The sequence below is a fragment of the Cellulosimicrobium sp. BMG9.23 genome (genome assembly GCF_059159985.1).
In genome coordinates, this window is record NZ_JBZGBZ010000007.1 from 168,152 (window position 1) to 281,543 (window position 113,392).

113 protein-coding genes and 4 pseudogenes (2 of these 117 cut by a window edge) are annotated in these 113,392 nt (G+C 72.7%); 38 read left to right on the forward strand and 79 right to left on the reverse strand.

Annotated elements, in window-relative coordinates; all coding sequences use genetic code 11:
* The 6 genes from AC4H2G_RS13635 to AC4H2G_RS13660 form a co-directional block, all read right to left on the reverse strand.
* Nucleotides 1-503, reverse strand: the 5' end (the start) of a protein-coding gene (locus AC4H2G_RS13635) for a COG1470 family protein (protein WP_494366271.1). It extends 727 nt beyond the left edge of the window; the window shows 503 of its 1,230 coding nt (coding positions 1-503); it begins with the start codon at nt 501-503; its stop codon lies off the left edge, out of view.
* A 145-nt stretch (nt 504-648) separates the two neighbouring features.
* Nucleotides 649-1,302, reverse strand: coding sequence for a hypothetical protein (locus tag AC4H2G_RS13640; protein ID WP_494366272.1), 654 nt, complete (start codon nt 1,300-1,302; stop codon nt 649-651).
* Between the two features lie 174 nt (nt 1,303-1,476).
* Entirely contained in the window at nt 1,477-1,968 is a 492-nt protein-coding gene (locus AC4H2G_RS13645) for a pilus assembly protein TadG-related protein (protein WP_494366273.1), read from the reverse strand.
* Complete coding sequence (locus AC4H2G_RS13650; protein ID WP_494366274.1) at nt 1,965-2,462, reverse strand: pilus assembly protein; 498 nt, start codon at nt 2,460-2,462, stop codon at nt 1,965-1,967. Before AC4H2G_RS13650 ends, AC4H2G_RS13645 begins: the two co-directional genes overlap by 4 nt.
* Nucleotides 2,459-2,806, reverse strand: coding sequence for a TadE/TadG family type IV pilus assembly protein (locus AC4H2G_RS13655; protein WP_494366275.1), 348 nt, complete (start codon nt 2,804-2,806; stop codon nt 2,459-2,461). Before AC4H2G_RS13655 ends, AC4H2G_RS13650 begins: the two co-directional genes overlap by 4 nt.
* 68 nt (nt 2,807-2,874) lie before the next feature.
* Nucleotides 2,875-3,093, reverse strand: coding sequence for a hypothetical protein (locus AC4H2G_RS13660; protein ID WP_494366276.1), 219 nt, complete (start codon nt 3,091-3,093; stop codon nt 2,875-2,877).
* A gap of 178 nt (nt 3,094-3,271) precedes the next feature.
* On the opposite strand from AC4H2G_RS13660, the gene AC4H2G_RS13665 reads away from it, so the two are divergent.
* Both AC4H2G_RS13665 and AC4H2G_RS13670 read left to right on the forward strand, forming a co-directional pair.
* Nucleotides 3,272-3,697, forward strand: coding sequence for a phage major capsid protein (locus AC4H2G_RS13665; protein WP_494366277.1), 426 nt, complete (start codon nt 3,272-3,274; stop codon nt 3,695-3,697).
* Nucleotides 3,698-3,923: 226 nt separating this feature from the next.
* Nucleotides 3,924-4,076, forward strand: coding sequence for a hypothetical protein (locus tag AC4H2G_RS13670; RefSeq protein ID WP_494366278.1), 153 nt, complete (start codon nt 3,924-3,926; stop codon nt 4,074-4,076).
* 50 nt (nt 4,077-4,126) lie between these two features.
* Here AC4H2G_RS13670 and AC4H2G_RS13675 read toward each other — a convergent pair whose 3' ends face one another.
* The 6 genes and pseudogenes from AC4H2G_RS13675 to AC4H2G_RS13700 form a co-directional block, all read right to left on the reverse strand.
* The gene (locus tag AC4H2G_RS13675; RefSeq protein ID WP_494366279.1) at nt 4,127-5,146 is read right to left on the reverse strand and encodes a protein NO VEIN domain-containing protein; all 1,020 of its coding nucleotides are present in this window, start codon (nt 5,144-5,146) and stop codon (nt 4,127-4,129) included.
* A gap of 124 nt (nt 5,147-5,270) precedes the next feature.
* Complete coding sequence (locus AC4H2G_RS13680; protein ID WP_494366280.1) at nt 5,271-5,663, reverse strand: hypothetical protein; 393 nt, start codon at nt 5,661-5,663, stop codon at nt 5,271-5,273.
* A gap of 110 nt (nt 5,664-5,773) precedes the next feature.
* Nucleotides 5,774-6,481 carry a hypothetical protein gene (locus AC4H2G_RS13685; protein WP_494366281.1) on the reverse strand — a complete coding sequence of 236 codons (708 nt, stop codon included), beginning with the start codon at nt 6,479-6,481 and terminating at the stop codon, nt 5,774-5,776.
* Between the two features lie 160 nt (nt 6,482-6,641).
* Nucleotides 6,642-7,520 carry a type II secretion system F family protein gene (locus AC4H2G_RS13690; protein ID WP_494366282.1) on the reverse strand — a complete coding sequence of 293 codons (879 nt, stop codon included), beginning with the start codon at nt 7,518-7,520 and terminating at the stop codon, nt 6,642-6,644.
* Nucleotides 7,517-7,867 carry a type II secretion system F family protein gene (locus tag AC4H2G_RS13695; protein ID WP_494366283.1) on the reverse strand — a complete coding sequence of 117 codons (351 nt, stop codon included), beginning with the start codon at nt 7,865-7,867 and terminating at the stop codon, nt 7,517-7,519. The genes AC4H2G_RS13690 and AC4H2G_RS13695 overlap by 4 nt, the downstream gene beginning before the upstream one ends.
* A gap of 511 nt (nt 7,868-8,378) precedes the next feature.
* Nucleotides 8,379-8,779 (reverse strand): annotated as a pseudogene (locus AC4H2G_RS13700) (hypothetical protein); the annotation flags it as partial.
* A gap of 21 nt (nt 8,780-8,800) precedes the next feature.
* Between AC4H2G_RS13700 and AC4H2G_RS13705 the strand changes: the two are divergent.
* From AC4H2G_RS13705 to AC4H2G_RS13715, 3 genes are all read left to right on the forward strand, one after another.
* Complete coding sequence (locus tag AC4H2G_RS13705) at nt 8,801-10,183, forward strand: recombinase family protein (RefSeq protein WP_494366284.1); 1,383 nt, start codon at nt 8,801-8,803, stop codon at nt 10,181-10,183.
* A gap of 452 nt (nt 10,184-10,635) precedes the next feature.
* Entirely contained in the window at nt 10,636-11,007 is a 372-nt protein-coding gene (locus AC4H2G_RS13710; protein ID WP_494366285.1) for a hypothetical protein, read from the forward strand.
* Between the two features lie 51 nt (nt 11,008-11,058).
* Complete coding sequence (locus AC4H2G_RS13715; protein ID WP_494366286.1) at nt 11,059-12,339, forward strand: hypothetical protein; 1,281 nt, start codon at nt 11,059-11,061, stop codon at nt 12,337-12,339.
* A gap of 767 nt (nt 12,340-13,106) precedes the next feature.
* On the opposite strand, the gene AC4H2G_RS13720 is transcribed toward AC4H2G_RS13715, so the two are convergent.
* Together AC4H2G_RS13720 and AC4H2G_RS13725 are read right to left on the reverse strand one after the other, a co-directional pair.
* Nucleotides 13,107-13,289, reverse strand: a complete 183-nt coding sequence (locus AC4H2G_RS13720; protein WP_494366287.1) for a DUF3892 domain-containing protein — start codon at nt 13,287-13,289, stop codon at nt 13,107-13,109.
* 190 nt (nt 13,290-13,479) lie between these two features.
* A pseudogene (locus AC4H2G_RS13725) lies at nt 13,480-14,184 on the reverse strand (TadA family conjugal transfer-associated ATPase); the annotation flags it as partial.
* An 86-nt stretch (nt 14,185-14,270) separates the two neighbouring features.
* On the opposite strand from AC4H2G_RS13725, the gene AC4H2G_RS13730 reads away from it, so the two are divergent.
* Nucleotides 14,271-14,468: a hypothetical protein gene (locus AC4H2G_RS13730; protein ID WP_494366288.1), complete on the forward strand. Its 198-nt coding sequence runs from the start codon at nt 14,271-14,273 to the stop codon at nt 14,466-14,468.
* A 326-nt stretch (nt 14,469-14,794) separates the two neighbouring features.
* On the opposite strand, the gene AC4H2G_RS13735 is transcribed toward AC4H2G_RS13730, so the two are convergent.
* Genes AC4H2G_RS13735 through AC4H2G_RS13765 form a run of 7 tightly spaced genes read right to left on the reverse strand, consistent with a single transcriptional unit; the run spans nt 14,795 to nt 18,071 of the window.
* On the reverse strand, nt 14,795-15,394 hold the full coding sequence (locus AC4H2G_RS13735) for a hypothetical protein (protein ID WP_494366289.1): 600 nt from the start codon (nt 15,392-15,394) through the stop codon (nt 14,795-14,797).
* Entirely contained in the window at nt 15,384-15,761 is a 378-nt protein-coding gene (locus AC4H2G_RS13740) for a hypothetical protein (RefSeq protein ID WP_494366290.1), read from the reverse strand. Before AC4H2G_RS13740 ends, AC4H2G_RS13735 begins: the two co-directional genes overlap by 11 nt.
* A 54-nt stretch (nt 15,762-15,815) precedes the next feature.
* The gene (locus tag AC4H2G_RS13745) at nt 15,816-16,223 is read right to left on the reverse strand and encodes a hypothetical protein (RefSeq protein WP_494366291.1); all 408 of its coding nucleotides are present in this window, start codon (nt 16,221-16,223) and stop codon (nt 15,816-15,818) included.
* On the reverse strand, nt 16,223-16,504 hold the full coding sequence (locus AC4H2G_RS13750; protein WP_494366292.1) for a hypothetical protein: 282 nt from the start codon (nt 16,502-16,504) through the stop codon (nt 16,223-16,225). The genes AC4H2G_RS13745 and AC4H2G_RS13750 overlap by 1 nt, the downstream gene beginning before the upstream one ends.
* A 51-nt stretch (nt 16,505-16,555) precedes the next feature.
* Entirely contained in the window at nt 16,556-16,969 is a 414-nt protein-coding gene (locus AC4H2G_RS13755; RefSeq protein WP_494366293.1) for a MerR family transcriptional regulator, read from the reverse strand.
* Nucleotides 16,970-17,001: 32 nt separating this feature from the next.
* Entirely contained in the window at nt 17,002-17,547 is a 546-nt protein-coding gene (locus tag AC4H2G_RS13760) for a hypothetical protein (protein ID WP_494366294.1), read from the reverse strand.
* A 47-nt stretch (nt 17,548-17,594) separates the two neighbouring features.
* Entirely contained in the window at nt 17,595-18,071 is a 477-nt protein-coding gene (locus AC4H2G_RS13765; protein ID WP_494366295.1) for an MmpS family transport accessory protein, read from the reverse strand.
* 174 nt (nt 18,072-18,245) lie between these two features.
* On the opposite strand from AC4H2G_RS13765, the gene AC4H2G_RS13770 reads away from it, so the two are divergent.
* Nucleotides 18,246-18,404 (forward strand): hypothetical protein, encoded by a 159-nt coding sequence (locus AC4H2G_RS13770; RefSeq protein ID WP_494366296.1) that lies wholly within the window; start codon nt 18,246-18,248, stop codon nt 18,402-18,404.
* A gap of 1 nt (nt 18,405) precedes the next feature.
* Nucleotides 18,406-18,612: a hypothetical protein gene (locus tag AC4H2G_RS13775; RefSeq protein ID WP_494366297.1), complete on the forward strand. Its 207-nt coding sequence runs from the start codon at nt 18,406-18,408 to the stop codon at nt 18,610-18,612.
* A 63-nt stretch (nt 18,613-18,675) separates the two neighbouring features.
* Here AC4H2G_RS13775 and AC4H2G_RS13780 read toward each other — a convergent pair whose 3' ends face one another.
* The 3 genes from AC4H2G_RS13780 to AC4H2G_RS13790 are packed head-to-tail and all read right to left on the reverse strand — an operon-like array spanning nt 18,676 to nt 19,828.
* On the reverse strand, nt 18,676-18,939 hold the full coding sequence (locus tag AC4H2G_RS13780; RefSeq protein ID WP_494366298.1) for a hypothetical protein: 264 nt from the start codon (nt 18,937-18,939) through the stop codon (nt 18,676-18,678).
* Nucleotides 18,932-19,114 carry an SEC-C metal-binding domain-containing protein gene (locus AC4H2G_RS13785; protein WP_494366299.1) on the reverse strand — a complete coding sequence of 61 codons (183 nt, stop codon included), beginning with the start codon at nt 19,112-19,114 and terminating at the stop codon, nt 18,932-18,934. Before AC4H2G_RS13785 ends, AC4H2G_RS13780 begins: the two co-directional genes overlap by 8 nt.
* A gap of 18 nt (nt 19,115-19,132) precedes the next feature.
* The gene (locus AC4H2G_RS13790; RefSeq protein ID WP_494366300.1) at nt 19,133-19,828 is read right to left on the reverse strand and encodes a phage tail tape measure protein; all 696 of its coding nucleotides are present in this window, start codon (nt 19,826-19,828) and stop codon (nt 19,133-19,135) included.
* Nucleotides 19,829-19,914: 86 nt separating this feature from the next.
* On the opposite strand from AC4H2G_RS13790, the gene AC4H2G_RS13795 reads away from it, so the two are divergent.
* Nucleotides 19,915-20,355, forward strand: a complete 441-nt coding sequence (locus AC4H2G_RS13795) for a site-specific integrase (protein ID WP_494366471.1) — start codon at nt 19,915-19,917, stop codon at nt 20,353-20,355.
* Nucleotides 20,277-20,486: a tyrosine-type recombinase/integrase gene (locus AC4H2G_RS13800; protein ID WP_494366457.1), complete on the forward strand. Its 210-nt coding sequence runs from the start codon at nt 20,277-20,279 to the stop codon at nt 20,484-20,486. Before AC4H2G_RS13795 ends, AC4H2G_RS13800 begins: the two co-directional genes overlap by 79 nt.
* A gap of 5 nt (nt 20,487-20,491) precedes the next feature.
* Here the strand turns inward: AC4H2G_RS13800 and AC4H2G_RS13805 are convergent, their stop codons facing one another.
* A complete protein-coding gene (locus AC4H2G_RS13805) occupies nt 20,492-21,469 on the reverse strand; it encodes a hypothetical protein (RefSeq protein ID WP_494366301.1) in 978 nt (325 codons plus the stop codon).
* A gap of 104 nt (nt 21,470-21,573) precedes the next feature.
* Nucleotides 21,574-21,858, reverse strand: a complete 285-nt coding sequence (locus tag AC4H2G_RS13810) for a hypothetical protein (RefSeq protein WP_494366302.1) — start codon at nt 21,856-21,858, stop codon at nt 21,574-21,576.
* A 204-nt stretch (nt 21,859-22,062) separates the two neighbouring features.
* Between AC4H2G_RS13810 and AC4H2G_RS13815 the strand changes: the two genes are divergently transcribed.
* Nucleotides 22,063-23,292 carry a pyridoxal phosphate-dependent aminotransferase gene (locus tag AC4H2G_RS13815; RefSeq protein ID WP_494366303.1) on the forward strand — a complete coding sequence of 410 codons (1,230 nt, stop codon included), beginning with the start codon at nt 22,063-22,065 and terminating at the stop codon, nt 23,290-23,292.
* 40 nt (nt 23,293-23,332) lie between these two features.
* Here the strand turns inward: AC4H2G_RS13815 and AC4H2G_RS13820 are convergent, their stop codons facing one another.
* From AC4H2G_RS13820 to AC4H2G_RS13830, 3 genes are all read right to left on the reverse strand, one after another.
* Nucleotides 23,333-24,652, reverse strand: coding sequence for an LCP family protein (locus tag AC4H2G_RS13820; protein ID WP_494366304.1), 1,320 nt, complete (start codon nt 24,650-24,652; stop codon nt 23,333-23,335).
* A gap of 139 nt (nt 24,653-24,791) precedes the next feature.
* The gene (locus tag AC4H2G_RS13825) at nt 24,792-27,011 is read right to left on the reverse strand and encodes an esterase-like activity of phytase family protein (protein ID WP_494366305.1); all 2,220 of its coding nucleotides are present in this window, start codon (nt 27,009-27,011) and stop codon (nt 24,792-24,794) included.
* Nucleotides 27,012-27,100: 89 nt separating this feature from the next.
* Nucleotides 27,101-28,336, reverse strand: coding sequence for a multidrug effflux MFS transporter (locus AC4H2G_RS13830; protein ID WP_494366306.1), 1,236 nt, complete (start codon nt 28,334-28,336; stop codon nt 27,101-27,103).
* 111 nt (nt 28,337-28,447) lie between these two features.
* Between AC4H2G_RS13830 and AC4H2G_RS13835 the strand changes: the two genes are divergently transcribed.
* Complete coding sequence (locus AC4H2G_RS13835; RefSeq protein ID WP_494366307.1) at nt 28,448-29,212, forward strand: SOS response-associated peptidase; 765 nt, start codon at nt 28,448-28,450, stop codon at nt 29,210-29,212.
* Nucleotides 29,213-29,216: 4 nt separating this feature from the next.
* Here AC4H2G_RS13835 and AC4H2G_RS13840 read toward each other — a convergent pair whose 3' ends face one another.
* Together AC4H2G_RS13840 and AC4H2G_RS13845 are read right to left on the reverse strand one after the other, a co-directional pair.
* Nucleotides 29,217-30,311, reverse strand: coding sequence for an adenylate/guanylate cyclase domain-containing protein (locus tag AC4H2G_RS13840; protein WP_494366308.1), 1,095 nt, complete (start codon nt 30,309-30,311; stop codon nt 29,217-29,219).
* Between the two features lie 133 nt (nt 30,312-30,444).
* Nucleotides 30,445-31,362 carry a biotin--[acetyl-CoA-carboxylase] ligase gene (locus AC4H2G_RS13845; protein ID WP_494366309.1) on the reverse strand — a complete coding sequence of 306 codons (918 nt, stop codon included), beginning with the start codon at nt 31,360-31,362 and terminating at the stop codon, nt 30,445-30,447.
* 404 nt (nt 31,363-31,766) lie between these two features.
* On the opposite strand from AC4H2G_RS13845, the gene AC4H2G_RS13850 reads away from it, so the two are divergent.
* From AC4H2G_RS13850 to AC4H2G_RS13895, 10 genes and pseudogenes are all read left to right on the forward strand, one after another.
* On the forward strand, nt 31,767-33,368 hold the full coding sequence (locus tag AC4H2G_RS13850; protein WP_494366458.1) for an acyl-CoA carboxylase subunit beta: 1,602 nt from the start codon (nt 31,767-31,769) through the stop codon (nt 33,366-33,368).
* 49 nt (nt 33,369-33,417) lie between these two features.
* Nucleotides 33,418-33,960, forward strand: coding sequence for a hypothetical protein (locus AC4H2G_RS13855; protein WP_494366310.1), 543 nt, complete (start codon nt 33,418-33,420; stop codon nt 33,958-33,960).
* Complete coding sequence (locus tag AC4H2G_RS13860; RefSeq protein ID WP_494366311.1) at nt 33,957-34,211, forward strand: acyl-CoA carboxylase epsilon subunit; 255 nt, start codon at nt 33,957-33,959, stop codon at nt 34,209-34,211. The genes AC4H2G_RS13855 and AC4H2G_RS13860 overlap by 4 nt, the downstream gene beginning before the upstream one ends.
* Nucleotides 34,208-34,858 carry a hypothetical protein gene (locus AC4H2G_RS13865; RefSeq protein WP_494366312.1) on the forward strand — a complete coding sequence of 217 codons (651 nt, stop codon included), beginning with the start codon at nt 34,208-34,210 and terminating at the stop codon, nt 34,856-34,858. The genes AC4H2G_RS13860 and AC4H2G_RS13865 overlap by 4 nt, the downstream gene beginning before the upstream one ends.
* 68 nt (nt 34,859-34,926) lie before the next feature.
* Complete coding sequence (locus tag AC4H2G_RS13870) at nt 34,927-36,642, forward strand: DUF885 domain-containing protein (RefSeq protein WP_494366313.1); 1,716 nt, start codon at nt 34,927-34,929, stop codon at nt 36,640-36,642.
* A gap of 3 nt (nt 36,643-36,645) precedes the next feature.
* Nucleotides 36,646-37,566, forward strand: a complete 921-nt coding sequence (locus AC4H2G_RS13875) for an AEC family transporter (RefSeq protein WP_494366314.1) — start codon at nt 36,646-36,648, stop codon at nt 37,564-37,566.
* Between the two features lie 60 nt (nt 37,567-37,626).
* Nucleotides 37,627-38,325 (forward strand): Maf family protein, encoded by a 699-nt coding sequence (locus AC4H2G_RS13880; protein ID WP_494366315.1) that lies wholly within the window; start codon nt 37,627-37,629, stop codon nt 38,323-38,325.
* A 182-nt stretch (nt 38,326-38,507) separates the two neighbouring features.
* Nucleotides 38,508-39,434, forward strand: a pseudogene (locus AC4H2G_RS13885) (ATP-binding protein); the annotation flags it as partial.
* A gap of 105 nt (nt 39,435-39,539) precedes the next feature.
* Nucleotides 39,540-39,851 (forward strand): annotated as a pseudogene (locus AC4H2G_RS13890) (acetyl-/propionyl-CoA carboxylase subunit alpha); the annotation flags it as partial.
* A gap of 162 nt (nt 39,852-40,013) precedes the next feature.
* Nucleotides 40,014-40,313 carry an acyl-CoA carboxylase biotin carboxyl carrier protein subunit gene (locus AC4H2G_RS13895; RefSeq protein WP_494366459.1) on the forward strand — a complete coding sequence of 100 codons (300 nt, stop codon included), beginning with the start codon at nt 40,014-40,016 and terminating at the stop codon, nt 40,311-40,313.
* A 29-nt stretch (nt 40,314-40,342) separates the two neighbouring features.
* Here AC4H2G_RS13895 and AC4H2G_RS13900 read toward each other — a convergent pair whose 3' ends face one another.
* Both AC4H2G_RS13900 and AC4H2G_RS13905 read right to left on the reverse strand, forming a co-directional pair.
* Complete coding sequence (locus AC4H2G_RS13900) at nt 40,343-41,728, reverse strand: MFS transporter (protein WP_494366316.1); 1,386 nt, start codon at nt 41,726-41,728, stop codon at nt 40,343-40,345.
* Between the two features lie 120 nt (nt 41,729-41,848).
* Nucleotides 41,849-43,105 (reverse strand): MFS transporter, encoded by a 1,257-nt coding sequence (locus tag AC4H2G_RS13905; protein WP_494366317.1) that lies wholly within the window; start codon nt 43,103-43,105, stop codon nt 41,849-41,851.
* 120 nt (nt 43,106-43,225) lie between these two features.
* Here AC4H2G_RS13905 and AC4H2G_RS13910 point away from each other — a divergent pair, with 120 nt between their 5' ends.
* Nucleotides 43,226-43,762, forward strand: coding sequence for an NUDIX hydrolase (locus AC4H2G_RS13910; RefSeq protein ID WP_494366460.1), 537 nt, complete (start codon nt 43,226-43,228; stop codon nt 43,760-43,762).
* A 7-nt stretch (nt 43,763-43,769) separates the two neighbouring features.
* On the opposite strand, the gene AC4H2G_RS13915 is transcribed toward AC4H2G_RS13910, so the two are convergent.
* The 5 genes from AC4H2G_RS13915 to AC4H2G_RS13935 all read right to left on the reverse strand — a co-directional run bounded on the left by AC4H2G_RS13915 (nt 43,770) and on the right by AC4H2G_RS13935 (nt 50,295).
* Entirely contained in the window at nt 43,770-44,837 is a 1,068-nt protein-coding gene (locus AC4H2G_RS13915; protein ID WP_494366318.1) for a TIGR03842 family LLM class F420-dependent oxidoreductase, read from the reverse strand.
* 12 nt (nt 44,838-44,849) lie between these two features.
* On the reverse strand, nt 44,850-46,286 hold the full coding sequence (gene hydA, locus AC4H2G_RS13920; RefSeq protein WP_494366319.1) for a dihydropyrimidinase: 1,437 nt from the start codon (nt 46,284-46,286) through the stop codon (nt 44,850-44,852).
* Nucleotides 46,287-46,344: 58 nt separating this feature from the next.
* A complete protein-coding gene (locus AC4H2G_RS13925) occupies nt 46,345-47,181 on the reverse strand; it encodes a nitrilase-related carbon-nitrogen hydrolase (protein WP_494366320.1) in 837 nt (278 codons plus the stop codon).
* A complete protein-coding gene (locus AC4H2G_RS13930; protein WP_494366461.1) occupies nt 47,178-48,596 on the reverse strand; it encodes an aspartate aminotransferase family protein in 1,419 nt (472 codons plus the stop codon). The genes AC4H2G_RS13925 and AC4H2G_RS13930 overlap by 4 nt, the downstream gene beginning before the upstream one ends.
* Nucleotides 48,597-48,684: 88 nt before the next feature.
* Nucleotides 48,685-50,295: a CoA-acylating methylmalonate-semialdehyde dehydrogenase gene (locus AC4H2G_RS13935; protein WP_494366321.1), complete on the reverse strand. Its 1,611-nt coding sequence runs from the start codon at nt 50,293-50,295 to the stop codon at nt 48,685-48,687.
* Between the two features lie 145 nt (nt 50,296-50,440).
* Here AC4H2G_RS13935 and AC4H2G_RS13940 point away from each other — a divergent pair, with 145 nt between their 5' ends.
* On the forward strand, nt 50,441-52,633 hold the full coding sequence (locus AC4H2G_RS13940) for an endonuclease/exonuclease/phosphatase family protein (RefSeq protein ID WP_494366322.1): 2,193 nt from the start codon (nt 50,441-50,443) through the stop codon (nt 52,631-52,633).
* A gap of 73 nt (nt 52,634-52,706) precedes the next feature.
* Entirely contained in the window at nt 52,707-53,180 is a 474-nt protein-coding gene (locus AC4H2G_RS13945; protein ID WP_494366323.1) for a hypothetical protein, read from the forward strand.
* Nucleotides 53,181-53,258: 78 nt separating this feature from the next.
* On the opposite strand, the gene AC4H2G_RS13950 is transcribed toward AC4H2G_RS13945, so the two are convergent.
* The gene (locus tag AC4H2G_RS13950; RefSeq protein WP_494366324.1) at nt 53,259-54,710 is read right to left on the reverse strand and encodes an NAD(P)H-quinone dehydrogenase; all 1,452 of its coding nucleotides are present in this window, start codon (nt 54,708-54,710) and stop codon (nt 53,259-53,261) included.
* A gap of 129 nt (nt 54,711-54,839) precedes the next feature.
* Between AC4H2G_RS13950 and AC4H2G_RS13955 the strand changes: the two genes are divergently transcribed.
* The 5 genes from AC4H2G_RS13955 (at nt 54,840) to AC4H2G_RS13975 (ending at nt 61,199) form a co-directional block, all read left to right on the forward strand.
* Nucleotides 54,840-55,691 (forward strand): purine-nucleoside phosphorylase, encoded by an 852-nt coding sequence (locus AC4H2G_RS13955; protein WP_494366325.1) that lies wholly within the window; start codon nt 54,840-54,842, stop codon nt 55,689-55,691.
* A gap of 1 nt (nt 55,692) precedes the next feature.
* Nucleotides 55,693-57,549 (forward strand): phospho-sugar mutase, encoded by a 1,857-nt coding sequence (locus AC4H2G_RS13960; protein WP_494366326.1) that lies wholly within the window; start codon nt 55,693-55,695, stop codon nt 57,547-57,549.
* A gap of 62 nt (nt 57,550-57,611) precedes the next feature.
* Entirely contained in the window at nt 57,612-58,673 is a 1,062-nt protein-coding gene (gene deoC / locus AC4H2G_RS13965) for a deoxyribose-phosphate aldolase (protein WP_494366327.1), read from the forward strand.
* 25 nt (nt 58,674-58,698) lie between these two features.
* Complete coding sequence (locus AC4H2G_RS13970) at nt 58,699-60,183, forward strand: aldehyde dehydrogenase family protein (protein WP_494366328.1); 1,485 nt, start codon at nt 58,699-58,701, stop codon at nt 60,181-60,183.
* Nucleotides 60,183-61,199, forward strand: a complete 1,017-nt coding sequence (locus AC4H2G_RS13975; RefSeq protein ID WP_494366329.1) for an aldehyde dehydrogenase family protein — start codon at nt 60,183-60,185, stop codon at nt 61,197-61,199. Before AC4H2G_RS13970 ends, AC4H2G_RS13975 begins: the two co-directional genes overlap by 1 nt.
* 304 nt (nt 61,200-61,503) lie before the next feature.
* On the opposite strand, the gene AC4H2G_RS13980 is transcribed toward AC4H2G_RS13975, so the two are convergent.
* From AC4H2G_RS13980 to AC4H2G_RS14040, 13 genes are all read right to left on the reverse strand, one after another.
* The gene (locus tag AC4H2G_RS13980) at nt 61,504-62,634 is read right to left on the reverse strand and encodes an adenosine deaminase (RefSeq protein WP_494366330.1); all 1,131 of its coding nucleotides are present in this window, start codon (nt 62,632-62,634) and stop codon (nt 61,504-61,506) included.
* Nucleotides 62,635-62,685: 51 nt separating this feature from the next.
* On the reverse strand, nt 62,686-62,925 hold the full coding sequence (locus tag AC4H2G_RS13985; protein ID WP_463105852.1) for a hypothetical protein: 240 nt from the start codon (nt 62,923-62,925) through the stop codon (nt 62,686-62,688).
* A gap of 94 nt (nt 62,926-63,019) precedes the next feature.
* Nucleotides 63,020-64,009, reverse strand: a complete 990-nt coding sequence (locus AC4H2G_RS13990; protein ID WP_494366331.1) for a hypothetical protein — start codon at nt 64,007-64,009, stop codon at nt 63,020-63,022.
* Nucleotides 64,006-64,332, reverse strand: a complete 327-nt coding sequence (locus tag AC4H2G_RS13995) for a DUF202 domain-containing protein (protein WP_494366332.1) — start codon at nt 64,330-64,332, stop codon at nt 64,006-64,008. Before AC4H2G_RS13995 ends, AC4H2G_RS13990 begins: the two co-directional genes overlap by 4 nt.
* Nucleotides 64,329-64,787, reverse strand: a complete 459-nt coding sequence (locus tag AC4H2G_RS14000; protein ID WP_494366333.1) for a YidH family protein — start codon at nt 64,785-64,787, stop codon at nt 64,329-64,331. The genes AC4H2G_RS13995 and AC4H2G_RS14000 overlap by 4 nt, the downstream gene beginning before the upstream one ends.
* 2 nt (nt 64,788-64,789) lie before the next feature.
* Nucleotides 64,790-66,124, reverse strand: a complete 1,335-nt coding sequence (locus AC4H2G_RS14005) for a thymidine phosphorylase (protein ID WP_494366462.1) — start codon at nt 66,122-66,124, stop codon at nt 64,790-64,792.
* A 17-nt stretch (nt 66,125-66,141) separates the two neighbouring features.
* Entirely contained in the window at nt 66,142-66,615 is a 474-nt protein-coding gene (locus tag AC4H2G_RS14010) for a cytidine deaminase (protein ID WP_494366334.1), read from the reverse strand.
* Between the two features lie 7 nt (nt 66,616-66,622).
* Entirely contained in the window at nt 66,623-67,930 is a 1,308-nt protein-coding gene (locus AC4H2G_RS14015; protein WP_494366335.1) for an ABC transporter permease, read from the reverse strand.
* Entirely contained in the window at nt 67,927-69,252 is a 1,326-nt protein-coding gene (locus AC4H2G_RS14020; protein WP_494366336.1) for an ABC transporter permease, read from the reverse strand. Before AC4H2G_RS14020 ends, AC4H2G_RS14015 begins: the two co-directional genes overlap by 4 nt.
* A complete protein-coding gene (locus AC4H2G_RS14025) occupies nt 69,249-70,850 on the reverse strand; it encodes an ABC transporter ATP-binding protein (protein WP_494366337.1) in 1,602 nt (533 codons plus the stop codon). Before AC4H2G_RS14025 ends, AC4H2G_RS14020 begins: the two co-directional genes overlap by 4 nt.
* 114 nt (nt 70,851-70,964) lie before the next feature.
* Nucleotides 70,965-72,059, reverse strand: coding sequence for a BMP family lipoprotein (locus AC4H2G_RS14030; RefSeq protein ID WP_494366338.1), 1,095 nt, complete (start codon nt 72,057-72,059; stop codon nt 70,965-70,967).
* Between the two features lie 245 nt (nt 72,060-72,304).
* Nucleotides 72,305-73,528 carry an amidohydrolase gene (locus tag AC4H2G_RS14035; protein ID WP_494366339.1) on the reverse strand — a complete coding sequence of 408 codons (1,224 nt, stop codon included), beginning with the start codon at nt 73,526-73,528 and terminating at the stop codon, nt 72,305-72,307.
* Nucleotides 73,525-74,694 carry a mannose-1-phosphate guanylyltransferase gene (locus tag AC4H2G_RS14040; RefSeq protein WP_494366340.1) on the reverse strand — a complete coding sequence of 390 codons (1,170 nt, stop codon included), beginning with the start codon at nt 74,692-74,694 and terminating at the stop codon, nt 73,525-73,527. The genes AC4H2G_RS14035 and AC4H2G_RS14040 overlap by 4 nt, the downstream gene beginning before the upstream one ends.
* Before the next feature lie 234 nt (nt 74,695-74,928).
* Between AC4H2G_RS14040 and sdhC the strand changes: the two genes are divergently transcribed.
* The 4 genes from sdhC to AC4H2G_RS14060 all read left to right on the forward strand — a co-directional run bounded on the left by sdhC (nt 74,929) and on the right by AC4H2G_RS14060 (nt 78,450).
* The gene (gene sdhC, locus AC4H2G_RS14045) at nt 74,929-75,312 is read left to right on the forward strand and encodes a succinate dehydrogenase, cytochrome b556 subunit (protein WP_494366341.1); all 384 of its coding nucleotides are present in this window, start codon (nt 74,929-74,931) and stop codon (nt 75,310-75,312) included.
* Entirely contained in the window at nt 75,312-75,770 is a 459-nt protein-coding gene (locus AC4H2G_RS14050) for a succinate dehydrogenase hydrophobic membrane anchor subunit (protein ID WP_494366342.1), read from the forward strand. The genes sdhC and AC4H2G_RS14050 overlap by 1 nt, the downstream gene beginning before the upstream one ends.
* Nucleotides 75,771-75,847: 77 nt before the next feature.
* Entirely contained in the window at nt 75,848-77,680 is a 1,833-nt protein-coding gene (gene sdhA / locus AC4H2G_RS14055) for a succinate dehydrogenase flavoprotein subunit (protein WP_494366343.1), read from the forward strand.
* Entirely contained in the window at nt 77,680-78,450 is a 771-nt protein-coding gene (locus tag AC4H2G_RS14060) for a succinate dehydrogenase iron-sulfur subunit (protein WP_494366344.1), read from the forward strand. The genes sdhA and AC4H2G_RS14060 overlap by 1 nt, the downstream gene beginning before the upstream one ends.
* 228 nt (nt 78,451-78,678) lie before the next feature.
* Here AC4H2G_RS14060 and AC4H2G_RS14065 read toward each other — a convergent pair whose 3' ends face one another.
* From AC4H2G_RS14065 to sigE, 7 genes are read right to left on the reverse strand one after another with little or no spacing between them, the layout of a single operon-like run.
* On the reverse strand, nt 78,679-79,794 hold the full coding sequence (locus AC4H2G_RS14065; protein WP_494366345.1) for a YihY/virulence factor BrkB family protein: 1,116 nt from the start codon (nt 79,792-79,794) through the stop codon (nt 78,679-78,681).
* A 9-nt stretch (nt 79,795-79,803) separates the two neighbouring features.
* Nucleotides 79,804-80,367, reverse strand: coding sequence for a 2'-5' RNA ligase family protein (locus AC4H2G_RS14070; RefSeq protein ID WP_494366346.1), 564 nt, complete (start codon nt 80,365-80,367; stop codon nt 79,804-79,806).
* Nucleotides 80,364-81,464, reverse strand: a complete 1,101-nt coding sequence (trpS, locus tag AC4H2G_RS14075) for a tryptophan--tRNA ligase (protein ID WP_494366347.1) — start codon at nt 81,462-81,464, stop codon at nt 80,364-80,366. The genes AC4H2G_RS14070 and trpS overlap by 4 nt, the downstream gene beginning before the upstream one ends.
* A 53-nt stretch (nt 81,465-81,517) precedes the next feature.
* Nucleotides 81,518-81,859 (reverse strand): twin-arginine translocase TatA/TatE family subunit, encoded by a 342-nt coding sequence (locus tag AC4H2G_RS14080; RefSeq protein ID WP_494366348.1) that lies wholly within the window; start codon nt 81,857-81,859, stop codon nt 81,518-81,520.
* A 9-nt stretch (nt 81,860-81,868) separates the two neighbouring features.
* Nucleotides 81,869-83,350 (reverse strand): S1C family serine protease, encoded by a 1,482-nt coding sequence (locus AC4H2G_RS14085; protein WP_494366349.1) that lies wholly within the window; start codon nt 83,348-83,350, stop codon nt 81,869-81,871.
* Nucleotides 83,347-84,273 (reverse strand): zf-HC2 domain-containing protein, encoded by a 927-nt coding sequence (locus tag AC4H2G_RS14090; protein ID WP_494366350.1) that lies wholly within the window; start codon nt 84,271-84,273, stop codon nt 83,347-83,349. Before AC4H2G_RS14090 ends, AC4H2G_RS14085 begins: the two co-directional genes overlap by 4 nt.
* Complete coding sequence (gene sigE, locus AC4H2G_RS14095) at nt 84,270-84,896, reverse strand: RNA polymerase sigma factor SigE (RefSeq protein WP_494366351.1); 627 nt, start codon at nt 84,894-84,896, stop codon at nt 84,270-84,272. Before sigE ends, AC4H2G_RS14090 begins: the two co-directional genes overlap by 4 nt.
* A 293-nt stretch (nt 84,897-85,189) precedes the next feature.
* On the opposite strand from sigE, the gene AC4H2G_RS14100 reads away from it, so the two are divergent.
* Complete coding sequence (locus tag AC4H2G_RS14100) at nt 85,190-85,843, forward strand: O-methyltransferase (RefSeq protein WP_494366463.1); 654 nt, start codon at nt 85,190-85,192, stop codon at nt 85,841-85,843.
* A gap of 34 nt (nt 85,844-85,877) precedes the next feature.
* Here the strand turns inward: AC4H2G_RS14100 and AC4H2G_RS14105 are convergent, their stop codons facing one another.
* The 6 genes from AC4H2G_RS14105 to dapE form a co-directional block, all read right to left on the reverse strand.
* Nucleotides 85,878-87,548 (reverse strand): leucyl aminopeptidase family protein, encoded by a 1,671-nt coding sequence (locus AC4H2G_RS14105; RefSeq protein ID WP_494366352.1) that lies wholly within the window; start codon nt 87,546-87,548, stop codon nt 85,878-85,880.
* Nucleotides 87,549-87,716 carry a DUF3117 domain-containing protein gene (locus tag AC4H2G_RS14110; RefSeq protein ID WP_069387794.1) on the reverse strand — a complete coding sequence of 56 codons (168 nt, stop codon included), beginning with the start codon at nt 87,714-87,716 and terminating at the stop codon, nt 87,549-87,551.
* 170 nt (nt 87,717-87,886) lie between these two features.
* Entirely contained in the window at nt 87,887-89,131 is a 1,245-nt protein-coding gene (locus tag AC4H2G_RS14115; RefSeq protein WP_494366353.1) for a hypothetical protein, read from the reverse strand.
* Complete coding sequence (gene folP / locus AC4H2G_RS14120; RefSeq protein WP_494366354.1) at nt 89,128-90,066, reverse strand: dihydropteroate synthase; 939 nt, start codon at nt 90,064-90,066, stop codon at nt 89,128-89,130. The genes AC4H2G_RS14115 and folP overlap by 4 nt, the downstream gene beginning before the upstream one ends.
* A 5-nt stretch (nt 90,067-90,071) precedes the next feature.
* Nucleotides 90,072-90,875: an LOG family protein gene (locus AC4H2G_RS14125; RefSeq protein ID WP_494366464.1), complete on the reverse strand. Its 804-nt coding sequence runs from the start codon at nt 90,873-90,875 to the stop codon at nt 90,072-90,074.
* Between the two features lie 85 nt (nt 90,876-90,960).
* Nucleotides 90,961-92,121: a succinyl-diaminopimelate desuccinylase gene (gene dapE, locus AC4H2G_RS14130; protein ID WP_494366355.1), complete on the reverse strand. Its 1,161-nt coding sequence runs from the start codon at nt 92,119-92,121 to the stop codon at nt 90,961-90,963.
* A gap of 36 nt (nt 92,122-92,157) precedes the next feature.
* Here dapE and dapD point away from each other — a divergent pair, with 36 nt between their 5' ends.
* Nucleotides 92,158-93,150 carry a 2,3,4,5-tetrahydropyridine-2,6-dicarboxylate N-succinyltransferase gene (gene dapD, locus AC4H2G_RS14135; protein ID WP_494366356.1) on the forward strand — a complete coding sequence of 331 codons (993 nt, stop codon included), beginning with the start codon at nt 92,158-92,160 and terminating at the stop codon, nt 93,148-93,150.
* A gap of 40 nt (nt 93,151-93,190) precedes the next feature.
* On the forward strand, nt 93,191-94,156 hold the full coding sequence (locus AC4H2G_RS14140; protein ID WP_494366357.1) for a hypothetical protein: 966 nt from the start codon (nt 93,191-93,193) through the stop codon (nt 94,154-94,156).
* A gap of 501 nt (nt 94,157-94,657) precedes the next feature.
* Here AC4H2G_RS14140 and AC4H2G_RS14145 read toward each other — a convergent pair.
* From AC4H2G_RS14145 to fdxA, 3 genes are all read right to left on the reverse strand, one after another.
* Entirely contained in the window at nt 94,658-95,956 is a 1,299-nt protein-coding gene (locus AC4H2G_RS14145) for a citrate synthase (protein ID WP_494366358.1), read from the reverse strand.
* Between the two features lie 114 nt (nt 95,957-96,070).
* Nucleotides 96,071-97,219 (reverse strand): succinyldiaminopimelate transaminase, encoded by a 1,149-nt coding sequence (gene dapC / locus AC4H2G_RS14150; RefSeq protein ID WP_494366359.1) that lies wholly within the window; start codon nt 97,217-97,219, stop codon nt 96,071-96,073.
* 14 nt (nt 97,220-97,233) lie between these two features.
* On the reverse strand, nt 97,234-97,551 hold the full coding sequence (fdxA, locus tag AC4H2G_RS14155) for a ferredoxin (protein ID WP_251153245.1): 318 nt from the start codon (nt 97,549-97,551) through the stop codon (nt 97,234-97,236).
* A 175-nt stretch (nt 97,552-97,726) separates the two neighbouring features.
* On the opposite strand from fdxA, the gene AC4H2G_RS14160 reads away from it, so the two are divergent.
* On the forward strand, nt 97,727-98,050 hold the full coding sequence (locus AC4H2G_RS14160) for a hypothetical protein (RefSeq protein WP_494366360.1): 324 nt from the start codon (nt 97,727-97,729) through the stop codon (nt 98,048-98,050).
* Between the two features lie 53 nt (nt 98,051-98,103).
* Here the strand turns inward: AC4H2G_RS14160 and AC4H2G_RS14165 are convergent, their stop codons facing one another.
* The 11 genes from AC4H2G_RS14165 to AC4H2G_RS14215 all read right to left on the reverse strand — a co-directional run.
* Nucleotides 98,104-99,102 (reverse strand): prephenate dehydrogenase, encoded by a 999-nt coding sequence (locus AC4H2G_RS14165; RefSeq protein ID WP_494366361.1) that lies wholly within the window; start codon nt 99,100-99,102, stop codon nt 98,104-98,106.
* Nucleotides 99,099-100,046: a prephenate dehydratase gene (locus AC4H2G_RS14170; RefSeq protein ID WP_494366362.1), complete on the reverse strand. Its 948-nt coding sequence runs from the start codon at nt 100,044-100,046 to the stop codon at nt 99,099-99,101. Before AC4H2G_RS14170 ends, AC4H2G_RS14165 begins: the two co-directional genes overlap by 4 nt.
* Nucleotides 100,043-101,023, reverse strand: coding sequence for a hypothetical protein (locus AC4H2G_RS14175; protein WP_494366363.1), 981 nt, complete (start codon nt 101,021-101,023; stop codon nt 100,043-100,045). Before AC4H2G_RS14175 ends, AC4H2G_RS14170 begins: the two co-directional genes overlap by 4 nt.
* 25 nt (nt 101,024-101,048) lie before the next feature.
* A complete protein-coding gene (locus AC4H2G_RS14180) occupies nt 101,049-104,108 on the reverse strand; it encodes a VanW family protein (protein WP_494366364.1) in 3,060 nt (1,019 codons plus the stop codon).
* A gap of 89 nt (nt 104,109-104,197) precedes the next feature.
* Complete coding sequence (locus AC4H2G_RS14185) at nt 104,198-104,620, reverse strand: DUF6113 family protein (RefSeq protein ID WP_494366365.1); 423 nt, start codon at nt 104,618-104,620, stop codon at nt 104,198-104,200.
* A gap of 9 nt (nt 104,621-104,629) precedes the next feature.
* Nucleotides 104,630-105,724, reverse strand: a complete 1,095-nt coding sequence (locus AC4H2G_RS14190; protein WP_494366366.1) for a PIG-L family deacetylase — start codon at nt 105,722-105,724, stop codon at nt 104,630-104,632.
* Between the two features lie 19 nt (nt 105,725-105,743).
* Entirely contained in the window at nt 105,744-107,654 is a 1,911-nt protein-coding gene (typA, locus tag AC4H2G_RS14195; protein ID WP_494366367.1) for a translational GTPase TypA, read from the reverse strand.
* A 232-nt stretch (nt 107,655-107,886) separates the two neighbouring features.
* Nucleotides 107,887-109,629 (reverse strand): BCCT family transporter, encoded by a 1,743-nt coding sequence (locus AC4H2G_RS14200; protein WP_494366368.1) that lies wholly within the window; start codon nt 109,627-109,629, stop codon nt 107,887-107,889.
* A 43-nt stretch (nt 109,630-109,672) separates the two neighbouring features.
* Nucleotides 109,673-110,404 (reverse strand): ABC transporter ATP-binding protein, encoded by a 732-nt coding sequence (locus tag AC4H2G_RS14205; RefSeq protein ID WP_494366369.1) that lies wholly within the window; start codon nt 110,402-110,404, stop codon nt 109,673-109,675.
* A complete protein-coding gene (locus AC4H2G_RS14210; RefSeq protein ID WP_494366370.1) occupies nt 110,401-111,456 on the reverse strand; it encodes an ABC transporter ATP-binding protein in 1,056 nt (351 codons plus the stop codon). The genes AC4H2G_RS14205 and AC4H2G_RS14210 overlap by 4 nt, the downstream gene beginning before the upstream one ends.
* A 1-nt stretch (nt 111,457) precedes the next feature.
* Nucleotides 111,458-113,392, reverse strand: partial view of an FtsX-like permease family protein gene (locus tag AC4H2G_RS14215; protein ID WP_494366371.1) — the 3' portion only. Its footprint extends 894 nt past the window's final position; the window shows 1,935 of its 2,829 coding nt (coding positions 895-2,829); its start codon lies off the right edge, out of view — the gene reads right to left on this strand; it ends in the stop codon at nt 111,458-111,460.

Sequence of the window (113,392 nt, forward strand, 5' to 3'; positions counted from 1 at the left end):
GTCGCGTTCGCGGGGACGGACACCGTGTACGGCACGACGACCGTCTCGCCGGGGCCGACCTCGACGTCGTCCTGGACCGTGATCCAGGTACCGGCGTCGACGGACTCCTGGTCCGCGGGGAGCATGTTGAAGCGACCCCTGTCGGTCAGGTACCCGTCGGCGGCGATCAGGGCGAACGTCGCCGGGACGTCGCCGAAGTTCGTCACGGCGAGGTGCTCCTCGACGGTCTCGCCCGGGTCCACGGTCTGCTCGACCCAGCGGCGCCCGTCGAGCCCGTCCGCGTCAGCGGGCGCGACGCTCCACGTGATGGTGTCGTCGACGTCGTGCGACACGGCCGCACCGACGTCGCTCGACGGGCCGGCGATCGCCGGCGCGGTCGGCAGGATGGCCACGGCGATCGCGGCGAGGGCCGCCGCGACGCGACGGCCGACGGCGACGCGGCGCGAGGCGACGCGGTCTCGCTCGGGGACGGGTCGTGCGGGGACGGTTCGTGCAGGGCTCACGGGGAAGTGCCTTCTCGGTGCTGGGATCATGCGAACGGCGGGCCGGGTGCTCCGCTCGGCACGTGGCCGACAGGAGACCCGACCCGCCGTCGCTCAGGCGGTGCGTGCCCGGTCAACGACCGGGCGGTCGGTGGTCAGCCGACGCTCACTCGAAGAGGGAGAGCGTGATGGTCGACGTGTAGTCGCCGCCCGCGACGTCCTCGGCGGTGCGCAGCGTGAGGTCCGCGTTCGCGCTCCACGAGCCCTCGGGGTTGACCTCGGCGGAGTCGAAGGTCGAGACGAGGAGCTCCTGGTTCTCGAGCCCCACGTTGTTGAACTCGTCCTCGTCGCCCTCGAGCGCCGGGTCGACCGGCTCGCCGGCCTCGACCAGGCCGGTCTCGCCGCCGTCCTCGAGCATCGGCGCCCAGCCGAGGTTTTCGGCACCGATGGCCGGCTGGCCCTCGGTACCCGTGAAGTCGGTGGCCTGGCCCAGGACGGCCCAGGCGGCACCGTCGGGGACCTCCTCGGCCGTGCGGGTGTCGGTCACCGTGACGGTGGGCAGGGTGCCCGTGAACTCGCGGGTCCCCTCGACCGTCGAGTCGGCCTCGGCCAGCGTCGTCGAGTCGGCGGCCACGCTGAACGCGAGGTTGCCCGGCTCGACCGTCGACTCGATCGAGACGGAGACCTCGACGTCCGTGGTGTCACCCGGGTCGGCCGTCGCGGCGGACGACAGAGCGACCGTGCCGATGAGCATCGCACCGAGGGCACCCCCGGCGACGAGCTGCTTCCTTGCTCGTGCATTCATGTTGTTGATCTCCATCGTTGGAGTGGTGTTGTCGGACCGGATCACCATAACGGTGAACCACGCGGATGCACAGAGAAGAACGTGGGTCGTCAACCAAAGTTAAGGAAGTGAACGAAGAGGTGGGCGATCGCTCGCGCTCCCTTGCGCACTGTCCTCTCCCCGATCGTTCGTCGTCGAACGGGTCGACGGCTACCACGCCCTTGCGCGTGACTCCGCACGCACGATGATGCCATCTGACCAGAGCTGAGTCACCCAGCTGATCATCGCGGGTCGCGCGACGGCGACGAGCGAGACCTCCGCGGTCCGGCCGTCGGGGGTCGACGCGTCGACCACGCGCACGTCGTGGAGACCGGCGACAGCGTCGGGATGACGGCCCAGGTACTCCTGGACATCCGTCCTGATCTCGGCGTCCGAGAGCGTGAGGACCGCATCCTGTGCGGGCCGGTCCGCGTCCCCGACGTAGAACGTCTCGTGCGTCATCGAGTCCGCCGCCGTCAGGGCCAGCGCGTCGGCGAGGTCGAACAGGCGCTTGCGCTCCAGGTGCACCTGCGTCGCACTCACGACGACCGTGACGAGCAGCAGCGCGAACGCCACGAACGCCGACGTGAGGAGCATGATCTGGCCGCTCTCCCGGTCGGACGGCGCGACGACCCGTCGCCTCCCGCGCTCGCCGGCCGTCACGGTCGCCTCGCGGCGTACTCGTCCACCGCGGCCACGTAGCGGGCCTCGACCGGGACGGCGAGCGGCACGGCGTCCCGGACGAACGCCGGGACGAGCGGAAGCGGGACCTCGACCCGGACGCGGGCCGCGACCTCGCTCCCCGGCTGGAGGCAGGGCTGCGCGGAGCACGTCACCGTGAGGGCGGCCGCGGGGTCGACGTCCGAGAACCCCTGGTCGCCGAGGGCGATCCCGACGGCCGTGACCGCTCGCGACGCGCCGTCCGCGCTCGACGGCGCGGTGACGAACGCACGAGCCGCCTCCCTGGCCGAACCCTCCACGGCGAACGTCGCCGCCTGCACCCGGCCGAGCGTGAGCACGAGATACAGGACGGGCACGAGCAGCACGAGCGCGACCCCGAGAAACTCCACGACCGCGTTGCCGCGCTCGGCGGGATCCCGGCCATCTCGGCGCTGGACCGCCGGCGAACGCGGTGTCGACCGCGTGGGCCACCTCACGTGCCCTCCTCCAGCGCGTGCCCCTCGACCGTGATCGCTCCGGACGGACCGAGCAGCCCGACCACGGGAAGCGGCGCCGAGACGGTCACCTCGACGACCGGCAACCCGTCGAGCGTGGTCGCCCGTGCCGTCACGTCCTGCGCGTAGCGTTCCGACAACGACGCCGCGATGAGCTCCCTCGTCCGGGCGACGCCGTCGGCGGTGCCCCGGTCGGCACGTCCCGCGATCCTGGCCCCCTCGGCAGCGCAGTCGACGAGGGTCGAGCGCACGTGGACCGCGAGCGCCACCTGGACCACGCCCAGGAAGAGGACGAGCACGAGGATCGAGACGAGGGTGAAATCCACGACGGCCGACCCCCGTTCACCGGGCGATGCTTGTCCGAACCGCGGTGCCGGCGCTGACCGCGACACGGTCAGGGTCCGCTGACGCTGCTGATCGCCTCACTGAACGCCGCTGTCAGCGCCGGTCCGGCGACCGCCCAGAGCGCGATCACGAGGCCCGCGGTCATGAGGGTGATGAGCACCCATCCCGGGACGTCGCCACGCTCGACGTCGCCCCCCGTCACACGGCGCAGCCCTCGCCGCGCGATCGTGGACGTGGCACCTACGATCCTGCCGACCAGCCCCTGCATCTCGTGTCCTTTCGTCGCGGCGGCCGTCTCTCAGCCGTCCGTTCATCCCACCGTGCGACGTCGTCCGTGCGACGCCCTCCGCCTGGGCGTCCGGTCCGTCCGGTCCGCCGTCCCGTGCTCGTCAGAAGCCGATCCGCAGCGTCGCGATGGAGGGGAAGACGGCGAACACGACGAGGGCGTGCAGGACGTCCCGTTCGCCGTGGACGCCCTCACGACGCTCCGCAAAGCCCTGACGAGGCTCCAGACCTCGTCGTTCACGCCCACGGCCTACGCCGTGCACCCCACGGATTGGGAATCGATCGAACTTCTCCGCGACGAGGACGGGCGGTTGCTCTACGCCGGGAGTTTCGCCGTCGGAGTCGTCCCGCAGTTGTTCGGCGTCCCGGTCGTCGTCTCGGACGTCGTCCCGGCCGGATCCGCGGTGCTCGCAGACTGGCAGGCAGGTGTCCTTGCGGAGCGCGGCACGCTCGACATCAACTGGTCGGACGGCGGGGACCTGTTCGCGAACAACACCGTCAGGTTCCGCGCCGAGGCCAGGGTCGGATTCAACGCGATCCAGGCCGCCGCGTTCGCCGTCGCCCACCTGACCGCCCCCACCCCCTGACCGGGCGCGCCGCTCCGTCTCCTTCCGGGAGGGGCGACGCGTCCGCCGCGGGGAACGAGGTGCCTCCTGTCGATGCCCTCCTCGGTCCCCGCGGACCACCCCTGGAGGCACGCTTGCTCACCACCGACACACCGACGACCGCCCGGAGCCTCCCGAGCCGCTCGACCCCGCGCTCGGGGACATCCTGGAGTGGGTCCGCTACGAGGCGTTGAAGGAGACCGAGACGATGACCGTCCTCGCCCGGCTCCTCGACGCCGAGGCCCGAGCCCGGACCGGCCTGGCGTTCATGCAGCAGGTCCCAGGTCGCCGGGAGGACGTCCTCCGGGCGCTACTGATCCGGTCGGAGCGGAACGGCTGCCGCTCGCAGTCGGCGTGCTGATAGCGCCTCGACGCCCTGTGGTGCGTGGCGGCGTAGTTCGGCTGCTAGCCCTACGCGTCGGGCAGCAGGTAGGCGAATGTTCGTGCCACGAGATTGCTGCCCTCAGGGGCCCAGTCGCTCCAGATCCGCATCCTCCCGCCCGATGTTCGCACGGAGCCATCTGCTCCTCGCGTCCAGTCGATCCGATCGACCACAACGAGATCAGTCGGCTGGAAGGTCTCGGCGTGCGAGACCTCGTTCGCAGTTAACTCGACAGTTGTGACCTCGAGGGTGCTGCCCTTGACCTCTACATGGCGCTCCCTATCGTCAAGTGAGAGCCGGAGGTCGTACGGCTTCCCTAGTTCAACGATCCCGACAGCGCCACGATCGGCGTAGTAGGCCTCTGCCACATCGACTGACCTGCGCTCAACCGCCGCACGCAGGACCGGATCTTGGATCCGCGTTGTCGAACCAGGCGGGACTCGGCGACGACGAGGTTGAGTCTGCTCTTCGATCTCTGCTCCGCCACCTTGCCCGGGACCAGCATCGGGCAGCTCAAGTTGGAGGAGGTCGATCAGCTCGTTCGGGAACTTCGTCAAGTAGCCCTGCTGCGGCCGCAGCTCACCCGGTCGGTACTGGTAGAACGGGAAGTAGACGGGCTTCCCCCACTCACTCTCCATGCGTCGCCGCATGGCAAGGAGGTCATCGGCGCGTGATCCGAGCTCGCGCATACGGACTGGCGCGGGGAACCGGACGAGACCTCCTAGCGGCGCGTACCAGCTTGGACCCGTCGTTGCTACGCCCCGCTCGCGGCCACGCGAACCTCGCGCTTGCCAGGTGATGGAGCCCGTGGAGACGTCGCCGACGACCTTGGACCAACCGACCAAGCCCGACCCGCCCGGTTCATTCGTCTGATAGTGAAGGACGATGTCACCCGGGCGGACAAGCGAGACCGCTTCGTATGACCACTGGTTGCCACCAGAGCCGTCGTGCTGCGGTGCCACCAAGTTCTCGCCCGTGTCCGATCGCCCGGTGATCTCCATCCAGTAGCGTTCGTTCGGCAACCCGTCCCACCACGTTCGCAACGCCATCCATGGAGCGTAGCGAGGGTTGAGCAGTAGCTGTTAAGGGTGCTCGCTCCGGAGTCTTCGCACTGACAGACTTTCATGCAGCACCCGGACGCCGGGCGGATCGCAACGGCGTCCGGCAGCGCCACTAGGACAGGCAGGACTCAGCGGCTTCCGTTCCGTCGTTCGGATAGGTGATGCCGAACGCTGCCTCGGCGTCCGGCCAGTCCGTGACAACCTTGGCGAGGGCGTCGACGGAGATGATCGATCCACCCTCCAAGTCCGGGGTAGACCACACGCCCGTCTGCTCCTCGCCGTCCACCTCGAAGCGCATCGCGACGTAGTAGACGCCCGACTCGGCCTCCACCGCCTGCGTCTCTATTGGCGTGATCGGCATCGTATTCGCCCCCTCGGCGATCGCGTCACCCGTGCTTGCGGCGTCGATGCAGTCGACGTCGTCACTGGGAGATGAACCCCCGCAGCCCGCGGTCAGCACCACGACCACCCCCGCGAGCAACACCACTGCGCGTGCGTGCTCCATGCCACTCATGGTGGCGCACAACGAAAGGATGCGCGTCTCGAAGAACCAGACGCGCCCAGCGCTGCCCATCCAGGCGGTGCGCAACGGAGCCGCGCCCCTTCCAATCCGCGCTACGTGATCTCGGACGTCTCCGTTGAGCTCGCCTTTGCCAAGTCGGGACGCGTCTTGACCGATCGCGCTGCTTCCTTGCGCTCCCTCTTCTTCCTAGCCGCTCGCCTGTCCAAGAACTCAAACGGAAACACTGCGACCCGCACATTGCGCGATTCGGCGGAAACCAAAAGGCGAGGATCACGGTACAACTTCTTCTTGAACCTCTTCCTGGCCCTCGACAGCCTGTAACTTGGCTCGATCGCTAGCGTAGCCGCGACCAACGCCAGCGCGTAGAAGATGATCGCCCACCAGTCCAACTGCGCCAGCCCGGCAGGCTCGGGGGACCTCGGCGTCTCGTCACCGAAGGTCTCGCCGATCCAGTCCGCGAAGGACGTGTTGTCGAGGGATGATCGATTTATCACACGCCCGAAAGACAAGACCCCATAGAGGCCCGCGGTGACCCAGAGCGTGACGATCAACACTCGCGCCCCGGGGACGAATCGGACCGATGCTCGAACCACTAGATCTATCGCCGCGTCGCGCGCACTCATCATCAGCCCTCGCGCGGCTGCCGAACCTGACGGCAAAGACTGCGCCAGCTTCGAGTGGGTCTCAATACGCGTGCGAAGCCGGGCGTCTGCGCTCAGTTGCACGAGCCCTAGCACGATCCCGGCGAGTCCCGCCGAGCCCAGGAGCGCCGCCAACGCTGCGGGCACGTACTCGATCATCTAACCCGTACCCCCAGTGCGCCGTGATCTCGTGGATCTGGACCGTATACGCAACCGGCCACCAGGCTGGCCGTTCCCGTTGGGTCCTGCCGGCCGAACGCCTAGGCTTCCGTCGCCAAACCCGAGGGAACCGTACAGGAGGCGGTCAACCAAGGTACGCCTATTGCAAGTTGAGCGGGACCATCATGAGCACCTCCTTGCGCCCTCCGGACTCCATGAGCGCCCGGCGCCCGGTCTCCCGGACGTCCTGCGCCTGGGCGCGCAGGACCTCCGCGAGCGGCGTCCCGCGCTCGACGGCCACCGCGACCCCCTCGGCGAAGCGCGTGAGGCTGGCGAGCGAGGTCCGGTCGGCCAGCTGCTCGAGGGCACGCGTGAGCGGGGTCCCGGCACGGACCGACGCAAGGGTCGTCGCCAGCTCGGCCGAGAGCTCTCCGCGTGCCGTCGTCGCGACCCGCTCGAGCGCGGCCACCGGGCCTTCGCCCGCGCTCACGGCGAGGGCGAGCAGCTCGGCCACCGTGGGGAACTCCGCGAGCATGCGCTCCTCGCGTCGTCGGACCGCGCGAGCGAGGTGCTGGTCGCACGCCAGCAGCCCGCCCACGCCGCACAGCAGGGCGAGCAGGAGGAGCGCGACGACCGAGGAGCCGCGCGTCGCCGCGAGGAGCACCGCGAACAGCGTGCCGGCCGTCAGCCCGAGGACACCCCAGACGAGCTGGCGTGCGCGGAACTGGTCGACGCTCTCGGAGCGACCCGCCCGGTCGAGCCGACGCCGGGTCTCCGCCCTGGTCGATCCGAACCGGTCGAGTGCCCGCCCTGCGTCCGCGAGCCAGGGCGCGACGAGTCGCTCGAGCGTCGGGAACGGCGTGTGCACCGGCTGGTCCCGCAGCAGCGCAGACGTCGCGTCGTGCCTGCGCAGGTACGGCGCGAGCCGCTCGTCGAGCCGGATCGCGCGACCCCGTATCCCGGAGACGACGAGCAGGATCCCGAGGCCGCCGAGCGCCCCGACGGCGGCGCCGACCCGGGAGAGCTCGATGCCGGTCATCGCAGGACCCTCTCTTCCTCGGGCAGCCGACCGATCCGCGGCATGAGCTGGTACGCGACGACCGTGCAGGCCGCGCCACCGGCGAGGACGAGCGCGCCGGTCACCGAGTTGTACGCCGCGGCGGTCTCGGGACGGGTCGCGAGGAAGCCCCAGGACGACCCACGGACCGGCCACGGCGAGGCGAGCGCCGTTGACCGTCCACGACTGGCGTGCCTCGAGCTCGCCGCGCGTCCTCGCGTCCTCGCGTCCTCGCGGAGGAACGCCGAGAGGGTCCGCAGGAGCCGACCGAGATCCGTCCCGCCGACGTCGCGCGTCAGGCGCAGCGCCTCGACGATGCGGTCGGCCACCGGGTCGGCCAGCCGGCCTTTGAGCGCGTCGAGGCAGTCGCCGAACCGCCCGCTCGCGCGGTAGTCCTGCGCGAAGAGGAGGAACGCCCCCGCAGCTCGACCGGTCCGCGGTCCCCGAGCTGTCCGACGGCCTCGGGCAGGGAGAGCCCGGCCCTGACGCCCGACGCCAGGTGGTCCACGACCTCGGGCCACACGTCACGGAGCCGTGCACGCCGTCGTCGGGCCCGGGACCGGACGAGCATGGCCGGCGCCGAGGCGGCGATCAGGGCGAAGCACGCCGCGATGGTCAGCGAGCTGGTCAGGACGCCGGCCACGAGGACGACGACCAGCCCGACGCCGACGCTGCTCGCGACGAGCGCGCCCGGCGTGACCGACGGGGCACCGGCCTGCACGAGCAGGTCCTGTGTCCGGGCATGCCAGCCGTCGTCGCGGCGCGGGCGTCGGTTCCCAGAACGACCACCACACGCTGAAGAGCCCGGCACCGAGCAGCAGACCCACGACGACGCCCACGTCAGCGCACCCCCGACCACGCGACGTCGGGCAGGGCGCCCGGTTCGTCGGGCCGCGCGTGCCGCAGCACCGCGCCGAGGTCGATCCCCGCACGCGCGAACCTGTCCGCCGCGGGCGGGTAGCCGTCCGCCCGCACCAGCCGGTCGCCGGAGCGCACGAAGAGCTCGGACGTCTCGACGACGCCCTCCTCGACCCGGCCGGGAACGCGAGGATCTCGCGGACCCGCCGCCGAACGTCCACATCGACACCGAGGTGGACGACCAAGTCGATCGCCGACGCGACCGTCGGCACGACGAACCGGTCGGACACGTTCTCCCCCGCGAGCAGGGGCAGCGTGCACATCTTGGCCAGCGCCTCTCGCGCGGAGTTGGCGTGGATGGTGCACGCGCCGGGACCCGCCGATATGCGAGATACGCTATCCACATGGACGCAGCGATCTACGTACGCATCAGCCAGGACCGCAACGGCGAGGGCCTGGGCGTTGCCCGCCAAGAGGAGGACTGCCGGGCGCTAGCCGAACGCCTCGGCTGGACCGTCACCGAGCTCTACACCGACAACGACATGAGCGCGTTCTCGGGCAAGCCCCGTCCCGCCTACCGCCGACTCCTGGCCGACATCGACTCCGGCAGGGTAGGCGGCGTGATCGTCTGGCACACCGACCGGCTCCACCGCTCGCCCCGCGAACTCGAGGAGTACGTGGACATCTGCGAGAAGCGTCAGGTCGTCACCCAGACCGTCCACGCGGGCAGGCTCGACCTCGCCACCCCGACCGGCCGCATGGTGGCCCGTATCCTCGGGTCCGTGGCACGCCAGGAGGTTGAGCACAAGGCCGAGCGCACCAGGCGTGCGCAGCAGCAGGCCGCCAAGGCAGGCAAGTGGCTCGGTGGAGCTCGCCCCTTCGGCTGGGAGACGAAGCCGATCTCCCACAACGAGATCGAGGCGCAGCTCATCCGGGAGGCGTGCGCGCACATCCTGGCGGGCGGGTCGCTCGGGTCCGTAGCGGCATCGTGGAACGAGCTGGGCGTGACCTCGACATTGGGCAAGCCGTGGCTCGCAACGACGGTGAGGCAGACGCTGATTCGGGCACGCAACGCTGGACTGTCCACCTGGAAGGGCGAGGTGGTTGGACCCTCGCTGTTCCCCGCCATCGTGGACGAGGACACCTGGCGCGGCGTCGTCGCGGTGCTCACCGACCCGAGCCGCAAACGCAAGTCATCCGTCGAGGCGAAGTACCTGCTCGCCGGGATCGGGCACTGCGAGTGCGGAGCCCTGCTGCGATCCAACTACATCAAGAACCGCGACGGCAGTTACCGAGTCGTCTACCGGTGTAAGACCACCGGGGCGGGCCACGTGTACATAAACACAGCAGAGACGGACGCCTTCGTGGTGGACGTGGTGGCAGGCATCCTCGAGCGCGAGGAGCTCCCCGTCACCGAGGCAACCGGCGAGGACCCCGCCGTGAAGGCGTCGGCACTGCAGGCCCGGCTCGCAGAGTTGGCCGATTCCTACGCAGACGGCGAGATCACGCGGGACCAGCTCGCACGCGCCACGTCCCGCGTCCTGGACTCTCTAGCGGACGCCCACGCCCGTCTAGCCCAACGGGCAAAGGAGGGCGCGTTGGCCGCGTTCGCGGGGCGTGACGGGGCCGAACGGTGGCGGTCGGCCACCATCGACACGAAGCGGGCGGTCCTCCGGCAGATCGCAGACGTAACAGTCATGCGGTCAGGGCGCGGCCCTCGGGTGTTCGACCCTGCACGGGTGCAGGTGGAAGCAGCCGGGACACGCTGGCCCGCTGCTCGGCGCTGAGCCTCGAGAACGCCTCCACCACACGACGCACAGCCTCATCACGCGAGAGCGTGGTGGAGCTGTTGTCGCTGGTCATGGAACCGATGTTGGGGTCTGCTCCGCGGACCTGTCCAGCATTCCGCACTATCGGATAGAAACTCGCATCAGAACGATCGTTCTAGCGCGAGACCGCTGATCCGTAGTGCTATGCCCTAACGATCTCGCAGGTTAGAACGATCGTTCTGATCGAGACTCCCTACGTCGAAAACGCGACAGGAGGGATGGTCGCGTACCATCCGCCATTGGCCGTATGGTCATCCCCGTTCGGTTAATTCAATCGGAAGGGATACACCAATGCTCCTCACCATTCTGCTGAGCATCACCATCGGATCAGTTCTCGGATTCGCCACTTCGGCAATCATGAACCGCATGCTCGTTCGCACCGTTCTTAGCGCGATGAAGCGAGACATGGAATGAGCAAGCTGCTCACGAACCGCCAAGTTGCGGACATGCTCGGGATCACCGAAGCTGCGGTTCAGGTGCGAAAGATCCAGGACCCGCACCTCGTGCCGAAGATGACCGTGGTTACAGACGGCAAGCGAAGGTTCCGCATCGAGGACGTTCTGGACTTCATCCAGGACCGCCGCGTGGTCTCGTTCTGGGGGCTGACTCGAGAAGAGGCAGCCGCCTACCTCGGGTTTCGCGACCATCGGCGCATGGACGAGTACGCCCGTCGCTACAAGATTCGCCCGGTGCGCCACCGAGCCGGGACTCGCTTCTACTTCACGCACGACCTCGACGCCTGGGCAAAGACAGTCGAAGCCGCACGAATGGAGAACAGCTGATGGCTGTTCTCAACAACCTCGAGCGATCGACTACGCGGAGGTGGCGACGGCGTGAGCACCGCCCCCTACGCCCCCACGACGCCCGCACGCCGCGATGCCGGGTTCTCCCCCGTCATCCGCCCCGTGCTCCGCTCGTGGACGCAGACAGCGCCCCAGCCGATCCCCGTCCCCGCCATCACCGCGCAGCTCTCGCAGGACGAGACGTGGACGCCCCGTTGGCAGCTCGAGGCCACCGTCCCCCGTATCGCGGCGCTCGCGGCCGTGGACCCGCGCCGCGGGTGGCTCGTGGACGTGTCGGCGGGGTACGCCTATGCCGACGGCACGGAGGACGTGCATCCCGTCGCGGCGTGCCTCGTGCTCCGCGAGCTCGTGCCCATCATCGGCACCGGCACCTCGAGGCTCTCCGCGGTCTCCGCGGTCTCCGCGGAGACCGTGCTCATGGAATCCGTCTCGGATGAGCTCATCGCCGGATTCGCGACGTTCCCACAGCTCGTCACCGCGGCGACGACCGACGCGCTCGCTAACGGCGCGCACCTCCGTACATTCTGGCTCTCCACGGCAGGGCGGAACCTCGCGAGCGCGACCGCGATTCTGGGCGTCAACAAGGTAGGCGGCGCGGCGTCCGCGCTCCCGTGGTGGGACACGTTCCGCGCGGCCGCGGAGGTGAACGGCTGGGCCGCGTACATGGACGAGCTCGGGCGCATCGCCGTGCAGCCTCCCCCGACGGCGCCCGCGGCGACCCCCGATCACCTGTTCACCGCGGGCCCGGGCGGCGACATCGTGAGCTGGGCCCCGAACCGCACGATGGACGAGTACGCCAACGACATCTGGGTTCAGTACGGCGACAAGACGGCGCGGCAGTCGCTCGTGCTCCCCGGGCGCCCGCGCGTCTCGCGCATCATCGACCGGCGCGACCTCGAGGGCGCGAATCCGGCCGCGGCGGCGCTCGCGGCGGAGACGATCCGGCGTCGAATGATGGCCTACGCGGGCACGGGCGAGCTCCGCGCCGCCCTCACCCTCTGGGTGGGGTGCTGGGACACGGTGAGCATCACGACGACGGACGACGGCACGAGCTCGTGGCTCGTCGCGTCCGCTTCCCACCGGTTCCCCTCCGGGGAATCCACCTTCGGGCTCAGGCCTGTCCAGCGGCTTCGGTTCGGGAGCACGCAGTCATTCTTTTGTATCGACATTCGGCCGCGCCACTATAAGCGGCACTCTATCCTCGGCGTCCGCGCCTGGTTCGACGGGCACGACAGCCTCACCATGGGCGACCGAGTCACTAAACAATTCCCACCGCACGCGGATCGATTTTTCTCGTCCTCGACGAATTAGATCTGCGCGCCATTCATCAGAGCCTGCGATCACTTGCCTGAGGCCTGCAGCATAATACGAGTCGTCCACTTGTTGCATTTCAACGTAGCGATAGCTCGATGCCAACCTTGCTCGGCCAGCGTACAGTTCGAGCAAGATCGGAACGTGTCTTGAGCCGTCGGGGTGCGCCGGATCGAAGCACCCTAGAGCCTCGGCCCCGCTCCAAGCCTGCTCCCAGAAGATGATTGCCTGCTCGTCGATGCGCCTGAAAGACTTTATGTAAACTCGCTTCATTCGACGTTCGAAGCGTCTGATCTGTCGCTTTCGACGCCGTGTCCACTGCCCGTGCGTGAATAGCAGCCACCAGCCTCGAGGCCCAAGTCCCACCCCTGGGAAAGCAAGAAGGAGCAAGAAGACGGCCGGAGAAAGAAACAGGGTGGCGGAAACATAAGACACCACGGCCGCGGCAGCCTCGGCCCAAAACTCGCTCTCCGGCAACTCGCCGCTCGCGAGAATCTCGATCGCAATATACTCCATCACGAATAGCGCGATGAGAGCGCTGCCATAAATCGCTGCAAAAACTCTGGTAGCGAGAGCAGTGTGCAGTATCCGCGCAATCTGCGCCCGCGCGATGAGGACGAGCGGCAACCCAAGAACAGGAAGGATAGTGGCGATGGTTACCCAGAAGTTCACGTGCACGAGTCTCGCAGAGGGCGCCAAGGTTTAACACGAGCCGACACGCCGGGGGCCGTCGTTCGCGGGTGAAACGAACGACGGCCCCCGACCCTTCACCAGAGGTTCGGCAGCGAGTCCAGGTTGTTGCCCTTCTTGCTGTCGCGAACAGTCCGCAGGTAGGGCCGGCCCTCGCTAACAACCACGACAACCTCGATGGGGTCGTTGTCCTTCCAGTGCACGTAGAATCGATCGCCAGTTGGCGAGCGCAACTGCTGGATCGCGTAGCCCGCGGACATACGCCAAGTGTTGGGCTTGCCGATGAACGTGATGTTCCCGTCCCCGTCCTTCTGTGCACGCGCTACCTGGTGTCGTGCCACTCGTCAACCACCCCTCGATCAGTCGGGCAGCCCGGCGCGACCCGCTCCCAGTAGCCTCCCAGGCCACCCTGACACAGCCGCAACCGCCTATTTGGGATGGTGCGCCACGTATACTCGGCAGTCCGGCGTTGAGGGCGATGAGCAGGTCGAAACTCTCCGCCTCCCGGACCTCGCCGATGACGATGCGGTCGGGGCGCATTCGCAGCGCCTGCGTCACGAGGCGCCGGAGCGGGATCTCCCCCGTCCCCTCGAGGCTCTGCTCGCGGCACTGCATCGGCACGAGGTCCCGCACCGCGAAGCGCAGCTCGAAGACCTCCTCGCACGTGATGACGCGCTCGGTCGCGGGGATCGATCCGGCGAGCGCGTTGAGCATCGTCGTCTTGCCGGCCTGCGTCGCCCCCGCGACGAGGATGTTCAGGCCCGCCCGCACGGCGGCGTCGAGGAACGCGGCGGCCTGCGGGGTTAGCGACCCCAGGCGCACGAGGTCGTCGAGGTGCGCCGCCCGGACCACGTGCTTGCGCATGTTGACGGCGAAGTCGGTCCGCGTGATGTCGGGGATAACGACGTGGAGGCGTTCACCACCCGGCAGCGCGGCGTCGACGAACGGGCTCGACAGGTCGAGGCGGCGTCCGGAGGACCGCAGCATCTGCTCGACGAGGTCGCGCACCTGCTGACCCGTGAGGATCGTCGTCGTCAGCTCGGACTCGCCCCCGCGCGCGACGAACACCTGGTGCGGCGCGTTGATCCAGAACTCTCCCTCAGCCGCTGGTGGTCGATGGCCAATGCCAGCGCGGTTGGGATTCCACCGATCCACTGATGGTGGCTGATGGTCGGAGCGAGGTAGAAGCGGTCCCCCTGCGGACTCTGTGCGGACTGCCCATCACACCTACGGTGTCCGCTATGGAGCGCTATGAGATCCAGCCTGTCAGCTACGACATCCCCGGCGCCGCCCTGGCGACCGGCCTCAGTGAACGGACCCTCCGTGACTACGTGCGCAACGGCGACCTGGCCGTGCATGACTTCGGCACGAAGCCCGTCGTCGAGCGGGAGGAACTTCGGGCGTTCATCCTTTCCCTTCCATCAGAGAGGGCGAGATAGCATCTCGAAAACCAATTGGCATATTGCATGCCAATGTGAATGCGTAGTGCTGCATCTGCAACCGCGGATTGATTGCCATGGCATTCGGGCCTAGTGTCGCCCCATGACACGGCCCGATGAAAACGCACCTGAACCAGTATCCGACACCACCGAAGCTGCACGCCGCCTCGAGTCACCGTCACGTGGCTCCGAGACCACCGCGACTAGGTGCCCCATATCCGTGTTGGACGACTCGTCCGAAACACGCAGGCACACCTGGACCGCTACATCGAACTCAACACGGTTGATCCCGCACTCCTGCGGAGGTCGCCACGGTCGAAGCGCCCTTAGTCATGGACGTCGGTGACAGATTCCGTGCTTACCGGGTACGGATGAGGCACGGCGAGCACCTGACTGCGTCTCTCTCCAACCGGGTCGGTCCAGTTGACTGTCGCACTACGGCCACGCATCCAGGTCGCGATGATGGTAGGAACGGACGACTCGAGTTCAACGACTGCCGCCTGCCCTGAAACAAGGGACGCCCACTTCCGTTTGCCCCCAGCCACACCCGTGGGATCCAGATCCAGCGCGAGCTCAACGTCCGTAACCGCGGCCGAGCCGTAGTGAGTGAGCTCCAACACGACGGGCGGATTCTCAAGAAAGACGTGGGCACGAGCAGTGATCGCCCACCTCGTCCCGAGGGTCGCTGTGAGCGACTTCTCACTCAGGCCGTTTGCCTTCTCGGACTCAGCGAGCGCCTTTTCCGCGAAGGCGTTTGCCTTGCGGGCCTCCTCGACGGCATCTGCAGCGTGCTTGTTGGCGGTCTTGGCCTGGGCCACTGCTGCTGCAGACTTTCCGTTCGCGCGCACTGCGACCCACAGCCCCGAAGCACCAACAGCGAGACTGGCAGCGGCGCCAATCCATGCAGCGGTGATCTCAGCTTCCATGGCCCGCACTGTAGCGGTGCGGGCGCCTTGGAATCGTCCGGAACACGTCCTCGACGCGCAACCACGCGACGAGCTCGTGCTGGTTCGACGGTCCGGACGTCGCCTTGACGACGACCATGACGTGTGACTCGGTCCATCGGATGGCTCGTGCCGGTATGAGTTCCTCGTGGGTGTCCCAGAGCAGGCGCACGATCACCGGCAGGTCGCCTTGGGGGCGTGTCGGGACACGCTCGGGCTTCTCGTGGTTGAGCGGCCGGCGCTGCGACCAGGGGCGGCCGTCGAGCTCAGCAGGGCGAGGAGCGCGCTGTGCGAGCGAAAGGCGGTCGTCGCCCTTGCGTCGCACCAGCGATCCGTCGTCCTGTCCCATGGCACGAGGGTAACGCTGATTCGAACACCTGTTCGACCTAAGCGTGCCGCTCAGTCAATCCAGTTCTGGCACGTCGGCCTGTCGTACGACACGGATGGGCAGGTCCGCCGCACTTCGCACTCGCAGCCGCAGTTCGAACTGGTGAGTGATCGCTCGGAGCACCTCGTAGGGGTCGACGTCGTGGATGAGGAACTCGGTGACGGGGACCTCGCCACCGTTCCCTTCGGCGAACCTAGGAAAGACGTCTCCGCCGTCCGGCATGTCGTCGGCCGCTACCGCCACCACTCGCAGCTCGTGGGCCCGCTCTCCACCACCGATGTCGAGCCCGATCACCGTCCACTGCTCAGGGTCCAGGCCCACTGCTCGCTCGACGGGTGGCGCTGTCTTTCGCTCGTCGAGTTGCGCGGTACCGACGAGGTCCGGGTACGTGACCCGTGCGTCGCCCCAGATGAAGTCGGCCACTAGTGCTCCTCTCGACGAGGCAGGATCGTCTGCCAGTGGAATACGTCCAACGCCTCTTCAGGCGACGCACCTCCATTGCCGTGCTGACTCTTCTCGCCCGTTTTCAAGTTCTCTACCTCGACGAGATAGGAGTACTCGGCCAGCACGTCGTTCTGCAGCATGATTCGCACTTCGAGCTCGGTTCCTCTGGTGAACACGCGGTAGGTGTCCACAACGCGGTAGACCTTTGAGTCGTCGATCTGAGATTCGAGGTATCCGACGAGACTTCCGTTTGATGTCATACGGGAAGCGTCGTTGGTTCGACAGCTCGTGTCACTAGCACCGACCGAACTTCACCCGAAGCGACACTGCTTGCATCGTCGCCGGCCGTCCGAGGGATACACGATCGTGTTCTCGGGCGTGTACTCGTGCCCCTGCGGACAGTGGGTCTTGGCGAGCTGGTGCGCGCCCGAGCCGACGCCGTCGATGTGGCCGGTGCGGTGCCATCGGTTGTAGTGGAGGCGACACCATCCGCGGCCGACTGCCCGGCGACCACAGTCAACAACCTCGCACACTCCCCCGCTCTGCTCACGCAGCGGCCGCGTCATCTCGAAGTGAGCCCGAGCACGCGTAGAGAGCTCGTCATCGATCAGCCACGGGCCAGTCTCGCCGCGCTTTACGCTGGCTCGTAGCCAGCGGCGAATCGCGGACGCGGAGACGCCCAGCTCTGCCGCGAGGTCGTTCGGCGTTATGGCCTTGGTTTCCACCGGCCGAACCGTATCGCGAGCGACGCAACGTCTCATGCCTCGGCGCGTTCCCGCTCGACTTCATCCTCACCGAGCCGTGAGAGCCCGCCGATGTCGACTGGCTGAGCCTCCTCCAGCTTCCCGTCGGAACCGCGTCGCCACCAGACGCCATTGTCATCCTCGAATACGAGGAGGGCCGACACGTCCTCGGCTGGGCGCGCTCGGATCACCTCTTCGTGATCCCCTGGGCCGCTGAGCCCCCATCTTGCTGCGAGGCGGGGGCCTTCGGGGTTCCGGTAGATGAGCGCCGCGGCGCGAATCGGTGTCTCGGACGCGTTCGAGAGGATCGCCAGATAAGAGCCGCGGGGCCAGAAACTCTGCGCGTTGGTGTCTGGCTTGCGGAATCCGAACCGGTGACTGATGCGTCTTGCCTGCATCTGGCGCGCTCGGGCCGATTCCTGAGCGCGAAGCTCTTTGGTCTCCGCCTGGGCCGCGATGCGCTCGCGCCTCTCCACCAGGTAGAGCACGAGCGGCACGCCAGCTCCGATGATGGCGCCCGCGCCGCCGACCCACTCCCCTACGGTTCCCCACTCGATCACGCGCTGTAGTGTGCCGCCGCCCACCCACAGCCTCTGGAGGGCCGGTGTTAGGCACTTCCCTTGCAGGTCGCGATGGCGAACTCCCCGGTGGCGGTGTTCTCCGAGATGACCTCACCGTCGACCGTGATGCGGCAGGTGATTGACCGACCGTCTTTGCTCTGGGCCGAGATGTAGACGAACGACCCGGGATCGAACTCGTGAGTGACGAGACTCCCTGTCGTGAGCCGGAGCGGAAGGTCCGGCGAGGCCTGCGTGGTACCCGTCGGGGTTTCGGCGGTCATGTCGAAGTAGCGGCCGTCACCCTCTACCTCGTACATGACGTCGCGTGGCGCCATGGCTGAGACGAGGGCGGCAACGCGTTCCTCTCGTTCAGCGTCGGCGGCAGCTTTGCGGGCCGGTGCCGTGGCAAGCGTCCAGATGACGGCCACGACGACCAGTGCCACGAGACCGTTGGCGATCTTGCGCGGCGTCTCGAGCTCGCGCCATCGACTGCTCAGGTCTGCCGTGCGACGCGATCCGTCCATGTCAGTGATGATTCCGTCCCTTCGGCGGAAGCGGGAGTGGGCGCTCGGGTGAACTCGTCGTGGCAGGCCTTCGTCCGGTCGAATTCACCCGGTGGGGAGGTTCATGAGCCCGATGGCACCGGCCTAGCCTTCTTCGCAAGCCCCGCAGGGGGATCGACCGGCAAAGGAGCCGACGTGGCGAAGGTCAGCCCGTACCACTCGATCAACCCGTCCGACCCGGACGTCTATCACGACCACAGCGACTGTCCGCCCGGGAGCCAGATCCCTGCACACAACCGCCGGCAGGGCACCAACAACTTTCCGCGCTGTGCGAAGTGCAAGGGCATGGACTGAGATGCCGTCGCAGCGGTTGCTCGCTCGTGACCTGACGTCGGCTCACGAGCAGCGGTTCATCGCCAGCGAGCAGATTGGCGAGGGTAGGAGGGTGCTGGTCGGCATCGATCGGGAGTTCCCGGGCGTCGTGACCCTGGAACTCCGGCGGAACGAGGAGACTGAGAGTGTCGACGTCCCGGCCGATGCTGAGATCGTCGTCTACTCCTAGTTTTCGCAAACACGAATAGCCCCGGCTCGCAATCATGGGCGAGCCGGGGCGGATGTAGTTCGGTTACGCCTCCAGTCGGGCGTAACACCCGGGCGGCACGGCGACCTCACCACGCACCACGAGGTGGCCGTAGGTGAGGCACTGATGGATCTCGCCCAGGGTCATGGTGGCGAAGTTGATGCCGATGACCACGGTTCCGTCACGGCGGCGCGAGATCTGCCCGACGGTCGGGGCAGACTGTCCGGGGCGAGGGTGCTGGAACCGCACACCCCGGCCTTCGAGGTTGAGCATCATCTGGTTGACTGCCTCAGCGGTGGTGTCAGACACGCGACGCAACCTGCGCTTCGTGGACCGCAGCCTCCGCGGTAAGAGCGCAGCACTTGCCCAGCGGGAGCGGTCCCCCGCACCAGCACGGGTCCGCCGCCCCGAGTGCGACATGGCAGTCCACGTAGGTCTTCCCACTGCCGCACGGGCACGGCCCCTGCTGGCCAACGGGGTGCACCTAGATCCTGCATCGCGGTCATGGCGCTGTTGACCCCGATTGCCAGCCTGCCCATCCCCGCCACCCCCAGCAGCGCCAGACCGCCACCCCTGCGATCAGCAGCGTGGCCTGCTTCACCCCGTCGGGCAGGGCGTTGAACGAGTCCACGACATCGTCCGCCGTCTGCACAAGTGCTCGCAGTGGACCGTTCGCGCCTTCGCCCATACCGATGAGCGCTGTCTCGAACGACCCGGACAGCGCCTCGAGGTCACCTTTGAGGTTGTCCAGCCGCAACACAGCCTGCGCAGCCGAGTACCCCTGGTCATCGACCGCGGATACCCATCCGCGAATCCCCGCCTCACCCTCCGTGTACAGCACCGAGGCGGCGCGCACCGCGTCAGCGCCGAACATCGTCGCCAGTGCGGCGTTGCGCTGCGCGGGTGTCATGTCACCCAGTGCTCGCGTGAGCTGCCCGGCAAGCTCTTCCATGCCGACGAACTCGCCGGCCGCGTCATACGCCGAGATGCCCAGGTCTGACATCAGGGTCGCAGCCTCACCAGACGGCGCTGAGAGCCGCTGTAGAGCCGTCTTGAGGCTCGTGCCCGCGTCGGAGCCCAGCAGGCCCGCAGAAGCGAACGCAGCGAGCGTCCCGGTCGTCTCCTCGATGCTCAGGCCTGTCTGCGCAGCCAGCTCCGACGACGATCGCTTCCCGCATGAACGGAGTCCGGGCCGCACACGGCGCTGCGGTAAGGGATCGCCTCATCGCTGAGGACACGTCGAAGGGTGTGAAGCTCCCCCGCCGTCGTCGGGCCGAGGCAGCGATGTCGATTCCCTCGCCCGAACAGGTGGGGGCAATTCTTGAGGCGGCCGACCCGTACCGGCGCCCCTTGGTCGCGCTCGCTGCGTTCGCCGGCCTACGCCTGGGGGAGGCATCCGCGGTGAAGGTCGCGGACATCGACTTCCTCCGCAGACAGCTGAACGTGACCCGCCAAATTCAGCGCAAGTCCGGCGGCGGCCTTGAGGTCCGCCCACCGAAGTACGGCTCCGAGCGCACGGTGTTCCTGCCTGACGGCCTCGTGCAGATGCTCGCACGGCATCTCGAGGAGTTCGGAGTCGGCGCGGAGGGTTGGCTCGCGATGGGCGGCTCAGGCTCCGCCCTACCCCCGACGACCGCCCATCAGTGGTGGACCATCACTGCCGGGCAGCTGGCGTATCCGGTGTTCGCTACCACGGCCTACGGCACTTCTACGCGAGCGGCCTAATCGCCGCTGGCTGTGACGTTGTCACCGTCCAGCGTGCCCTCGGGCACTCGAACGCAACACCTACAGCCACCTCTGGCCGACGGCCGAGGATCGTACGCGCGCGGCGGCCGAACAGCTCATGGAGAGCATGACGAGCTCATTTAGCGAAGTACGCGCGGGCAACCGCTAGAGGTTCAAGGACGTCGGGATACCGTCGAGCCAAATGTTCCTCCCAGTCCAAGTCGTCGAGTCTGTCACGACCGATATTGTAGATCCGTTCCTTTGCCACCAAGCCAGCTTCCGTAAGGAACCAGCCCTCGAACGGCTCGATGATTCGATTGAAGTGGTGTGCCTGCCACCTAAGTTTCTGCGCACGTGCTTCTGCAGCGTATCCAAGCGCTTCTGCGACATCGACAACAAACTGCCGCGGGGAGAATAGTTGCGGACCCAGATGCCAGTCAAGGTCTTTCATGGCAGTGTCAAGTTGCGTGTATAGGCCGAGTGCATCAAGGCTTGGCAGCCACGGATGGCGGGACCGTACGTTTCCCGCGTCGTCCTCGATCGTGACAAGGACTTCGTCGCCGTCGAAACTAAACCTTATGTGGGCGTTTGTCTCCCAAACTGGGCAGCGGATGCCCGCAGCAGAAATGAGACCAGAGGCCGTACCTACTTCCAGTGCGCGAAGCAGGCTGGGCCTATCCAGCAGTTCGGCCCACCTTCCATAGGCATCCAATTCATCGCGCAATGGAGCTGCCTGATGCTCGAATAGCGCCTTCTCGATATCGAGCGCCGCAAGCTGCTTGCCAACAACGCGCGCAGCCTCAGAAGCCTGTGTCGCTTCCGCCTTTGCTTCCCGGGCGTTGGATTCGGCCGTCGCCGCTGCGGCCTTCGCTTGCCGCACCTCACCAGTTAGAAGGTGCGCGACGTAAGCTGCAGGCCCGAAAAGCAGTACCGTCACTCCAAGGTTCGCAAGCACGCCACTAAGCCAGGCTGACGAGATCCACGAAAGCAAGAGCACCACACTGGCGAGGAGAATCGTCCATACGATCACGGCCCGCGGTTTCCAGCTGACTTCAATCGCACGCTTCACCAAGCCGCGCGGCCAGTCACGGCCACGTCGCCGACGAGTTCCCATGGACGGCGACTCTACTCGTCGCAGCACGAGTGCCGATTGCGACGCGCTCGCGGACTCCCTCCGGACCTTTCTCAGACCATAGCGCTCTCACCAGGGAAGATGCCTCAACGGCGCGAGTTGATCCAGATCTCCTCGACCGCGGGGTCATCGAGGTACTGCTGGAGCGGCCCGAGCCCCGCGACGGCGTCCACGACCGCGCGCCCTGCGCCGGTCGGGTCGGCGAGCGGGACGACCGCGCCGATGGCGCTGCGCGTCTCGTAGTCGGCGATCGCGTCCCGCACGAGCCGGTCGACGGCGGCCCGGTCGCGCGCCGGGTCGACACCGCGGCGTCGGACGAGCTCGCGCACCTCGCTCTCGAGCACGGCGATGCCGTGCGCGTCGACAGACATACTCGAGCGTCCCCCGCTCCCCCTGCCCGGCAACCGTTGCCGCGCACCGATCGAACGGGCCAGACATTAGGGCATCTCGCGCCGCTGCGGCAGACCCCCTGTGGACACGGCGTCCCGACGCGCGGAATCTCGCCAGATCCGACGGGCCGGTCCCACCGCGCGTCCCACATCCTGGGCACGGGCGCCGCCAGTAGGGTCGGGACCATGACTCCTCCGACCGGTTCCCTCCCGCCCGGCCGCTGGCAGGACGCCGCTCGCGCGACAGGCCTCCTCGGCGCGGACGGCACGGTCGCGCAGACGATCTTCGCCGAGATGACCGACCTCGCGCGGCGCACGGGCGCGATCAACCTGGGCCAGGGGTTCCCGGACGTCGACGGCCCCGCGACGGTCAAGCACGCGGCGCAGCGCGCGATCGCGGACGGGCACAACCAGTACCCGCCGGGCCCCGGGATCCTCGAGCTGCGCAACGCCGTCGCGGCCCACCAGTACCGCCACTACGGGCTCGACCCGGACCCGGACACCGAGGTCCTCGTGACCACGGGGGCGACGGAGGCGATCGCCGCGACGGTCCTCGCGCTCGCGAGGCCGGGCGACGACGTCGTGACGCTCGAGCCGTTCTACGACTCCTACGCCGCGTGCATCGCGCTCGCGGGCGCCCGCCACGTCACGGTGCCGCTCGTCCCGGGCCGCGACCGGTTCCGCCTCGACGTCGAGGCCCTGCGTACCGCGGTCACGGACCGCACGCGCCTCATCCTCGTCAACACCCCGCACAACCCGACGGGCACGGTGCTGACGCTCGACGAGCTCGACGCGATCGCCGCGGTCGCGCGCCGTCACGACGCGGTCGTCGTCACGGACGAGGTCTACGAGCACCTGACGTTCGACGACACCGAGCACGTGCCGATCGCCACGCTCCCGGGGATGCGCGACCGCGCGATCACCATCTCGTCGGCGGGCAAGACGTTCTCGTTCACCGGCTGGAAGATCGGCTGGCTGCACGGCCCCGCCCCGCTCGTCACGGCCGTGCGCACGGTCAAGCAGTTCCTCACCTACACGTCGGGCGCGCCGTTCCAGCCCGCGATCGCCGACGCGCTGTCCGACGACGAGACGCCCCGCGCCCTCGCCGACTCGCTCGCCGCGCGCCGCGACCTGCTGTGCTCGGGGCTCGTCTCCGCCGGGTTCGACGTCGTCGTCCCGCAGGGCACGTACTTCGTCGTGGCCGACGGCGCTCCGCTGGGATTCGACGACGGCGTCGCCCTCTGCCGTGAGCTGCCGGCGCTCGCGGGCGTCGTCGCCGTGCCGGTGAGCGCGTTCTGCACGCCCGGCTCGACGACGGCGCGCGCCCTCGCCTCGCGCGTCCGGTTCACGTTCGTCAAGCGCGAGGACGTGCTGCACGAGGCGGTGGACCGGCTGCGGCGGGCGAGACGCCCCTGACGAGCGGCCGCCGGCGGCGGCCCGTCCGAGGAGCCGGAAGTCAGGAGGGCGGGCACACGCCGGGGAGCAGCGTCTCCACGGGGGTGGGCTCCACGGGAGCCGTGCCCGGGTCGGTCGTGCCGCCGTCGGCCGGCGGCTGACCGGCGTCCGCCGGAGGCTGACCCGCGTCGGCCGGGGGCGCGGTGTCGGTGCCGGGCTGCTCCGTCCCGTCACCGGTCGTCGCGTCGTCGCGCGGGTCGACGGGCGCCTCGTGGCCGGGCGGCGGCTCGTCGGCGATGATGCGCTGCCAGATCGCGTCCGCCTCCGACGTCCACTCGACGCGGTACTGCTGGCGCGGGGAGTCGACGACGGGCAGCTCCGTGAACACGACCTCGGACGGGTTGATGTTCCGCAGGCTGAACGCAAGGCCCGCGAGCGCCGTCGGGTCCGCGATGGTGGGGTCGGCGCTGATGGAGCTGAGCACGGCCTGGATCATCCCGTAGAGCTGCGGCGAGTTGGTGATGAGGTCTTTCGACAGGATCTCGCGGACGGCGGAGTCGATGAACGCCTGCTGGCGCTGGATCCGGGCGAGGTCGCTGCCCAATTCGAGCCCCATGCCCTGACCCTTGCGGGCGCGCAGGAACTCGATGGACGTCCGCCCGTCGAGCGCGCGCTTGCCGGCGGGGATGTTCAGAGCACGAGAGTCCTTGCCGCCCACGACGTCCTCGGGGAAGCACATCGTCACGCCACCGATGGCGTCGACGACGCCGATGACGCCGGACATCTTCACGACGACGTGGTTCGTGACGGGGATCCCGGTGAGCTCCTGGACGGCCGTGATGGTGCACGCCGCGGCGTGGTCGAGGTCGTCGACCCCGCCGGAGCCGATCTCGAACGCGGAGTTGAACATGCCGTACTGCGGCGAGGACATCGACCCGTCGGGCAGGGTGCACGCGGGGATCTCGACGAGCGAGTCGCGCGGGATCGACACGACCTCCATGCGCGTCCGGTCGCCCGACACGTGCGCGATGAAGGTCGTGTCGGAGCGCATGCCCTCCTCCTCGCCGGCGAGGGCCGCGTTCTCGGCGTCGCGGTAGTCGGTGCCCATCACCAGGATGTTGAGGGCGCGGCCGGCGAAGGGGTCGTCGGGGTCCTTCGGTGGCTCGACGGTGGGTCCACCGACCACGAGGTCGGAGACGTCGCTCACCGTGATCTTCGACCTGAGGTCGAGATAGACGGCGCCGGCGCCGACGGCGGCGAAGCTCAGGGCCCCGGTCACGACGAGGCCGACTCCCCGCGCGACACGGTGGGAGGCGAGCCTGCGGGCGTGGTGCGGGCCACCCGACGCGCGGGGCGCGGACGGCTCGGAAGACTTGGGCACCCCCTGAGGGTAGGGCCAGCGCGGGGAGGCATGCGCGCGACGCCTCGCCGAACCGGTGAAGGTGACGCGAAGACCACGCCGCGAGGCGTCGTCGGGCGGGTGCCCGACGACACCCCGCAGGTGCGGACCGGGCGTCGCCTCAGCGCGTCGCGGCCACCCCGAGGTCGGGGTGGTCGGTGAAGAACCCGTCCATCCCGGCATCGAGGAAGACCTGGATCTCCCCCGCGAGGTCGCCGTGCGCGGCGGGGTCCGCGCTGGAGCGGAACTCGGCGGGCAGGAACTGGTTCTCGGCGCGGAACGTCCAGCCGTGCACCTCGAGCCCGGCGCGGTGCGCGTCGCGGATCACGGCCGTCGGCTCGCCGAGCGTGCCGTCGGCGCGGCGCGGGATCATGACGTTCTTCTCGAGGCCCACGCCGTCCGCGTAGCGAGCGATCTCGCGCAGCCCGGAGCGCGTCACGAGGTCGGCGTAGGTGCGCGGGTCACCGGCGGCGACGAGGTCGTACGGGGCGCCGGAGCTGCTGACGAGCTGCGCGATGTCGACCTTCGTCATCCGGTCGAGCTCGCGCAGGTTGCCGGTCTCGAAGGACTGGAGGATCACGGGTGCCTTCTTCGAGTCGAGGCCCGCGTCCTGCAGGGCGGCGACGAGCGGCTCTTCCAGCGAGAGCCCGATCGAGTCGAAGTACGTCGGGTGCTTGGTCTCCGGGTAGACCCCGACCTGCTCGCCGTCGCACGTCTTCGAGTGGCGCGCGAGGTCGAGGACCTCGGCGAGCGTCGGGACGGGGTAGAGGCCGTCGAACGCGGTGTTCTGCGGCCGCAGCGCCGGGATGCGCTCCTTGGCGCGCAGCGTGCGCAGCTCGGCGAGCGTGAAGTCCTCGGTGAACCACCCGGTGAGGCTCGCGCCGTCGATCACCATGGTCGTGCGGCGGTCGGCGAACTCCGCGCGGGTGGAGACGTCCGTGGTCCCGCCGATCTCGTTCTCGTGCCGCGCGACGAGCACGCCGTCCTTCGTGGAGACCACGTCGGGCTCGATGTAGTCGGCGCACTGCTGGATCGCCAGCTCGTAGGCGGCGAGCGTGTGCTCCGGGCGGTATCCGCTCGCGCCGCGGTGCGCGACGACGGTCACGTCGTCGGTGGCGACGCGCTCCTTGCGCAGCTCGACGACCGCCATCTCGGTGTCGTCGGGCGTGCCGGGGACGCGAGCGTCGTTGCCCGGATAGTTGTTGTCGTTGCCGATGAGCAGGCGCCCGTCGCGGAGCTGGACGACGGTCTCGAACGACTGCACGGGCAGCGCGAACGGGTCGCCCGTGCCGTAGCCGTCACCGGCGCCGATGCCGTGCGGGTTCGCGATCTTCAGCGCGTCGAGCACGAGCTCCTTCTCGAGGTTCCCCGCGCGGTCGCCCTCGCTGAGGTCCACGCGGTACACGCGCTTGATCACGGACTGCTCGCCCTCGAAGTCGTCGCGCTCGACGAGCAGCAGCTCGTCGCCGCCGACCATGAACGCGTCGCCCACGACGTTCGCGTCGGTGTCGACGCGGTAGGTCCAGGTCCGGTCGGTGTAGCGGCCGGCACGCGTGTCGAACTGCCGCACGACGCGGTCGCGCGGGTCGTCGCCGACGAGCGCGCCCTCGAGCACCGGGTAGAGGTAGCGGCCGTCGCGCGAGCCGGCCAGCGCCTCGAAGCCGCGGCTCGACCCGACGAGCGGTGTCTCGCCCGGCGCGAGGTACGGGTTGGCCGGTGACTTGCCGTCGGGGAACGGCACGGGCGCCGACAGGACCTTGCCGGTCGCGTCGACGTGCACGAGGAACGGCCCGAACTCCTCGCCGATCCAGAAGCTGCCGTCCTTCGCGCGCACGACGGACTCGATGTCGAGGTCGGCGCCGGTGAGGAGCCGCTCGTCGGTGTCCTCGTGGACGATCGGGAAGTCGAGCCGGTGGTCGGGGTCGCGCAGCGAGAGGTGCTCGCCGACCTCGATCTCCCCCGCCCCGCCGCGCGCCGTCTCCCAGTGCGGCGTCACCCGGTACAGGCGCAGGAGGAAGTCGGCCGAGTTGCCCTTGGCGCCGAACCCGTTGTCCGGCTGGGCCCAGAAGGTGCCGTCGCCGTTGTCGATCATCGCCGAGAAGCCCGGGATGACCTGCCCGTCGAACGGGCCCTGACGTCCGTTGGCGGGGGTGACGAGCGCGCCCGACGGCGGCCCCTCCTCGAGGTGGTCGGCCGACAGCGTGGCGCGGGCGACCAGCGTGGGGACGGTGGCCCAGGTGCGGCCGGACCCGTGGCCGGTCGCAGCGGTGGCGGTCACGGGCAGGAGGAGCGTCGCGGCGACCGTGGCGGCGACGACCTTGAGCACGGCTGTGGGTCTCATGAGGACGATCAGACCGCCGTCGGGCGTCGCCCGCATGTCCGGCGGGCGACGGTTCGACGACGAGTCGGTGGCCCGCGGGTGACGACCCCTCAGACCGGCGTGTGCCAGCCGCCCTTGCGGAAGGCGGGCGTGGCGAGCCCGAGCACGAGCAGCGAGGCGACGACCGCGCCGAGCATGACGGTCGACATCGCGACGGCGTCGCCGCCGAGCACGCCGACGAGCGGGCTCACGAGGCCCGCCACGCCCGACTGGAACGCGCCGATGACCGCGGCCGCGGTCCCCGCGATCTCGCCGTGCCGCGTGAGCGCGAGGGCGGACGCGTTCGCCGGGATGAGCCCCTGGAGGGACAGGACGAGGAAGAGGGCGACGAGGATGCCCCCGAGGCCGCCGACCCCCGAGACGGCGACGACGACGAGCCCGACCGCGAAGACGCCCTGCACGACGAGCGCCGTGCGCAGGAGGCGGATCGGCGCGACGCGCCGCACGAGCGACGCGTTGAGCTGCGCGGACAGCACGAGCCCGATGCCGTTGACCGCGAAGAGCGCGGCGAACTGCCCGTGGCTGAGCCCGTAGCCCTCCTGGAGCACGAAGGGCGACCCCACGACGTAGCTCATGAGCACCGCCTGCCCGAGGCCCGGGAGCACCGCGAGCGCGACGAAGTGCCGGTCCCGCAGGAGGCTCCGGTACCCCCGCAGCACGACTCGGGCCCCGGCGGGGCGCCGTCGTTCGAGGGGCAGCGACTCGGGCATCCAGAACGCGACGATCGCGCCGAGCACGATGCCGCCCAGGGCCAGCACCCAGAACACCGCGCGCCACGACGCGTGCGCCCCGATGAACGAGCCGATCGACGGCGCGAGGAGGGGCGCGAGGCCGATGACGAGCATGAGCCGCGAGAGGACGCGCGCGGCGTCGGACCCGGTGAACCGGTCGCGGATCGCGGCGATCGCGACGACCGACGCGGAGGCGTTGAAGAAGCCCTGGAGCACCCGCAGCGCGATGAGCATGCCGATGTTGGGCGCGAGCGCGCACAGCAGCGACGTGACGACGTGCAGGGTCAGGCCCACCATGACGGGCAGGCGCCGACCGTAGCGGTCCGAGAGCGGCCCGATGACGAGCTGACCCACCGCGCCGCCGACGAGCATGCCCGAGAGCGTGAGCTGCGCGAGCGAGTCCGGGGCCCCGAGCTCGGCGCCGACCTCCGGCAGGAGCGGCAGGTACATGTCGACGGTGAGCGCGGGGAGCGTCGCGAGCGCTCCGAGCAGCAGGACCCAGCGCGCGGACGACCTCGGTCGGGGCATGGCGGAGTCGACCGAGGAAGAGGGCATGAGGGTCATCGTATCGATTCGAACCCCGGGATGGTCGCCCCGGGCGACGTGATTCCGCTCTCCCCGGAGGCCGGGCCGACCCGTGTGGGCGCCGTGCGGCACCCTGGAACCATGTGCGGACGCTATGCCTCCTTCCGGGACGCCCAGGACCTCGCCGACGAGTTCGCCGTCGCGGACGTGGCCGACGACGCGCGCCTCCTGCCGCCGTCGTGGAACCTCGCCCCCACGGACCCCGTGCGGATCGTCGTCGAGCGGGCGGCCAAGGACACGGGCGAGGTCCGGCGCTCGCTGCGCGTCGCACGCTGGGGCCTCGTCCCGTCGTGGTCGAAGAGCCCCGCGGGCGGCGCGCGCATGATCAACGCGCGGGCGGAGACGATCCTCGACAAGCCCGCGTTCGCGAAGCCCTTCGGGGTCCGCCGCTGCCTCGTCCCCGCCGACGGCTACTACGAGTGGCGCCCCCTGCCCGACGGCGCGTCCCCGGCGGGCGACGATGCCCGCCTGCGGCGCGGGAAGACCCCGAAGCAGCCGTACTACATCGAACCGGGCGAGGGCCGCGGCGCGGCGTTCGCCGGCCTGTACGAGTTCTGGCGCGACCGGACCAAGGCCGACGACGACCCGGACCGCTGGCTCGTGTCGACGACGATCGTCACCACCGACGCGGCGCCGTACCTCGCCGAGATCCACGACCGGATGCCGCTCGTCCTGCCCCCGGACGCCTGGGACGCGTGGCTGGACCCGGCGGTCGACGCGAAGGGCGCCGCCGACCTGCTCGGCCTCGGCGGACTGCACGACGACGTCCCGATGGTGGCGCGCGAGGTGCCGACCCTGGTCAACACCGTCGCGAACGACGGCCCGGGGCTGCTCGCGCCGGTCTGAGCGGTCAGCCCCGGTACGCCCACTGGAGCCGGACGGGCTCGATCGTGCCGAGGCCCTGGACCTCGCGCTCCGGCTGCGCGGTGAGCGCGAACCGCTGGTCGCGCGCGAGCATGCCTGCGGTGTCGCGGTCGACGAGCACGGTCGTCGGGTCCGCGATGTCCACGAGGCGCGCGGCGAGGTTCACGCTCGGACCGAACACGTCGCCGAACCGCGACAGCACGCGGCCCCACACGAGGCTCACGCGGACGGGCGGGACGTCGACGTCCTCCTCGCGCCCGCCCGCCGCGGCCAGGCCGAGCGCGACGCGGGCGCCCGTCGCGACGTCGTCCGCGACGTAGAGGACCGCGTCCCCGATCGTCTTGACGACCCGCCCGCCGGCGGCCGTGATGACGTCGCGCGCGCTCGTCTCGAAGAGCTGGACGAACTCGGCGAGCTCGCTCGACCCGAGGCCGCGCGTCCGCTGGGTGAACGACACGATGTCCGCGAACCCGACGGCGCGCGGCAGCGGGAGCGCGTGCTCGTCGACGGCCGTGTCGCGTGCCTGCGAGAACTCCACCGCGAACCGCCCGGCGACCGCGGCGAGCTGGCGCCGCCACGCGTGCAGGAGCTGCTCCTCGAGGATCGGCGCGAGGTCGGGCAGGCGGTCGAGGACGAGGAGCCGCGCGCTCGTGTCGTCGAGGTCGAAGCGGCGCGTCAGGTGCTCGACGAGGGCCTCGACCTGCCACAGCACGAGCCGCTCAGTCGTGTGCCCGGTGGAGCGGATGAGGGTCGTCAGCGCGCGGTCGTCGAGCTGCTCGGACTCGGAGAACGCGAACACGTCGGCGAGCGCCTGCGCGTCCAGCTCGGTGAACGCGCGGACCTCCCCCTCCGTGATCGGCAGCCCGAGCGCCTGCCAGTACGCGCGCACCCGGGTCTCGTCGACGCCGGCACGCTGGGCGAGACGCTCGACCGTGAGGGTGCGAGGACCTCCGAGCAACGCCTCGTCGAGGACGGCCTCCGTCGCCGCTCCCCCGGCGTCTCCGGTGTCGGCGTCGTCGCTCGTCGGGCCGGGCGCGACCGTCTCGTCGTTCCGGTCTGCGGCGTCGTTCTGCTCGGGCACCCCGCGATCCTACGACCGGGCGGTCCCGGCGACCGCGCACGTCCGGGCGCCCCGACCCGATGTCACGGGCGGTGGTCAGCCCTGCGGCCGCCGCGCACGTCCGGGCGCCCCGACCCGATGTCACGGGCGGTGGTCAGCCCTGCGGCCGCAGGTGGTGGACGTCGCCGCTGTGCTGGACGCTCGTGGTGCCGTCGTCGTGCCGGACGACGAGACCGCCGTCGGCCGCGAGCCCCGTCGCGGTCCCGACGATCTCCTCCCCACCGACCCGCTCGACCCGGACGCGCGTGCCGATGGTCGCGCAGACCCGCAGGAGGTCGGCGTCGAGGCCGGCCGCGCCCGCGTCCCCGCCGGCGCCCTGCCAGCGGACCACGACCTCGTGGAACGCCTCCTCGAGCGCGACGAGGAGCACCTCTCGGTCCGTCGTCGCCGCGCCGACGAGGGCGAGCGACGTAGCCGTCGGCACGGGCAGCTCGTCGCGCCCCTGCGTCACGTTGAGGCCGACGCCGACGACGACCCCGCCGTCCGGCAGGACCTCCGCAAGGATCCCGGCGACCTTGCGCAGCTCCCCGGACGTGTCAGGGCGAGAGGACACCGGAGGGACCCGTGGCCCTGACAGGGCGCCGGGGTCCGGGAGGAGCACGTCGTTGGGCCACTTCACGACGGCGTCCACGCCGGCCGTGGCGCGGAGTGCCCGGACGGTCGCGAGCCCGGCGAGCAGCGGCAACCAGCTCAGCGCCTCGCGCGGGACGTCGGGGCGCAGCAGCAGGGAGCCGAGGAGCGCCGCGCGGGGCGGTGTCGTCCACGTGCGCCCGAGCCGACCCCTGCCGCCGCCCTGGTGCTCCGCGACGAGCAGGGCGGGCGCGGGCCACGACCCCGGGTCCGCGGCGACCGCCTTCGCCAGCTCGGCGTTCGTCGACGTCGACTCCTCGACCACCTCGAGCCGCGCGAGCGGCCCCGCAGGCCGGACGAGCAGCTCCCGCAGGAACTCCACCCGCAGCGAAGGCCGCGCCGCGTCGTCGGGCCGGGACACGCCGTCGGGCAGGCTCACCATGCCGACATCCTCCCCCAACCACCGCGCCAAGCACCTCAGCGACCGGAACCCAGGACCGGGACCGGGACCGACGAGACGGCCAAGACGACGAGACGACGGGCTGGCGAGAACGGACTGGGGCGACGGGACGGACGAGGTCGGGGTGGGCGGGGCTGCGCGCGGTCGTGGTGGGCCTGGCGGGAGCCCGCGAGGAACGAGCGGGCGGATGGTAGACCGCGCGCAGCCCCGCCCACCCCGACCGGACCCGACCGGACCCGACCGGACCCGACCGACGACCGAGCCCTGGTTGTCGACACCCACCAACACCCGCCCCCACCGCACTGGCGACGACCGCATCGAGGTGGTGGGACCCACCAACTAGGCTCGACGTCGTGACCGAACCTGCCACGACGACCGACGCGCACGTGACGACCGACGGCGACGCCGCCCACCTCACCGGGACGGCGGCGAAGCTCGCGGACCTCGACCGCCGCCGCGCCGAGGCGACGAGCGTCCCCGAGGAGGCGGCGCGGGAGAAGCAGCACGCGCGCGGCAAGAAGACGGCGCGCGAGCGCATCGACGCGCTGCTCGACGAGGGGAGCTTCGTCGAGCTGGACGCGTTCGCGAAGCACCGCTCGGTCAACTTCGGGCTGGAGAAGAAGCGGCTGGCGGGCGACGGGGTCGTCGTCGGGCACGGGACGATCGACGGCCGCCAGGTGTGCGTCTACAGCCAGGACTTCACGGTGTTCGGCGGGAGCCTCGGCGAGGTGCACGGCCAGAAGATCACCAAGGTCCAGGACCTCGCGCTGCGGACGGGTGTCCCGCTGATCGGCATCAGCGACGGTGGCGGGGCGCGCATCCAGGAGGGTGTCGCGGCGCTCACGCAGTTCGCGGAGATCTTCCGGCGCAACGTCGCGTCGTCGGGGGTGATCCCGCAGATCTCGCTCATCCTCGGCCCGAGCGCGGGCGGTGCCGTCTACTCCCCCGCCCTGACGGACTTCATCGTCATGGCGGACAAGACGTCGAACATGTTCATCACGGGCCCGGACGTCATCCGGGCCGTGACGGGCGAGGACGTGGGTTTCGAGGAGCTCGGTGGCGCGCTGACGCACAACTCGACGTCCGGCGTCGCGCACTACCTGGGCGCCGACGAGGACGATGCGATCGACTACGTGCGCCACCTCGTGTCGTACCTGCCGCAGAACAACCTGTCGGACGCGCCGTCGTTCCCGCCGGAGGACACCGAGCTGGAGGTGACCGACGCGGACCTCGAGCTCGACGCCCTGGTCCCCGACTCGGACTCGCAGCCGTACGACATGCGCACGGTGATCGAGCACGTGCTCGACGAGGGCGCGTTCCTCGAGGTGCAGCCGCTGTTCGCGAAGAACGTCGTGATCGGGTTCGGGCACGTCGAGGGCCAGTCGGTGGGCGTGGTCGCGAACCAGCCGCTGTCGATGGCCGGGACGCTCGACATCGACGCCGCGGAGAAGGCGGCGCGGTTCGTGCGCACGTGCGACGCGTTCAACATCCCCGTCCTCACGCTCGTCGACGTGCCGGGCTTCCTCCCGGGGGTCGACCAGGAGCACCAGGGCATCATCCGCCGCGGCGCGAAGCTCATCTACGCGTACGCGGAGGCCACCGTCCCGCTCGTCACGGTCATCACGCGCAAGGCGTACGGCGGTGCGTACATCGTCATGGGCTCCAAGCAGCTCGGTGCGGACGTCAACCTCGCGTGGCCGACGGCGCAGGTCGCCGTCATGGGTGCCGGCGGCGCCGTCAACATCCTCCAGCGCGCGGCGCTCAAGCGGGCGGCCGACGCGGGCGACGACGTGGACGCCGAGCGCGCGCGCCTCGTCGCCGAGTACGAGGACGCGATCGTCAACCCGTGGGACGCCGCGGAGCGCGGCTACGTCGACGCGGTGATCCGGCCGTCGGAGACGCGCGTGCAGGTCGTGCGCGCTCTGCGGGCGCTCCGGACGAAGCGCGCGAGCCTGCCCCCGAAGAAGCACGGGAACATCCCGCTGTGAGCGCCCCCGGGAACCTGGACGACGCACGCACGACACGGAGGGAGCGCGCATGAGCCACGAGGACGCGACGCACGGACCGGCACCGCTCGGGTCGGTCGACCCGGCGCCGATGCACGCCGCGGTGGACGCCCTGGCGGCGGCGCTGCACGAGTACGTCGGGGCGGCGGTGGGCGTGCGCGCCGAGTTCGGCGCGCACGAGGCCGACGAGGACCCGCGCATCCTCGCGCTCGAGGAGCGGGTCGGGACGCTCAACGCGCGCCTGTTCGACCAGCTCCACGGCTCGCTCGGCATGCACCCCGACCTCACGTCGTCGGTGTGGGAGCCCGCGGAGGGCGAGGAGGACGCCGCGCCGCGGGACGAGACGTCGCGCGACGAGGTGGCGGAGGAGTTCTACCTCGGGTTCGTCGTGGCACCGCCGGCGGGGACGACGGACGTCGGTCTCGACGACGTGGTCGGCCTCCTCGACGACGCCGGCTCCGCGGTGGTCGCACGGCTCGTGGACTCGGGCTTCGACGTCGTGGAGTGGACGGCGTCGCGCGGCGACGCGTTCGACGACCTGGACGACGACGACGGGACGGAGGGCGGCCGGTGAACGAGGAGCGCGGTGCCAGCGTGCGCGTCGTGCGCGGCACGCCCGACGAGGTCGAGGTCGCCGCCCTGGTCGCAGGTCTCGCGGCCGCTGCCGCTGCCTCGGACCTGCCCGACGACGCGGCGCCCGTCGCGGAGTGGACGAACCGCGTCCGCGGACTGCGCGGGACGGGCGCCGGCGCGACGGCGAAGAGCTTCGGCGGCCGGTCGGGCCGCCACAACGCCGACGCGTGGCGCTGGAGCCTGCACTCGTGAGCGCCGGTCCCCGCGTCCGACGCCTCCCCGTGCGCTCGGTCCTCGTCGAGCTTCCGGCCGCTCCCGACGAGGTCGAGGCGGACCCGTCGTCGCTCCCCGAGCCCGGCAAGGTCGCCGCCTGGCGACGCTGGGGCTGGGCGGTCGCGTTCGTCCCGACGGTCGCCCTCATCGTCTACCAGCGCCTCGCGGCCGGACGCGACTGGCCCGTGCCGGAGGCCGTCGTGGTCGCCGCGACGCTCGGCCTGGTCGCGACCGCGCTGCTCGCGCTCGTGCGCTACCAGGACGACCGTGGTGCAGCGGCCGTCGAACGGGGACGCCACGCGCTGCTCGACGCGCCGGTCCGTGCGACGGGCACGTTCGCCCCCACGGGCGGGTCGACCGGCGCCGAGTCCCTGACGATGTCGGCAGATCCCGTCGACGGTCTCGTCACCGTGACCCCGACGTCGGGCGAGCCCCTGTCCCGGCCGGTGCGCGTCGTCGTCCCGGCGGGCGTCGGCGGCCCGCGCGCGGGCGACCCGCTCGCCGTCTGGCACGCCGCGGACGACGAGGACGCGACGGGCGTCCTGCTCGTGCGCTACCACCGGGACTGGGCCGACGACCTCCTCGCCGCGCTGCGCCCACCGGAGGAGCAGGCGCCGGGCGCCTGACCGGGCGAGCGGGCACGAGTAGGCTCTGCGGCGTGACCGACACCACCCCTTCCGGTAACCCTGCCAGCATGCCGGCCGTGACCCGCGAGCCCACGGCGATCGACGCCGTCGCCGAGGCGTACACGACCCGTCTCGCCGAGCTGGACCCGTTCCAGGCGACGGCGATGGGGCTCACCGGGTACGACCACCTGGTGACCGACCTGTCCCCCGCCGGCCACGAGGCCCGGGCCGAGGCCGACCGCGCGGTGCTGCGCGAGCTCGACGGCCTCGAGCCGGTCGACGACGTCGACCGTGTGACCCTCGCCGCGATGCGCGAGCGCGTCGGGCTCCAGCTCGAGCTGCACGACGCCGGCGAGACGCTCGCGAGCCTCAACAACATCGCGTCGCCCGTGCAGGAGCTGCGCGACGTGTTCGACCTCATGCCGACGGGCACCGTCGAGGCCTGGGAGAACATCGCGGCGCGTCTCAACGGGCTGCCGGGCGCGATCGACGGGTACATCGCGTCGCTGTCGGAGGCCGCGTCGCGCGGGAACGTCGCCGCGATCCGCCAGGTCCGCATCGGTGTGCAGCAGTCGCGTGAGCTCGCCGACGCGCAGACCTCCTTCTTCACGACCTTCGTCCAGGGCGAGGAGGCCGCGGCCGTCCTCGACGACTCCTCGGCGTGCTCGCTCGTGCGCGCCGAGCTCGAGCGCGGCGCCACCGCGGCGCGCGAGGCGTACGGGCGCCTCGCGGACTTCCTCGAGACGACGCTCGCCCCGCAGGCGCGCACCGAGGACGCCGTCGGGCGCGAGCGGTACGCGCTCCTGTCGCGCACGTTCCTCGGCGCCGAGGTCGACCTCGACGAGACGTACGCGTGGGGGCTGGAGGAGCTCGCGCGCGTCGTCGCGGAGCAGGAGGAGATCGCGCAGCGCATCGCGGGTCCCGGCGCGAGCGTCGAGGACGCCGTCGCCGCGCTCGACGCCGACCCGTCCCGCACGCTCCGCGGGACGGACGCCCTCCGGTCGTGGATGCAGGAGACGTCGGACGCCGCGATCACGGCGCTGAACGGCACGCACTTCGACATCCCCGCGCCGGTCCTCGACCTCGAGTGCATGATCGCCCCGACGCAGACCGGCGGGATCTACTACACCCCGCCGAGCGACGACTTCTCGCGCCCGGGCCGCATGTGGTGGTCGGTGCCCGCCGACGTCACGGAGTTCAACACGTGGCGCGAGAAGACCACCGTCTTCCACGAGGGCGTCCCGGGCCACCACCTCCAGTGCGGTCAGGCGGTGTACGCGCGGGCCACGCTCAACACGTGGCGCCGCCTCGCGTGCTGGGTCTCCGGCCACGGCGAGGGCTGGGCCCTGTACGCGGAGCGCCTCATGGCCGACCTGGGCTTCCTCGAGGACGACGGCGACCGGCTCGGGATGCTCGACGCGCAGCGGATGCGCGCGGCGCGCGTCGTGCTCGACATCGGGGTCCACCTCGGTCTGCCGGCGCCCGAAGAATGGCGAGGCGGGGCCGCTGATCCTCGATGGGACGCCGAGAAGGCGTGGACGTTCCTCCGGGCCAACGTCAACATGCCCGAGTCCTTCGTGCGCTTCGAGCTCGACCGCTACCTCGGGTGGGCGGGGCAGGCGCCGTCGTACAAGGTCGGCCAGCGCCTGTGGGAGCAGACCCGCGACGCCGCGCGCGCGGCCGCCGAGGCGCGCGGCGAGACGTTCGACGTCAAGGCGTTCCACGAGCGGGCGCTCAACCTCGGCTCCGTCGGTCTGGACGTGCTGCGCGGCGCGCTGGCCTGACGCGTGACGGACGTCCTGGTCGGCTTCGCGATCATCGCCGTGGTCGTCGCGGCCGGGTACCTGTGCGCACGGCTGCGTATCGGCGGCCCGGACGCGAGGACCGCGCTCAACCAGGTGGGCTTCTTCGTCGCGAGTCCGGCCCTCCTGTTCACGGTGCTCGCGCGGGCCGACGTCGCGGCGCTCGTCCAGGCGCCGCTGGCGGTCGCGGCGGTGGGCGCTGTCGTGGCCGCCGGCGTGTTCGTCCTCGTGAACCGCCTGTGGCTGCGCCTGGGCGCCCCGGAGGCGACGGTCGGCGCCGTCGGCTCCGGCTATGTGAACGCGAACAACATCGGGCTGCCGGTCGCCGTCTACGTGCTCGGCGACGCGACCGCCGTCGTGCCGGTCATCCTGCTGCAGCTGCTCGTCCTCGCGCCCGTCGCGCTGCTCGTGCTCGACGCGACGACGAGCGGCCGGATGTCGTGGCGGTTCGTCCTCGCCCAGCCCGTGCGCAACCCGATCATCCTCGGGTCGGCCGCGGGCGCCGTCGTCTCGCTGACGGGCTGGGCCCCGCCGGTCGCCGTGATGGCACCGCTCGACATCCTCGGCGGCGCGGCCATCCCGATGATCCTCCTCGCTTTCGGCATGTCGCTGCACGGGACCCGGCCGCTGCGGCGCGGCGAGGCGCGCGCGGCGGTCTGGGTCGCGAGCGGCGTGAAGCTGCTCGTCATGCCGCTCGTCGTGTTCGTCGTCGCGCGGTACGCGTTCGGGTTCGACGACGCCGCGGTCGCCGCCGCCGTGACGCTCGCCGCGCTGCCGTCGGCCCAGAACGTCTACAACTACGCCGCGCGATTCGGCCGCGGCGAGATCCTCGCGCGCGACACGATCCTCGTCACGACCCTCGCGTCGCCGGTCGTGCTCGTCGTCGCGGCCCTGCTGCTGTCCTGAGCAGCGACTGTCGACGATGGAACGCCCGGACCCGTGGCTCGCGCCGGGTAGTCTGCGCGGGTGCTCCGACTCGTGCTCGCCTCGCGCTCCCCTGCCCGCCTGACGACCCTGCGCGCCGCCGGCGTGGACCCCGCGGTCCGCGTGTCCGACGTCGACGAGGACGCCTTCCTGCGGGACGCGGCGGAGCGCTACGGCGGCCTCGCCCCCGTCGACGCCGTGCTCGTGCTCGCGCGCGCCAAGGCCGAGGAGGTCGCGCGCATGCTCGACGCCGAGGCGGACGCGGACGAGCCGGGCGACGACACGTCGACCGAGGACGAGCCGGGCGACGGCGCGGACGCCGACCTCCTCGTCGCGTGCGACTCGATGCTCGAGCTCGGCGGCGAGATCCTGGGCAAGCCGCTCGACGCCGACGACGCGCGCGCACGGTGGCGTGCGATGCGCGGTCACGCGGGCGTGCTGCACACCGGGCACTGGCTCATCGACCTGCGACACCCCGAGGAAGGCGGGACGGGCGCGACGTTCGGCGCGACCGCGTCGACGACCGTCCACTTCGCCGACCTGCCGGACGGGGAGATCGACGCCTACGTCGCCACGGGCGAGCCGCTGCACGTCGCCGGCGCGTTCACCGTCGACGGGCTCGGCGGGCCGTACGTCGAGCGGATCGAGGGCGACCACCACAACGTCGTCGGCATCAGCCTGCCGCTCGTGCGGGAGATGCTGGGCGAGGTCGGCGTGGCCTGGCACGAGCTGCGCGCCTGAGGTCCGCGGGCGAGCCGAGTTGTCGGTGCCGGACAACCCGGCGTCGTACGAGCGTCCCGTTGCGGGCTCGCTATGGAGGTTTCCTCCAACCGGCCTGCACGCGCCTTGGCCGCATCTCCAATCTTGTCCGGTACCGGGGGTCGGAGCGTGATCGGCGGTCCGGGCACGCGTTACCGTGAGCCGTGCCCGCGAACCCCTCCCGCCCCCTGAGCAAGGTCCTCATCGCGAACCGCGGCGAGATCGCCGTCCGGATCGCCCGCGCCTGCGCCGACGCCGGCGTCGCGTCGGTCGCGGTGTACGCCGACTCGGACCGCCAGGCCCTGCACGTGCGCGTCGCCGACGAGGCCTTCGCGCTGGGCGGCGCGCGAGCGGCCGAGACCTACCTCGACGTCGACAAGCTGCTCGACGTCGCACGCCGCTCCGGTGCCGACGCCGTCCACCCTGGCTACGGCTTCCTCGCCGAGAACGCCGGTTTCGCACAGGCGGTCATCGACGCCGGCCTCGTGTGGATCGGACCGCCTCCTGCCGCGATCGACGCGCTCGGCGACAAGGTGAGCGCGCGCCACATCGCGCAGCGCGCCGGCGCGCCGCTCGTTCCGGGCACGTCCGACCCCGTCGCGGACGCGAGCGAGGTGCATGCCTTCGCGGCCGAGCACGGCCTGCCGATCGCGATCAAGGCGGCGTTCGGCGGCGGCGGCCGTGGCCTCAAGGTCGCGCGGGTCGCCGAGGAGATCGACGAGCTCTACGAGTCCGCCGTGCGCGAGGCCGTGGCGGCGTTCGGCCGCGGCGAGTGCTTCGTCGAGCGCTACCTCGACACCCCGCGCCACGTCGAGACCCAGTGCCTCGCCGACGAGCACGGCACGGTCGTCGTGGTCTCCACGCGCGACTGCTCGCTCCAGCGGCGGCACCAGAAGCTCGTCGAGGAGGCACCCGCACCGTTCCTCACGCCCGAGCAGGAGGCCGAGCTCTACAAGGCGTCCGAGGCGATCCTGCGCGAGGCGGGCTACGTCGGCGCCGGGACCTGCGAGTTCCTCGTGGGCGCCGACGGGACCATCTCGTTCCTCGAGGTCAACACGCGACTGCAGGTCGAGCACCCCGTCTCCGAGGAGATCAGCGGCATCGACCTCGTGCGCGAGCAGCTGCGCATCGCGGCGGGCGAGCCGCTCGGCTACAGCAGCGTCGCCACGCGCGGGCACTCCATCGAGTTCCGTATCAACGGCGAGGACCCGGCCGCGAACTTCCTCCCCGCGCCGGGCCGCATCACGACCCTGCGCTTCCCGTCCGGGCCCGGCGTGCGCGTCGACTCGGGCGTCGTGGAGGGCGACACGATCTCCGGCGCGTTCGACTCGATGATCGCCAAGGTCATCGTCACCGGCGCGACGCGGCAGCAGGCCGTCGAGAGGTCGCGCCGCGCGCTGCGCGAGCTGGAGATCGAGGGCATCCCGACCGTCGTCCCGTTCCACCGCGCCGTGCTCGACGCCGAGGCGTTCGTGCCCGCGGGCGACGAGCCGTTCCGCGTGCACACGCGGTGGATCGAGACCGAGTTCGCGGACACGCTCGCGACGCTGGCTCCCACCGCCGGCGGGGCGGCGTCGGACGAGGACGCCGACGAACCCGTCGCGACGGAGCGCGTGGTCGTCGAGGTCGGCGGCAAGCGCCTCGAGGTCGTCCTCCCCGCGGGGCTCGGCATGGCCGCGGGCCGCGCCCGCACCGCCAACGCCGCGCGCCGGCCGGCCCGTCGCGCAGCGGCGCGCGCCAACGGCGGCGCGTCCGGCACCACGCTCGCCTCCCCGATGCAGGGCACGATCGTCAAGGTCGCCGTCGAGGACGGGGCACAGGTCGCCGAGGGCGACCTCGTCGTCGTGCTCGAGGCGATGAAGATGGAGCAGCCTCTGCTCGCGCACCGCGCCGGCACCGTGCGCTCCCTCGCGGCAGCCGCCGGAGCCAGCGTCAGCGCCGGGACCTCGATCTGCGAGATCGTCGACTGACCGTCGCGACCGACTCCGTCTGACGGCTGTCAGGCGGTGTCGCCGCGATCGGCGCCCACCGTCGCCGCCGGTGCGGCCGGCGGTCCGGCGGACGTCCCGTGCTGCGCCGCGGCGCGCATCGCCCGGCGCCCCGACGGGAGCGCGACGGCGATGCCGATCACGGCGAACATCAGCAGGCCGGACACCACGAGCAGCGACTCGACGGTGAAGCGGTCGGCGAGCGGGCCGAAGACGACCATGCCGAGCGGCATCGACACGGCCATGACGATCCCGACGAACCCGAACACCCGCCCCTGCCGTTCCGGGTCGACCGTCTCCTGCAGGATCGTCATCGACGTCGTCGAGAACGGCGGGACGGCCAGGCCGAGCAGGAACATGAAGGTGAAGAAGACCCACATGTTCGTGGACAGCCCCATGCCGACGGACAGGATCCCGAAGACGAAGGTCGCGCCGACCATCAGCGCGATGCGGTTCTTCAGCCGCCCGCCCCACGTCGCGAGGAGGACGCCGCCGAGCAGCATGCCCACGGAGAACGCGACCTCGTTGACGGTCAGCTTCCACACCTCCTCGCCGAACGACCGGGCGACCATGAGCGGCGTGAGGTACGACGGCGCCACGATGAGCAGGAAGATCGCCGCGTAGAGCCCGAGGACCCACCGGACAAACGCGTGCGAGCCGAGGTACCGGAACCCCTCGACGAGGTCGTCGAAGTACCCGGCACGGTCCGCCGTCGCACGGGCGTGCGCGAGCGTCGGCACGGGGACGAGCAGGAGCAGCGCGATGCCGATCGCGGCGGTCACGACGTCGACGAAGAACACCGCGACGATCGACGCGCTCGCGTAGACCGCGGCCGCGACGGCCGGGGCGAGGAGCATCATCGCGGACTGGATCGACTGGTTGATGCCGTTGACGCGCAGGAGCTTGCTCGTCGGGACGATCTGCGGCAGGAGCGCGGCGACGGCCGGGGTCTGGATGCCGGCCCCGGTCGAGCGGATCGCGAGCGCGGCGTAGATGAGCCAGAGGTCGTCGGCCCCGCCGAGCATGAGCAGGGCGAGCGCGAGCGTCGTGAGGGCGATCGTCGCGTCGGCGGCGACGATGAGCACCTTGCGGTTGACGCGGTCGGCCCACACGCCGCCGAAGACCGAGACGACGGCTTGCGGGAGGAAGCCGAAGAGCGTGCTCAGCGCGAGCACGGACCCGGACTTCGTCTCGATCGTCAGGTGCCACATGACCGCGTACTGAACGAGCATCGACCCGAACAGAGAGACGGTCTGACCGGAGAGGAAGACCGTGGCGTCGCGCCGCCACCGGGGCAGGGCCGCGACGTCGTCCGGCGTACCGCCGGATGCGGGCGAGGAGGTGTCGGTCGGGATCTCGCCGGTCGGCGCGTCGTTCTCGTACGGCGTATGGCTCACCCGGACATCCTCACCCGAGCCACCGACACGGGTCCATGACTTTCCGCTACGGGCCGACCATGCCCTCCTGAGCGTCGAGCATGCGACCCCGGCCCGTCCGAGCGCGCGGACGGGCCGGGATCACCTGGTCGGCGCGGCGGGGGCGTCGGGGTCGACCTCGCCGGCGTGGGCCACGTTCGTCAGCTGGCGCCACACGAGCGCCAGCGTGAGCCCGGCGCCGGCGAACGCGAACCAGAACGGCGCGGTGATCCCCCACGTCTCGGCGAGGATCCCGCCGAGAAGCTGCCCGATCGCGATGCCGCCGTAGACGCACACCATGTAGGCGGCGGAGACGCGCCCCTGGAGCTCGGTCGGGACCGCGCGCTGGCGCACCGTGCTCGAGACCGTGCCCCACACGAACGCGTAGAGCCCGAACACGACCATGATCCCCATCGCGACCCCGCCGGAGGTCGTCACGGCGAGCGCCGCGTGCATGAGGACCTCGAGCGTGAGGCACACGCGCATGAGGGTCGCGAGACTCACGTGGCGCTCGAGCCAGCCGTAGATCCCGATCGCGACGACCCCGCCGACGGCGGACGCGGTCGTGAGGAGACCGAAGCCGACCTCGTCCATGTGCAGGTGGTCGATCGCGTACTTCACGAGCACCGCGCCGGGTGCCGCCCACGTGATGTTGAACGCGAGGATGACGAGCGCGAGCGTGCGCACCGGCGCGTTGCCGAGGATCCAGCGCACGCCCTCGGCGATGTCCTGGCGCACGTGCGTACGACCCTCACGGACCGGGCCGGGCGTCGTCGCGATGCGCGCGACGAGCAGCACCGCGAGAAGGATGCTCACCCCCTGCGCGACGAACGGGAAGGCCATGCCCGCCGCGAAGAGGAACGCCCCGACGGGCGGCCCGACGAGCTGGTTGCCCACGAGGAAGCCCGCCTGCAGGCGGGCGTTGCCGGTGCCGAGGTCCTTGCGGTCGACGAGCATCGGCAGGAGCGTGCTCGCGGTCGTGTCGACGAAGACCTCGGCGGTGCCGAGGCAGAACAGCGCGCCGAGCACGACGGCGATGCTCACGTTCCCCGTGGCCACGAACACGCACAGCACGCCGACGACCCCTGCGCGCACGAGGTTCGCGCCGACGACGAGGAGACGGCGGTCGACCCGGTCGGCGACGGCGCCGGCCCAGAGCCCGAACAGGAGCCACGGCAGGCGCTGGACGAGCGCGGCGAACGCGACGAGGAACGCGGAGTCCGTCTGGGACTGCACGAGGAGCGGGCCGGCGGCGAGCGCGATCCCGTCGCCGATGTTGCTCGTCCACGACGACCCGACGAGCCAGCGGAAGCTGGTCCCCATGCGCCGCGGCACGACGGCGTCCACGACCCTGCCCACGCCCCGTCGTCCGCTCACAAGCGGGAGATCCTACGTGCCCCGGGCGACGACCGCGGCACGCCGCAGTCGGGACGCTCGCGGGTCCCGCCCGCCCTCTCCTGGCAGCATGGCCCCGTGACGATCCCCACCGCCCCCCGCGACCCGGGCGACCCCGCGCCGCGCCTCCCCCGCCACCTGCAGCCCGGCGACGGGTGGGTCGAGTGCGCGTGCGGTCGGCGCCACTGGGGCTTGTTCGGCGCCGCCGGGCTGCTCCTCGCGCGGCGCGGCGACGACGGCCGGGCGACCGACGTCGTGCTGCAGCACCGCGCGCCGTGGAGCGACCAGGGCGGGACGTGGGGCGTGCCGGGCGGCGCCGTCGGGCCGGACGAGACGCCCGAGCAGGGCGCCCTGCGCGAGGCGCACGAGGAGGCGGGGATCGACGCGGGCACGGTGCGGGTTCTCGGCGAGCGCGTCCTCGACCACGGGCCGTGGCGCTACTCGACCGTCGTCGCCGAGCTGGCGGACGGTGCCGACCTCGCGCCGACCGCGACCGACGCGGAGAGCGTCGAGGTGCGGTGGGTCCCGGTCGACGACGTCGCCGGGCTCCCCCTGCACCCCGCCTTCGCCGACGCCTGGCCTGCCCTGCGCGCACTGCTCGACGGCGCGCCGCCCGCCTGACCGGCGCCTAGTCCCGGGTGCGCGCCAGGTCGCGGACGGCCGGGCCGATCGTCTCGCCGTACGCGCGCAGGGTCTCGTCCTTCGCGTCGTGCTGGAGGTAGACCGCGAACTGGTCGACGCCGAGCGCGGCGAGCTCGCGCAGGCGCTCGACGTGCCGCTCGGGCGGGCCGACCAGGCAGAACCGGTCGACGATCTCGTCCGAGACGAACGCGGTGTGCGTGTTCCCGGCGCGCCCGTGCTCGTTGTAGTCGTACCCCTCGCGCCCGGCGACGAACGCCGTGAGCGCCTCCGGGATCGACACCCCCGCGGACTCCTCCGTGCCACCAGGCCCGTAGCGCGCGACGATCTCGGCGACGTGGTTCCCGACCATCCCCCCGAACCAGCGGCACTGGTCGTACGCATGGGCGAGCGCCCGTCCGGGCTGCCCGTCCGACGACGCCCCGTCCGTCACGTACGCGGGCGCGGCGACGCAGATGCTCACCGCGTCGGGGTCGCGGCCCGCGCGCTCGGCCGCCGCGCGCACGGCCGCGACGGACCACGCGACGACGTCCGGGTCGGCGAGCTGGAGGATGAACCCGTCGCCGACCTCGCCCGTGAGCGCGAGCGCCTTCGGCCCGTAGGCCGCGACCCACACGGGCAGCCGCGAGCCGGGGTTCCACGGCAGGCGCAGCGTCGAGCCGCGGTACTCGACGGACTCGCCCGACGCGAGGCCACGGATGACGTGGACCGCCTCGCGGAGCTCGGCGAGGGTCACGGGGCGTCCGTTGATGACGCGCACCGCGGAGTCGCCGCGCCCGATCCCGCAGATCGTCCGGTTGCCGAACATCTCGTTGAGCGTCGCGAAGAGCGACGCGGTGACGGTCACGTCGCGCGTCGCGGGGTTGGTCACCATCGGCCCGACGGTCACGCGGTGCGTGGCGGAGAGGATCTGGGAGTACACGACGAACGGTTCCTCCCACAGCAGGTGCGAGTCGAACGTCCACACATGGCTGAACCCGTACGTCTCCGCCTGCCGCGCGAGGTCGACGACCCGCCACGCGGGCGGGTCGTTCTGCAGCACCACTCCCAGGTCCACGTGACTCCTCCCTCAGCGCACGTACGCCGACAGCCCGCGCTTCAGGAACTGCCCGTGACCGGGGCTCCCGTGGTACGCGCCATCCTCCACGAGCACGCGGCCGCGGGACATGACGACGTCGACGTGGCCGTCGATCTCGAACCCCTCCCACGCCGAGTGGTCCATGTTCATGTGGTGGGTGGCGTCGTGCCCGATCGACGTGTGCCCCGCCGGGTCGTAGACGACGACGTCGGCGTCCGCGCCCGGCGCGAGCACGCCCTTGCGGCCGTCGAGGCCGAACATGCGCGCCGGCGTCGTGCAGCACAGCTCGACCCAGCGCTCGCGCGAGATCTTCCCGTCGACGACGCCCTGGTAGAGCAGGTTCAGCCGGTGCTCGACGCCGCCTATCCCGTTGGGGATCTTCGAGAAGTCTCCGCGGCCGAGCTCCTTCTGCTCCTTCATGCAGAACGGGCAGTGGTCGGTGCTCACGACCGACAGGTCCCCCGTGCGCAGGTAGCGCCACAGCTCGTCCTGGTGGCCCTCGGCGCGCGAGCGCAGCGGCGTCGAGCACACCCACTTCGCGCCCTCGAAGTCACCCCACTCCTCGCTGCGGGCCGCGAGCTGCTCCTCGAGCGACAGGTAGAGGTACTGCGGGCACGTCTCGCCGAACACGTCGAGCCCCTCGTCGCGGGCTCGCGCCAGCGTCTCGACGGCCTGCTTCGCCGACATGTGCACGACGTACAGCGGCGCACCGGTCAGCCGCGCGAGCATGATCGCGCGGTGCGTCGCCTCCTCCTCGGTCTCCCACGGGCGCGTCGTGCCGTGGAAGAACGGCGCGGTGTCGCCGCGGTCGAGCGCCTGGCGCACGAGCACGTCGATCGCGATGCCGTTCTCGGCGTGCATCATGACCACCGACCCGTTGTCGCGCGCCTTCTGCATCGCGCGCAGGATCTGCCCGTCGTCGCTGTAGAACACGCCCGGGTAGGCCATGAAGAGCTTGAAGCTCGTGATCCCCTCGCCGACGAGCTCGTCCATCGCCTTGAGGGCGTCGTCGTCGACGCCGCCGAGGATCTGGTGGAAGCCGTAGTCGACGGCGCACTGCCCGGCCGCCTTCTCGTGCCACGCGGCGAGGCCGTCCTGGACGCGCTCCCCGGTGCGCTGGACCGCGAAGTCGACGATCGTCGTCGTGCCGCCCCAGGCCGCGGCGCGCGTCCCGGTCTCGAACGTGTCCGAGGCTGCCGTTCCCCCGAACGGCAGCTCCATGTGCGTGTGGCAGTCGACGGCGCCCGGGATGACGTACTTGCCCGTCGCGTCGACCACGCGCTCCGCGTTCGCGGCGAGGTCCGCGCCGAGGCTCGTGTCCCCGGGCCGCAGCAGCGCGGCGACCTGCTCGCCGTCGACGAGCACGTCGGCGAGCGTCGAGCCCGTGGGCCCGACGACGGTCCCTCCCCGGATCAGCGTGTGCGGCATCGTCGTGGTCCTCCTCCAGGTGCGGACGGTGCGGTGGGCGCGCAGGCCAGGCCTGGCCTCACGGCCGGGTGAGGTCGTCGTACGCGTCGGGCCGGCGGTCGCGGTAGAACTGCCAGCGGTCGCGCACGACCCGGAGCAGGTCGAGGTCCAGGTCCCGCACGACGAGCTCCTCCTCGTAGGCGTCGGCCGGGTCCCCGACGAACGAGCCCTCGGGGTCCACGAAGTACGACGTGCCGTAGAAGTCGTCGTCGCCGAGCTCCTCGACGCCCACGCGGTTGATCGCGCCGACGTAGTACTCGTTCGCGACCGCCGCGGCCGGCTGCTCGAGCCGCCACAGGTAGTTCGACAGCCCGCGGCTCGTCGCGCTGGGGTTGAGCACGATCTCCGCACCGTTGAGCCCGAGCGCGCGCCACCCCTCGGGGAAGTGCCGGTCGTAGCAGATGTAGACGCCGACGCGCCCGACCGCGGTGTCGAACACCGGGTAGCCGAGGTTGCCGGGCCGGAAGTAGAACTTCTCCCAGAACCCGCGCACGTGCGGGATGTGGGTCTTGCGGTACTTGCCGAGGTAGCGCCCGTCGGCGTCGATCACGGCGGCCGTGTTGTAGAGGACGCCGGGCTGCTCCTCCTCGTACACCGGCAGCACGACGACGGTCCCGAGCTCGGCCGCGAGCGCCGAGAACCGTTCGACGGTCGGCCCGGGGACGGACTCGGCGTACGCGTAGTACGCGGCGTCCTGCACCTGGCAGAAGTACGGGCCGTAGAACAGCTCCTGGAAGCACACGAGCCGCGCGCCCTGGGCGGCGGCGTCGCGCAGGTGCTTCTCGTGGACGTCGATCATCGACTCCTTGTCGCCGGTCCAGCGGACCTGCGTGAGTGCGGCGCGCACGGTGGTCATGACCCCTCCTTCGTCCTGGGCTTCCCGATGTGGTCGTCGGCGACGTCGAGCGCCGCGTCGATCGCGGCGAGGCCGTGCTCGAGGTCGTCGGCGGACGTGACGAGCGGTGGTGCGACGTGCAGGCGGTTGAAGTGGACGAACGGCCAGACGCCGCGCTCCTTGACCGCGGCGACCACCGCTGCCATGGGAGCGGCGGCCTGTCCGCTCGCGTTGAACGGGACGAAGGGCTCGCGCGTCTCCTGGTCGCGCACGAGCTCGACGGCCCAGAAGAACCCGAGCCCGCGCACCTCGCCGACGCTGGAGTGGCGGGCCGCGATCTCGCGCAGCCGCGGGCCGATCAGGTCGTCGCCGAGGCGGCGGACCCGCTCGAGGATCCCGTCGTCCTCGACCGTGCGGATCGACTCGACCGCGACGGCGCACGCGAGCGGGTGACCGGAGTAGGTGAGCCCGCCCGGGAACACGCGGTCGTCGAACGTCCGCGCGACGTGCTCGGCGATGAGCACGCCGCCCAGCGGCACGTACCCCGAGTTGACGCCCTTGGCGAAGGTCACGAGATCGGGCACGACACCCCACCGGTCGATCGCGAACCACTCCCCGACCCGGCCGAACCCCACCATGACCTCGTCGGCGACCAGCAGGATCCCGTGCTCGTCGCACAGCGCGCGCACGCCCGCGAGGTAGCCGTCGGGCGGGACCAGCACGCCGTTCGTGCCGACGATCGTCTCGAGGAGGATCGCCGCGATCGTCCCGGGCCCCTCGAGGGTGACGACCTCGCGCAGGTGCGCGAGCGCGCGCTCGCCCTCCTCGACGTCGTCGTGCGCGCCGAACGCCGAGCGGTAGGTGTACGGGCCGAGGAAGTGGCGCACCTGCGGGTCGGGCGCGACCTCGTTCGGCCAGCGCCGCGGGTCGCCGGTGAGGGTGATCGCCGTGGCGGTGTTCCCGTGGTACGACCGGTACGCGGAGAGCACCTTGGCGCGGCCCGTGTGCAGGCGCGCGAGCCGCACCGCGTTCTCGACGGCGTCCGCGCCGCCGTTCGTGAAGAACACGCGCCACCGCCGGTCGTCCGACGCGTCGCTGCCCGGCGAGCCCGCCGAGCCCGCCGCGCCCGGCGCGCCCGGCGCGCGCTCGACGATCAGCCGCGCGAGCTCGCCTCGCACGTCGTTGGCGAACGTCGGGCCGACGGTCGCGAGCCGCCCGGCCTGCGCCTGGATCGCGGCGACGAGACGCGGGTGCTGATGACCCAGGTTGAGGTTCACGAGCTGCGACGCGAAGTCGAGGTAGCGGTTGCCGTCCTCGTCCCAGAACCAGGCGCCCTCGCCGCCGGCGACGGGCAGCGGTGAGATCGCGCCCTGCGCGGACCACGAGTGGAAGACGTACCGGTCGTCGGCGCGCGTGCGCGAGGCGGGCCGCGTCATCGCCCCCTGCGCGAGGTCCTCCGTCGTCACGCGTCCTCCTCTCGTCCGGGTTCCGTCAGCGTGGTCAGGATCGTGCGGCCCGGTCCCGTCACCGCGTCCGGGGGAAGCCGAGGTCGACCGCCGACGTCGCGGGGTCGGGCCAGCGCGTCGTGACGACCTTCGTGCGCGTGTAGAACTGGACGCTCTCGGGTCCGTAGACGTGCAGGTCGCCGAACAGCGAGCTCTTCCACCCGCCGAACGAGTAGTAGCCGACGGGCACCGGGATGGGGACGTTCACGCCGATCATGCCCGCGTGCGCGTCGACCTCGAACGCACGGGCCGCACCGCCGTCGCGCGTGAAGATCGCCGCGCCGTTGCCGTACGGGTTGTCGTTGACGAGCCCGACCGCCTCGTCGTAGGTGTCCGCGCGGACGACGGACAGCACGGGCCCGAAGATCTCCTCGCGGTACACCGTGTGCTCGGGCCGCACGTGGTCCACGAGCGTCGGGTGCAGGAAGAAACCCGCCGCCAGGTCGGCGTCCGGCGCGTGCCGCCCGTCGACGACGAGCGTCGCGCCCTCCGCCTCGGCCGTCGCCACGCGCGCGGCGACGCGATCGCGGTGCTCCGCGGTGATGAGCGGTCCCATCTGCGAGGCGGGGTCGTCACCGGGCCCGACGACGAGGCGCGCCACACGCTCCCGGATCGCCTCGACCAGGGGGTCGGCCACCGCGCCGACGGCGACGAGCACGGACACCGCCATGCACCGCTCCCCCGCCGACCCGTACGCCGCAGAGACTGCCGCGTCGGCGGCGACGTCCACGTCGGCGTCGGGCAGGACGACCATGTGGTTCTTGGCTCCACCGAGCGCCTGGACCCGCTTGCCGTGCCGCGTCGCGGTCTCGTAGACGTGGCGTGCGACGGGCGTCGACCCCACGAAGCTCACGGCCTCGACGTCGGGGTGCTCGAGCAGCCGCTCGACGGCGACGCGGTCGCCCTGCACCACGTTCACCACGCCGTCGGGCAGCCCCGCCTCCTGGAGCAGCCGGGCGACGACGAGCGACGCCGACGGGTCGCGCTCGCTCGGCTTGAGCACGACCGTGTTCCCGCACGCGATCGCGTTGGGGATCATCCACAGCGGCACCATGGCGGGGAAGTTGAACGGCGTGATGCACGCGACGACCCCGAGGGGCTGCTTCACCTCGTGCACGTCGACGCCCGCGGACGCCTGCTCGGTGTACCCGCCCTTGAGGAGCTGCCCGATGCCGCACGCGAACTCGACGCACTCCAGCGCGCGGGCGACCTCGCCCGCGGCGTCGGAGAGCACCTTCCCGTGCTCGGCGCTCACGACGGCCGCGATCTCCTCCCGGTGCTCCACGAGGAGCTGGTGGAACGCGAAGAGGATCTCGACGCGGCGCGACACGCTCGTCGCGCGCCAGGCACCGAACGCCTCGCGGGCGGCCGCGACCGCGGCGTCGACGTCGACGTCGGACGCGAGCGCCACGCGGCCCGAGACGGTCCCGCGGGCGGGGTCGTGCACCGGGGCGTGCCGGGCGGCGGCCGTGCGCAGCGCGCCGCCGACCCAGTGCCCGACGACGCGCGGCGGCTCGGGAGCGCCCGCAGGCCGGGTGCCGGTCTCGTCGCTGTCCACGGCAGTGGTGCCTGGCGCGGCGGGAATCCTCGTGGCGCTCGTGGCGCCCGCCGTTCGCGTGGTCCGATCCATCGTCGCCTCCTCGCGCGCCGAGGTGGTGGCGCGCCGTCGCAGCCGATCACCCAGTGTGGCACGGAACACACAGCGGCACCGGGCGGCACGTGGCGGAGGGCTTCGAGCGTCGCGCAGCCGACGGCGCCCCGGTACCTTCGGACCCGTGAGCGCAGCGCCGCAGTCTCCCCCGGACCGTGCCGTCCTCGTCCTGCTCGTGCTCGTCACGGCGCTCGTCGTCGAGCTGGTCCGGTCGAGCGGGCCTTTGCTGGACCACGCGTTCGCCGCGGGGATCACGACCGTCGCGCTCACGGCGCTCGCGACCTACGCCGCCCCCGGCGTCCTCGTCGTGATGATCGCGGCCCGGCTCGAGATCACGGGCAAGGTCGTGCTGCTCGCGGTGGCCTCCCTCGTCGTCGCGCGGCTCGCGCTCCAGGGCCTCGGCACCGCGATCGCCTCCGGGGCAGACCTCGGCGTGGTGCGCTACGGCGTCGGGCTCGCGACGGTCGCCCTGGGAATCGCCGCCCTGGTGATCGTCGCCGCGTTCGCGAGCGGCACGCGCTCCGGGCCTGCGGACGCCGTGACCGGGACGACGGCCGCCGTCACCGGGACGACGGACGGGGCGCCTCGTCCCCCGGGCCCTCACGCGGGGGGCGCTCCCCCGGACGACCGCGCGCGCGGCGGTCTCGTCGCTCTCGGCGTCACGCTCGGCGCGCTGCTCGCCGCGGCGCTCAGCGCCGTCCTCGGCACCTGGGACGCCTACTGGCGCGGCGGGCCCCTCGCCTGGGGACTCACGGTCGCGGTCGGGCTCGGGGCGCTCGCGTGCGCGTGGGTCGTGCGTGACCGCGCCGCGTGGCCCGGCGCCCGGGGGCTCTGGCTGCTGGGACCGTTCCTCGCGCTCGTCGTGCAGGCGCTCGTGAACCCGGCGTTCGTCGCCTCGCAGTCCGGCGTCGCGCTCGCCCCGGCGGTCGCGGCGCTCGCCGTGGCCGCGCTCCTGACGGCGTGGTCCGTGCCGCGAACCGTGCGCGCCGTCCGAGCCGCCCGAGCCGTCCGAGCCGGTCCAGGAACGGGGGGCGCCCGGTGGCTCGCCGCCGTCTGGGGGCCACCGGTAGTGCTCGTCGGGGGCGTCGCGGTCGTCTTCCTCGCCGTCCCGCGCCTCGACGGTCCCGGCACGGTCGGCGGCTGGTCGCTCGTCGTGCTTCTCACGCTCCTCGTGCCCGCCTCCGCCGCCACCCTCGCGCTGTGCCTCGACCGACCCGCACGCGACGTCACGTGGTTGCGCCTCGCGGGTGCGGCCACGCTCGCCGGGCTGGGCGTGGCGCTCCCGATCCTCGGATACCAGATCGACTACGACGTGCCGCTCCCGTTCCGCAACGGCTGGGTGCCGGTCGGCGCGGCCGCGGTCCTCGCGGCGGTCGCCGTCGTCACCGCGTACCGCACCGCACGTGCCGCGAGCGCCGCCTCCGCGGGGTCCGCCGTCCCCACCGGGGGCACGTCCTCCGCGGGCCCGCAGCCGGGCGACCGCGAGAGCAGCGGTGTGCGGACGGGAACGCTCGTCGCCGTCGCGGGCGCCGTCGGCGCGCTGGTGCTCGTCGGGACGACGCAGGTGCTCGCCCCGACGTCCGGCGCCTCGGCCGACCGTCCGCCGGGAACCCTGCGCGTGCTGGGCTGGAATTTGCACTACGGCGTGAGCGCCGACCCCGCGGTCCGCCTCGACGAGGTCGTGGCGACGATCGAGGACTCGGGGGCAGACGTCGTCGCGCTCCAGGAGGTCTCGCGCGGCTGGGTGCTCGGCGGCGGGGCGGACATGGCGTCCTACCTCGCGCGCGAGACCGGCATGCGGTTCGTCGCCGCGCCGGCTGCCGACCGCCAGTTCCTCAACGTCCTCCTCTGGGACCCGTCCCTCGGCGAGCTCGCCGACGTCGAGCGACACGAGCTGCCGTTCGGCGCGGGCCCGCAGCAGCGGTCCGCGGTGTCCGCGACCGTCGACGCGGGCGGCGTGCCCGTGCGCGTCACGTCGGTCCACCTCCAGCACCGCGAGGAGAACACCCCCACGCGCCTCGACCAGCTCGACGCGCTCCTCGCGGCGGAGCCGGTCGAGGGCGCGTACGTCCTGGCCGGAGACCTCAACGCCGAGCCGGGGTGGGACGAGATCATGCTCCTCGAGGACCAGGGCCTGGAGAGCGGGCAGGACGTCGCGGGCGACCCCGAGGCGCTCACCTCACCGGCACTCGCCCCGGCGCACCGCATCGACTGGGTCTTCGGGTCGGCGCCCGTGACGTTCCGCTCGTTCGAGGTGCTCGACGTCACGGCGTCCGACCATCGCCCGCTGCTCACCGAGATCCGCGCCACGGGCTGAGCGCCACGGGCTGAGCGCGACGGACGCCGACCCTGGCCCCGCGAGCGCGGTGCGGTCGGGTTAGGGTCGGCCGGTGCGTATCGAGCTGACCGTGACCGAGGCCGTCGAGCTCGCGCGTGCGTCCGGGGCGCTGCCCCCGTTCGTGCGCTCGGTGACCGGCGAGGGCGACGACGTGCGCGTCGTCATCGACCTGCGCGAGGTGCCGGACCCGCCGTCGGCGCTGCGGCTCGCAGCGCGGCTGGTCCCCGTCGTCCGCGGGACGCTGCGCGTCGAGTCGTTCGTCGCGGGGACGGCGGTCGTCGCCGTCGAGGCGACCGCGGCCGGGCTCCCCGCGCACAAGCTGCTCGGCATGGCCGAGGGCCCGCTCCAGGGCGCGCTGCGGTCGAAGGGTCTGCCGGCGGACGCGGTCCGCGTCCTGCCCGACGCGCGGCTCGCGCTCGACGTGCAGGCCCTCCTCGCCGCCGGTCTCGCCGGGACGCTGCCCGGCCTCGAGATCACCGACCTCGCCTACGCCGACGGGACGCTGCGGGCCGAGGCCCGGCTGTAGCGCGCGGCTTTGACGCGGCTGTAGCCGCCAGGCTCCGCCGAGGGCGCCGCGACGCGACGCAGTCCCTGGCCCGCAGGCTCAGTCCTCGCGGTGGTGCAGCATGCGCGCCACCTCGGCGATCGACCCCGAGAGCGACGGATACACCGTGAAGGCGGACGCGACGTCGTCCACGGTGAGGCGGTGGGACACCGCGAGCGTGATGGGGAAGATCAGCTCGCTCGCGCGGGGCGCGACGACGACGCCGCCCAGCACGACCCCCGCCTCCGGGTGCGCGAAGAGCTTGACGAAGCCGTCGCGCATGCCGAGCATCTTCGCGCGCGGGTTGCGGGCGAGCGGGAGCGTCGCCGTGACGTACTTGCTGCTCTGGGCCTTGAGCTGCTCCTCGCTGTACCCGACGGTCGCGATCTCGGGCGCGGTGAAGATGTTCGCCGCGACCGTGCGGAGCTTGATGGGTGCGACGGCGTCGCCGAGCGCGTGCGACATCGCGACGCGGCCCTGCATCGCCGCGACGGAGGCGAGGGGCAGGACGCCGGTGCAGTCGCCGGCCGCGTAGACCCCGCGCGCCGTCGTGCGCGACACCTTGTCGACCTCGACGTGCCCGCTCGGCGCGAGGCGCACCCCGGCCTCCTCCAGCCCGACACCCTGCGTCGAGGGGACCGACCCGACCGCGAGCAGCACGTGCGAGCCGGTGATCACGCGACCGTCGGCGAGCGTCACCTCGACGCCGTCGGCCGTGCGGACCGCGGACTCGGCCCGCGAGCGCGACATGACGGTCATGCCGCGGGACCGGAAGACGCCCTCGAGGAGCTCCGCGGCGTCGGCGTCCTCGCCGGGGAGCACGCGGTCGCGGCTCGACACGAGCACGACGTCCGAGCCCAGCGCGTTGTACGCGCCCGCGAACTCGGCGCCGGTGACGCCCGACCCGACGACGATGAGCCGCTCGGGGAGCTCCGTGAGGCGGTAGAGCTGCGTCCACGTGAGGATGCGCTCGCCGTCGGGCTGCGCGGTGGGCAGCGTGCGCGGCGTGGAGCCCAGCGCGAGGAGGACCACGTCGGCGTCGAGGGCGAGGTCCGTGCCCGCGCCGTCAGCGCCGTCGACGACGACGCGCGACGGGCCGTCGAGCCGGCCGGTCCCCGTGACGACGCGCACGCCCTCGCGCTCGAGGCGCGCGCGGATGTCCGCGGACTGCGCGGCGGCGAGCGCCATGACGCGCGTGTTGACGGCGTCGAGGTCGACGATGTGGCGGCGCATCGCCGGGTGCTGCGCCTTGGCCGTGTCGACCGGGAGGCGGATGCCGAGGTCGGCGGCACGCTCGGCGATCGTCATCCAGTCGGCGGTCGCGATGAGGGTCTTCGACGGGACGACGTCCGTGAGGACGGCCGCGCCACCCATGCCCTGGCGCTCGACGACCGTGACGTCTCCCCCGAGCCTGCGGGCGACGAGCGCCGCCTCGTACCCGCCGGGTCCACCTCCCACGACGACGATCCGGGTGGCCTGACGGTCGAGGGTCTCGTGGGTCACGCGGCCCATTCTGACAGGCCGGAGCGGCGACGCGTGTCACGATGCGAGACGGGCTGCCGGGGAAGCGCCTCCGCGCCCCGACCGCCCTGGCACCCGCACCCCAGGTCGCAGCGCCGCGGGAGGACTAGCCTTGCCACCATGACGACGACGCCCACGAGCACACCCTCGCTCGACGACCCGAGCACCGATCCCTTCGTCGTGGCGCGGGCCGCCGCGGACCACATCGCCGAGGCGACCGGGGTCGACGGCCACGACATGGCGCTCGTGCTCGGCTCGGGCTGGGGCGGGGCCGCGGAGCTGCTGGGCGACGTCGTGGCCGAGATCCCGACCGCCGAGATCCCCGGCTTCTCCGCGACCGCGGTCGTCGGACACCTGTCCGTGACGCGCTCGATCCGCGTCGAGCGCGCGGACGGCTCCGTGCGTCATGCGCTGGTCATCGGCTCGCGGACGCACCTGTACGAGGGCAAGGGCGTGCGCGCCGTCGTGCACGGGGTCCGCACCGCCGCCGCGACGGGGGCGGAAACCCTGATCCTCACGAACGGGTGCGGCGGTCTGAACACGGACTGGCCCGCCGGGACCCCCGTCCTGCTCTCCGACCACCTCAACCTGACGGGCCGGAGCCCGCTCGAGGGGCCGACGTTCGTCGACCTCACCGACGTGTACTCCCCGCGCCTGCGCGAGCTCGCGCGCCGCGTCGACCCGAGCCTCGCCGAGGGCGTCTACGCCCAGTTCCCCGGGCCGCACTACGAGACGCCGGCCGAGGTCCGCATGGCACGGGCGATCGGGGCGGACCTCGTGGGCATGTCCACGACGATCGAGGCCATCGCCGCGCGGCACTGCGGCCTCGACGTGCTCGGCATCTCGCTCGTGACGAACCTCGCGGCGGGCATCAGCCCGACGCCGCTCTCCCACGCGGAGGTCATCGAGGCCGGCCAGGCCGCGGGGCCCCGTATCAGCGCCCTCCTGGCCGACATCGCGAAGCTGGTGTGACATGACCGAGCGTGCCACGTCCCCGCGGGGGAGGACGTCCCGGGCCGGGGTGCCCGCCGACGCCACCGACGACCCGTCGTTCGACCCGGGATCCGTCCACGCCGCGTTCCTCGAGCGCGTCGCCGCGTGGATCGACGACGACGTCGACGCGGGCGACCAGGCGGACCTGCGCCACCTGCTCGACCTCGCCGACTCCCCCGACCCGCGCAAGCACGACGTGCGCCGCGCGGCGCTCGCCGAGCTGCGCGACCGGTTCTCGGGCCCGCTCGAGTTCGGCACGGCCGGCCTGCGGGGGGCGATGGCCGCCGGGCCGCACCGCATGAACCGGGCCGTGGTCGTCCGGGCCGCCGCGGGGCTCGGCGCCTACCTCCTCGACGCGCTGGGTCCCGACGCGCGACCTCGGGTGGTCGTCGGCTTCGACGCACGCCACCGCTCGCGCGCGTTCGCCGTGGACACTGCCGCGGTCCTGACCGCCGCCGGTCTCGACGTGTCGGTCCTGCCGAGCGCGCTGCCGACGCCGGTCCTCGCGTTCGCCGTGCGCCACCTCGGCGCGGACGCGGGCGTCATGGTCACCGCGAGCCACAACCCGCCCGCCGACAACGGGTACAAGGTGTACCTCGGCGGCCGGGTCGTCACCGACGGGGGTCAGGGCGCACAGATCGTCCCCCCGTACGACGCGCGCATCGCCGCGGCGATCGACGCCGTCGGGCCGGCCCGCTCGGTCCCCCGGGCCCGCGACGGGTGGACCGTGCTCGAGCGGGACGTCGTCCGCGCCTACGCCGCGTCCGTCCTCGCACTGTCCGACGGCGCCCCCCGCCGGCTCACGGTCGTCACCACCGCGCTGCACGGCGTGGGCGGCGCCGTCGTGGCGCACGTCCTGCGCGAGGCCGGGTTCGCGCACGTCGTGCCGGTCGAGGAACAGCTCGACCCGAACCCCGACTTCCCGTCGGTGTCGTTCCCCAACCCCGAGGAGCCGGGCGCGATGGACCTCGCGCTCGCCTACGCGCAGGATGCCGGCGCCGACGTGGTGCTCGCCAACGACCCGGACGCGGACCGGTGCGCCGTCGCGGTCTACGACCCGCGCGTCGGGACGTACCAGGGCGCCGAGACCGCGCGGTCGAACGGGTGGCGCACGCTGCACGGCGACGAGGTCGGGGCGCTGCTCGGGGACGACGTCGCGCGGCGGGCCGCCGCCTCGGGCGCGGCCGGCGGCGTGCTCGCGTGCTCGGTCGTCTCCTCGCGCCTGCTCTCCCGTATCGCGGCCTCCTACGGCCTCGGCTTCGCCACCACGCTCACCGGGTTCAAGTGGATCAGCCGCGTCGACGACCTCGTGTTCGGCTACGAGGAGGCGCTCGGCTACTGCGTCGACCCCGCGCACGTGCGCGACAAGGACGGCATCAGCGCCGCCCTGCTCGTCGCGCAGCTCGCGAACCGGCTCAAGGCCGAGGGCAGGACGCTCGTCGACGCGCTCGACGACCTCGCGCGGCGGCACGGACTGCACGTGAGCGACCAGCTCTCGGCGCGGTTCACCGACCTCGACCGCATCGGCGACACCATGACGCACCTGCGCTCGGCGCCGCCGCGCACGCTCGCGGGCGCCGGGGTGACCGACGTCGCCGACCTGTCCGCGGGGCTCGACGGCCTCCCACCGACCGACGGTGTCCGGCTCCTCACCGCCGACGCGACGCGCGTCATCGTGCGCCCGAGCGGGACCGAGCCCAAGGTGAAGTGCTACCTCGAGGTCGTCGTCCCGGTCGCCGCGGACGCGTCCCACGACGACCTCACCGCGGCCCGCGCGTTCGCCCGGGAACGCATCGACCGCGTGAAGGCCGACATGTCGCGCGCGCTCGGCCTCTAGGTGCCGCGGTCGGCAGTGCCACGCCCGGGCCGCGGCACCGTACCGACGGGTAACCTGGGGCGATGAGCACCACGACACCGCCGTCGGTCCGGGAGACCGGCCCGGCGGGCTCCGACGCGGCTCCGGCGACCCCGGCACCCGCCGACCGTCCCGCCACCGCGATCGCCGACCTCGCCCGCTCCGTGACCGGCTCCGCCGTCCTCGACGACACAGGGTGGCGGCGCTACCTGCACGGCCTGCCGGGCGTGGACAAGGTCGGCGCCGACGGCCGCGCCGCGATGCTCGGCACGCGCTCGATCAAGACGACGTCGAAGGCCTGGGCGCTCGACACGATCGTCCGCATGGTCGACCTCACGACGCTCGAGGGGGCCGACACCCCCGGAAAGGTCCGGGCGCTCGCCGCCAAGGCCGTGCGGCCCGAGCCGAACGACCCGACGTGCCCGGCCGCCGCAGCGGTGTGCGTCTACAACGACTTGGTGCCCGTGGCGGTCGAGGCGCTCGCCGGGACGGGCGTCAAGGTCGCCGCCGTCTCGACGGCCTTCCCGTCCGGACGCGCGAGCCGTGCGGTGCGCCTCGCGGACACCCGCGAGGCCGTCGAGGCGGGCGCCGACGAGATCGACATGGTCATCGACCGCGGTGCGTTCCTCTCAGGCCGGTACGAGCAGGTCTACGACGACATCGTCGCCGTGCGCGAGGAGTGCCGCGCGAACGGGCGCCACGCCCACCTCAAGGTCATCCTCGAGACGGGCGAGCTCGCGACGTACGACAACGTCCGGCGCGCGTCGTGGCTCGCGATGCTCGCGGGCGCCGACTTCATCAAGACCAGCACGGGCAAGGTCGCCCCCGCCGCGACGCTGCCGGTGACGGTCGTCATGCTCGAGGCGGTCCGCGACTTCCTCGCGCTCACGGGCGTCCAGGTCGGCGTCAAGCCCGCGGGCGGCATCAAGACCTCCAAGGACGCGATCAAGTACCTGGTCGCCGTCAACGAGGTCGCCGGCCCGCAGTGGTTGGACCCGGACTGGTTCCGGTTCGGCGCGTCGTCGCTGCTCAACGACGTGCTCATGCAGCGCAACAAGCTCGCCACGGGTGCCTACTGGGGCCCGGACTACGTGACCGTCGACTGAGCGGAACCCGAGGACAGCACGCACCATGACTGCAACCCCAGCCCAGAGCACCACGCCCGCCACCTCACCGTTCGAGTACGCGCCGGCTCCCGAGTCGCGCGCCGTCGTCGACATCGCGTCGTCGTACGGCCTCTTCATCGACGGCGAGTTCACGCCCGCGTCCGACGACGGCGCCTTCAAGACCGTCAACCCGGCCACCGAGGAGGTGCTCGCCGAGGTCGCGGAGGCCACCGAGGACGACGTCGACCGCGCCGTCCGCGCCGCGCGCCGCGCCCAGGAGAAGGTCTGGGGCCCCATGCCGGGCCGCGAGCGCGCGAAGTACCTCTTCCGCATCGCCCGCCTCCTGGCTGAGCGCGCCCGCGAGTTCGCCGTCCTCGAGACGCTCGACAACGGCAAGCCGATCCGCGAGGCGCGCGACGTCGACGTCCCCACCGCCGCCGCGCACTTCTTCTACTACGCGGGCTGGGCGGACAAGCTCGAGCACGCCGGCTACGGGTCCGCGCCGCGCCCGCATGGCGTCGCCGCCCAGGTCATCCCCTGGAACTTCCCGCTGCTCATGCTCGCGTGGAAGATCGCACCGGCGCTCGCGACGGGCAACACGGTGGTGCTCAAGCCCGCGGAGACGACGCCCCTGACGGCCCTGCTCTTCGCCGACCTCCTGCGCCAGGCAGAGCTGCCGCCCGGCGTCGTCAACATCGTCACCGGTGCCGGCGCCACGGGCGCCGCCCTCGTCGGTCACCCGGGCGTCGACAAGGTCGCGTTCACCGGGTCCACGGCGGTCGGCAAGCGCATCGCACGGGAGATCGCCGGGACGCGCAAGCACGCGACGCTCGAGCTCGGCGGCAAGGCCGCGAACATCGTGTTCGACGACGCTCCGGTCGACCAGGCGATCGAGGGCATCGTCAACGGCATCTTCTTCAACCAGGGCCAGGTGTGCTGCGCCGGCTCGCGGCTCCTCGTCCAGGAGTCGATCGCGGAGGAGCTCGTCGAGCGCCTCAAGTCGCGCCTCGGCACGCTGCGCGTGGGCGACCCGATGGACAAGAACACCGACGTCGGCGCCATCAACTCACCGCAGCAGCTCGCCCGCATCACCGAGCTCACCGAGGCGGGCGTCGCCGAGGGCGCGACCCGGTGGAGCCCGGCGTGCGAGCTGCCGGAGGCGGGGTACTGGTTCGCGCCGACGCTCTTCACCGGCGTCTCCGCGGCGCACCGCATCGCGCGCGAGGAGATCTTCGGTCCGGTCCTCAGCGTCCTGACCTTCCGGACGCCGGCCGAGGCCGTCGCCAAGGCCAACAACACGCCTTACGGGCTCTCGGCGGGGATCTGGACCGAGAAGGGGTCGCGCATCCTCTGGATGGCCGACCGGCTGCGCGCGGGCGTCGTGTGGTCGAACACCTTCAACCGGTTCGACCCGACGAGCCCGTTCGGCGGCTACAAGGAGTCCGGCTACGGCCGCGAGGGCGGCCGGCACGGCCTGGCGTCCTACCTGATCGAGGGGAGCACCTACTGATGGCCCGCACCAGCACGAGCGGCGGCAGGACCACGACGGCGGCCGGCACCGCGGCCAGCGCGACCGGCACCGCGTCCGGCTCCGCGGCCGCCCGCCCGGCGCGGTCCGGTTCCGCGCCGGAGCGCCTCGGCGTCCGCAAGACGTACAAGCTCTACGTCGGCGGGAAGTTCCCCCGCAGCGAGTCGGGGCGCACGTACGAGGTCGTCGACGCGAAGGGTCGCTTCCTCGCGAACGTCGCGCAGGGCTCGCGCAAGGACGCGCGCGAGGCCGTCGTGGCCGCGCGCGCTGCGCAGCCCGGCTGGGCCGGCGCGACGGCGTACAACCGCGGGCAGGTGCTCTACCGCGTCGCCGAGATGCTCGAGGGACGTCGCGACCAGTTCGTCGCCGAGGTCGCCGCCGGGGAGGGCCTGACCGCACGGCAGGCGGAGACCGCGGTGTCCGAGGCGATCGACCGCTGGGTCTGGTACGCGGGCTGGACCGACAAGGTCGCGCAGATGGCGGGCTCCGCGAACCCCGTCGCCGGCCCGTACTTCAACCTGTCGTCGCCCGAGCCGACGGGCGTGGTCGTCGTCCTCGCGCCGCAGCGCTCGTCGCTCCTCGGACTGGTCTCGACGATCGTCCCGCCGCTGGTCACGGGGAACTCCGTGATCGTCGTCGCGAGCGAGGACCGCCCGATCCCGGCCGTCACCCTGTCGGAGGTCCTCGCCACGTCCGACGTGCCGGGCGGCGTCGTCAACGTCCTCACGGGCCGCACGAAGGAGCTCGCTCCCCCGCTCGCTTCGCACCTCGACGTCAACGCGATCGACCTCGCCGGAGCCGTCGGGGCCGGCGGCACCACGGGCATCACCTGGGGTGAGCTCGAGGCCGCCGCCGCCGACTCGGTCAAGCGCGTCCTGCGCCCCGCCGTCGACCGCCGCGGCAACGACGCCGAGCCCGACTGGACCGAGTCCCCGCTCCCCCAGCGCATCCTCGCCTACACCGAGATCAAGACAGTCTGGCACCCCAAGGGCATCTGACCCGCCGAACACGACTCTGGTGCCGTTGTCCACGCGACAACGGGCACCAGAGTCGTTCTCGCCGCTGACGACCCCCGTACTACCTCGCGCGACCTGCGTACTGCCTCGCACGACCCACGTACTACCTCGGCGGGTATGGCGCGCCGAGGGAGAGGTGACATGACGGACGAGCGGCCGGCGCGGAGGGGGCGCGGGTCGTGGTGGGTCTGGCGGGAGCCGCGAGGAACGAGCGGCGGATGGTAGACCCGCGCCCCCTCCGCAGAGGCCGCGGACCCCACCCGTGACCGCCAGACGACCACAGACCTCAGACCTGCGCGCCCTCGACCAGCTGGTACCCCGGCAGGATCACGTCGTCGACGAGCGCGCGACGCTCGTCGTGGTGCACGAACGCGCTCCACGCCGCCGTCATGGTGACGTCGGCGAGGTCGTCGATGGTCCATCCCGCCTGCTCGACGAGGAGCGTCATCTCCTGCGTCATCGACGTGCGCGACATGAGCCGGTTGTCGGTGTTGAGCGTGACGGCGAAGTCGAGCTCCTTGAGGCGCGTGATCGGGTGGTCGGCGATCGACGTCGCGGCGCCGGTCTGGACGTTGGACGACGGGCACAGCTCGAGCGGGATCTGATGGTCCCGGACCCAGTGCGCGAGGAGCCCGAGCGCCGCGGTGCCGGGCTCTCCCTCGACGCTGTGCGGGTGGGTGGGGTCGAAGGTGATGTCCTCGACGATCCGGACCCCGTGGCCGATGCGACCGGCCTGGCCCAGGTGCACCGCCTCCGCGATCGACTCCGGGCCGGCGGCCTCGCCCGCGTGGATCGTCACCGGGAAGTTGTTCTGCGCGAGGTAGCCCCAGATCTCGGCGTGCCGCGAGGGCGGGAAGCCGTCCTCGGCGCCGGCGATGTCGAACCCGACGACGCCGTTGCCGCGGTTCGCGACGGCGAGCTCCGCGATCTCCTGCCAGCGGTCGGCGTGCCGCATCGCGGTGACGAGCTGCCCGACGCGGATCGTGCGGCCCTCCGCCGCAGCCGCCGCGACGCCCTGCTCGATGCCGGTCTGCACGGCGTCGACGGTCTCCTGGAGCGTCAGCCCGCGCTGGAGGTGCTGCTCGGGCGCCCAGCGCTGCTCGGCGTAGACGACGCCGTCGGCGGCCAGGTCCAGCACGGCCTCGCGCGCCACGCGCGCGAGCGCCTCGGGGGTCTGCATGACGGCGATCGTGTGGTCGAACGTCTCGAGGTACCGCACGAGGGAGCCGGAGTCTGCTGACTCGGCGAACCACGTCGCGAGAGACTCGGCGTCGTGGGCGGGCAGCTCGTGCCCGACGTCGGCCGCGAGCTCGAGGATCGTCGCGGGGCGCAGCCCTCCGTCGAGGTGGTCGTGGAGCACGACCTTGGGCAGGGCACGGATGACGTCCGCCGTGAGCGGACGGTTCTCGGTGGTCATGCGCTCACGGTACCGGCCGAGGAGCTCGCGGGCCGGTCAGGTGTCGTCCCGTCAGGCGTAGTCGTCCTCGGCGCCGGGGACGGCCGACGCCTGCTCGACGACGTCCGCCTCGCTCGCCTCCCCGTCGAGGTCGGGCCGTGCCGAGCGGGGGCGGTAGTCGTCGGGCTCGTGCTCGGGGTCGTCGACGCCCGTGTCGTCGGTCTCGACCTCCTCGACGAGGCTCACCGCTTCCTCGTCCTGCTCGACCAGGCCGGCGTCGCGCCAGGTGTTCTCCCCCGGGACCGTGCTCATGTCGACTCCTTCCGCGTGGCGGGTGGTGCCCATCCATCCTCACGCGGGCACCCCTCGGTCGCCAGCCGGTCCGGTGTTGCCCACGTCCTTGTCGTCATGGGGTGGGCAGGACGGCCCACACGACGTGCGGCCAGTCGCCGAGCGCCCGCCGCACGGCGGGGACGTCCGCACCCGCCGCGAGGTGCGCGGCGTCGAGCCGGTGCACCGTGCCCGACGACGGCTCGTAGACCCAGCAGCGTCGCACCCCGGCCGACGTCTCGTCGGTCGGCGCCGGGTCGGCTGCCACGAGGAGCACGACATGTCGCGGCACCGCCGCGGCGAGGCCGCCGGACAGGTCGCCGCCGGTGAACAGCGGCACCGGGATCCCGCGAGCCGCCGTGTCGAGGGCGGCGTCCAGCACCGCGAGCCGGCGACCGCCGTCGACCACGTGGTGCGTGAACCGCGCGTCGGCGTACCGCGCGGTGCGCGCCGCACCCCACGGCGGCGTCCCGAGAGCGCCGGGCCACGGGAACGGCCCGAGCGCGCGTCGGCCCGTGCGCGCCTTGACGACCTGCTGCAGGCGACGCCACCGGTGCTCGGCCCCGGCTGGCGTGCCGTCCCCGGGTGGTCGATCCCCGGCCGCGGGCGGACCGGGAACGGGATCGGTGCCGGTGGACGCGGTGCTGGCGTCGTCGAGCACCACGCCGGTCACGAGCCAGAGGGCGAGCGCGGGGTCGCCCGCGGCGGCGAGCAGCGCGAGCGCGGCCGAGCCGCACGTCGTCCCGTCGACCTGCCGCGCGAGCGCGCCGCCGAGCGTGAGCGGGCGGACGACGGGCCCGCCGGCGCGCGCGAGGGACGGGCCCCGGCCGAGCGGGTCGACGACCTCGTGACGCACCTCGACCGACAGTGCCGGTAGGGCACGCGCGAGCTGAGCGACCACGCCGTCCGGGTGCCCGGCGGCGCGCGCGCGGTCGAGCGCCCCCGCGACGGTGAGCGACGCACCGAGGCCGGGCGGGGTCGGCCGCGCACGCGTCGGCAGCGGTCGCGCACCGACGTCGAGCAGCGAGGCGAGGGACGTGAGCCGCAGCCCGCCGAGCGCGCTCATGCCGCGCCGAGCACGCGCGCGAGCGCCCAGGCGGCGCCGATGCCCGCGAGCGCGAGCACGAGCGCGACGAGGCGTACCAGGAAGGACCACGAGCGCAGGCGCCCGTGCGACGGCAGGCCCCCCGTCGGCGGGCGCAGCACCGCCGGGACCAGCGTCAGCACCGCGACCGCGGCGGCTGCCCACACGACGAGCGCGTGGCCGCTGCGCAGCCCGGCCGCGCCGAGCAGGAGCGCGCCGACCACGACGCCGAGCACCGAGCGCTGCCAGGCGAGGGCGGTGCGCTCGGGCTGGAGCCCTTCGTCGCGCGCGGCGGGGTCGCTCACGGCAGGGCGCCGGCCTCGCCGAGGCCCGCCGCGACCGAGTAGCCCGCGATGAGCACCGCGAGCAGGATGACGCCGCTCACGAGCAGGGGGAGACCACCGGGCGCAGGCAACGGCCGCCGCAGCCGGAGCGCTCGCTCGTTGCGGCGCCACGACACGAGGGCGTACAGGGCGCACGCGGCGCCGACGAGGCACGCCACCGCGGCGACGAGGTCGACCAGCCCGGGGAGGTCCGCGAAGGTCGAGAACGACGTGAGGGCCACGCCTCCGGCGACGAGGCCCACGCCCGTCCGCACCCACGCCAGGGCCGTGCGCTCGTTCGCGAGGCTGAACCGCGCGTCGGGCTCCGTGCCCACGCCGTAGACGGAGCGCGGGCGACGGTCGTCGGCCGGAGCCTCCTCGCCCGTCGGCCGCTCGGTCCGCGGTCCCGGCGGCCCACCCTCCTGGGGGCCCGCCACGGTCAGCCGACGCGGTCGAGGACGACGGGCCCCGGCGCGACGTCGCTGCCGGGCGGGGCGATCTCCCACGCCCCCTCGAGCGCCTGCACGGCCCGGTCGAACCGGTCGGGCGTGTCGGTGTGCAGGGTCATGAGGTGCTGGCCCTGGCGCACGACGTCGCCCGGCTTCGCGAACAGCTCGACCCCCGCCCCGGCCTGGACGACGTCCTCCTTGCGGGCGCGTCCCGCGCCGAGGCGCCACGCGGCGACACCGACGGCGTAGGCGTCGAGCCGGGACATCACGCCGTCGTGGTCCGCGACCACGTGCTCCTTCTCGCGTGCGACGGGCAGCGGCGCGCGCGAGTCGCCGCCCTGCTCGGCGATCATCTCGCGCCACTTGTCGAGCGCCCGGCCACCGACGAGGGCGTGCTGGACGTCGTCGGGGTCCTGGGGCCGGCCCGCCGCGGCGAGCATCTCGACGGCGAGCGCGACGGTGAGGTCCACGACGTCCTGGGGGCCCTTGCCCTGCATCACCTCGATCGACTCCCGCACCTCGAGCGCGTTGCCCGCCGTGAGGCCGAGCGGCGTCGACATGTCGGTGAGCAGCGCGACGGTCCGCACGCCGGCGTCGGTGCCGAGGTCGACCATCGTGCGCGCGAGCTCGCGCGCCGACTCGAGGTCCTTCATGAACGCGCCCGACCCGACCTTGACGTCGAGCACGAGCGCACCCGTCCCCTCGGCGATCTTCTTGCTCATGATCGAGCTCGCGATGAGCGGGATCGACTCGACCGTGCCGGTGACGTCGCGCAGCGCGTACAGGAGCCGGTCCGCGGGCGCGAGCCCCGACCCTGCCTGGCAGATCACCGCGCCGACGTGCTCGAGGGCGTTCATCATCTGCTCGGCGGTCAGCGAGGCGCGCCAGCCGCGGATCGACTCGAGCTTGTCGAGCGTCCCGCCCGTGTGGCCGAGGCCCCGCCCGGACAGCTGCGGCACCGCGACGCCGTACGACGCGACGAGCGGCGCGAGCGGCAGCGTGATCTTGTCCCCGACGCCGCCGGTCGAGTGCTTGTCGACGGTCGGGCGGGACAGGCCCGCGAAGTCCATGCGCTCCCCGGACGAGATCATGGCCTGCGTCCAGCGCCCGATCTCGGTGCGGTCCATGCCGTTGAGGTAGATCGCCATTGCGAGCGCGGCCATCTGCTCCTCGGCGACGACGCCGCGCGTGTACGCGTCGACCACCCAGTCGATCTGCGCGCCGTCGAGCAGCCTCCCGTCGCGCTTGGCACGGATCACGTCGACCGCGTCGAACGGCTCCTGCGCGGGACCGGTCTGCTCCTCGTCGGTCGCGCCACCCTGCACGGCCCCGTCGTCGCTGGTCACGAGCGCACCTCCAGATCGTCGGGCCCGAAGGCGTCGGGCAGCACGTCCCTCATCGTCTTGATACCACGCGCGGTGTCGACGAGCAGGTCGGGGCCGCCGTGCTCCCACAGGAGCTGGCGGCACCGACCGCACGGCATGATCGTGGCGCCACGGCCGTCGACGCACGCGAACGCCACGAGGCGTCCGCCCCCGCCGCCGACGAGCGCCCCCACGAGCGAGCACTCGGCGCACAGGGTCACGCCGTAGGCGGCGTTCTCGACGTTGCACCCCACGACGACGCGTCCGTCGTCGACGAGCGCGGCGGCGCCGACGGGGTAGCCGGAGTACGGGGCGTACGCCCGCGTCATGATCTCGCGCGCCGCGGAGCGCAGCGCCTCCCAGTCGACGGTGGGGCCCTCGTGCCCGACGCCGCCACCACCCGGGCGGGTGTCGTCGCCGGGGTGCGTCCCGCCGTCGGGCACGTGCGTCATCGCGACCTCACTTCACGTAGGGGATGCCCTCGGCGGCGGGCGGGCGGACGCGTCCCACGAGGCCGGCGACGGCGAAGATCGTCACGACGTACGGCGTCATGAGCATGATCTGGCTGGGGATGGGCGTCCCGACGATGCCGAGCACGACCTGCAGGTTGTCGGAGAACCCGAACAGCAGCGCGGCGATCAGCGCGCCGACGGGGTTCCACCGGCCGAGGATCATCGCGGCGAGGGCGATGAAGCCCTTCCCGCCGGTCATCTCCTTGCCGAAGGCGAGCCCCGCGGCGACGGTGAAGAACGCACCGCCGAGGCCCGCGACGGCGCCGCCGAGGATCGTGTTGCGGACGCGCGTCGCGTTGACCTTGATGCCCACGGTGTCGGCGGCCTTGGGGTGCTCGCCCACCGCGCGCAGCCGCAGGCCCCACCGGCTCTTGAAGAGGAAGACCTGGAGCAGGATCACGACCACGTACATGAGGTACACGAGCAGCGTCTGGCGGAACAGCACCGGGCCGACCACGGGGATCTGCGACAGGACGGGGATCTCGAGGACGGGCAGCGGCGTGCGCGTGTTCCACGTCGCGGAGTCCTCGGTGAGGACCGTCGAGTAGAGGTAGCTCGTGACTCCGACGACGAGCACGTTGAGCACGACGCCGACGATGATCTGGTTGACCCAGTACTTGACGGAGAAGATCACCAGGAGCACGCCGACGAGGGCACCGGCGATCGGTGCGGCGATGAGCCCGGCGTACGCGCTGGACGTCAGCGACGCGACGACCGCGGCGAGGAACGCGCCGGCGAGCAGCTGGCCCTCGATCGCGATGTTGATGATGCCGACGCGCTCGCACAGGACGCCGGAGAGAGCCCCGAAGACCAGCGGCACCGCGAGGAACAGCGACCCCTGGAGCAGCCCCGTCAGCGGGATCGACGACTTGCCGGCGCCCGCCCAGCAGAGGAACGCGAACACGACGAGGACGCCGAACACGATGGGGAGCCAGATGCCGACCTTGCGACGGTCCCACGCGGCCCAGGACGCCAGGCCCGCCAGCAGGAGCGCGAGGACCGACAGGAAGAGGGCCGCGCCGCTCGAGCTCACGGTGATCGGCGCGATCTGGAAGAAGTCGTCCGCCGTGGCGAGGCGGAACGTCGTCTCGCGCCCGCCGGGCGGGAGGATCGCGAAGAAGAACAGCGAGATGAGACCGATGACGGCGTAGGCGATCGGCGCGCGCCAGCTGATCGGGGGCAGAGGCTTGGCAGACGGCCGCGGTGCCGCGGGCTCGCCGGGAACGGTCGGGGCCGGGGTGGTCGCGGTGCTCATGCGCCGGCCTCCTGCGTCGTCGGGGTGGTCGGGGTCGTCGCGCGGTCGCGGCGGCGTGCCGCCTGCCGCTCGGCGCGCGTCGGGCCGCCCGGCGTCGGGAGCCGGAAGATCGCGCGGACCAGCGGCGGCGCGGCGATGAACAGCACGATGAGCGACTGGACGACGAGGACGATGTCGATCGGCGTGCCGGTCCGTGCCTGCATGGCGAACCCGCCCGCGCGGAGCGCACCGAAGAGCAGGCCCGCGAGGACCGTGCCGAGCGGCCGCGAGCGGCCCAGGAGGGCGACGGTGATCGCGTCGAAGCCGAAGCTCGCCGCGACCCCGGCCGTGAGGACCTTCTCGGTGCCGAGCACCTGGGCGGCGCCGCCGAGTCCGGCGAGTGCGCCGGCGATGGCCATGACCCAGACCGTGACCCACGGGACCGAGATGCCCGCGGTCCGTGCCGCGTGCGGGTTCTCGCCGACGGCGCGGAAGCGGAAGCCGAGCGTCGAGCGCTCCATGAGCCACCACACGCCGACGGCCGCCAGGAGGGCGAGGACGAACCCGAGGTGCAGCCGGTAGCCCTCGCCGAGCAGGAGCGGGAAGGTCGCGCTGCTGGGGATGGGCGGGCTGATCGGGTTGGAGCTGCCGGGTCGCTGGAAGGGCGGCGTCGTGAGCAGGTACGCGACCAGGTAGATCGCGATGTTGTTGAGCATGATCGTGACGATCACCTCGTGCGCGCCGGTGCGTGCCTTGAGCACGCCCGCGATGCCGGCCCAGATGGCGCCGCCGAGCGCCGCGCCGAGCACCGCGAGGAGCAGGTGCAGGCCGGGCGGGAGGGAGAACGTGAAGCCGATGAACCCGGCGAAGATGCCGCCGAGGATGATCTGCCCCTGGGCGCCGATGTTGAACAGGCCGGCACGGAAGCCGATGCCGAGCCCGAGCCCAGCGAGGATCAGCGGGACGGAGACCGTCATCGTCTCGGTGAGCGGCCGCAGCGCGCGCTGCAGGTCGGGCGCCTGGATGTTGATCACCGCGCCCTGGAACAGCGCGCTGTAGGCGCCGAACACCGCGTCCCACACGGCCTGGAAGAAGTCGGTGGGGCGCGCGAAGAAGTAGGTCGCCGCCTCCTGGACCTCCGGGTCGGCGGCGGCGATGAGGACGCCGCCGATCACGAGGGCGGCGACGATCGCGAGCAGGGAGACGAGCCAGCTGCTCTCGAGGATCTCGCGCAGCACGCCGCGCCCGGCGGGTCGCTCGGGCTTCGGCACGTCGCTCGGCGGTGCGGGCGTCGGTGGGACGACGGGCGTCCCCTCGTCGTCCGGGATGGCCTGCTGGGTCACTGGTCCTCCTCCTCGCGCTCGTCGCGCGGGACGGCGTCGGCCTCGAGATCGGCCCCGCCGAGGGTCGTGTGGTGCTCCGCGGCCTGGGCGACCGCCTCGTCGAGCGGGACTCCGGCCATCATGAGGCCGAGCACGTCGCGGTCGGTGCCACCGGGGACGACCCCGACCACCCGGCCGCGGTACATCACCGCGATCCGGTCGGCGAGCGCGAGCACCTCGTCGAGCTCGGTCGACACGATGATCACCGGGGTCCCGTTGTCGCGCTCCTGCACGACCCGGCTGTGCACGAACTCGATCGACCCGACGTCGAGCCCGCGCGTCGGCTGGGACGCGATGAACAGACGCAGCGGGCGCGACATCTCCCGTGCGAGCACGACCTTCTGCTGGTTGCCTCCGGACAGCGTGCCGGCGGGTGCCTCGACGGTCTGGGTGCGCACGTCGTACTCGACGACGCGCTGCTCCGCGTTCGAGCGGATCGCGCTCTTGTTCAGCGCCCCGGCGCTCGAGTAGGGGGCCGAGGTGAAGAGGTCGAGCACGAGGTTCTCCTCGACGGAGAACGTCCCGATGATCCCGTCGGTGCTGCGGTCCTCGGGCACGTAGCCGACGCCGGCGCCGAGCACGTCGGCGACGCCGCGACCCACGAGCTCCGCGCCGTCGAGCGTGATGGAGCCCGCGACGGGCCGGCGCAGGCCGACGATGGTCTCCGTGAGCTCGGTCTGCCCGTTGCCCTGCACCCCGGCGACGACGAGGATCTCCCCGCGCGCGACGTCGAGGCTCACCCGGTCGACGACCGGGGTCCCGAGCTCGTCCATCACCGTGAGGTCGGTGATGCTGAAGGTGGCGTCGCCGGGCTCGGCCGGGCTCTTGTCCACGCCGAGCGACACGGACCGTCCGACCATGAGCGACGCGAGCTCGGTCTCGCTCGCGCTCGGGTCGGCCGTGCCGACGACCTTGCCGCGGCGGATGACCGTGATCCGGTCGGCGACCGCGCGGACCTCGCGCAGCTTGTGCGTGATGAAGACGATCGAGGTCCCGGCGGCCTTGAGCTGGCGCATGATCGCGATGAGCTCGTCGGTCTCCTGCGGGGTCAGCACCGCGGTGGGCTCGTCGAGGATGAGCACGCGCGCGTCGCGCGAGAGCGCCTTGATGATCTCCACGCGCTGCTGCACGCCGACGGGGATGTCCTCGACCATCGCGTCCGGGTCGACCTCGAAGCCGAACCGGTCGGAGATCTCGCGCACGAGGGCGCGCGCGCGACGGGCGTCGATGAGGCCGCCGCCCTTGACGGGCTCGTGCCCCAGGGCCACGTTCTCGGCGACGGTGAAGACCGGGACGAGCATGAAGTGCTGGTGCACCATGCCGATCCCGGCGGCCATGGCGTCGCCCGGTCCCGTGAACGTCACCGGGACGTCGTCGACGAGGATCTCGCCGTCGTCGGGGTCGTACAGGCCGTAGAGCACGTTCATGAGCGTGCTCTTCCCGGCGCCGTTCTCCCCGAGCAGGGCGTGGATCTCGCCCGGCTCGATGACCAGGTCGATGTGGTCGTTGGCGACCAGGGACCCGAAGACCTTCGTGATCCCGCGCAGCTCCAGCTTCACCGGCTGCCCTCTCTCCGAACAGGGAACTCCATCGAACCGTACTTCCGCCGTCGCGGCGCAACATGGCGACGGTGGCCCGGGCGGGCTCGCCCGGGCCACCGTCTCAGCCTGTCGTCACGGGGTGTTCGTCGACTCCACGACGAGGTCGCCCGCGATGATCTGCTCCTGGTACTCCGCGAGCTTGTCCTGCAGCTCGGTGGGGACCGCGTCCTCGAAGTCGTGGAACGGGGCCAGGCCCACGCCCTCGTTCTCGAGCGTGCCGACGTACGGCTCGTTGGTGAAGTTGCCGTCGACCGACTCGCTCACCGTGTCGAAGACCGCCGGGCCGATCCGCTTCATCACCGACGTGATGATGAGGTCGCCGTACTCGGTGGTCAGGAACCCGTCGGAGTCGACCCAGATGATCTTGGCGTCACCGCTCTGCGCGGCCGCGGCCGCGCCGAGACCGACCGGACCGGCGACCGGCATGATGATGTCGGCGCCCTGGTCGATGAAGCCCTGGGCGAGGTTCTGGCCGTTCGCCTGGTTCTCGAAGTCACCGGTGAAGGAGCCCGTCTGGGCCTCCTTGTCCCAGCCGAGCGCCTTGACGTCGGTGCCCTCGTCCTCGTTGTACTTCGCGACGCCGTCGACGAAGCCGTCCATGAAGATCGCGACCGACGGGATCTGGATGCCGCCGAACGTCGCGACGGTGCCCGTCTCGCTCATGCCCGCGGCGAGGTAGCCCGCGAGGAACGCAGCCTCGGCCGTGTTGAAGAGGATCGGCTTCGCGTTGTCGAGCTCGACCGCGTTGAACTCCGCGTCGGAGAACGAGGAGTCGATGAGGGCGAAGTTCGTGTCGGGGTTCGCCTCGGCCGCGGACTGGATCGGGTCCTCGAGCAGGAAGCCCACGCCGATGACGAGGTTGCAGCCCTGCTGGACGAGGTTGTCGATGTTGGGCCCGTAGTCCGTGTCAGCCGACGACTCGACCTCGGTGGCGGTGATGCCGAGCTCGGACTCCGCCTGCTCCAGACCCTCGAACCCGGCCTGGTTGAACGACTGGTCGTCGAAGCCGCCCGCGTCGGAGACCATGCACGCCGAGAAGTCGGTGTTGCCTCCGGCCGTGTCCTCGCCGCCGCCCGTGGTCTCGTCGTCCTCCGGGGCCGCGCCGCACGCGGCCAGCGCGAGCGCGGCCGCGGCCGCGAGCGCGGAGAACTGCATTGCTCTCTTCACGATGAGCTCCTGTCGATGTCCGTCGCTGGCCGCCGGTCGTGACCGGGATCCTCCCGGGCGCCGTTGCGCGGGGGGACCTCGGGGTCCGTCGGCCTCTATGGACGGCAAGACTAATCAGCCGGATGCGTCCCGGACGTTACTTGTCGGTAACGCCGCTGCTTCGTTATGCAAGCGTCACTTTCCGTCTGAGGCGTGACACATCCCGGTCCACGGGTCGGGACCGCGCCCCTCGGGCCACCGCTCGCTCAGCCCAGGGCGACGCGCGCGAGCAACCGCGTCCCCGCGTCGATGGCGCGCTCGTCGACCTGGAGGTCGCCCTGGTGGATGTCGTAGGCACGCCCGCCGGGTGTGCGCGTGCCCAGCCGGGCCATCGCCCCTGGCACCTTCGTGAGGTACCAGGCGAAGTCCTCGCCGCCGAGCGACTGCTCCGTGAGCAGGACCGAGTCCGGCCCGAGGACGTCGCGCGCCGCGGCCTCCAGCAGTCCCGTGCACCGCTCGTCGTTCTCGACCGGCGGCACACCGCGCGTGTGGTGCACGGTCACCTCGACCTCGTACGGGGCGACGACCTGCTCGACGGCGTCGTGCAGCACCTGCCCGGCGAACTCCCACGCGCGCACGTCGAGGCAGCGCAGCGTGCCGCGCACCGTCCCGGTGCTCGGGATCGCGTTGTGCGCCGAGCCGGCGTGCACGGCGCCCCACGTGAGGTTGACCCCCGAGCGCGGGTCCAGCCGTCGTCCGAGCACGGCCGGGACCTGCGTGATGACCTGCCCGAGCGCGTACACGACGTCGCCCGTCAGGTGGGGCCGGGACGTATGGCCGCCCGGCGACGCGATCGTCACGGAGACCTCGTCGGACGCCGACGTGATGGGCCCGATCCGGGTACCGATGTAGCCCACGTCGACCTTCGGGTCGCAGTGGATCGCGAAGATCTCGTCCACTCCGTCGAGTCCGCCCGCGGCGATCACGTCGAGCGAACCGCCCGGCTGTACCTCCTCGGCGGGCTGGAAGATCAGCCGGACCCCGCGACGCAGCCCGACCTCGGCGTGCAGGTCCGCGAGCACGAGCCCCGCGCCGAGCACCGCCGCGGTGTGCACGTCGTGGCCGCACGCGTGCGCGACGCCGCTGACCGTCGACGCCCACGGCAGCCCGCAGCGGTCCTGCAGCGGGAGCGCGTCGAGGTCCGCGCGCAGCGCGACGCGTCCCGGTGCGGTCGTCGGGAGGCCGTCCGGTCCCGGGACGAGGTCGCCCGGCGCCGGGCCGACGTCGCACACGAGCCCGGTGCCGGGGAGCGGCTGCGGGTCGAGCCCGGCCGTCCGCAGGCGCTCGGCCAGGAGCGCCGTCGTCCGCGTCTCGGCGCGCGAGACCTCCGGGTGCTGGTGGAGGTCGCGCCGGATCCCGACGAGCTCGGCGGCGTGGCGCGCCGCAGCGCGCCCGAGCAGCCGGGCGAGGTCGTCCCGCCCGGCGCTCACAGCAGCTCGTCCATCCCCAGCTCGCGCACCGCGTCGACCATCGACTTCACCTGCTGCGCCCGGGCGCGCGTGGTGACGAGGAGGGCGTCGGGCGTGTCGACGACGACGACGTCGTCCAGCCCGAGGACCGTCACCACGCGGTCGCCGGCCGGCACGACGACCGAGCCCGCGCTGTCCCGGCGCACGACCTTGCCCGTGTCGCCCAGCACCTTCGAGCCCGCGTCGTCCACCGACGGGAGCAGCGCGGCGAGCGAGTTGAAGTCGCCGACGTCGTCCCAGCCGAACGTCCCCGGCACGACGGCGACGCCGCCCACGGCCGCGACCGGCTCGGCCACCGCGTGGTCGATCGCGATCTTCTCGAGGGCCGGCCACGTCTCGGCGAGCACGCGGTCGCGGTCGGGACCGTCCCACGCGGCGGCGACCGCGCGCAGCCCGTCGTGGAGCTCCGGTCGCTGGTCCGCGAGGTGCCCCAGGAGGACCGACGCGCGCACGATGAACATGCCCGCGTTCCACCGGTACTCGCCCGACGCCAGGTACTGCTGCGCCGTCGCCGCGTCCGGCTTCTCGGTGAAGCCCTTCACGTGCAGCGCGCTCGGCGCACCGTCGACGCCCAGGGAGTCGCCGCTGTGCACGTACCCGAACGCCGTCGAGGGCCGGGAGGCCGCGATCCCGATCGTCACGACGTACCCGGCGCGCGCGGCCTCGACCGCCTCCCGCACCGACGCCTCGAACGCGTCGTGCCCCGCGATGACCTGGTCGGCCGCGAAGGAGCCGATGACCACGTCGCCGTGCCGGCGCCCGAGCACGGCGGCGGCGAGCCCGATCGCCGCCATGGAGTCGCGCGGTGACGGCTCGGCGAGGACGTTCTGCGCCGGCAGCGCGGGCAGCTGGGTCCGGGCCGCGGCGACGTGCCGCTCCCCCGTGACGAGGACGACGCCCTCGTCGCCGGTCAGCGGCGTCAGCCGGTCGACCGTCGCCTGCAGCAGCGTGCGCCCCGACCCCGTGAGGTCGAGCAGGAACTTCGGTGCCGTGGCCCGCGACAGCGGCCACAGCCGCGTTCCGGCGCCGCCCGCGGGGACCACGGCGTAGAAGTCGGCGATCGGCGAGCCGGGCCCCCGGGAGGCGGTCGACGGCGTGGCGGAGGGCTGGGCGGGCGAAGGGACCATGAGGGCAGCATAGTGAGGGCGAGGGCTCCCCCGTCGGCTGTGGGATCAGTCACAAACACCCCGCGCGAGGCCCTCGCACAGCCCTCGGCGGTCCGCATCATGACGCCGATGTCACTATGGTGGAAGCCCAGAGACTGATGCCGACGAGGGCTCTCCGCGTTCCGGGACCGTGGTCCCGACCGCACCGGGTCCGCCCGGCATCTCCCCCTGATCTCGCCACAGGAGGCCCCCAAAGTGCCCAGTGCACCTGCTGGCACGCTGTACCGCGGCCGTGAAGGCATGTGGTCGTGGGTCGCGCACCGCGTGACCGGCGTGCTCATCTTCTTCTTCCTCCTCGTCCACGTGCTCGACACGGCGCTGGTACGAGTCTCGCCCGAGGCGTACAACGCCGTCATCGGCACCTACCAGACGCCGATCATGGGACTGGGCGAGGTCGGCCTCGTGGCCGCGATCGTCTTCCACGCGTTCAACGGGATCCGGATCATCCTCGTCGACTTCTGGGCCAAGGGCCCGCGGTACCAGCGCACGATGCTGTGGATCGTCGTCGGCCTGTTCGTCGTGACGATGGCGGGCTTCCTCCCGCGTCATCTCATGAACGTCTTCGGAGGGGGGCACTGATGGCCGCCGCACCCACGGTGGAGGTCGCCGCGCCGCGCGACCCGTACAAGCGCCACAAGGCCACGCGCAGCAACTACGAGCTGTACAGCTGGATCTTCATGCGCGCCTCGGGCGTCGTCCTGATCGTCCTCATCTTCGGCCACCTCTTCGTCAACCTCATGGTCGGCGAGGGCGTGCACGCGATCGACTTCGGCTTCGTCGCTGGCAAGTGGGCGTCGCCGTTCTGGCAGATCTGGGACCTGCTCATGCTGTGGCTCGCGATGTTCCACGGCACGAACGGCGTGCGCACGATCATCAACGACTACGCGGAGCGCGACGGCACCCGCCTCGTCCTCAAGCTCGCGCTGTACCTCGCCTTCACGATCGTCACGGTGCTCGGCACCCTCGTGATCTTCACCTTCGAGCCGTGCCCCGCGAACGCGCCGGCCGAGCTGCTCGCCTCGTTCTGCTTCGACTGACGCCCGCAGGACGCCACGCCCCCACCCCCGCCGTCCGCGGCACCACCTCAGCTCTCTCCCAGGAGGCATCGGAACCGATGCAAACCCATCAGTACGACGTCGTCATCGTCGGCGCCGGCGGCGCCGGGATGCGCGCGGCGCTGGAGTCGTCCGGCAAGGTCCGCACCGCCGTCATCTCCAAGCTCTACCCGACGCGCTCCCACACGGGCGCGGCGCAGGGCGGCATGTGCGCCGCGCTCGCGAACGTCGAGGAGGACAACTGGGAGTGGCACACGTTCGACACGGTCAAGGGCGGCGACTACCTCGTCGACCAGGACGCCGCGGAGATCATGGCGAAGGAGGCCATCGACGCGGTCCTCGACCTCGAGCGCATGGGCCTGCCGTTCAACCGCACGCCCGAGGGCCGCATCGACCAGCGCCGCTTCGGCGGGCACACGCGCAACCACGGCGAGGCCGCGGTCCGCCGCTCGTGCTACGCCGCGGACCGCACCGGGCACATGATCCTCCAGACGCTCTACCAGCAGTGCGTCAAGCAGGACGTCGAGTTCTTCAACGAGTTCTACGTGCTCGACCTCATCACCGACCACGACCTGGCGGCCAGCGAGGTACCCGACGGCGAGACGGTCACCGCGACCGGCGTCGTCGCCTACGACCTCGCGACCGGCGAGATCCACGTCTTCCAGGCGAAGGCGATCATCTTCGCGACCGGCGGCGCGGGCAAGATCTTCAAGACGACCTCCAACGCCCACACGCTCACGGGCGACGGCATGGCCCTCGCCTACCGGCGCGGCCTGCCGCTCGAGGACATGGAGTTCTTCCAGTTCCACCCGACGGGTCTCGCGGGGCTCGGCATCCTGCTGTCGGAGGCCGCGCGCGGCGAGGGCGGCATCCTGCGCAACTCCGACGGCGAGCGCTTCATGGAGCGGTACGCCCCGACGATCAAGGATCTCGCGCCGCGCGACATCGTCGCCCGCTCGATGGCGAACGAGGTCCGCGAGGGCCGCGGTGCCGGGCCGAACAAGGACTACGTCCTGCTCGACCTCACCCACCTCGAGCCCGCGCACATCGATGCGAAGCTCCCGGACATCACCGAGTTCGCGCGGACCTACCTCGGCATCGAGCCGTACACGGAGCCCGTGCCGGTCTACCCCACCGCGCACTACGCGATGGGCGGCATCCCGACGAACGTCGACGCCGAGGTGCTCCACGACAGCAGCCACGTCGTCAAGGGCCTGTACGCCGCCGGTGAGGTCGCGTGCGTGAGCGTCCACGGCTCGAACCGCCTCGGCACCAACTCGCTGCTCGACATCAACGTCTTCGGCAAGCGCGCCGGGCGCACGGCCGCCGCCTACGCGGCCACCGCGCAGTACTCCGAGCTTCCCGAGAACCCCGCCGCGGCCGTCATCGCGCAGCTCGAGGAGATGCGCAACCGTCCCGACGGCGAGCGGGTCGCCGAGGTCCGCAAGGCCCTCCAGGAGACGATGGACGCGAACGCCCAGGTGTTCCGGACGGGCGAGTCGCTCGACCAGGCGCTGGCCGACATCCGCGACCTGCAGAAGCGGTACAAGAACGTCTCCGTGCAGGACAAGGGCCGGATGTTCAACACCGACCTGCTCGAGGCCATCGAGCTCGGCTTCCTGCTCGACATCGCCGAGGTCACCGTCGTCGCGGCCATCAACCGCAAGGAGTCGCGCGGCGGCCACTACCGCGAGGACTACCCGAACCGGGACGACGCCAACTACATGCTGCACACGATGGCGTACCGCCGTCCCACGTCCGCCGGTGACACGGCGGACGGACACGTCGCCGACTACTTCGACCACGTCGAGGCGTTCGACGGCTACAAGGTCGTCCTGGGCTCGAAGCCCGTCACCCAGACCCGGTACGAGCCCATGGAGCGGAAGTACTGATGACTGCCACACTCGAGAGCCCGGCCGCGTCCGAGGCCAAGGCCGGGGAGATCCCCTCGTTCGAGGTCACGCTCCGGATCCGCCGCTACTCGCCCGAGTCCGCGCACGGCGACGAGGCGTACTGGGACGAGTTCACCGTCCTCGCGCACGGCACCGACCGCGTGCTCGACGCGCTGCACAAGATCAAGTGGGAGCACGACGGCTCGCTCACCTTCCGCCGCTCGTGCGCGCACGGCGTGTGCGGCTCCGACGCGGTGCGCATCAACGGCCGCAACCGCCTCGCGTGCAAGACGCTCCTCAAGGACGTCAACCCCGACAAGCCCATCACGGTCGAGCCCATCAAGGGCCTGCCCGTGGTCAAGGATCTCGTCGTCGACATGGAGCCGTTCTTCGCCTCCTACCGCGAGATCATGCCGTTCCTCATCACGTCGGGGAACGAGCCGAGCAAGGAGCGCCTGCAGTCCGCCGAGCAGCGCGAGCGCTTCGACGACACCACGAAGTGCATCCTGTGCGCCGCGTGCACCTCGTCGTGCCCCGTGTTCTGGACGGACGGCCAGTACTTCGGCCCGGCCGCGATCGTCAACGCGCACCGGTTCATCTTCGACAGCCGCGACGAGGGCGCCACGCAGCGCCTCGAGATCCTCAACGACAAGGAGGGCGTGTGGCGCTGCCGCACGACCTTCAACTGCACCGAGGCGTGCCCGCGCGGCATCGAGGTCACGAAGGCGATCCAGGAGGTCAAGCGCGCGATGATCACGCGCGCCTTCTGAGCCGGCTCCCGCTGCACGCGTCTCACCCTGGCACGGGGTGGGGGTGCTGCTGCCCGGTCTACCCGCGACGCTCGTTCCTCGCGTCGCCTGCCAGACCCACCACGAACGGGCAGCAGCACCCCCACCCCTTCGTCGTCCCACCTCGTGCGGACGGTCCGCTCGACAGCGGCCGTCGGCGACATCGCTCACCGCTGAGCGTGCGATGCGGCAGAGGTCCCGCGCGACGGCTCAGGTGTCGCGGGCGAGGCGGCCCTTGCGGACGCCGCGGACGACGGGGCTCCAGGGCCTGCCCCGGCCGTGGCCCGCGCGGACCTGATCCTCCGGCACGGCCGCGCTGTCCGTGCGGACGTGGCGGCCCGCGGCCGTCGTGGCGCCGTCGAGCACCGGGAGCTCGGGGCGGCCGTCGCGGGCGTGACGAGGACCGCCCGGCTCCGGCTCGGGGACGCGCGGCGGGTCGGCCATCCAGGCGCACACCGCGAGCAGGATCCGGGCCATGAAGTTCACGAGCAGCAACAGGGTCACGAGGACGGCGAACGACGCGAGCAGGGCGTTGCGGCTCGCGCTGCCCGCGACGAACGACGACCCGAGGTAGCGCAGGCCCCCGAAGGCCGTGGCAGCCGTGAGCGAGCCGACGACGAGGTCGCGCCGCCGCACGTCCACGCCCGCCAGCAGCACGACGACGAGCACGACGACGACCGCGTCGATCAGCAGGCTCACGAGCACGCCGGCGACGGACACGAGCACGGCGGCGCCTCCCGAGAGGCCGAGCGCCGCCATGAGGTGGTTGCCGAGCGTCGTGACGGCGACCGCCGCCGTGGCCGACACGAGGATCAGGACGGCGAGGAGGACGAAGCCGAGGAAGGCGCGCACGCGGGCGAGCACCGGGCTCTGCCCCACGTCGCTCACGCCGAACATCGTGCGCACCGCTCCCCGCAGGTGGTACATGAACGAGACCGCGGAGAAGAGCAGGACGACCCCGGCGACGACGCTCGTCACGCTCAGGCCCGAGTCGAACAGCAGGTCGTCGGGGTCGATCGCCCCCGGCTTCCCGTCGACCGCGATGAGCCCGGGGACGAGGTCGTTGATCCACGCGAAGACCGCGTCCATGAGCTCCTGGCGTCCGCCGAGGACCTGCATGAAGATCGTGTACCCGATCGTGAGCGCCGCGAAGAGCGAGAACAGCGCGGAGTACGCGATGCCGCCGCACAGCAGAGCGCCGCGGGAGTAGAGGTAGCGGTACGTCGCGCGACCGGGACGGCTGTCCTTCCACCACTCCTCGAGGGCCGTCGCACGGGCCGCGACACGCTGGATCGTCGTCGGCGCGGGGCGGTCCTGCGTGGTCACGCCCTGAGACTACGAGGGGTCCGCGGGCCGGGCATCCCCGGTCAGGTGGAAGAGCTGCCGAGGCCGCCACACGGCGTCGTCACCGTGCTCGTAGAGGTGGAAGCCGTCCACCGCGAACCGCGCCTCGTAGGCCGCCATCTCGTCGAACGCGCGGTCGAGGGCCAGGTCGTCCACCTCGTGCGCCACCGTGACGTGCGGGTGGTAGTTGAAGCGCAGCTCCTGCTCGAGAGGTCCGCTGCGCACGACGCTCTCCAGGTGCTCGCACTCGGCGATGCCCTCGACGACCTGGACGAACACGACCGGTGAGACCGGGCGGAAGGTCGCGCTCCCCCGCAGGTGGATCCGGAACGGCGCCGCCCCGGCCGCGACGCGAGCGAGGTGCTCGGCGACGCCGTCGAGCTGTTCCGGGTCGAGCACCGTCGGTCCCAGGAGCGTGACGTGCGGGGGGATCAGCGCGGCGAGAGGATCCCCGAACCGTGCCCGTGCCGCCTGCAGCTCGGGGCCGAACGGCGCGGGGACCTCGATCGCGATGCCGACCCGCACCTGCGAGGGCCCGCGTTCCGGGAGGTTCACGCGGTCGTCCCCCCGGCGGGGACGAGGCCGACCCGGTCGTAGACCCGTGCGAGCGTCCCCGCGGCGATCTCGCGAGCCTTCTGCGCGCCGCGCGCGAGGACCGCGTCGAGCTCGGCCGGGTCCGCGAGGTACGTGTTCGCCCGCTCCTGGAACGGCGTGAGGAACTCGACGACGACGTCGGCCAGGTCCACCTTGAGGTGCCCGTACCCGCGGCCGTCGTACTCGGCGGCGATCGCCTCGACGTCGCGGCCGGTGAGCGCCGAGAAGATCGTCAGGAGGTTGGACACGCCCGGCTTGGCGGCCGGGTCGTAGCGGATCTCGTTCTCGGAGTCCGTCGCGGCCGACCGGATGCGCTTGGCCGCGACCTTCGGGTCCTCGAGCAGCCAGATGACGCCCTTGCCGTTCGACGAGGACTTGCTCATCTTCGCGGTCGGCTCCTGGAGGTCGTAGATCTTCGCGACCGACCGCACGATGTGGGGCTCGGGGACCACCGCGGTGCCGTCGCCGAACCGCGCGTTGAGGCGCTCCGCGAGGTTGCGGGCGAGCTCGAGGTGCTGGCGCTGGTCCTCGCCGACGGGCACGAGCGCCGCGTCGTACAGGAGGATGTCCGCCGCCATCAGCACCGGGTAGGTGAAGAGCCCGACCGTCGTGCCCTCGGCGCCCTGCTTCGCGGACTTGTCCTTGAACTGCGTCATCCGCCCGGCCTCGCCGAAGCCCGTCTGGCACGAGAGCACCCACGACAGCTCCGCGTGCTGCGGGACGTGCGACTGGACGAACAGCGCGGAGCGGTCCGGGTCGACGCCGCCGGCGAGGTACTGGGCCGCAGTGCGGCGCGTGCGCTCGCGCAGCCGCGCCGGGTCCGGGTTCACCGTGAGGGCGTGGAGGTCGACGACGCAGTACAGCGCGTCGTAGGAGTCCTGCAGCGCGACCCACTGCGTCAGCGCGCCGATGTAGTTGCCGAGCTGGAGCGAGTCCTCGGTGGGCTGCATCCCGGACAGGATCCGGGGAGCGGTCCCCGGCGGTTTCGTCCCGGTCTGCGACGACGCGGTCCTCGCCGTCGTCCGTGCCGTTCCGGTCTCGGTCACCTCGATGGACATTTGCCCATTCTGACAGGTCGACGGGCGCCGACCGAATTCGCGCCCGACCGCGGTCAGGTCGCCTCGTCGTCGAACGGTGCGGGCCCCACCGGTGCCGTCGGCGCAGGCGGAGGCGGCGGCTGGACGCGTGTCGGGACCGGGTCGTCGTCGAGCAGCGCCTCGCGCACGATACGGCGCGGGTCGTACTGGCGCGGGTCCAGCTTCGACCAGTCGACGTCGCCGATCTCCTCGCCGATCTCGGCGTCGACCCGGGCCTTGGCGTCCCGCAGGTAGCCGCGTGCCGAGCGCACGAACCCGCCGAGCTGCTCGGCGTACCGGGGCAGCCGTTCGGGACCGATGATGATCACCGCGACGACGAGGAGCACGACGAACTCGGCTCCGTTGATCCCGAACACGGCGTCAGACTACTCGCTCGTCGCCTCGTCGAGGACGACGCGCACGTCGCGCTCCTGCCCGTCCGCCCGCACCCGCAGCGTCACGGCGTCCCTCGGGGCCTTCGCGCGGATCGCGACGATGAGCTCGTCGGACTCCGTGACGGGGCGCCCGTCGATCGACAGGATGACGTCGCCGGGGCGGATCCCCGCGGCGTCCGCGGGGCCGTCGGGCGTCACCGCCTGCTGGCCCTGCTGGGCGTCGGTGGAGACCTGGACGCCCTCGCCCTGGTACCGCTGGTCGAGCAGCACCCCGATGACCGGGTACGTCGCGACGCCGTCGGCGATGAGCTGCTCCGCGGTCCGCCGCGCCTGGTTGGACGGGATCGCGAAGCCCAGACCGATGCTCCCCGTCGCCGCCATGGCCCCCGGGGGCTGCGCGATGGCCGAGTTGATCCCGACGACCTCGCCCTGGCCGTTGACGAGCGGCCCCCCGGAGTTGCCGGGGTTGATCGCCGCGTCCGTCTGGATGGCGTTGATGAACGCCGTCTGGGCCGACTCGCCCGCCTGGACGGGCCGGTTCAACGCGCTCACGATGCCCGTCGTGACGGTGCCGTTGAGCCCGAGCGGAGCACCGACCGCGACGACCGGGTCTCCGACGACCACGCCGTCCGAGTCCCCCAGCGCGAGCGGCGTCAGGCCGGAGTCCTCGACCTTGACGACCGCGAGGTCGTACTCGACCGTCCGACCCACCAGCTCTGCCGTGCTCTGATGACCGTCGGCGAAGAGCACGACGACCTCTCCGCCCTCCGCGGCCCCGGCGACGACGTGGTTGTTCGTGAGGATGTACCCGTCCTCCGTGAGCACGAAGCCGGACCCCGTCGCGACGCCGTCACCGCCGCGCACCTGGAGCGAGACGACGCTGGGCAGCACGGTCGCGGCGATGTCCGCCACGGAGCCGGGCGGGCGCTCCACGTCCGCCTCGACGCTGGCCGCGGGCAGCGTGATCACCCCGCGCTGCGAGGGTCCGTCGAGGAGGCGGTCCGCCGCCACCCCGCCGAGCGCTCCTGCGACGAGCGCCAGCACGACGAGGCTCACGACGCTCCCCGTGCCGAGCCGCCGTCGCCGTCCCGCGACGACGGGCGGCGCGACGAGCGTCGGGTCCACCGACGGCCGGCCGGCATCGGGACGGCCGCCCACCGGCGAGGACGCCGAGGGTTCGCCGAACGAGCGCAACGGGTCCCACGGGTCCGGTGCGGGGGCACCCGCGGGCTCCGGACCGGGCGCGGCGGGACCGCGCGCCCCGGGCGCGGACGTGTCCGTCCGGGACGGAGGCGGAGGCACCGGGACCGCGGTGGGCGCGACGCGGGCGACCGACCGGTACGCCGACGGCGGCGCGAACGGGTTGTGCGGTGCCTGTGGTGCCTGCGGTGCCTGTGCCTCTGGTGCCTGCGACGGCTCGTCCGGACGCTGCGGGGCGTCCCCGCCGGGCCAGGATGCAGCGGGTTCGGTCATGAGGTGCCGAGCGCTCCTGTCATGGTCGTCCAGCCCCGGGAGATGCGCGCCGGGACCCCGGCATCGTAGTCGCGGGCGGGGAACGCCGCCACGAGATCGGCCAGCACCTCGTCCTCGGTGTCCGCGACGACGTCGATCACCGTGTCGCCGGACTGCCAGACCAGGTGCCACGGTTCCTCGGACAGCACGTGCACGCGGCGACCGTCGACGTCCCAGGTGTCCAGGCCGGCGAGCGCCGCCTCGTCGAGGAGACCGACCTGCTCACGGACGACGACCTCGCCCGTCGGGGTGGCGAGGTCGATCTCGAGGACCTGGCGGGCCGCGTCCTCACGCACGGCGGCCACCGTGACGCCGTCCGGGAGCTCGGTGGGCCCGGCCCAGCCGCGGGCCGCGAGCGAGGACAGACCCGTGTCGGCGCCGGCGGACACCGGGCCCGTCCCTGCCGCGGTGATGCGCGGGGCGGCCTGCGCCAGCACCGTCAGGGGGTCGGACCGGTGCAGCTCCGGGGTGACGACCGGGCTCTCGCCGAGGGCGAACAGGCCGACGGCCACGACCCCGGCGCCCCCGGCGAGCACCATCGCGACCCGCCGACGGAGCACCCCGCCCCGCAGCTCGCCGCTCCATGCGCCGGCCGGCAGGACCGGGCGCTGCGCCCAGGGGTCGGCGGCCACCGGGGCGCGACGCAGCGGGTCCTGGTCGCTCGGGGGGATCTGGGCCGACAGGGCGAGCAGGCGCGCGGTGAGGTCGGGCGCCGGCTCGACGGGGGCGGCGGCGCTCAGCGCACGACGCGCGGCCCGGGCTGCGGCGAGCTCGTCGGCGCACCGGGTGCACCCGGCGACGTGGCCGAGGGCACGCTCGGACTCGGCCGGGGAGAGCTGGCCGTCGACGAGCGCGGAGAGCCGCGAGCCCAGGTGGGACGTCACGCCACCTCCTGGGCGGTGCGCACGGCCCGCTCGTCGGGGGCGGAGGACTCCGGCCGGTCGTGCGGGTCGCGGTGCGGGAGCGCCGCCCGCAGCTGCGCGCGTGCCCGGTGGATCCGGGAGCGGACCGTCCCGAGCTTGATCCCGAGCGTCAGCGCGATCTCCTCGTAGGACAGCCCCTCGATGTCGCACAGCACGACGGCCGCGCGGTACTCGGGGCTCAGGGCGTCGAGCGCGCGCTGGACGTCGTGGTCGAGGTTCGCGTGCTCGAAGCCCCGCTCGGGCTGGGCGAGCTCCCCGCGGGCCGGGTAGTGCGAGTCGTCGTCGCCCATGGCCTCCATGCGGATGCGCTGCTTGCGGCGGACCTGGTCGAGGAAGAGGTTCGTGGTGATCCGGTGGAGCCAGCCCTCGAACGTTCCCGGCGTGTAGCTCGACAGCGAGCGGAACACCCGGACGAACGTCTCCTGGGTGAGGTCCTCGGCGTCGTGCCGGTTCCCGGTGAGGCGGTAGGCGAGCCGGAACACGCGGGCCGAGTGCTCGCGGACGATGGCGTCCCAGGTCGGAGGCACCCACGCCGCCGCGCCCTCCGGTCCGCTCGCCGGGGTCGTGGGTCGTCTGTCGCTCACACCGTCCATCGTCCCAGAAGAACGCCCGGTGCCCGGTCGGTGTTCCCGCTCCCCGACCGGACCCGCGCCGCACGTCCACGCCACGTGCACACGCGCGCCGACCCGTCCCGGCGCGTCCCGGCGTGTCCCCCGCACCTCACCTGGCGCGCACCAGGCACCGGACGGGGCGTCGTCCCGGGCCTCGTGGGCGATCGCGGGTACGATCCGAGGCAGGGCGCGCTCCGCGCCCGTCCCGCGCCCACCCCGTGCCCCTCGGGTGCGGGGACGCAGGGCTCGAGCACGCGGAGGCTTCGATCAGCAACGACGTCGGCACCAACCGCAGCGCCAAGGCGGCCAGCTGGGTGTACACCGAGGACTTCGTCCCGGAGGACGAGGTCCTCCTGCGCGCCCGCGACCGCGCCGCCGAGCTCGGCTGCCCGGCCATCCTGCCCGGCGCCGGGGCGGTCCTGCGCGTCCTCGCCGCAGCGCTCGGGGCACGTTCCGTGGTGGAGATCGGCACGGGCACGGGCGTCGCGTCGCTCTGGCTGCTGCGCGGCATGCCCGCGGACGGCGTCCTCACGACGATCGACGTCGAGGTCGAGCACCAGCGCGCCGCGAAGGAGGCCTTCGCCGAGGAAGGGCTGCCGCCGGCACGCACCCGGACGATCCCCGGCCGGGCGAGCGACGTCCTGCCTCGTCTCACCGACGGCGCGTACGACCTCGTCCTCGTCGGGGCCGACAAGCACAGCTACCCCGAGTTCGTCGAGCAGGGCCTGCGCCTGCTGCGGCCCGGCGGGGTCCTGGCCGTCGACGGCGCCCTCGCCCACGACCGCGTCGCCGACCCGGCGCGACGCGACGAGGTCACCACGATCGTGCGCGAGGTCGGGCGCACGCTGCGTGCCGACGACCGCGTGCTCCCGGCGCTCCTGCCGAGCGGAGACGGCCTCCTGCTCGCCGTGCGCCGCTGAGCACCGGTCGAACGACCCGAACGACCCGAACGAATCAGAGCCGGTCCAGCGCTGCCAGGAGCAGCCGTGCCCCGTAGCCGGTCGCGCCCTCGGTGACCTCGTGGCGGTCGGACGTCGCCCGTGCCGGTCCCGCGATGTCGAGGTGCGCCCACGGCAGGTCCCCGACGAACTCGCGCAGGAACAGCGCGGCCGTGATCGACCCACCCCCGGGGCTCTCGAGGGGGACGTGGCGCAGGTCCGCGACCTCGGACCGCAAGGCCTGCGCGTAGTCCGCGACGAGCGGCATGCGCCACACGCGCTCCCCGGTGACGGCCGCGGCATCCTCGATCGCGCCGGCGAGCGCGTCGTCGGTCGCGTAGAGCGCGCCGTGGCCGCGTCCGAGGCCGAGGGTCGCGGCGCCGGTGAGCGTCGCGACGTCCACGAGCACGTCCGGCGCGAGCTCGGCGAGCGCATACGCGAGCGCGTCCGCGAGGACCAGCCGACCCTCGGCGTCGGTGTTCGCGACCTCGACCGTGCGCCCGGAGTAGGTGCGCAGCACGTCCCCCGGCCGGTACGAGGCCGCGCCGACGTGGTTCTCCGCGAGGGGCAGGACCGCCGTCACCCGGCGCCCGGAGCGCGTCTCCGCAGCGCCGAGCACGACGGCGAGCGCCACCGCCGCTCCCGCCATGTCGGTCTTCATCGGCACCATGGCCTCGCGCGGCTTGATCGAGAGGCCGCCCGTGTCGAAGGTGATCCCCTTGCCGACGACCACGACGTGACGAGGCGCGTCCGAGCCGTCCGGGTCGACCCCGTGGTCGCGCGGGTCGTACGTCACCGTCACGAGCCGTGGCTCGCGCGCCGAGCCGGCGCCCACGGCCAGGATCGCGCCGAAGCCCTCGGACGCGAGCTCGCCCGCGCCGCGGACCCGGACGTCCAGCCCGTGCTCCTCCGCGATCGAGCGGGCCTGCTCCGCGAGCCACGCCGGGTCCTTGACGTCGGCCGGCGTGTTCGCGAGGTCCCGGGCGAGCCAGGTGGCGCGCGCGGCGCGCCGGGCGGCCTCGATCGCCGGCTCCGGGTCGTGGCTCGTCGCGGCGGAGAGCAGCACGAGCTGCTCGGCTGGCGCCTCCGCGCCGCGCCGTGCGGCGGTCCCGTCCGCCGCGATCCGTCCCGGCGCCGCGGGAGCCGCCGGCCCGGTGCGACGCGGCTGCCGGTAGGCGGCGAGCAGGTAGCCCTCGACGAACGCGCGCACGCCGTCCGGGTCCGCCTCGGACGTCACCGCGCTCACGACGCGCTCGAGCCCGCGGACCGAGCGGGCGAGCGCCGCGCCGGCGCGGCGCAGCGCGGCGGCGTCACCGGACCCGACCCCCAGGAGGACGAGCCGCGTCGGCAGCCCGGCCCACGGCAGCCGTCCGGCCGACCCCACGTGGGCACGCGGCAGGTCGACGCGCACGATGTCGCCGGCCCGGCCCTCGAACGAGGGACCGCCCGAGCGCTCGGCCAGCTCCGCGAGGTCGACGCCGTACCGCACGGCGGCGTCGACCGTGCCCGCGCGGGGCTGCAGACCGTCCCCCGGCTCCCGGGCGGGAGCCACCGCGACGACGAGCGCCGCGACGTCGTCGTCCACGAGGAGCGGCGACTCGCGCACGGTCCCCCGGACCGCCACCACGTCGGGCAGCGGTCGCGGGATCCCGGCCGCGGACGTCACGGCGCGGTCACGAGCCGCCAATCAGCCCACCACGGCCTGGAGCGCGTCGCCGAGCTCGCTCGCCTCGGTCGCGTTGAGCTCCACGACGAGCCGCCCACCACCCTCGAGCGGGACGCGCATGACGATGCCTCGCCCTTCCTTGGTGACCTCCAGCGGGCCGTCACCCGTCCGCGGCTTCATCGCAGCCATTGGTGGCTCTCCATTCCGTAGTCCCGGGTTCACCCCGCGTGCGCGGGGAGGGGCGCCCATCAGGGTCCGACCGACGTCCGGGCGTACGCCACCGCGCACCCCGGACGCGCGTCCGACCTCCGACGACGCCCGCAGGACAGTCTAGTTCACCTCGACCGACGCCCAGGGCGTCACGGCGGCCAGCCCGACGGCGGGACGAGGCGCCACAGCTCCCAGACCCACCACGCCTGGCCGGCGACGAACACGACGCACACCGCGGCGAGCCACGCCCGCGAGCGGGTCCAGCCGGCCGTGACGGCGCCGAGGGGGAACGCGAGGAGGAGGAACCGCACGAGCGAGGTCCCCGGCTGGACCGTCGCGACGAGATAGGCGAGGTAGGCCCCGGCCCACGCGTGCATCTCGGGGCCGAGCCGTGCCGCGACGGGGTTGAGGACCAGGGCCGCGACCACGACGAGCAGCAGTCCGAGGATCCACGGCCCGGCACCGTCGAACAGCCAGCGCGACACGTCGACCCACGGCACGAACGGGACGACGTCCGCCCCGCCGCGCCACGCCTCCTGCGTCCGGAAGTACCCCTGGTGCGTGCCCGTGACCAGCCCGCACACCCACGGCCACAGCAGCCCGCTGCCCAGGGCGACGGCGAGGAGGCCGGCAAGGCGCGCGGCGTCGGGCAGGCGCAGGTCACCACGCCGCCACCGGACGACCGCGTGCCAGACCACGACCGCCGCCATGGGCAGCGCGACGGCGCGCGTGAGCCCGAGGAGCACGACGACGAGCGCCGCCCACCCGTACCGGCGGCGCGCGACGAGCAGCAGGGACCCTGCGACGAGCAGGAGGGCGAGAGCCTCCGTGTAGGCGACCTGGAGCACCGGGCTCGACGGGAAGACGCTCACGAGCAGCACGGTCGCGAGCGGCAGGCCGGGCCGCCGCTCGACGGCCGCCGCGCCCGCGGTCGCGACGAGCCGGTGGATCACGACGACGGCCCCCGCGCCGCACGCGAGCGAGAGCGTCGGCGCCAGGACGTCCCAGCCGGCCCCGGTGACCGCGTCGAGGCCGCGCACGAGCGTCGGGAAGAGCGGGAAGAAGGCCCACGCGTTCTGCTCGACCGCGCCGTCCTCCCCCACTGGCAGGACGTCGGGGTAGCCCGACGCGTAGATCTGCTCGTACCAGCTCGAGTCCCACATCCGGCCCACGTACGCCAGGTACGACGGCGCCGCGTCGGTCCAGAGGTTCTCCTCCTGGGCGCGCGAGACGACGACGAGGATCAGCGCGCTCACGGCGCGCGCGAGGCCGTACACCGCGAGGGCCTGCACCCACCACGGCCATGTCCGCGGCCGCAGGGCGCGGCGCGCGGGGCGCGACGGCCGCACGGAACGGCCCCCGGACCCCGAGGGCTCGTCCACCGGAGCGGTCACGTGAGCCCTCGCAGCGCTCTCGCGGGCGGCGCCTCGTCGCGCACGGCCGCGACGAGGTCCAGCACCCGGCGCGTCGCCGCGACGTCGTGCGCACGGAACACCCGGGCACCGAGCCACGCCGCGACGGCGGTCGCTGCGAGCGTGCCCTCGAGGCGCTCGTCGGCGGGCAGGTCGAGGGTCTCGCCCACGAAGTCCTTGCGCGACAGCGCCATGAGGAGCGGGAACCCGAGCCCGGCGAGCACCTCGGTGCGCCGCAGCAGGTGCAGCGAGTGCCACGTGTTCTTGCCGAAGTCGTGCGTCGGGTCGACGAGCACCGACGCCCGCGGGACACCGCACGCCACGGCCCGCTCGGCCGCGGCCCGCACCGTCGCCACCACGTCCTGCACGACGCCGTCACGGGGGTCGGTCGCTCCCGGCCGGGCCGGGTAGGCCACCCGGTACGGGTCGGTCCGTGGCGCCGCGCCGCCCGTGTGGGAGCACACGACCCCGACGCCGTGCTCGCCCGCGACCTCGACCAGGCGCGGGTCGTGCCCCGCCCACGTGTCGTTGACCAGGTCGGCGCCCGCGAGCGCCGCCTCGTGGGCGACCTCCGCGCGCCACGTGTCGACGCTGACGAGCAGGTCCGGGAACTCCTCGCGCACCCGCGCGACGAAGGGCACGACGCGCCGGATCTCCTCCGCGGTCGTGACCTCGGGCCCGACGCCGGCGCGCACCCCGCCGACGTCGAGGATGTCGGCGCCCTCCTCGGCCGCGCGCGCGACGGCCGCTAGCGCCGCGCCGTCGTCGAGCTGGCGCGCGCCCGCCCAGAACGAGTCGTCGGTGCGGTTGACGATCGCCATCACCGCAGGACGGTCCAGCTCCCGCCCGCGCAGGACGAGCGTCGCACCGCGCGGCGGGACCGCGAGCGGGGGCACGTCGAGCGGGGACGGGTCCACGCCGGTCAGCCGGCGTCGGCGGCGCGCAGCTGCGCGGCCTCGAGCTCCGCCGCCGCCTCGACCTCCTCGGCGCGCAGCTCCGCCCCGCGCTCGCACACGTAGGCCACGGCCTCGGCCGGGTCGTCGCACAGGTGCACGAGGTCGACGTCCTGGGCGCTGATCATGCCGCGGTTGACGGCGGCACCACGCGCCCACTCGAGCAGACCGCCCCAGTAGTCCGAGCCGACCAGCGCGAGCGGAAACTCGGTGATCTTGTGCGTCTGGACGAGCGTCAGGGCCTCGAACAGCTCGTCGAACGTCCCGAACCCGCCCGGCAGCACGACGAACCCCTGGGCGTACTTGACGAACATGGTCTTGCGCGCGAAGAAGTAGCGGAAGTTCACGCCGAGGTTCACGTAGGGGTTCATGCCCTGCTCGAACGGGAGCTCGATCCCGAGACCGACCGACGTGCCACCGGCCTCGTAGGCGCCCTTGTTCGCCGCCTCCATGATCCCCGGCCCGCCGCCCGTGATGACGGCGAAGCCCTCCGCGACCAGGCGGCGGCCGACGTCCTCGGCGAGCGCGTAGTCCGGGTGGTCCGGCTTGGTCCGCGCGGAGCCGAAGACGGAGACGGCGGGGCCGAGCTCGGCGAGCGCACCGAAGCCCTCGACGAACTCGCTCTGGATCCGCATCACGCGCCACGGGTCCGAGTGCACCCAGTCCGCGCTCTGGCTCGAGTCGAGCAGCCGCTGGTCCGTCGTCTGCTGCGGGATCTGGTCGCCGCGCAGGAGGACCGGGCCCTTGCGGTACCCCGTGCCGCGCTGCGGCATGCCCTCGTCGGACCCGTCCTGGGGCGTCTCGGCGCGCCTGCCCGCAGGCTCGTCCGTACCGGTTGTGTCGCTCATGCCGAAGAGCCTATGCCGCGTCGTCGCCGGTCAGCCAGGCACGCAACGCGTCGCGGCACAGGGCGAGCTCTGCGACGGTGCACCGCTCGTCGTCCTTGTGGGCGAGCAACGGGTCCCCCGGACCGAAGTTCACGGCCGGGACGCCGAGCTCCGCGAAGCGCGCGACGTCCGTCCAGCCGTACTTCGGGCCGGGCGCGCCGCCCGTCACGGCGAGCACCTTCGCCGCGAAGTCCGCGGCGAGCGGGTCGTCGAGACCCGGGCGGGCGCCGGGCGCCGCGTCGGTCACGGTGACCTCGAACCCGGTGAACAGGTCCGTGACGTGCCGCGCGGCGTCGTCGACCGTGCGCGACGGCGCGAAGCGGTAGTTGACCGTCACGACGCACTCGTCCGGCACGACGTTCCCCGCGATGCCACCACGGATGCCGACGGCGTTGAGGCCCTCGCGGTACACGAGCCCGTCGACCTCGACGTCCGCGGGCACGTACGCGGCGAGGCGGTCGAGCACCTCGTGCGCGGCGTGGATCGCGTTGGAGCCCGTCCAGGAGCGCGCGGAGTGCGCGGCCACCCCGGGGACGCGCACGTCGGCGCGCAGCGTGCCGTTGCAGCCGCCCTCCAGCCCCGCGGACGTGGGCTCGCCGAGGACGGCGAAGTCGCCCGCGACGAGGTCGGGACGGTTCCGGACGAGGCGCCCGAGCCCGTTCAGCTCCGCCGCGACCTCCTCGTGGTCGTAGAAGATCCACGTGACGTCCTGCGCGGGCTCCACGAGCTCCGCGGCGAGCGCGAGCGCGACCGCCACGCCGCCCTTCATGTCGACCGTGCCGCGACCCCAGACCGTGGCCCCGTCGGCGTCCTCGACGACGCGGGTCGGAAGGTTCGGCGGATCGGTGAGCGGGACCGTGTCCAGGTGACCGGCGATCACGACGCGACGATCGCGTCCCAGCGACGTGCGCGCCACCACCGTGTCGCCGTCGCGGACCACCTCGAGGTGGTCGTACGCGCGCAGGGCCGCCTCGACCGCGTCGGCGAGCGCCCGCTCGTCGCCGCTCACCGACGGCGTGTCGCACACCGCCCGGAACAGCGCGACGAGGTCCCCGCCGAGGTCGAGCACGGGGGGCACCGGGACCGCCGGGGTTCCCGGGCTCGCCGCGGGAAGGGCGGAGGGAGAGGTCACCCCAGCACCCTACCGGCGGCGGATAGGCTGGTCCGCATGACTTCTGCGACCCCTGCGACCTCCCCGGCCGCGGCCGCCCCCGGAACGCGCGCGGCGTGGGGCCTCGGCCTCGCGACCGTCGCCGCCGACGGCACCGTGCTCGATGTCTGGTATCCCTCGCCCGCCCTCGGGACGGCCCCCGAGGACGTGAGCGTCCCCGCGTCGCTGGCGACGCTGGCGGAACGCGACGAGGTCCGTGGGGTCGAGGTCGTCGTCGTGCGCACCGAGATCGACCTGGACGTCCCGCCCGCCGACACGGCTGACGCCTACCTGCGCCTGCACCTGCTGTCGCACTGCCTCGTCGAACCGCACGGGCTCGTGCTCGACGGGATCTTCGGGGTCCTCGCCAACGTCGTGTGGACGAACCACGGGCCCTGCTCCACCACCGACTTCGAGGAGACGCGTCTGCGCCTGCGCGCCGCGGGCCTGTCCGTGACGGTCCTCGGTGTCGACAAGTTCCCCCGCATGGTCGACTACGTCGTCCCCTCCGGCGTGCGCATCGCCGACGCCGACCGCGTCCGCCTCGGCGCCCACCTCGCGCCCGGAACGACCGTCATGCACGAGGGCTTCGTCAACTTCAACGCGGGCACGCTCGGCGCCTCGATGGTCGAGGGCCGCATCTCTGCGGGCGTCGTCGTGGGCGACGGGTCCGACGTCGGGGGCGGCGCGTCGATCATGGGCACGTTGTCCGGCGGCGGGCGCGAGGTGATCTCCGTCGGTCGCCGCTCGCTGCTCGGCGCGAACGCGGGGCTCGGCATCCCGCTCGGGGACGACTGCGTCGTCGAGTCCGGGCTGTACGTCACCGCGGGGACGAAGGTGACCGTGGTCGGGCGGACCGACGACACGGGCGCGCCGCTCGTGGTCAAGGCGCGCGAGCTCGCCGGTCGCTCCGGCCTGCTGTTCCGCCGCAACTCGCTCACGGGGGGCGTCGAGGCGGTGTCGCGCACCGGGACGGGCGTCGAGCTCAACGCGGCCCTGCACGCCAACTGAGCCCGGCCCTCCGAACCGACGAGCCGACGAGCCGACGCCGATGTCCCCGCCCCGCACCGCCCGGACGCTGCCGTCGGTGCGCGCCGGGCGCCGTCGGCGCCCGCTGCGCACCGCGGTCACGCTCCTCACGGTGACCGCGGTCGCGGTCGGGAGTGTCGTCGTCGCGCTCAACCGCCTCGACGACGACACCCCCGTCGCCGAGCGCTGCGCCGCCACGGCCGACGGCCGCACCTGGTACCTGTCGACCGTGCAGGCGGACAACGCCGCGCTCGTCACCGCGACCGCCCTGCGCCGCGGGTTCCCGGCGCGAGCCGGGACCATCGGCATCGCGACGGCGCTCCAGGAGTCGCGCCTCGTCAACATCGACTACGGGGACCGCGACTCGATCGGTCTGTTCCAGCAGCGCCCGTCGCAGGGCTGGGGCAGCATCGAGCAGATCATGGACCCCGTCTACTCGACGAACGCCTTCTACGACGTCCTCGCGACGATCGAGGGCTACGAGGACATGGAGGTCACCGTCGCGGCCCAGGCCGTGCAGCGCTCCGGCTTCCCCGACGCGTACGCCCAGCACGAGCCCCGCTCGCGCGCGTGGGCGTCCGCACTCACGGGCCACTCCCCCGCGACCCTCACGTGCGACCTCGCCACGGTCGCGGACAGCGAGCTGCCCGCGGCGGGCGCCGACCCGGCGGCCCTCCTCACCGCCCGCGTCACCCGCGACCTCGGCGCCCTCCCGGCCTCCCCCGTCGACGGCGCGGCGGGAACCGTCGTCGTCGACGCCACGTCCCTCCCGACGGCGGCCGGCGACGGCGGTCCGGAACGCGCCGCGTGGGCCGTCGCCCAGTGGGCGGTCGCGTCAGCCGACGCGACCAACGTCGAGACGGTCGAGGTCGCCGACCGCCGCTGGACCCGCGCCGAGCCGACGTGGATCGCCGTCGACCCCGCCGACGCCGCACCGCCCACCCCGGGCACCGTCCGCCTCACCGTCGCGACGCCCGCCCCCGCCTGAGCTGCAGCGTGTGCTGGACCGTCGGACCGGTCGGATCGCGTCGGTCGGGTTGGGTCGGTCGCGTCGGGCTTGTTGTCGGGACCGAGGGGTGCGCGCGCGGTCTACCATCCGCGCGCTCGTCCCTCGCGCGCTCCCGCCAGACCCACCACGACCGCGCGCGCACCCCTCGCTCCCTCCGCGGCCACCTCACCCTTGTCCGTGGCAGGGCAAGACCCCGCTGCCGCGGCGACGACGCGACAGAGCACGGCGGGGCGACGGCCGAGGCGACGGCCCGGACGAGGGAGGGGGTGGGGTGTGCGGCGCCGGTCGTGGTGGGTCTGGCGGGAGCAGGCGAGGAACGAGCCTGCGGATGGTAGAACGGCGCCGCACACCCCACCCCGTCCCGGAGGCGACCACGACGCCCGACCCACACACCCCGACCCGGCACCACGACCACGACGCACGAACGCCGCGCCCACCCGACGGTGGCGACGCGGCGTCCGAGTGCTGCGAGGAGGAGACTCAGCGGTCGGCGACGGGGACGTAGTCCCGCTCGGTGGCGCCGACGTAGACCTGGCGCGGGCGGCCGATCTTCGTCTGGGGATCCTTCATCATCTCGCGCCACTGCGCGATCCAGCCGGGCATGCGGCCGAGCGCGAAGAGCGGCGTGAACATGGCCGGGGAGAAGCCCATGGCCTTGTAGATGAGGCCGGTGTAGAAGTCGACGTTCGGGTAGAGCTTGCGCTCGACGAAGTAGTCGTCGTTGAGTGCGATCTCCTCGAGCCCGCGAGCGATGTCGAGCAGCTCGTCCTGCTTGCCGAGGGTGGAGAGCACGGCGTCGGCCGACTTCTTGACGATCGCCGCGCGCGGGTCGTACGACTTGTAGACGCGGTGCCCGAAGCCCATGAGCCGGACGCCGTCCTCCTTGTTCTTCACCTTCTTCATGAAGGTGTCGACGTCGTACTCGGCGCTGGCGATCTTGTCGAGCATCGACAGGACGGCCTCGTTGGCGCCGCCGTGCAGCGGGCCGGAGAGGGCGTTGACCCCCGCCGCGACGGACGCGTAGAGGTTGGCGTGCGACGAGCCGACGACGCGCACGGTCGACGTCGAGCAGTTCTGCTCGTGGTCGGCGTGGAGGATGAGGAGCTTGTCGAGCGCGTCGACGACGACCGGGTCGGCCTCGTACTGCTGGTACGGCGTCGCGAACGTCATGCGCAGGAAGTCGTCCACGTAGCCGCGCGAGTAGTCGGGGTACAGCAGCGGCTCGCCGACGCGGCGGCGGTGCAGGTACGACGTGATGGTGCGCGTCTTCGCGAGGAGCAGGACCGTGGCGAGCTCGACCGTCTCGTCGTCGAACGGGTCGAGGGACTCGGGGTAGAACGTGGACAGCGCGTTGATGGCCGAGGAGAGGACGGCCATCGGGTGGGCGTTCCGGGGGAACGTGCCCATGAACGTGCGGAAGTCCTCGTGCACGAGGGTGTGGCGGTTGACGCGCTCGACGAACGCGTCGAGGGTCGGCGTGTCGGGCAGCTCGCCGTGGATCAGGAGGTACGCGACCTCGAGGAAGCTCGACTGCTCGGCGAGCTGCTCGATGGGGTAGCCGCGGTAGCGCAGGATGCCGGCGTCGCCGTCGATGTACGTGACGCTCGACTCGCACGACGCGGTGTTCATGAAGCCAGGGTCGACGGTCACGAGACCGGTCGACTTGAGCAACGAGGACACGACGATGCCGTCGTTGCCTTCGGACGCCGCGACCACGGGCAGGTCCTGCGCCTGGTCGTCGACGAGGAGGCGGACCGTCGCCTGCTGTGTGGTGGTCATGGTTCCCTTCCTGCTGCTGCTCGCGCCGTTGCCGCGCGCTCGACCGTACCCCGCATCACCCGCACGTGACCAATCCTGAACCGTCACGAGATCCCCACCCGAGAGTGAGGCGGATCACACCAACGAGCGGGCTCCAGAGAGTCGCGCAGCGGCCTCGTGGACGCGTTCGTCGCTCGCGGTGAGCGCGACCCGGACGTGCCCGGCGCCTGCGGTCCCGTAGAACGATCCCGGTCCGACCAGTATGCCGAGGTCGGCGAGCGCCGACACGGTGCGCCAGCTGTCCACCGGCTCGTCCCGGCCGGACTCCGGGCGCGACCAGAGGTAGAGGCCGGCCTCCGAGTGGTCGACGTCCAGCCCCGCGTCCCGCAGGGCCGCGAGCAGGACGTCGCGACGACGCCCGTAGACCTCGCGCTGCGCCGCGACGTGCGCGTCGTCGGTGAGCGCCGCGACCATCGCCGCCTGCACCGGGGCGGGCACGATCATGCCCAGGTGCTTGCGGGTGGCGAGCAGGTCGGCCACGAGCCGGGCGTCGCCCGCGACGAACGCGGCGCGGTACCCGGCGACGTTCGACTGCTTGGACAGGGAGTACGCGACGAGGAGCCCGTCGTGGGAGCCGCCGCTCACTGCGGGGTCGAGCAGGCTCGGGACACCCGCGGTCCCGTACGGCTCGGCCCACGCGAGCTCGGCGTAGCACTCGTCGCTCGCCACGACGGCGCCGATCTCGCGGGCGGCGGCGACGACGCGCGCGAGGTGCGCGGCGTCGAGCACGCGCCCGGTGGGGTTGCTCGGGGAGTTCACCCACACGAGGCGGACGTCGCGACGCCCGGCCCACGCGTCGACGTCGTCGGTCGCGAGCGGCGTCGCGCCGGCGAGCCGGGCGCCGACGTCGTACGTGGGGTACGCCGTCTCGGGGTGCACGACGACGTCGCCCGGGCCGAGGCGCAGGAGCGACGGCAGGAGGCCGACGAGCTCCTTGCTGCCCACCGTCGGGAGGACCGCCTCAGGGTCGAGGTGCGCCACTCCGCGTCGGCGCGCGAACCACGCCGCCACGGCCTCGCGCAGCGCGGGCGTGCCGTGCGTCGTCGGGTAGCCGTGCGCGTCGGACGCTGCGGCGAGCGCGTCGCGCACGACCGTCGGGGTCGGGTCGACCGGCGTGCCGATCGACAGGTCGACGAGGCCGCGCGGGTGGGACTTCGCGCGCGCGACGTACGGGGCGAGCGTGTCCCAGGGGTAGGCGAGGCCGGAGAGGTCGGCGAAGCCCATGTCCCGCCGGCCGGTCAGGCCTGCGGCGGGAGGGCCGCGATCATCGGGTCGTCCTTCTCGACGAGACCCATCTTCGCGGCACCGCCGGGCGAGCCGAGGTCGTCGAAGAACTCGACGTTCGCGCGGTAGTAGTCGCTCCACTCGGTGGGGACGTCGTCCTCGTAGTAGATGGCCTCGACCGGGCAGACGGGCTCGCACGCGCCGCAGTCGACGCACTCGTCCGGGTGGATGTACAGCGACCGCTTGCCCTCGTAGATGCAGTCCACAGGACATTCCTCGATGCACGCCTTGTCCTTGACGTCGACGCACGGCTGGGCGATCACGTATGTCACGACCGGGAACCTTTCTGGCGGCGTTCGGACCTGGCGGCGGCGAGAGGTGCCGGGTCACGTGGGAGCACGTGCCCCCGACGGCGACCGCGCGCGGTCTCGGAGGGCATGCACGTCTAGTATCGCTCAGGTCGGGCGGTGGTCGGCCACCGCAGACCAGCCAGTGGACGGACGTGACATGAGCCCCGAGCACGAACGACCTGCTCACGCGTCCGCCGAGGGTCCCTGGCGGACCTGGGCACCGGGCACCCGCGTCGTCGTGCGCCGCCGTCTCGAGGACGCCGAGGTCACGGCCGACGGGAAGACCCTCACCGACGTCATCGGGGTCGTCGTGGCCACCGACGACGCAGCGCTCACGCTGCGCGAGGACGCAGGAGGCAGTGCTCCGCCCCACCGCGGGCACGGGCCTGCCGACGCCGTCCCGCCGCTCGTCGTGGTGCCGCTGGACGCGATCGTCGCGGGGAAGGTCGTGCCGCCCCGGCCGCCGCGGCGTCCCGCCTGAGCACGCGGTCGGTGGCCGCCTCCCGGGCGCCGAGGCGCCGGGAGGTCCGTCCGTCAGCGGACGACGACGGCGCCGTCCTCCACGCCGACGGCGACCCGGCCCTGCGCACCGAGCCCGGTGAGGCGGTCACGCCAGTCCCCTGCCTCGTCGAGCACCACGCGCTCGCGCGCGCGCGCCGCGTCCGGCTCCGCGAGGAGCGCGCGCACCGCGTCCGGTCGGTCGAAGAACTCGCCGACCGGCGCGTTCGACTCGAGCGCGCGCACGAGGCGCTCGAGGTCGCGCACCACGACCCGGAGCGCGGACGCGACCCAGGCCGCGTTCTCGGTCACCATCGCCTCGGTGCGCCGCGGGTCCGTCCGGCCCACGCGCGTCGCGTCGCGGAAGCTGCCGGCCGCCAGGCCGAGGGCGACGTCGCGCACCGGGGCGTCGGCGACGACGCCGAGCAGCTCGGTCGCGAGCACGTGCGGCACGTGGCTGATCAGGGCGGTCGACTCGTCGTGCACGTCGTCGGTCACGACGTGCACCGTGCCGCCCAGGGGTCCGGTGACGAGCCGCAGCACGGCGGCGAACGCGTCGGCGCGCGTCGTCGGGTCGACCGTGATCGCCCAGGACGCGCCGTCGAGCAGGCCCGGGTCCGACGCGTCGAACCCGGAGTGCTCCGTGCCGGCCATGGGGTGCGCACCCACGTAGCGCGTCTCGAGACCCGCAGCCCGGACGGCGTCCCGCACGGCGCCCTTGACGCTGCCCACGTCGGTGACGACCGTCGCGCCGCGGACGTGCCGCGCGACCTCTGTCGTCACGGCGCGCATCGCCCGCAGCGGCACCGCGAGGACGAGGACGTCCGGCTCGGGGTCGCACAACGCCGCGACGTCGTCCACGACGCGCAGCCCGGCCTCCCGCGCGGCCTCGCGCGTCGACGCCGTCGGGTCGAGGCCGGTGACCTCGACGCCGCGCGCGCGCAGGAGGCGCGCGATCGACCCGCCGACGAGCCCCAGACCGGCGACCGCGACGGAGCCGGGGACTCCCGCGTCCGCGCGACCCTGCCCGGTCACCACAGGAGCCCGCTCTCGACCGCGTCCGACGACGAGGCGGCGCCGACGCTCCCCACCGGGACGTGCGCGGCGTCGACGTCGGCGTGCACGGACTCGTCCAGCTCGCCGCGCGCGGGCACGACGCCCAGCGTCTTGAGCGAGTCGCCCGCGGCGACCAGGTCCTCCAGGACCGCGCGCACCGGCGCGTCCCACGGTGCGCCGTCGACGGTCAGCACGAAGACGTAGGTCCCGGCCACCGCCTTCAGCGGGCGCGTGATGAGGCTCGACAGGTTCACGCCCCGCGCGCCGAACGAGCGGGTGATCCGCGCGAGCACGCCCGGGCCGGTGACGACCGGCGTCACGGCGAGCATCGTCCGCCACGCGCCGTCGTGCCCCGCGCGCGTGCGCGCCAGCACGTCCCGCGCGGACGAGCGCTGCGCGAGCACGAGGAAGCGCGTGCGGGCGCCGGCGAAGTCCTCGACGGCGCGCGCGTACGTGTCCAGCCCGTAGAGCTCTCCGCAGATGCTCGGACCGAGCGCGACCTGGTGCGGCCCGGCGTCCCGGCACGCCGCCGCGTTCGACGCCGCGGGCACGGCCCGCAGCCCTTCGCGGCTCACGAACTCCTGGCACTGCGCGAGCCCGTGCGGGTGCGCGCTCACCTCGGTCAGCGTGCCGTGGTCGGGGCGGACGAACGCGTCGAACGAGATGTCGAGCACGACCTCGTCGACCGCGACCACGGTGGCGCTGCCCACGATCGCGTCGAGCGACGGGACCACGTAGCCCTCGACCGTGTTCTCGATCGCGACGACGCCGCGCTCGTCGCTCCCCTCCGCCACGGCGGCGAAGACCTCGGCGACCGACCCGCGCGCGACGAGCGGCGCGCCGTCGGCGTGGTCACGTCCCCAGCCCGCGGCCGCCTGGTGCGTGAACGACCCCTGCGGCCCGAGGTAGCCGACGCCGCTCACGCCGGCCGCAGGTGGGGCAGATCGCGCAGGTCGGGCTCAGTCGCCGGCTCGGCAGACCGCGACGGGGCGCCGACGGCGGACCAGCGCGGCGCGAGGGCGTCGGGACCGGGCACGAACTCCTGGCCCGGGAGCACGGCGAGGAGCCGGTGCGCGACGCCGCGGTCGTCGAAGTCCGCCACGAGCCGGTCCAGGACGTCGGCGTCCGGGCAGGAGAACGCGGAGAAGAAGATGTGCGGCCCGGCCTGCGAGCGGTGGCTGCGCACGTGCTGCAGGTCGATCCCGGCGTCGGCGAAGAGGCCTAGAGTCTGCTGCAGCGATCCGCGGTGGTCGTCGCGCGGGCCGAACGCGAGCCAGACCTGGGCCGCGCCCGCCGCGCGGGGCGCGGCCTCACGCGACTCCAGGAGGCCGTACCAGACGGGGGCCCCCTGGGACAGCGCCTCGCTCCCGGGGAGCTCGTCGAACCCGAGCGGCGCGAGCGACGCCGTGGCGACCGAGCGCTCGACGACGAGCGTGCCGTCCGAGCCGGCCAGCGCGACCCGCTCCTCGAGCGGTGTGCGCGTCGGGACCAGGCGAGGGCTCATGCCCATCGTCCGCAGCACGTGCCGCCGGTCGCGCATCCCCGCCTCGTCGACCACGACCGGCCCCGACGCGTCCTGCGCGCCGACCGACCGGCCGACCCACACCCACTGGGCGGGGACGGCGACGGCCGCCGTGAGGACCAGAGCGGGCGGTGCGGCGAGCAGGGCCCGCTCGAGCTCGTGCGACGGCTGCGCGGGATGCCCGAGGTGCACGACGGCGGACAGGCCATCGATGCTCGCGACCGTCGACAGGGTCGCCGTCGTCGAGCCCAGGTCGAGCAGCGCGTCGGGCTCCGAGCGCCCGCCGTCGTCGCCGGCCGTGCCCTCGGTGCCCCAGCCCGCCGCCGTCGCGGCGAGCAGCGCCTGCGGTCCCGACTCCCGTTCGCTGCGTCCGAGCATGCGCACTCCTCGTCCGGTGGTGCGCTCAGGGAGCGCAGACCACCTGGTTGTCCGGCTTGTAGGTCCACCGGTCCGCCTCGTCCTTGACGAGCTCGCCGTCCAGGTAGACCTTGCGGTAGTTCGTGATCGAGAAGCCGGGATTGCCGGCGGGCTGCGGCACGCAGTCGGCGCCCGTGTGGGTCACGGTCGTCGGCTCGACGACGTTCGACTTCTGGCTCGCCGTCGTCTCGACCTCGAAGTGCTTCGTGCTCCAGACCGCGACGTGCAGCTCGCCGCCGCCGACCCACGACTGCATGAGCACGCCGTAGGGGGTGTCGTTCTTGAACCGCATGTCGAGCGAGCCGACGAAGATCGTCGCCTCGCGCCCGGCCGGGTAGCGCGTGAACCAGTAGCTGTGCTGGCGGTGCTCGACGTCCTCCAGGCCGGCGAAGAAGCCCGCGTTGTACGTCGTCGTCGCCATCTGCGACAGACCGCCGCCCACGCCCTCGATGTGCTTGCCGTCCTGCACGATGCCGGCGGAGCGGTACCCGCCCGCGGCCGTGATCGGGGACAGCGCCTCGGTCAGGGAGAACGTCTCCCCGGGCAGGACGAGCGTGCCGTTGACCTTGCTCGCCCCGACGCGCAGGTTCTCGGTGCGCACCGGCTCGCTCGTCAGCGGGGTGGAGAACTCCGAGACCTTCTCCTTGACGCCGAGCGCCTCGAGCGCCGCGACGGACTGCGCCGGGTCGCTCTCGACGAGCTCGACCGGAGCGGTCCGGTCGTCGCCGGTCGCGGCGGTCGTGACCGCGGTCGCGATGGCCGCCGGGTCGATGGTCGTCCCCGGTGCACCGCCCTCGATGACCGGGACCCCGTTCGAGAACACGAAGTGCGCGTCGTCCGGGACGGTGAGCAGGTCGTTCGTGCGGTCGACGACCGCCTGCACGAGCGCCGTGCCGTCGAACGTCAGGGTGAGCGCGCCGTCCGCGGCTGCGTACGACGCGGTCGCGGCGAGGGTCTCCGGGGGCAGCTCGGGCGACTGGTCCCCCACGGACACGACCACCGGCGCGGAGACGACCTTCTGCGCCTCGGCGAGTGCCGCGTCCGTCTCCTCCTGGGTGATCTCGGGGGGGACGGGCTCGGTCGCGAGCTCGATCGGGCCGTCGGTCACGAGCCAGCCGGCGGCGATCGTGTCCACCGCGGAGTCCCCGACCACGGACGCGCCGTCTGCCGCAGGCGTGGCGGTCGGGGCGCCGTCCACGAACTGGACGGTCCCGTCGACCGGTGCGACGTCGAGCCCGCCGCGCAGCGCCTCGACCTGAGCGTCGAGCGCGGCCTCGTCGACCGTCACGACGGGCGGCTTCTCCTCGCCCCCGAACAGGTGCTCCCACAGGCGCACGGGGTTCATCGAGAAGGCGGTGAGCTCCTCCGCGGTCGCCTCGGCGTCGAACGCGAGCCCGGACGTCGCCGGGTCGAGCGTCGTCGTGGCGTCGCCGGCCACGAGCGTCACGGGCTCCGCGGCGCGCGGGCCGAGGGCGGCCTCGAGCTCGTCCTGCGCCGCGGTCCGCGTCGCCCCGCCGACGTCCACGCCCGCGACGGTCGTGCCGCTCGGGACCTTGTCCGAGAAGTACCACTGGGCCCCGGTGTACAGGCCGCCGAGCACGAGCACGCCGATCCCGGTCCACATCAGGCCCCGGAGCCACCCGCGGCGCGGGCCGTCCTCCTCGAAGCCGTCGAACGGCGACGTCACGCGCTCCTCGTCGGGCGGGACGGGCGGGAACGCACCGACCGCCGTGGCCGGCTCGGCGGACGCAGCCGCGGCAGGGGCCACCGCCGACCGGGCGGAGACGCGCACCGGGGCGGGCCGCTCCCACGGCGCGACCGCGGGGATCACCTCGGTCCGCTCGAACGCGGGGGCGGGCTGTGCGGAGACCGGGGCCTCGGCGACAGGCGCTCCGGCGACGGGGACTTCAGCGACCGGGGCTGCGGCGACCGGGGCTGCGGCGACCAGGGCTGCGGCGACCGGGTCCATGACCACGGTGTCCGACGACGCGGCGTCGGCCGCGGGCTGCCCGGTCCCGGCCGGGCTCGGGTCGGCGGGAACAGACTCGGCAGGAGCAGCCTCGCCGGACGCGGGCGTAGCAGGAGCAGGCGGAGCAGCGGCAGCAGCAGCCGGCACCGGCTCCGCCGGCACGGACTGGGCAGGCGGCTGTGCGGGCTCAGTGGACCCGTCCTCCGCTGGGACGGCCTCACCAGATCCCTGCGCGGCGGTCTCCGGCCGCGCCTGCGCGGACGCGTCCGAGCCGCCGACGGGCACCGCCACGATCGGCTCGGCCTCGTCCACACCGGCGGCCGAGGCTGCGGGCGAGGACGGTGCGGTCGACGTCGGCCCTGCCGACGGGGTCGGCTCGGCCGACGGGGTCGGCGCGACAGCCGCAGCCGCAGGGGGCTCGGCCGAGGGAGTCGGCTCGGCAGATGCGGTCGGCTGGGCCGACGGGCTCGTCGGGACGGTCGCGGTCGGCTCCGCACCGTCCCCGCGGGCGTCGTCGGCTTCCGCCGGCCCGGTGCTCCCGGCGACGGGTAGCTCGGGTGCCGCGCCCTCGTCGGCGGAGCGGACGACGGCAGAGACGGCCGGGTCGAAGGCGAACACGAGCGGCACGTAGGGTGTGTCGTCGTCCAGCTCCTCGGAGGACCCGGCACCCGGCGCACCGGGCTCTTCGACACCGGACGCCTCGGACGCCTCCGCACCCGGCGTGTCCGGCGCCTCGACGCCCGGCTCCTGGCCACCCGACGACGCCGTGGCCGCGTGCTCCTCGGCGCTCACGGCAGCGGCACCGTCGTGCGCCCCCTCGGCAGCGCTCCGCTCGGACCCGCCCGCGATCTCCGCGATCTCCGCGGTCTCGTCGGACTCCGGGGCGGCCTGGCCACCCTCCGTCGGTGCGTCGTCGACCTCCGTCGGCGCCTGGTCGCCCCGTCCTGCCGCGTCGGCCGGAGCAGCGGGCGTCGTGCCTGCCGCGTCGGCGAGGGTCGACGGCTCGCTCGCCGGGGGTACCGGCGAGGAGTCCTGGGGCGTGCCGAGAGCTTCGTCTCGATCGGTCGGCTGACCCATCCACTGTCTCCGTGACGCGAGGGCGCGCCGAGGCGCGCATGACGACGAGGGGTGCGGTGCCCCACACCGGGGATTGTACCGGGGTGGATCTACACCTGATGTCCGCTCTGCCCGACCTGACGCTCGTGGAGCGCGACCCGCACAGGCCGCTCGCTGAACCACGAGCGCGGGAGGAACGCGGCGAGCGCGACGACCAGCAGACCGCCGTAGATCCAGACGTACCCGACGACCTGGCTGGGCACGAGGACGTCGCCCCCCGGACCTTCGAGCGAGAGCAGCTGCACGACGACCATCCACCCGATCCCGAAGCCCAGCAGCCCGGCGTAGCCGCCCCAGGCCCGCGACAGCACGCCCGCCGCGAGGACGGCGAGGAGCGCGAGGACGAGCCCGAGGTGCAGCGCCGGAAGGTCGACGACGGGAGCGCGGTGAGCGACCGTTCCCACGAGACCGACGATCGCCCCGATCAGCGCGCACGCCGCTCCACGACCCACGAGACGTCCGGTGTTCTCCACAGGTAGAGGCTACTGTCCGCGAGCGCCGGAATCCCGGGGGCCCGGGAGAGCGCGGCGGGAGGGGGCGTAGAACTCGTGTGAAGGCATCGGCGCGAGCACGTCGTTGCTCAGGGCGTACCAGCCGACGAGCGGCGCGTCCTGCGCTGCGGACGGTGCCGCCCCGAGGTGCTGCACCTGCGTGGCGTGCGCGCGCAGGGCGTCGAGCACGGCGGGCAGGACCGGCGTGACAGGGACGGCCCGCAGCGCCGGGCCGGACGGCTCGCTCCCGGGCGCGGCCGGCGCACCGGGGATCGCCTCCGGCAGCGCGACGGACGGGAGGGGCGCGGCCGGGTCGGGCAGCGTGAGCCCGTCGACGCGGTCGAGCAGCCCGCGGACCTCCGGCTGCCCCCCGAGGGTGCGCCGTGCGGAGCGCAGCAGCGAGGCGGGCACGACGGCGGTCCAGAGCTCCGGAGTGCCCTCGCCCGCGTCGTCGAGCAGCTCGAGCGCGCGGACCGTGACCTCGTGCGCGCGCACGTGGTCTGGATGCCCGTAGCCCCCGCCCGCCTCGTACGTCACGACGACGGCCGGTCGCCGCGCCCGGACCACGGCGGCGAGGCGGGACGCCGCCTCGTCGACCGGGACGCCGACGAACGCTCCCTCGGGGAGCTCGGCCTCCGCCGTCGCGCGCGCGATGCCCGGGGCGGCCCACGCCATGCCGGAGTCGGTGTACCGGGGCGAGCGCCCGGCGTCGGGCACCACGCCGGGACCGTCACCGGGACCGGTGAGGGGAGCGGCCGTGTCCAGGAAGACGTGGTCGGTGACCCCCAGCGCGGCGAGTGCACGCGCGAGCTCGCCCTCGCGGTGGGCCGCGAGGGCCGGCCCGTCCCCCTCGAGGTGCCCGACGCCGGTCGGGTGCGCCGCGGTGTCGATGACCTCGCCGCGCTCCCCGCGCGTGCACGTCACGACGGTGACGCGCTCCCCCGCCGCCGCCCAGGTGGCGAGGAGCGCGCCGGTGGCGAGCGTCTCGTCGTCCGGGTGCGCGTGGACGGCGAGCAGCCCGCCGTCGGGCACGACCGGGACGCTGCCGGCGGGCACGACGGCGGGCTTGGCGACGGCGTCGGCCATGCGAGTGGTCGGCGAGGGGTCAGGCGCGCTTGGCCCGCGACGTCGCGCGGGCGCGCTCGGTCTGGTCGAGCACGACCTTGCGGATGCGCACGACCTCGGGCGTGACCTCGACGCACTCGTCCTCGCGAGCGAACTCGAGCGACTCCTCGAGCGTCAGGTGCTTCGGAGGCGTGAGGTTCTCGAACGTGTCGCTCGAGGCGGCGCGCATGTTCGTGAGCTTCTTCTCCTTGGTGATGTTCACGTCCATGTCCTCGTTGCGCGAGTTCTCGCCGACGATCATGCCCTCGTAGACCTCCTGCGTGGGGTCGACGAAGAAGCTGCCGCGCTCCTGGAGGTTGATCATCGCGAACGGCGTCACCACGCCGGCACGGTCCGCGACGAGCGAGCCGTTGATGCGGGTCTCGATGGGGCCGGCCCAGGGCTCGTAGCCCTCGGCGATCGAGGACGCGATGCCCGTGCCGCGCGTGTCCGTGAGGAAGCGTGTGCGGAAGCCGATGAGCCCGCGCGCCGGGACCATGAACTCCATGCGGACCCAGCCCGTGCCGTGGTTCGACATGGTCTCCATGCGGCCCTTGCGCTGCGCCAGGAGCTGCGTGACGGCGCCGAGGTACTCCTCGGGGACGTCGATCGTCATGCGCTCCATCGGCTCGTGCGTCTTGCCGTCGACGGTGCGCGTGACGACCTGCGGCTTGCCGACGGTGAGCTCGAAGCCCTCGCGACGCATCTGCTCCACGAGGATGGCGAGCGCGAGCTCACCGCGTCCCTGGACCTCCCAGGCGTCAGGACGCTCGGTGGGGAGCACGCGCAGCGAGACGTTGCCGACGAGCTCGGAGTCGAGGCGGTCCTTGACCTGGCGGGCCGTGACCTTGTGCCCCTTGCCGCCCTTGCCGGCGAGCGGCGAGGTGTTGATCCCGACGGTCATCGAGATCGCCGGGTCGTCGACCGTGATGAGCGGGAGGGGACGCGGGTCGTCGGGGTCCGTGAGCGTCTCGCCGATCGTGATGTCGGCGATGCCGGCGACGGCGACGATGTCGCCGGGGGCCGCGGAGTCCGTGGGGACGCGGCTGAGCGCCTTGGTCTCGAGCAGCTCGGTGATCTTCACGTTCTGCAGCGTGCCGTCGTGGCGCGCCCACGCGACGACCTGGCCCTTGCGCAGCGTGCCGTTGAAGATGCGCAGCAGCGCGAGGCGGCCGAGGAACGGCGACGCGTCGAGGTTGGTGACGTGCGCCTGCAGGGGCGCTCCCTCCTCGTACACCGGGGCGGGGATCTTCTCGAGGATCGTGCTGAAGAGCGGCTCGAGATCCTCGTTCGAGGGCAGCCCGCCGTCGAGCGGCTGGTCGACCGACGCACGCCCGGCCTTGGCGGACGCGTAGACGACGGGGACGTCGAGGATCGCGTCGAGGTCGAGGTCCGGGACCTCGTCGGCGAGGTCGCTCGCGAGGCCGAGGAGCAGGTCGGTCGCCTCGGCGACGACCTCGGTGATGCGCGAGTCGGGTCGGTCGACCTTGTTGACGACGATGATCACCGGGAGCTTCGCGGCGAGCGCCTTGCGCAGCACGAAGCGCGTCTGCGGGAGCGGGCCCTCGCTCGCGTCGACGAGCAGGACGACGCCGTCCACCATGGACAGGCCGCGCTCGACCTCGCCGCCGAAGTCGGCGTGGCCCGGGGTGTCGATGACGTTGATCGTGATGCCCTCGGGCTCACCCGCCGCGGCCGCCGCGGGACCGGCGTACCGGACCGCGGTGTTCTTCGCGAGGATCGTGATGCCCTTCTCCCGCTCGAGGTCGCCGGAGTCCATGACGCGGTCGTCGACCTGCTGGTGCGCCGAGAAGGCGCCGGACTGCCGCAGCATCGCGTCGACCAGGGTCGTCTTGCCGTGGTCGACGTGGGCGACGATCGCGACGTTGCGCAGGTCGGAGCGCACAGACATGTCAGTTACTCATCTCAGGAGGAGGGGCGGGACGACGCAGCACGGGCGACCGTCGTGGACGGGTGCCCCCGCGACACCGCTGCGCGGACGAGCGGGGCGCTCGTCCGGCACGGCAGAAACGCCGTCGACCGGGCGACGTCCATCCTACAGGGCGATCCCAGTCCACCGCCGTGGGGTCCACCACACGCCGTCACCCCGCTGCGCACCACCGCACGACGACGCGCCGGCGACCTCACCCGCCGTCGCCGCCCCGTCCACGCGGGCGCCGCCGCAGCGGGGTCCAGCGGTCGCGCGGGTCGGGGTACAGCTGCTCCCACTGCTCCGAGATCGACTCCGAGACGCGCGTCGTCACGTGCTCGGTGAGCGCGGCGCGCGCCGCGCGGCGCTCTGCCCGGACGATCGCCGCGTGCTCGACATGCAGCGCCTTCACCGTGGACACCGCCATGCCGATCATCACGACGGAGAACGGCAGGGCGATGAGGATCGCCGCGGTCTGGAGCGCGGACAGGCCCCCCGCCAGGAGCAGCGCGATCGCGAGGAGGCCGGACACGGCCGCCCAGAAGATCCGGCTCCACGTCGGCGGGTTCGGGTTGCCGCCCGACGCGAGCATGTCGACGACGAGAGAGCCCGAGTCGGACGACGTCACGAAGAACACGACGATGAGCACGATCGCCACGATCGACAGGAGGGTCGACATCGGCAGGCCGTCGAGGAGCTGGAAGAGCGCCGTGTCGGAGTTCACCGCGCCGTCGTCGAGCATGCTGCCGGGCTCGGTGAGCTCGCGCTCGAGCGCGGAGCCGCCGAAGATCGAGAACCACAGCGTCGTGACGATCGTCGGGACGAGCAGCGTGCCGAGGACGAACTCGCGCACCGAGCGGCCCCGGGAGATGCGGGCGATGAAGACGCCGACGAAGGGCGCCCACGAGATCCACCAGCCCCAGTAGAAGATCGTCCACGACGACTGCCACTCGAGCCCGGCCGCGCCCTGGAACGCCGTCGTGTCGAACGTGAGCCGCACGATGTTCTGCAGGTAGTACCCGAGCGACTGGACCCACTCGCGCAGGAGGAAGAGCGTGGGGCCGAGGACCAGGACCACGACGGCCAGCGCGCCGGCGAGCACCATGTTCCCGTTCGAGAGCCACTTGATGCCCTTGCCCAGCCCGGAGACGACGGAGATCGTCGCGATCGCCGTGATCGCCGCGATGAGCCCGATCTGCAACGCGGTGCCGGGTTCCGCGACGTCGAGGTACCCCAGCCCCGCCGAGATCTGCAGCACGCCGAAGCCGAGCGACGTCGCGACCCCGAAGACGGTCCCCACGATCGCCACGACGTCGATGACGTTGCCGAGCCAGCCCTTGACCCGGTCGCCGAGGAGCGGCTCGAGCGCCCAGCGGATCGACACCGGGCGGCCCTTGCGGTGGATCGCGTACGCCAGGGAGAGGCCGGCGACGACGTAGATCGCCCACGCGTGGATCCCCCAGTGCAGATAGCTCTGGCCCATCGCGGCCTGCGCGAGCACCGCGTCGCTGCCCTCGACGCCCGGCTTGGGCGTCACGTAGTGGGTCAGCGGCTCGGCGACGCCCCAGTACACGAGCCCGATGCCCATGCCCGTCGCGAACAGCATCGCGAACCACACGGGGAGCCGGAACGTCGGCTCGTCCTCGTCCTTGCCGAGCACGATGTCGCCGAACCGGCTCAGGCCCATCCACAGCGCGAACACGACGAACCCCGCGACGAGCAGCACGTAGTACCAGCCGAACACGCCGATGACGTCGCGCTGGAGGGTCGTCATGAGCGCCGAGACGGCGTCCGTGAAGAGCACCGCCGCGAGGACGAAGAGCAGGATGACCCCGGCGGCCGGGTAGAAGACGGGCGGGAAGGGCCTGCCCGAGCGCACGTCGTCGTCGGTCGGGCGCCGCCCGGACGCAGGCTCGCCGGTCGTGCGGTCGGGCGTCGCTCCGTCGCTGGGGGCCATCCCTCCAGGCTTGCCGTGCCGGGGCGGCACGGCAACCGGAAGGTCAGGCGGTGCGCTCCACGACGTGCCCGTCGTGGAGCTCCACGACGCGGTCCGCGCGCTGCATGAGGATCGGGTCGTGCGTCGACACCACCGCGGCGACACCGCGCTCGTGCACGACGTCGCGCAGCAGGTCCATCACGGTCGCGGCGGTCCCGGAGTCGAGCTGACCCGTGGGCTCGTCCGCCACGAGGATCCGCGGCTCGGCGACGAGCGCCCGGGCGATCCCGACCCGCTGCTGCTGGCCCCCCGAGAGCTCGTACGGACGCTGGGCCGCGTGGCCCTCCAGGCCGACCAGCGCGAGCGCCCGCGCGACCCGCTCGGAACGCTCGCGGGCGTCCACGCCCTGCAGCCGCAGCGGGACCTCGACGTTCTCCGCCGCCGACAGCACCGGCACGAGCCCGAACGACTGGAACACGTAGCCGATCTCGCGGCGCCGGACCTCGAGCACGTCCCGCTCGGGCATCGCCGACAGCTCGCGGTCCCCCGCGAGGTGCACGCTCCCCGTCGTCGGGCGGTCGAGACCCCCGAGGATGTTGAGGAGCGTCGTCTTGCCGGAGCCCGACGGCCCGCGCACGACGAGCAGCTCCCCCGGGTGCACGGCGAGACCGACGTCGGTCAGGGCGTGGACCGCGGTCGCGCCGTGCCCGAACACCCGGCCGACGCCCTCGGCGCGCAGCGCGACGTCCCGCTCCTCGACGACCCCCGTCGGCGTCGCGCCCTGCGTCTCGCTCATCGCTCGTCCTCCTCGCGCGGCGAGGCCGCCCCGCCGTCGCCGCTCGTCCCGGCATCGCTCGTCGCACCGCCGCCACCCGTCGCCGGCCGGCGGCCGTCCGGCCACACCCCGACGTGGTCCGTCTCGAGCGCGAGCCGCACGCGGTCGCGCAGGTCGAGGCTCGCGACGAAGTCCGGCGGGAGCTGGAGCCGGCCCACGCGGTCGAGCACCGCGAACTCCTCCGCGACGTGCCGCTCGGACCCGTGCTCGTCGACTTCGGTGCGGCGCAGCACCTCGGTCGACGTGCGCCCGTCGCGGATCTGCACGGTGCGCAGCACGTGGTCGGACACCGTCGGGTCGTGCGTGACGATGAGGGTCGTGACGCCCAGCTCGGCGTTGACGCCGCGCATCGCCTCGAGCACCTCGACGGAGGTCGCCTCGTCCAGCTCGCCCGTCGGCTCGTCGGCGAGGAGGACGCGCGGCGCGTTCGCGACGGCGACGGCGAGCGCCGTGCGCTGCTGCTCGCCGCCCGACATCTGGTCGGGCCGACGGTCGCGCACGTGCCCCACCTCGAGGAGCTCGAGGAGCGCGTCGACCCGCGCGCGCCGTTCCCGTGCCCCGAGGTCTCCCGCGAGCGCCAGCGGGACGGCGACGTTCTCCGCCGCGCTGAGGTACGGCAGGAGGTTGCGGCTCGTCTGCTGCCAGACGAAGCCGACGGAGTGCCGCTGGTAGCGCACCCGCTCGCGGCGTCCCATGGTCAGGAGGTCGGTGCCGGCCACGACGGCCGAGCCGCCGGTGGGGCGGTCGAGCCCGGACAGGATCGTCAGGAGCGTCGACTTGCCCGATCCCGACGCCCCGACGATCGCGACGAGCTCGCCAGGGTCCACCCGCAGGTTCAGCCCCTGCAGCGCCTGCACCTCGACGCCGTCGGCGGAGAAGATCCGCACGAGGTCCTGGCACAGGATGTCCGGCTCCGCCACGGCTCCTGGCACGCGGGCCGACGAGCGCTCGTCGGGTCCCGTGGCGCTCCTCGCCGCGAGCTCCGCGGCCTCGAGTCCGGTCCTGGTCGTCATGTCACCTCTCCTCACCGATGCGCAGCTCTGCTGCGAGGTTGGTCCGCCGGCTCAGGGCGGTGGATGCCGCGACGGCCGCGACCACCACGACGACGAACCCTCCCACGACCAGCCCGAGCAGCGCCGGGTCGACGGCGAGCGACGGCTGGGCCTCGCCTCCTGTGAACGGCGTCAGGTCCACCGCCGCGAGCACGAGCGCCGGCACGGCGAGCCCGAGCAGGGCTCCGACGACGAGGGCTGCCAGCGCCCACGGCCCGATCTCCCAGGCCACGAGCCCGCGGGTCCCGCGCCGCTCGAGCCCGAGCGTGCGCAGGACGGCGACGAGCCGGTCGCGCGCGGGCGCCCCGATCATCAGCGTCATGACGACCGCGGCGGCGCACAGCAGCCCGGACAGGACGATCGCCACCACGAAGGCGCGGTTCATGCCCTCGGCGGCGGGCGAGCCGAGCGCCTGCTCGGAGATCTCGTGAGGGCTCGTGATCGCGGACTGCGGCAGGACGTCGGCGACGGCCGCGCGCACCGTGGCGACGTCCGCCCCGTCGGCGAGCGCGAGGAGCGCGACGCGCGGACGGAACGTGACGTCGAGAGCCTCCGCGGCCCGGTCGCGGTCCACGACGACGAAGGCGCGCGGTGCCGAGAGCCCGGGCACCGGACCGCTCGTGGCGAGGACGTCGACCTCGGCCGGCGTGCTCGCCACGAGCGTCACGTCCTGCGCACCGGCCGGGACCGCGAGGGCCTCCGACACCACGACGGGCAGGACGTCCCCCGACGCCCCCAGGCCCTCGGGCAGCTCGAGAGCACCGGGGACGTCCGCCTGGACGGCGGCGAGCTCGTCCGCGTCGACGGCGAGCACGGTGACGCGCTCCCCGGAGACCCCGGCCCGCAGCGGCAGCTCGCCCGCGTCGGTGACGGTCGCGACCTCCGCGACCCCGTCGACGGCCCGCAGCTCCTCGACGACCTCGTCGTCCATGATCGGTCCGCTGACCCGCAGGTCGGCGCCCACCGTGCCCCAGGCGAGCGTCTCGACGCCCGACCGGACCGTGGAGTAGAGCACCCCGGAGAAGAGCGCGACGGCCACCCCGACGACGAGCGCGAGCGCGGGCACGACGCCCCCTGCCGGGTCGCGCACCGCCCGCGCCGCCCCCAGGAACGGCACGAGGTCGCGGCGCGAGCGGAACACGCGCTCGAGCGCACGGACGGGCAGCGGGTAGACGCGCAGCACGACGACGCACGTCGCCAGGGCGAGGAGGAGCGGCGCCGCGGCGAGCAGCGGGTCGACCGCCGCGCCCGCCGTCGGGACCGCTCCGGCGGCCGTGCCTGTGGTCGTGCCGATGGTCGTGCCGGACGGGTCGGCGGCCGGGCCGACGATCACGCCGCGCTGCAGCAGCAGCACGACGGACACGGCCGCCGCCACCACGACGAGCAGCTCGACGAGCCCGCGCCACCGGCTGCGCGTCGTCCCGAGGTCGGCCCGGGTGTCGCGCAGCCCGGCGGGCGACGTGGTGAGCGCGAAGAGCAGCGCGGGGGCGAGCGCGGCCAGGAGGGCGGGGACGAACGCGCCCGCGCCCACCGACCCTCCGCCCACGGCGGCGGGGACGGCGAGGACGGCGGCGACGGCGCCCAGGGCCGCCGCCGGGAGCCCGAGGGCCAGCCCCTCCGCACCCATCAGCCCGCGCAGCTGGACGCCCGACGCACCACGCGCGCGCAGCAGCGCGAGCGACGTGCGCCGTCGCGACACCACGAGCCGTGCGCCGAGCAGCAGGACGGCGAGGGTGACGCCCAGTGGTCCCACCACGACGACCGCGAGGATCGCGGACGACGCCCGCTGCTGGGCGAGCACCGACGACAGGACGCTCGTCATCTCGCTCGACGGCGTGAGCACGAAGGTCCCGCCCTCGACCACGGGGTGCGGCGTCGCGGTGAAGCCGCGCAGCTG

Bases quoted from the DNA above. Each gene is read 5' to 3' on its own strand.
- AC4H2G_RS14015 (WP_494366335.1), bottom strand. From the start codon at position 67,930: ATGAGCACCGCGACCACCCCGGCCCCGACCGTTCCCGGCGAGCCCGCG.
- AC4H2G_RS13750 (WP_494366292.1), bottom strand. From the start codon at position 16,504: ATGACATCAAACGGAAGTCTCGTCGGATACCTCGAATCTCAGATCGAC.
- AC4H2G_RS14140 (WP_494366357.1), top strand. From the start codon at position 93,191: ATGTCCCCGCCCCGCACCGCCCGGACGCTGCCGTCGGTGCGCGCCGGG.
- AC4H2G_RS14200 (WP_494366368.1), bottom strand. From the start codon at position 109,629: ATGGCCCCCAGCGACGGAGCGACGCCCGACCGCACGACCGGCGAGCCT.
- AC4H2G_RS13705 (WP_494366284.1), top strand. From the start codon at position 8,801: ATGGACGCAGCGATCTACGTACGCATCAGCCAGGACCGCAACGGCGAG.
- AC4H2G_RS13895 (WP_494366459.1), top strand. From the start codon at position 40,014: ATGGCCGCGGGCCGCGCCCGCACCGCCAACGCCGCGCGCCGGCCGGCC.
- deoC (WP_494366327.1), top strand. From the start codon at position 57,612: ATGAGCACCACGACACCGCCGTCGGTCCGGGAGACCGGCCCGGCGGGC.
- AC4H2G_RS13835 (WP_494366307.1), top strand. From the start codon at position 28,448: ATGTGCGGACGCTATGCCTCCTTCCGGGACGCCCAGGACCTCGCCGAC.
- AC4H2G_RS13830 (WP_494366306.1), bottom strand. From the start codon at position 28,336: ATGCCCTCTTCCTCGGTCGACTCCGCCATGCCCCGACCGAGGTCGTCC.
- AC4H2G_RS13950 (WP_494366324.1), bottom strand. From the start codon at position 54,710: ATGGGCCGCGTGACCCACGAGACCCTCGACCGTCAGGCCACCCGGATC.
- AC4H2G_RS14210 (WP_494366370.1), bottom strand. From the start codon at position 111,456: ATGACGACCAGGACCGGACTCGAGGCCGCGGAGCTCGCGGCGAGGAGC.
- AC4H2G_RS13955 (WP_494366325.1), top strand. From the start codon at position 54,840: ATGACGACGACGCCCACGAGCACACCCTCGCTCGACGACCCGAGCACC.
- AC4H2G_RS13825 (WP_494366305.1), bottom strand. From the start codon at position 27,011: ATGAGACCCACAGCCGTGCTCAAGGTCGTCGCCGCCACGGTCGCCGCG.
- AC4H2G_RS13680 (WP_494366280.1), bottom strand. From the start codon at position 5,663: ATGGAGCACGCACGCGCAGTGGTGTTGCTCGCGGGGGTGGTCGTGGTG.
- AC4H2G_RS13730 (WP_494366288.1), top strand. From the start codon at position 14,271: ATGGAGCGCTATGAGATCCAGCCTGTCAGCTACGACATCCCCGGCGCC.
- AC4H2G_RS13935 (WP_494366321.1), bottom strand. From the start codon at position 50,295: ATGGATCGGACCACGCGAACGGCGGGCGCCACGAGCGCCACGAGGATT.
- AC4H2G_RS13970 (WP_494366328.1), top strand. From the start codon at position 58,699: ATGACTGCAACCCCAGCCCAGAGCACCACGCCCGCCACCTCACCGTTC.
- AC4H2G_RS14145 (WP_494366358.1), bottom strand. From the start codon at position 95,956: ATGACCACCACACAGCAGGCGACGGTCCGCCTCCTCGTCGACGACCAG.
- AC4H2G_RS13930 (WP_494366461.1), bottom strand. From the start codon at position 48,596: ATGACGCGGCCCGCCTCGCGCACGCGCGCCGACGACCGGTACGTCTTC.
- AC4H2G_RS13735 (WP_494366289.1), bottom strand. From the start codon at position 15,394: ATGGAAGCTGAGATCACCGCTGCATGGATTGGCGCCGCTGCCAGTCTC.
- AC4H2G_RS13720 (WP_494366287.1), bottom strand. From the start codon at position 13,289: ATGTCCGCGGGCTACGCGATCCAGCAGTTGCGCTCGCCAACTGGCGAT.
- dapD (WP_494366356.1), top strand. From the start codon at position 92,158: ATGACTTCTGCGACCCCTGCGACCTCCCCGGCCGCGGCCGCCCCCGGA.
- AC4H2G_RS13845 (WP_494366309.1), bottom strand. From the start codon at position 31,362: ATGGTGAGCCTGCCCGACGGCGTGTCCCGGCCCGACGACGCGGCGCGG.
- AC4H2G_RS13765 (WP_494366295.1), bottom strand. From the start codon at position 18,071: ATGGACGGATCGCGTCGCACGGCAGACCTGAGCAGTCGATGGCGCGAG.
- AC4H2G_RS13815 (WP_494366303.1), top strand. From the start codon at position 22,063: ATGACTCCTCCGACCGGTTCCCTCCCGCCCGGCCGCTGGCAGGACGCC.
- AC4H2G_RS14060 (WP_494366344.1), top strand. From the start codon at position 77,680: ATGACTGCCACACTCGAGAGCCCGGCCGCGTCCGAGGCCAAGGCCGGG.
- AC4H2G_RS13960 (WP_494366326.1), top strand. From the start codon at position 55,693: ATGACCGAGCGTGCCACGTCCCCGCGGGGGAGGACGTCCCGGGCCGGG.
- AC4H2G_RS14175 (WP_494366363.1), bottom strand. From the start codon at position 101,023: ATGCTCGGACGCAGCGAACGGGAGTCGGGACCGCAGGCGCTGCTCGCC.
- AC4H2G_RS13690 (WP_494366282.1), bottom strand. From the start codon at position 7,520: ATGACCGGCATCGAGCTCTCCCGGGTCGGCGCCGCCGTCGGGGCGCTC.
- AC4H2G_RS13710 (WP_494366285.1), top strand. From the start codon at position 10,636: ATGAGCAAGCTGCTCACGAACCGCCAAGTTGCGGACATGCTCGGGATC.
- AC4H2G_RS13925 (WP_494366320.1), bottom strand. From the start codon at position 47,181: ATGACCACCGTGCGCGCCGCACTCACGCAGGTCCGCTGGACCGGCGAC.
- AC4H2G_RS14110 (WP_069387794.1), bottom strand. From the start codon at position 87,716: ATGGCTGCGATGAAGCCGCGGACGGGTGACGGCCCGCTGGAGGTCACC.
- typA (WP_494366367.1), bottom strand. From the start codon at position 107,654: ATGTCTGTGCGCTCCGACCTGCGCAACGTCGCGATCGTCGCCCACGTC.
- trpS (WP_494366347.1), bottom strand. From the start codon at position 81,464: ATGTCCATCGAGGTGACCGAGACCGGAACGGCACGGACGACGGCGAGG.
- AC4H2G_RS14010 (WP_494366334.1), bottom strand. From the start codon at position 66,615: ATGACGCACGTGCCCGACGGCGGGACGCACCCCGGCGACGACACCCGC.
- AC4H2G_RS13980 (WP_494366330.1), bottom strand. From the start codon at position 62,634: ATGACCACCGAGAACCGTCCGCTCACGGCGGACGTCATCCGTGCCCTG.
- AC4H2G_RS13740 (WP_494366290.1), bottom strand. From the start codon at position 15,761: ATGGGACAGGACGACGGATCGCTGGTGCGACGCAAGGGCGACGACCGC.
- AC4H2G_RS13805 (WP_494366301.1), bottom strand. From the start codon at position 21,469: ATGGGAACTCGTCGGCGACGTGGCCGTGACTGGCCGCGCGGCTTGGTG.
- AC4H2G_RS14085 (WP_494366349.1), bottom strand. From the start codon at position 83,350: ATGACCGAACCCGCTGCATCCTGGCCCGGCGGGGACGCCCCGCAGCGT.
- AC4H2G_RS13775 (WP_494366297.1), top strand. From the start codon at position 18,406: ATGCCGTCGCAGCGGTTGCTCGCTCGTGACCTGACGTCGGCTCACGAG.
- AC4H2G_RS13990 (WP_494366331.1), bottom strand. From the start codon at position 64,009: ATGAGCGCGCTCGGCGGGCTGCGGCTCACGTCCCTCGCCTCGCTGCTC.
- AC4H2G_RS13640 (WP_494366272.1), bottom strand. From the start codon at position 1,302: ATGGAGATCAACAACATGAATGCACGAGCAAGGAAGCAGCTCGTCGCC.
- AC4H2G_RS13660 (WP_494366276.1), bottom strand. From the start codon at position 3,093: ATGCAGGGGCTGGTCGGCAGGATCGTAGGTGCCACGTCCACGATCGCG.
- AC4H2G_RS14125 (WP_494366464.1), bottom strand. From the start codon at position 90,875: ATGCCGCAGCGCGGCACGGGGTACCGCAAGGGCCCGGTCCTCCTGCGC.
- hydA (WP_494366319.1), bottom strand. From the start codon at position 46,286: ATGCCGCACACGCTGATCCGGGGAGGGACCGTCGTCGGGCCCACGGGC.
- AC4H2G_RS13810 (WP_494366302.1), bottom strand. From the start codon at position 21,858: ATGTCTGTCGACGCGCACGGCATCGCCGTGCTCGAGAGCGAGGTGCGC.
- AC4H2G_RS13985 (WP_463105852.1), bottom strand. From the start codon at position 62,925: ATGAGCACGGTCCCGGGGGAGAACACCTGGCGCGACGCCGGCCTGGTC.
- dapC (WP_494366359.1), bottom strand. From the start codon at position 97,219: ATGGGCTTCGCCGACCTCTCCGGCCTCGCCTACCCCTGGGACACGCTC.
- AC4H2G_RS13685 (WP_494366281.1), bottom strand. From the start codon at position 6,481: ATGATCGAGTACGTGCCCGCAGCGTTGGCGGCGCTCCTGGGCTCGGCG.
- AC4H2G_RS13670 (WP_494366278.1), top strand. From the start codon at position 3,924: ATGACCGTCCTCGCCCGGCTCCTCGACGCCGAGGCCCGAGCCCGGACC.
- AC4H2G_RS14190 (WP_494366366.1), bottom strand. From the start codon at position 105,724: ATGGCCGACGCCGTCGCCAAGCCCGCCGTCGTGCCCGCCGGCAGCGTC.
- AC4H2G_RS13975 (WP_494366329.1), top strand. From the start codon at position 60,183: ATGGCCCGCACCAGCACGAGCGGCGGCAGGACCACGACGGCGGCCGGC.
- AC4H2G_RS14050 (WP_494366342.1), top strand. From the start codon at position 75,312: ATGGCCGCCGCACCCACGGTGGAGGTCGCCGCGCCGCGCGACCCGTAC.
- AC4H2G_RS14180 (WP_494366364.1), bottom strand. From the start codon at position 104,108: ATGGGTCAGCCGACCGATCGAGACGAAGCTCTCGGCACGCCCCAGGAC.
- AC4H2G_RS14160 (WP_494366360.1), top strand. From the start codon at position 97,727: ATGAGCCCCGAGCACGAACGACCTGCTCACGCGTCCGCCGAGGGTCCC.
- AC4H2G_RS13675 (WP_494366279.1), bottom strand. From the start codon at position 5,146: ATGGCGTTGCGAACGTGGTGGGACGGGTTGCCGAACGAACGCTACTGG.
- AC4H2G_RS14205 (WP_494366369.1), bottom strand. From the start codon at position 110,404: ATGAGCGAGACGCAGGGCGCGACGCCGACGGGGGTCGTCGAGGAGCGG.
- AC4H2G_RS13870 (WP_494366313.1), top strand. From the start codon at position 34,927: ATGCCGGCCGTGACCCGCGAGCCCACGGCGATCGACGCCGTCGCCGAG.
- AC4H2G_RS13795 (WP_494366471.1), top strand. From the start codon at position 19,915: ATGTCGATTCCCTCGCCCGAACAGGTGGGGGCAATTCTTGAGGCGGCC.
- AC4H2G_RS14040 (WP_494366340.1), bottom strand. From the start codon at position 74,694: ATGGTCCCTTCGCCCGCCCAGCCCTCCGCCACGCCGTCGACCGCCTCC.
- sdhA (WP_494366343.1), top strand. From the start codon at position 75,848: ATGCAAACCCATCAGTACGACGTCGTCATCGTCGGCGCCGGCGGCGCC.
- AC4H2G_RS13855 (WP_494366310.1), top strand. From the start codon at position 33,418: ATGAGCCACGAGGACGCGACGCACGGACCGGCACCGCTCGGGTCGGTC.